At 34.1% G+C, this 115,343-nt stretch carries 108 protein-coding genes, 2 tRNA genes, 1 pseudogene and 1 other annotated feature (1 of these 112 running past the window's edge); of the genes and pseudogenes, 83 read left to right on the forward strand and 28 right to left on the reverse strand.

What is annotated here, in order from left to right:
* Positions 1-115 precede the first annotated feature (115 nt).
* A complete protein-coding gene (locus G6O70_RS06485) occupies positions 116-604 on the reverse strand; it encodes a YslB family protein (RefSeq protein WP_057868949.1) in 489 nt (162 codons plus the stop codon).
* Between the two features lie 164 nt (positions 605-768).
* Here G6O70_RS06485 and G6O70_RS06490 point away from each other — a divergent pair, with 164 nt between their 5' ends.
* From G6O70_RS06490 to G6O70_RS06505, 4 genes are all read left to right on the forward strand, one after another.
* Positions 769-1,368: an XTP/dITP diphosphatase gene (locus tag G6O70_RS06490; RefSeq protein ID WP_057868950.1), complete on the forward strand. Its 600-nt coding sequence runs from the start codon at positions 769-771 to the stop codon at positions 1,366-1,368.
* Positions 1,368-1,895 carry a metallophosphoesterase gene (locus G6O70_RS06495; RefSeq protein WP_057868951.1) on the forward strand — a complete coding sequence of 176 codons (528 nt, stop codon included), beginning with the start codon at positions 1,368-1,370 and terminating at the stop codon, positions 1,893-1,895. Before G6O70_RS06490 ends, G6O70_RS06495 begins: the two co-directional genes overlap by 1 nt.
* Positions 1,896-2,129: 234 nt before the next feature.
* Positions 2,130-2,202 (forward strand) — tRNA-Glu (locus tag G6O70_RS06500).
* 151 nt (positions 2,203-2,353) lie between these two features.
* Positions 2,354-2,426 (forward strand) — tRNA-Gln (locus G6O70_RS06505).
* Positions 2,427-2,613: 187 nt separating this feature from the next.
* On the opposite strand, the gene G6O70_RS12200 is transcribed toward G6O70_RS06505, so the two are convergent.
* From G6O70_RS12200 to pnuC, 10 genes are all read right to left on the reverse strand, one after another.
* Positions 2,614-2,865 (reverse strand): tyrosine-type recombinase/integrase, encoded by a 252-nt coding sequence (locus G6O70_RS12200; protein ID WP_057868953.1) that lies wholly within the window; start codon positions 2,863-2,865, stop codon positions 2,614-2,616.
* Complete coding sequence (locus G6O70_RS12205; protein WP_057868954.1) at positions 2,858-3,136, reverse strand: site-specific integrase; 279 nt, start codon at positions 3,134-3,136, stop codon at positions 2,858-2,860. Before G6O70_RS12205 ends, G6O70_RS12200 begins: the two co-directional genes overlap by 8 nt.
* A gap of 233 nt (positions 3,137-3,369) precedes the next feature.
* On the reverse strand, positions 3,370-4,089 hold the full coding sequence (locus G6O70_RS06515) for an ion transporter (protein ID WP_057868955.1): 720 nt from the start codon (positions 4,087-4,089) through the stop codon (positions 3,370-3,372).
* An 85-nt stretch (positions 4,090-4,174) separates the two neighbouring features.
* Positions 4,175-4,501 (reverse strand): DUF898 family protein, encoded by a 327-nt coding sequence (locus tag G6O70_RS06520; RefSeq protein ID WP_057868956.1) that lies wholly within the window; start codon positions 4,499-4,501, stop codon positions 4,175-4,177.
* A gap of 107 nt (positions 4,502-4,608) precedes the next feature.
* A protein-coding gene (locus G6O70_RS06525) for an IS3 family transposase (RefSeq protein ID WP_219934271.1) occupies positions 4,609-5,678 on the reverse strand; the annotation gives its coding sequence in 2 pieces (ribosomal slippage) (positions 4,609-5,450 and positions 5,450-5,678; 1,071 coding nt in all).
* Between the two features lie 81 nt (positions 5,679-5,759).
* Positions 5,760-5,954: a sunset domain-containing protein gene (locus G6O70_RS12210; RefSeq protein WP_233419141.1), complete on the reverse strand. Its 195-nt coding sequence runs from the start codon at positions 5,952-5,954 to the stop codon at positions 5,760-5,762.
* A 284-nt stretch (positions 5,955-6,238) separates the two neighbouring features.
* Positions 6,239-6,628, reverse strand: a complete 390-nt coding sequence (locus G6O70_RS12215; RefSeq protein ID WP_057869330.1) for a hypothetical protein — start codon at positions 6,626-6,628, stop codon at positions 6,239-6,241.
* 1,002 nt (positions 6,629-7,630) lie between these two features.
* Positions 7,631-8,038 (reverse strand): hypothetical protein, encoded by a 408-nt coding sequence (locus G6O70_RS06535; protein ID WP_057869331.1) that lies wholly within the window; start codon positions 8,036-8,038, stop codon positions 7,631-7,633.
* A 435-nt stretch (positions 8,039-8,473) separates the two neighbouring features.
* On the reverse strand, positions 8,474-8,947 hold the full coding sequence (locus G6O70_RS06540; RefSeq protein ID WP_057869332.1) for a GNAT family N-acetyltransferase: 474 nt from the start codon (positions 8,945-8,947) through the stop codon (positions 8,474-8,476).
* A gap of 446 nt (positions 8,948-9,393) precedes the next feature.
* The gene (gene pnuC / locus G6O70_RS06545) at positions 9,394-10,200 is read right to left on the reverse strand and encodes a nicotinamide riboside transporter PnuC (protein WP_057869333.1); all 807 of its coding nucleotides are present in this window, start codon (positions 10,198-10,200) and stop codon (positions 9,394-9,396) included.
* A gap of 201 nt (positions 10,201-10,401) precedes the next feature.
* Between pnuC and G6O70_RS06550 the strand changes: the two genes are divergently transcribed.
* The gene (locus tag G6O70_RS06550; RefSeq protein WP_057869334.1) at positions 10,402-10,668 is read left to right on the forward strand and encodes a SemiSWEET family transporter; all 267 of its coding nucleotides are present in this window, start codon (positions 10,402-10,404) and stop codon (positions 10,666-10,668) included.
* A 279-nt stretch (positions 10,669-10,947) separates the two neighbouring features.
* On the opposite strand, the gene G6O70_RS06555 is transcribed toward G6O70_RS06550, so the two are convergent.
* The 4 genes from G6O70_RS06555 to G6O70_RS06570 form a co-directional block, all read right to left on the reverse strand.
* Positions 10,948-11,397, reverse strand: a complete 450-nt coding sequence (locus tag G6O70_RS06555; RefSeq protein WP_057869335.1) for a hypothetical protein — start codon at positions 11,395-11,397, stop codon at positions 10,948-10,950.
* Positions 11,398-11,562: 165 nt separating this feature from the next.
* Positions 11,563-12,150, reverse strand: a complete 588-nt coding sequence (locus G6O70_RS06560; RefSeq protein ID WP_057869336.1) for a YiiX/YebB-like N1pC/P60 family cysteine hydrolase — start codon at positions 12,148-12,150, stop codon at positions 11,563-11,565.
* Between the two features lie 22 nt (positions 12,151-12,172).
* The gene (locus G6O70_RS06565; RefSeq protein WP_057869337.1) at positions 12,173-12,850 is read right to left on the reverse strand and encodes a GIY-YIG nuclease family protein; all 678 of its coding nucleotides are present in this window, start codon (positions 12,848-12,850) and stop codon (positions 12,173-12,175) included.
* Between the two features lie 61 nt (positions 12,851-12,911).
* Positions 12,912-13,358: an 8-oxo-dGTP diphosphatase gene (locus G6O70_RS06570; protein WP_057869338.1), complete on the reverse strand. Its 447-nt coding sequence runs from the start codon at positions 13,356-13,358 to the stop codon at positions 12,912-12,914.
* A gap of 117 nt (positions 13,359-13,475) precedes the next feature.
* Between G6O70_RS06570 and G6O70_RS06575 the strand changes: the two genes are divergently transcribed.
* Entirely contained in the window at positions 13,476-14,357 is an 882-nt protein-coding gene (locus G6O70_RS06575; RefSeq protein ID WP_057869339.1) for a GNAT family N-acetyltransferase, read from the forward strand.
* 163 nt (positions 14,358-14,520) lie between these two features.
* Here the strand turns inward: G6O70_RS06575 and G6O70_RS06580 are convergent, their stop codons facing one another.
* From G6O70_RS06580 to G6O70_RS06590, 3 genes are read right to left on the reverse strand one after another with little or no spacing between them, the layout of a single operon-like run.
* Positions 14,521-15,669, reverse strand: coding sequence for a trans-sulfuration enzyme family protein (locus tag G6O70_RS06580; RefSeq protein ID WP_057869340.1), 1,149 nt, complete (start codon positions 15,667-15,669; stop codon positions 14,521-14,523).
* A 12-nt stretch (positions 15,670-15,681) separates the two neighbouring features.
* Positions 15,682-16,809 carry a trans-sulfuration enzyme family protein gene (locus G6O70_RS06585; protein WP_057869341.1) on the reverse strand — a complete coding sequence of 376 codons (1,128 nt, stop codon included), beginning with the start codon at positions 16,807-16,809 and terminating at the stop codon, positions 15,682-15,684.
* Positions 16,809-17,618, reverse strand: a complete 810-nt coding sequence (locus G6O70_RS06590) for a homoserine O-acetyltransferase/O-succinyltransferase family protein (RefSeq protein WP_057869342.1) — start codon at positions 17,616-17,618, stop codon at positions 16,809-16,811. The genes G6O70_RS06585 and G6O70_RS06590 overlap by 1 nt, the downstream gene beginning before the upstream one ends.
* An 89-nt stretch (positions 17,619-17,707) precedes the next feature.
* Positions 17,708-17,947 (reverse strand) — a binding site (T-box leader).
* 239 nt (positions 17,948-18,186) lie between these two features.
* Between G6O70_RS06590 and lspA the strand changes: the two genes are divergently transcribed.
* The 11 genes from lspA to pyrE all read left to right on the forward strand — a co-directional run bounded on the left by lspA (position 18,187) and on the right by pyrE (position 30,461).
* Positions 18,187-18,633 (forward strand): signal peptidase II, encoded by a 447-nt coding sequence (gene lspA, locus G6O70_RS06595; RefSeq protein WP_057869343.1) that lies wholly within the window; start codon positions 18,187-18,189, stop codon positions 18,631-18,633.
* Complete coding sequence (locus tag G6O70_RS06600; protein ID WP_057869344.1) at positions 18,626-19,531, forward strand: RluA family pseudouridine synthase; 906 nt, start codon at positions 18,626-18,628, stop codon at positions 19,529-19,531. Before lspA ends, G6O70_RS06600 begins: the two co-directional genes overlap by 8 nt.
* A gap of 155 nt (positions 19,532-19,686) precedes the next feature.
* Positions 19,687-20,223, forward strand: coding sequence for a bifunctional pyr operon transcriptional regulator/uracil phosphoribosyltransferase PyrR (gene pyrR, locus G6O70_RS06605; RefSeq protein ID WP_057869368.1), 537 nt, complete (start codon positions 19,687-19,689; stop codon positions 20,221-20,223).
* Positions 20,224-20,361: 138 nt separating this feature from the next.
* Complete coding sequence (locus G6O70_RS06610; RefSeq protein WP_057869345.1) at positions 20,362-21,648, forward strand: solute carrier family 23 protein; 1,287 nt, start codon at positions 20,362-20,364, stop codon at positions 21,646-21,648.
* 10 nt (positions 21,649-21,658) lie between these two features.
* Positions 21,659-22,606: an aspartate carbamoyltransferase catalytic subunit gene (locus G6O70_RS06615; protein WP_057869346.1), complete on the forward strand. Its 948-nt coding sequence runs from the start codon at positions 21,659-21,661 to the stop codon at positions 22,604-22,606.
* 1 nt (position 22,607) lies between these two features.
* Entirely contained in the window at positions 22,608-23,891 is a 1,284-nt protein-coding gene (locus tag G6O70_RS06620; protein WP_057869347.1) for a dihydroorotase, read from the forward strand.
* Between the two features lie 2 nt (positions 23,892-23,893).
* On the forward strand, positions 23,894-24,979 hold the full coding sequence (locus G6O70_RS06625; RefSeq protein WP_057869348.1) for a carbamoyl phosphate synthase small subunit: 1,086 nt from the start codon (positions 23,894-23,896) through the stop codon (positions 24,977-24,979).
* Entirely contained in the window at positions 24,972-28,160 is a 3,189-nt protein-coding gene (carB, locus tag G6O70_RS06630; protein WP_057869349.1) for a carbamoyl-phosphate synthase large subunit, read from the forward strand. Before G6O70_RS06625 ends, carB begins: the two co-directional genes overlap by 8 nt.
* Positions 28,161-28,192: 32 nt before the next feature.
* The gene (locus tag G6O70_RS06635) at positions 28,193-29,125 is read left to right on the forward strand and encodes a dihydroorotate dehydrogenase (RefSeq protein WP_057869350.1); all 933 of its coding nucleotides are present in this window, start codon (positions 28,193-28,195) and stop codon (positions 29,123-29,125) included.
* Positions 29,125-29,841: an orotidine-5'-phosphate decarboxylase gene (pyrF, locus tag G6O70_RS06640; protein ID WP_057869351.1), complete on the forward strand. Its 717-nt coding sequence runs from the start codon at positions 29,125-29,127 to the stop codon at positions 29,839-29,841. The genes G6O70_RS06635 and pyrF overlap by 1 nt, the downstream gene beginning before the upstream one ends.
* The gene (pyrE, locus tag G6O70_RS06645) at positions 29,841-30,461 is read left to right on the forward strand and encodes an orotate phosphoribosyltransferase (RefSeq protein ID WP_057869352.1); all 621 of its coding nucleotides are present in this window, start codon (positions 29,841-29,843) and stop codon (positions 30,459-30,461) included. The genes pyrF and pyrE overlap by 1 nt, the downstream gene beginning before the upstream one ends.
* A gap of 97 nt (positions 30,462-30,558) precedes the next feature.
* On the opposite strand, the gene G6O70_RS06650 is transcribed toward pyrE, so the two are convergent.
* Both G6O70_RS06650 and G6O70_RS06655 read right to left on the reverse strand, forming a co-directional pair.
* Positions 30,559-31,323 carry a glycosyltransferase gene (locus G6O70_RS06650; RefSeq protein ID WP_057869353.1) on the reverse strand — a complete coding sequence of 255 codons (765 nt, stop codon included), beginning with the start codon at positions 31,321-31,323 and terminating at the stop codon, positions 30,559-30,561.
* Between the two features lie 252 nt (positions 31,324-31,575).
* Complete coding sequence (locus tag G6O70_RS06655; protein WP_057869354.1) at positions 31,576-34,668, reverse strand: GH25 family lysozyme; 3,093 nt, start codon at positions 34,666-34,668, stop codon at positions 31,576-31,578.
* Between the two features lie 279 nt (positions 34,669-34,947).
* Between G6O70_RS06655 and G6O70_RS06660 the strand changes: the two genes are divergently transcribed.
* From G6O70_RS06660 to G6O70_RS06705, 10 genes are all read left to right on the forward strand, one after another.
* Entirely contained in the window at positions 34,948-36,369 is a 1,422-nt protein-coding gene (locus G6O70_RS06660; RefSeq protein ID WP_057869355.1) for an oligosaccharide flippase family protein, read from the forward strand.
* 33 nt (positions 36,370-36,402) lie between these two features.
* Positions 36,403-37,398, forward strand: coding sequence for a sugar transferase (locus G6O70_RS06665; protein WP_057869356.1), 996 nt, complete (start codon positions 36,403-36,405; stop codon positions 37,396-37,398).
* A gap of 9 nt (positions 37,399-37,407) precedes the next feature.
* A complete protein-coding gene (locus tag G6O70_RS06670) occupies positions 37,408-38,388 on the forward strand; it encodes a glycosyltransferase (RefSeq protein WP_057869357.1) in 981 nt (326 codons plus the stop codon).
* A gap of 110 nt (positions 38,389-38,498) precedes the next feature.
* On the forward strand, positions 38,499-39,368 hold the full coding sequence (gene rfbA / locus G6O70_RS06675) for a glucose-1-phosphate thymidylyltransferase RfbA (RefSeq protein WP_057869358.1): 870 nt from the start codon (positions 38,499-38,501) through the stop codon (positions 39,366-39,368).
* A gap of 2 nt (positions 39,369-39,370) precedes the next feature.
* Positions 39,371-39,952 (forward strand): dTDP-4-dehydrorhamnose 3,5-epimerase, encoded by a 582-nt coding sequence (rfbC, locus tag G6O70_RS06680; protein ID WP_057869359.1) that lies wholly within the window; start codon positions 39,371-39,373, stop codon positions 39,950-39,952.
* A gap of 11 nt (positions 39,953-39,963) precedes the next feature.
* The gene (gene rfbB / locus G6O70_RS06685; RefSeq protein ID WP_057869360.1) at positions 39,964-40,992 is read left to right on the forward strand and encodes a dTDP-glucose 4,6-dehydratase; all 1,029 of its coding nucleotides are present in this window, start codon (positions 39,964-39,966) and stop codon (positions 40,990-40,992) included.
* 24 nt (positions 40,993-41,016) lie between these two features.
* Positions 41,017-41,856 carry a dTDP-4-dehydrorhamnose reductase gene (rfbD, locus tag G6O70_RS06690; RefSeq protein ID WP_057869361.1) on the forward strand — a complete coding sequence of 280 codons (840 nt, stop codon included), beginning with the start codon at positions 41,017-41,019 and terminating at the stop codon, positions 41,854-41,856.
* 296 nt (positions 41,857-42,152) lie between these two features.
* Complete coding sequence (locus tag G6O70_RS06695) at positions 42,153-43,340, forward strand: MFS transporter (protein ID WP_057869362.1); 1,188 nt, start codon at positions 42,153-42,155, stop codon at positions 43,338-43,340.
* Between the two features lie 93 nt (positions 43,341-43,433).
* A complete protein-coding gene (locus G6O70_RS06700) occupies positions 43,434-44,375 on the forward strand; it encodes a glycosyltransferase family 2 protein (RefSeq protein WP_057869363.1) in 942 nt (313 codons plus the stop codon).
* A gap of 34 nt (positions 44,376-44,409) precedes the next feature.
* The gene (locus G6O70_RS06705; protein WP_057869364.1) at positions 44,410-46,368 is read left to right on the forward strand and encodes a DUF2142 domain-containing protein; all 1,959 of its coding nucleotides are present in this window, start codon (positions 44,410-44,412) and stop codon (positions 46,366-46,368) included.
* Between the two features lie 643 nt (positions 46,369-47,011).
* Here the strand turns inward: G6O70_RS06705 and G6O70_RS06710 are convergent.
* A complete protein-coding gene (locus tag G6O70_RS06710; RefSeq protein WP_233419142.1) occupies positions 47,012-48,706 on the reverse strand; it encodes a hypothetical protein in 1,695 nt (564 codons plus the stop codon).
* Between the two features lie 467 nt (positions 48,707-49,173).
* Here G6O70_RS06710 and pflB point away from each other — a divergent pair, with 467 nt between their 5' ends.
* Both pflB and pflA read left to right on the forward strand, forming a co-directional pair.
* On the forward strand, positions 49,174-51,432 hold the full coding sequence (pflB, locus tag G6O70_RS06715) for a formate C-acetyltransferase (RefSeq protein ID WP_057869365.1): 2,259 nt from the start codon (positions 49,174-49,176) through the stop codon (positions 51,430-51,432).
* A gap of 125 nt (positions 51,433-51,557) precedes the next feature.
* Positions 51,558-52,355: a pyruvate formate-lyase-activating protein gene (pflA, locus tag G6O70_RS06720; RefSeq protein WP_057869366.1), complete on the forward strand. Its 798-nt coding sequence runs from the start codon at positions 51,558-51,560 to the stop codon at positions 52,353-52,355.
* 128 nt (positions 52,356-52,483) lie between these two features.
* Here pflA and G6O70_RS06725 read toward each other — a convergent pair whose 3' ends face one another.
* The gene (locus G6O70_RS06725; RefSeq protein ID WP_057869367.1) at positions 52,484-52,774 is read right to left on the reverse strand and encodes a type 1 glutamine amidotransferase family protein; all 291 of its coding nucleotides are present in this window, start codon (positions 52,772-52,774) and stop codon (positions 52,484-52,486) included.
* 475 nt (positions 52,775-53,249) lie between these two features.
* The gene (locus tag G6O70_RS06730; protein WP_057870478.1) at positions 53,250-54,554 is read right to left on the reverse strand and encodes an IS1380 family transposase; all 1,305 of its coding nucleotides are present in this window, start codon (positions 54,552-54,554) and stop codon (positions 53,250-53,252) included.
* Between the two features lie 236 nt (positions 54,555-54,790).
* Between G6O70_RS06730 and agaB the strand changes: the two genes are divergently transcribed.
* From agaB to G6O70_RS06830, 20 genes and pseudogenes are all read left to right on the forward strand, one after another.
* A complete protein-coding gene (gene agaB / locus G6O70_RS06735; RefSeq protein ID WP_057869161.1) occupies positions 54,791-55,273 on the forward strand; it encodes a PTS galactosamine transporter subunit IIB in 483 nt (160 codons plus the stop codon).
* Positions 55,274-56,083: a PTS galactosamine transporter subunit IIC gene (agaC, locus tag G6O70_RS06740; RefSeq protein ID WP_057869160.1), complete on the forward strand. Its 810-nt coding sequence runs from the start codon at positions 55,274-55,276 to the stop codon at positions 56,081-56,083.
* Positions 56,073-56,882, forward strand: coding sequence for a PTS galactosamine transporter subunit IID (agaD, locus tag G6O70_RS06745; RefSeq protein ID WP_057869159.1), 810 nt, complete (start codon positions 56,073-56,075; stop codon positions 56,880-56,882). The genes agaC and agaD overlap by 11 nt, the downstream gene beginning before the upstream one ends.
* 2 nt (positions 56,883-56,884) lie before the next feature.
* Positions 56,885-57,310 carry a PTS sugar transporter subunit IIA gene (locus G6O70_RS06750; RefSeq protein ID WP_057869158.1) on the forward strand — a complete coding sequence of 142 codons (426 nt, stop codon included), beginning with the start codon at positions 56,885-56,887 and terminating at the stop codon, positions 57,308-57,310.
* 407 nt (positions 57,311-57,717) lie between these two features.
* The gene (locus G6O70_RS06755) at positions 57,718-58,293 is read left to right on the forward strand and encodes a beta/alpha barrel domain-containing protein (RefSeq protein ID WP_057869167.1); all 576 of its coding nucleotides are present in this window, start codon (positions 57,718-57,720) and stop codon (positions 58,291-58,293) included.
* Positions 58,294-58,479: 186 nt separating this feature from the next.
* Positions 58,480-59,448 (forward strand): LysR family transcriptional regulator, encoded by a 969-nt coding sequence (locus tag G6O70_RS06760; RefSeq protein ID WP_057869157.1) that lies wholly within the window; start codon positions 58,480-58,482, stop codon positions 59,446-59,448.
* A gap of 43 nt (positions 59,449-59,491) precedes the next feature.
* The gene (locus G6O70_RS06765; RefSeq protein WP_057869156.1) at positions 59,492-60,412 is read left to right on the forward strand and encodes a manganese-dependent inorganic pyrophosphatase; all 921 of its coding nucleotides are present in this window, start codon (positions 59,492-59,494) and stop codon (positions 60,410-60,412) included.
* A gap of 279 nt (positions 60,413-60,691) precedes the next feature.
* The gene (locus G6O70_RS06770) at positions 60,692-61,561 is read left to right on the forward strand and encodes an AraC family transcriptional regulator (protein ID WP_057869155.1); all 870 of its coding nucleotides are present in this window, start codon (positions 60,692-60,694) and stop codon (positions 61,559-61,561) included.
* Positions 61,562-61,645: 84 nt separating this feature from the next.
* Positions 61,646-62,536: an alpha/beta hydrolase gene (locus G6O70_RS06775; RefSeq protein WP_057869154.1), complete on the forward strand. Its 891-nt coding sequence runs from the start codon at positions 61,646-61,648 to the stop codon at positions 62,534-62,536.
* A gap of 26 nt (positions 62,537-62,562) precedes the next feature.
* Positions 62,563-63,756, forward strand: coding sequence for an MFS transporter (locus G6O70_RS06780; protein WP_057869153.1), 1,194 nt, complete (start codon positions 62,563-62,565; stop codon positions 63,754-63,756).
* Positions 63,757-63,848: 92 nt separating this feature from the next.
* Positions 63,849-64,763 carry an ROK family protein gene (locus G6O70_RS06785; protein ID WP_057869152.1) on the forward strand — a complete coding sequence of 305 codons (915 nt, stop codon included), beginning with the start codon at positions 63,849-63,851 and terminating at the stop codon, positions 64,761-64,763.
* Between the two features lie 135 nt (positions 64,764-64,898).
* Positions 64,899-66,353, forward strand: coding sequence for a glycoside hydrolase family 1 protein (locus G6O70_RS06790; RefSeq protein WP_057869151.1), 1,455 nt, complete (start codon positions 64,899-64,901; stop codon positions 66,351-66,353).
* 344 nt (positions 66,354-66,697) lie between these two features.
* Entirely contained in the window at positions 66,698-67,459 is a 762-nt protein-coding gene (locus G6O70_RS06795; RefSeq protein WP_057869150.1) for a DeoR/GlpR family DNA-binding transcription regulator, read from the forward strand.
* Between the two features lie 189 nt (positions 67,460-67,648).
* Positions 67,649-67,978 (forward strand): ASCH domain-containing protein, encoded by a 330-nt coding sequence (locus G6O70_RS06800; RefSeq protein WP_057869149.1) that lies wholly within the window; start codon positions 67,649-67,651, stop codon positions 67,976-67,978.
* A 269-nt stretch (positions 67,979-68,247) separates the two neighbouring features.
* Positions 68,248-68,883: a hypothetical protein gene (locus tag G6O70_RS06805; protein WP_057869148.1), complete on the forward strand. Its 636-nt coding sequence runs from the start codon at positions 68,248-68,250 to the stop codon at positions 68,881-68,883.
* A 2-nt stretch (positions 68,884-68,885) separates the two neighbouring features.
* The gene (locus tag G6O70_RS06810; protein ID WP_057869147.1) at positions 68,886-69,113 is read left to right on the forward strand and encodes a hypothetical protein; all 228 of its coding nucleotides are present in this window, start codon (positions 68,886-68,888) and stop codon (positions 69,111-69,113) included.
* Positions 69,114-69,261: 148 nt separating this feature from the next.
* Positions 69,262-70,572 (forward strand): annotated as a pseudogene (locus tag G6O70_RS06815) (glycosyltransferase family 2 protein).
* 8 nt (positions 70,573-70,580) lie between these two features.
* Positions 70,581-71,090 carry a glycosyl hydrolase family 8 gene (locus G6O70_RS06820; RefSeq protein ID WP_157047946.1) on the forward strand — a complete coding sequence of 170 codons (510 nt, stop codon included), beginning with the start codon at positions 70,581-70,583 and terminating at the stop codon, positions 71,088-71,090.
* The gene (locus G6O70_RS06825) at positions 71,075-71,704 is read left to right on the forward strand and encodes a glycosyl hydrolase family 8 (protein WP_157047945.1); all 630 of its coding nucleotides are present in this window, start codon (positions 71,075-71,077) and stop codon (positions 71,702-71,704) included. Before G6O70_RS06820 ends, G6O70_RS06825 begins: the two co-directional genes overlap by 16 nt.
* A 303-nt stretch (positions 71,705-72,007) precedes the next feature.
* Complete coding sequence (locus tag G6O70_RS06830; RefSeq protein ID WP_057869146.1) at positions 72,008-74,203, forward strand: dynamin family protein; 2,196 nt, start codon at positions 72,008-72,010, stop codon at positions 74,201-74,203.
* Between the two features lie 315 nt (positions 74,204-74,518).
* Here G6O70_RS06830 and G6O70_RS06835 read toward each other — a convergent pair whose 3' ends face one another.
* Genes G6O70_RS06835 through G6O70_RS06845 form a run of 3 tightly spaced genes read right to left on the reverse strand, consistent with a single transcriptional unit; the run spans position 74,519 to position 77,106 of the window.
* The gene (locus G6O70_RS06835; protein WP_057869145.1) at positions 74,519-75,814 is read right to left on the reverse strand and encodes an FAD-binding oxidoreductase; all 1,296 of its coding nucleotides are present in this window, start codon (positions 75,812-75,814) and stop codon (positions 74,519-74,521) included.
* Positions 75,792-76,592, reverse strand: a complete 801-nt coding sequence (locus G6O70_RS06840; RefSeq protein WP_233419129.1) for an FAD:protein FMN transferase — start codon at positions 76,590-76,592, stop codon at positions 75,792-75,794. The genes G6O70_RS06835 and G6O70_RS06840 overlap by 23 nt, the downstream gene beginning before the upstream one ends.
* A gap of 28 nt (positions 76,593-76,620) precedes the next feature.
* Positions 76,621-77,106 carry an FMN-binding protein gene (locus G6O70_RS06845; RefSeq protein WP_057869144.1) on the reverse strand — a complete coding sequence of 162 codons (486 nt, stop codon included), beginning with the start codon at positions 77,104-77,106 and terminating at the stop codon, positions 76,621-76,623.
* A 269-nt stretch (positions 77,107-77,375) separates the two neighbouring features.
* On the opposite strand from G6O70_RS06845, the gene G6O70_RS06850 reads away from it, so the two are divergent.
* The 11 genes from G6O70_RS06850 (at position 77,376) to murI (ending at position 88,574) form a co-directional block, all read left to right on the forward strand.
* Positions 77,376-78,065: a response regulator transcription factor gene (locus tag G6O70_RS06850; protein ID WP_057869143.1), complete on the forward strand. Its 690-nt coding sequence runs from the start codon at positions 77,376-77,378 to the stop codon at positions 78,063-78,065.
* Between the two features lie 30 nt (positions 78,066-78,095).
* A complete protein-coding gene (locus G6O70_RS06855; protein ID WP_233419128.1) occupies positions 78,096-79,478 on the forward strand; it encodes a HAMP domain-containing sensor histidine kinase in 1,383 nt (460 codons plus the stop codon).
* Positions 79,479-79,780: 302 nt separating this feature from the next.
* The gene (locus G6O70_RS06860) at positions 79,781-80,266 is read left to right on the forward strand and encodes a hypothetical protein (RefSeq protein ID WP_057869164.1); all 486 of its coding nucleotides are present in this window, start codon (positions 79,781-79,783) and stop codon (positions 80,264-80,266) included.
* Between the two features lie 118 nt (positions 80,267-80,384).
* Positions 80,385-81,386: a hypothetical protein gene (locus G6O70_RS06870; protein WP_233419127.1), complete on the forward strand. Its 1,002-nt coding sequence runs from the start codon at positions 80,385-80,387 to the stop codon at positions 81,384-81,386.
* A 106-nt stretch (positions 81,387-81,492) separates the two neighbouring features.
* The gene (locus tag G6O70_RS06875) at positions 81,493-83,304 is read left to right on the forward strand and encodes a heavy metal translocating P-type ATPase (protein ID WP_057869142.1); all 1,812 of its coding nucleotides are present in this window, start codon (positions 81,493-81,495) and stop codon (positions 83,302-83,304) included.
* A 23-nt stretch (positions 83,305-83,327) separates the two neighbouring features.
* A complete protein-coding gene (gene arsC, locus G6O70_RS06880; RefSeq protein ID WP_057869141.1) occupies positions 83,328-83,732 on the forward strand; it encodes an arsenate reductase (thioredoxin) in 405 nt (134 codons plus the stop codon).
* 163 nt (positions 83,733-83,895) lie between these two features.
* Positions 83,896-84,435, forward strand: a complete 540-nt coding sequence (locus G6O70_RS06885; protein ID WP_057869140.1) for a biotin transporter BioY — start codon at positions 83,896-83,898, stop codon at positions 84,433-84,435.
* Between the two features lie 93 nt (positions 84,436-84,528).
* Positions 84,529-85,695 carry a pyridoxal phosphate-dependent aminotransferase gene (locus tag G6O70_RS06890; protein WP_057869139.1) on the forward strand — a complete coding sequence of 389 codons (1,167 nt, stop codon included), beginning with the start codon at positions 84,529-84,531 and terminating at the stop codon, positions 85,693-85,695.
* A 175-nt stretch (positions 85,696-85,870) separates the two neighbouring features.
* A complete protein-coding gene (locus G6O70_RS06895) occupies positions 85,871-86,275 on the forward strand; it encodes a MarR family winged helix-turn-helix transcriptional regulator (protein ID WP_057869138.1) in 405 nt (134 codons plus the stop codon).
* Positions 86,276-86,295: 20 nt separating this feature from the next.
* Positions 86,296-87,648 (forward strand): DHA2 family efflux MFS transporter permease subunit, encoded by a 1,353-nt coding sequence (locus G6O70_RS06900; protein WP_057869137.1) that lies wholly within the window; start codon positions 86,296-86,298, stop codon positions 87,646-87,648.
* A 143-nt stretch (positions 87,649-87,791) separates the two neighbouring features.
* Positions 87,792-88,574 (forward strand): glutamate racemase, encoded by a 783-nt coding sequence (gene murI / locus G6O70_RS06905; protein WP_057869136.1) that lies wholly within the window; start codon positions 87,792-87,794, stop codon positions 88,572-88,574.
* A 268-nt stretch (positions 88,575-88,842) separates the two neighbouring features.
* On the opposite strand, the gene G6O70_RS06910 is transcribed toward murI, so the two are convergent.
* Positions 88,843-89,397, reverse strand: coding sequence for a sigma-70 family RNA polymerase sigma factor (locus tag G6O70_RS06910; protein ID WP_057869135.1), 555 nt, complete (start codon positions 89,395-89,397; stop codon positions 88,843-88,845).
* A 205-nt stretch (positions 89,398-89,602) separates the two neighbouring features.
* Here G6O70_RS06910 and G6O70_RS06915 point away from each other — a divergent pair, with 205 nt between their 5' ends.
* The 14 genes from G6O70_RS06915 to G6O70_RS06980 all read left to right on the forward strand — a co-directional run bounded on the left by G6O70_RS06915 (position 89,603) and on the right by G6O70_RS06980 (position 104,690).
* Entirely contained in the window at positions 89,603-90,355 is a 753-nt protein-coding gene (locus tag G6O70_RS06915) for a hypothetical protein (RefSeq protein WP_057869134.1), read from the forward strand.
* A 239-nt stretch (positions 90,356-90,594) separates the two neighbouring features.
* Positions 90,595-91,275 (forward strand): sugar transferase, encoded by a 681-nt coding sequence (locus G6O70_RS06920; protein ID WP_057869133.1) that lies wholly within the window; start codon positions 90,595-90,597, stop codon positions 91,273-91,275.
* 14 nt (positions 91,276-91,289) lie between these two features.
* A complete protein-coding gene (locus G6O70_RS06925; protein ID WP_057869132.1) occupies positions 91,290-92,504 on the forward strand; it encodes a nucleotide sugar dehydrogenase in 1,215 nt (404 codons plus the stop codon).
* Positions 92,505-92,524: 20 nt separating this feature from the next.
* Positions 92,525-93,790, forward strand: coding sequence for a glycosyltransferase family 4 protein (locus G6O70_RS06930; protein ID WP_057869131.1), 1,266 nt, complete (start codon positions 92,525-92,527; stop codon positions 93,788-93,790).
* A gap of 8 nt (positions 93,791-93,798) precedes the next feature.
* Positions 93,799-94,905, forward strand: coding sequence for a glycosyltransferase (locus tag G6O70_RS06935; RefSeq protein WP_057869130.1), 1,107 nt, complete (start codon positions 93,799-93,801; stop codon positions 94,903-94,905).
* Position 94,906: 1 nt separating this feature from the next.
* Positions 94,907-96,067, forward strand: a complete 1,161-nt coding sequence (locus G6O70_RS06940; protein ID WP_057869129.1) for a glycosyltransferase family 4 protein — start codon at positions 94,907-94,909, stop codon at positions 96,065-96,067.
* 599 nt (positions 96,068-96,666) lie between these two features.
* The gene (locus tag G6O70_RS06945; protein ID WP_157047943.1) at positions 96,667-97,602 is read left to right on the forward strand and encodes a hypothetical protein; all 936 of its coding nucleotides are present in this window, start codon (positions 96,667-96,669) and stop codon (positions 97,600-97,602) included.
* Positions 97,592-98,341: a glycosyltransferase family 2 protein gene (locus G6O70_RS06950; protein ID WP_057869127.1), complete on the forward strand. Its 750-nt coding sequence runs from the start codon at positions 97,592-97,594 to the stop codon at positions 98,339-98,341. The genes G6O70_RS06945 and G6O70_RS06950 overlap by 11 nt, the downstream gene beginning before the upstream one ends.
* A gap of 49 nt (positions 98,342-98,390) precedes the next feature.
* Positions 98,391-99,590 carry a hypothetical protein gene (locus G6O70_RS06955; RefSeq protein WP_057869126.1) on the forward strand — a complete coding sequence of 400 codons (1,200 nt, stop codon included), beginning with the start codon at positions 98,391-98,393 and terminating at the stop codon, positions 99,588-99,590.
* Positions 99,591-99,614: 24 nt separating this feature from the next.
* Entirely contained in the window at positions 99,615-100,754 is a 1,140-nt protein-coding gene (locus tag G6O70_RS06960) for a glycosyltransferase (protein WP_057869125.1), read from the forward strand.
* Positions 100,751-101,677, forward strand: a complete 927-nt coding sequence (locus tag G6O70_RS06965) for an NAD-dependent epimerase/dehydratase family protein (protein WP_057869124.1) — start codon at positions 100,751-100,753, stop codon at positions 101,675-101,677. The genes G6O70_RS06960 and G6O70_RS06965 overlap by 4 nt, the downstream gene beginning before the upstream one ends.
* Positions 101,677-102,282 carry an acyltransferase gene (locus G6O70_RS06970; RefSeq protein ID WP_057869123.1) on the forward strand — a complete coding sequence of 202 codons (606 nt, stop codon included), beginning with the start codon at positions 101,677-101,679 and terminating at the stop codon, positions 102,280-102,282. The genes G6O70_RS06965 and G6O70_RS06970 overlap by 1 nt, the downstream gene beginning before the upstream one ends.
* Before the next feature lie 7 nt (positions 102,283-102,289).
* The gene (locus G6O70_RS06975) at positions 102,290-103,600 is read left to right on the forward strand and encodes a lipopolysaccharide biosynthesis protein (RefSeq protein WP_057869122.1); all 1,311 of its coding nucleotides are present in this window, start codon (positions 102,290-102,292) and stop codon (positions 103,598-103,600) included.
* 70 nt (positions 103,601-103,670) lie between these two features.
* Positions 103,671-104,690 (forward strand): hypothetical protein, encoded by a 1,020-nt coding sequence (locus tag G6O70_RS06980; protein WP_157047942.1) that lies wholly within the window; start codon positions 103,671-103,673, stop codon positions 104,688-104,690.
* Here the strand turns inward: G6O70_RS06980 and G6O70_RS06985 are convergent.
* Complete coding sequence (locus tag G6O70_RS06985) at positions 104,680-105,552, reverse strand: helix-turn-helix domain-containing protein (protein ID WP_057869120.1); 873 nt, start codon at positions 105,550-105,552, stop codon at positions 104,680-104,682. The two genes, G6O70_RS06980 and G6O70_RS06985, sit on opposite strands and share 11 nt — an antisense overlap.
* Positions 105,553-105,690: 138 nt before the next feature.
* On the opposite strand from G6O70_RS06985, the gene gmd reads away from it, so the two are divergent.
* From gmd to G6O70_RS07030, 9 genes are all read left to right on the forward strand, one after another.
* Complete coding sequence (gene gmd / locus G6O70_RS06990) at positions 105,691-106,752, forward strand: GDP-mannose 4,6-dehydratase (protein ID WP_057869119.1); 1,062 nt, start codon at positions 105,691-105,693, stop codon at positions 106,750-106,752.
* A gap of 20 nt (positions 106,753-106,772) precedes the next feature.
* The gene (locus G6O70_RS06995; RefSeq protein WP_057869118.1) at positions 106,773-107,717 is read left to right on the forward strand and encodes a GDP-L-fucose synthase family protein; all 945 of its coding nucleotides are present in this window, start codon (positions 106,773-106,775) and stop codon (positions 107,715-107,717) included.
* Between the two features lie 30 nt (positions 107,718-107,747).
* Positions 107,748-109,085 (forward strand): sugar phosphate nucleotidyltransferase, encoded by a 1,338-nt coding sequence (locus G6O70_RS07000; protein WP_057869117.1) that lies wholly within the window; start codon positions 107,748-107,750, stop codon positions 109,083-109,085.
* Positions 109,078-110,766 (forward strand): phospho-sugar mutase, encoded by a 1,689-nt coding sequence (locus G6O70_RS07005; RefSeq protein ID WP_057869116.1) that lies wholly within the window; start codon positions 109,078-109,080, stop codon positions 110,764-110,766. Before G6O70_RS07000 ends, G6O70_RS07005 begins: the two co-directional genes overlap by 8 nt.
* Before the next feature lie 175 nt (positions 110,767-110,941).
* Positions 110,942-111,907, forward strand: a complete 966-nt coding sequence (locus G6O70_RS07010; RefSeq protein WP_057869115.1) for an LCP family glycopolymer transferase — start codon at positions 110,942-110,944, stop codon at positions 111,905-111,907.
* Positions 111,908-111,922: 15 nt separating this feature from the next.
* Positions 111,923-112,696 (forward strand): YveK family protein, encoded by a 774-nt coding sequence (locus G6O70_RS07015; RefSeq protein WP_057869114.1) that lies wholly within the window; start codon positions 111,923-111,925, stop codon positions 112,694-112,696.
* A 16-nt stretch (positions 112,697-112,712) separates the two neighbouring features.
* Positions 112,713-113,480 carry a CpsD/CapB family tyrosine-protein kinase gene (locus G6O70_RS07020; protein ID WP_057869113.1) on the forward strand — a complete coding sequence of 256 codons (768 nt, stop codon included), beginning with the start codon at positions 112,713-112,715 and terminating at the stop codon, positions 113,478-113,480.
* The gene (locus tag G6O70_RS07025) at positions 113,422-114,240 is read left to right on the forward strand and encodes a tyrosine-protein phosphatase (RefSeq protein WP_083481886.1); all 819 of its coding nucleotides are present in this window, start codon (positions 113,422-113,424) and stop codon (positions 114,238-114,240) included. Before G6O70_RS07020 ends, G6O70_RS07025 begins: the two co-directional genes overlap by 59 nt.
* A gap of 495 nt (positions 114,241-114,735) precedes the next feature.
* Positions 114,736-115,343, forward strand: the start of a protein-coding gene (locus G6O70_RS07030) for a Firmicu-CTERM sorting domain-containing protein (RefSeq protein ID WP_057869112.1). The gene runs 658 nt beyond the window's last position; only the first 608 of its 1,266 coding nucleotides appear in the window; it begins with the start codon at positions 114,736-114,738; the stop codon falls past the right edge of the window.

A 115,343-nucleotide genomic window follows, 5' to 3' on the forward strand; every position in this document is an offset into this window, starting at 1 on the left:
AACAGATGATGAATTAAAGGAGGCATTTGCAAAACACATTTTGCAAGTACCTCCTTTAGTAAGTATTACTTAGGATAATTAGTTTTCCTTTATTTCCAAAAGGATAAGTATCAAATTATTCAGTGAATTGAAGTGGTTCTTTATCAGGAATCAATGCGCTGTCAATTGAATCTTCAGGATCTAATTGGACTAAAAATGAGATAATACCACTTTTTTTCTTAATTTCTTTAATAATAGCTTCACATACAAAACCACTTTGTAATTGAATTGTTTCTGCAAGAAAACCGGCTTCCAACAAGAAATCGGCTTGCTTCACGACCTGGTTACGAAGTTGAACAACGTCACCTGATAATTCGAAAAGTTGTTGTTTTTTATTGCCTTTAATTCGTTTTAAATCTCCCCAACCGGCTTCAGAAAAGAAAACCGGCAGATCATCATCTTTAGCGAGGTAGACCTCACGTGCTAAACGTTTTCCCGCCCAATAGAGAATATTATGATTGTCCCCGATTAATTCAGGGACCAAGATGTCACGTATAACTTCATATCCAAGAGTATTTACCAACTCTTTTTTTTGTGACAGTTCTAGATATTTTTTTACATCCATGATGACGCTCCTTTGATTCAGTCTACCATTGATTATACATTGAAATGAATAAAAAAGTTGTAATTAATTTGAAATTTAAATAATAGTGAAGATTTTTGCTACCACTAAGTTTTATATGTATAATCGTAAGAGAAAACAACACTATTTAATAGCGAGGCATATTTATGAAAAAAATATTGATAGCTACAAAAAATGAGGGAAAAGCTCGTGAATTTAGAACTTTCTTTGAGCCAAAAGGTTTTAAAGTTATTACACTAAATGAATTAGACAATATTCCAGAAATTATTGAGAATGGCTCAACTTTTGAAGAAAATGCTTTGATTAAGGCACAATCTCTGACTAATTTGTTACAAACAGTTGTTGTAGCGGATGATTCTGGGTTAATGGTAGATGCACTTGGAGGTGAACCTGGAATTTTTTCTGCACGTTATGCAGGAGATCATGATGATGATGCAAATAATCAGAAATTACTTAGCAATTTAGAAGGTATCCCTGAAGAGAAAAGAACGGCTGTATTTCATACTTCATTAGTTGTTACCCGTACTGGAAAGAAACCTCTTGTAGTTGATGGAGAAGTTAAAGGAAGGGTACTGAGAAGCTTACGAGGAGAAGATGGTTTTGGCTATGATCCCTTATTTTATCTGCCTGAACTCGATAAGACTTTCGCAGAATTAACACCTGCTGAAAAAAATGAGGTTAGCCATCGCGGACGAGCAATCAAGAAATTGAGTGAAAAATTTGATGATTGGTGGGTCAAAGAATAATGGATGAAAAAATATTGGTAGTAAGTGATAGTCATGGCGATCGTGACATCTTGGTCAAGCTATTGAAAAAGTATAAAGGACAGGTCACGGCAATGTTTCATTGTGGAGATTCAGAACTTGAACCCGATGACGAATTATTCAATGATTTCCATGTCGTAAAGGGAAATTGTGATTACGATTCTAGATTTGCAAAAAAAGTAGTTGTCAAAGTTGGTTCTGAAAATGTCTTATTAACTCATGGACACTTATATGGTGTAAATAGCGGTTTAAATAGCTTGAATCTTCTGGCACAGGAAAATAAAGCTACAATTGCATTATTCGGTCATACGCATCTTTTGGGTGCAGAAATGGTAAAAGAATGCTTATTCCTTAACCCAGGCAGTATTAGTTTTCCAAGAGGAGAATATAGTAATATAGGGGGAACTTATGCGTTAATTGATAGCACTGTGCAGAATCTCCATGTACAATTTTATAATCGTGACTTTGAAGCTATTCCTAATTTAGCAATGGATTATAAAAGGAGATAAGAGAAGTGAATCCAGATTTGAGGAAATTGTATATTAAATTATTGAAATGGAGTGTGACCACTGCTTTTTTAATGATTTCACGACAATTTGTTAATAATCAGGTATTTGATATTGTTATAATTCTTTGTGTCTGCTATTGTGTAGGTATCTTTGTTATGTGTTTTTATTTTCAACTTTTTGGGAAAAAATAGTATTGACATTACTCAAAATGAATGTATAATAATAAGAGTATTTTGCCCGTTGGTCAAATTGGTTAAGACGTCGCCCTCTCAAGGCGGAGTTACGGGTTCGATCCCCGTACGGGTGATATGTTGAGGCAAAACACGTGTCCATCATTTAATTAGGATGGACTTTTATTTTGCGGAAGCAGCACAATTTTGCTTGTCATTCGTGAGTAATTGCGTGTATTGACAAGCAAATGAATAAGTATTACCATAAAATAGTTATTTTTAATTCATTGGGCATTCGCCAAATTGGTAAGGCAGCGGACTCTGAATCCGCAATGTACTGGTTCGAGTCCAGTATGCCCAATTGTAGGTTAGTAAATGGTGGTAAATCTTCGTAAAACGTTGATTTACCGCCATTTTTATTTTTTATATTCGTAACGTTTCGTATACTTTTACACCTTTATGTTGCATAGATGTTGCATGGAATTATCTCAGAGATGCTTTCATAGTAGTGGCCAGAGACTCATGCAACAAATCTAGGTTGCATAGAATCAAAAATTAACAAAAGCAGTAAATTTCTCGGGTGTATTTTCTCGCTGCTGATCAGTTACAGAAGTATATATATCCAGTGTGGTTTTAATATCACTGTGGCCAAGTTGTGCTTGTAACTCTTTAGGTGGCATTCCACCTTGAATAGCTAGAGTTGCATAGGTATGTCTAAAACCGTGTACAGGGATGTGTTTTAAATCATAGTTTTGAGTCACTCTGACTGCCCAGACACGAGGTTTGTTAGGATTATGCATGGTAATTCTTTGAGGAGAAAACAAGCTGTTTTTTATTCAAAGAGTTAAAGCCATACTGTAACAACTCTTTGCGCTGTAACCTTTGCCAGCTCTTTAAAATACCGAGTGATTTTGAATCAATGAAAATGGTCCGATCACTGGCCGATGTTTTAGTTGATTGAACTACTAAGTGGTTATTGTAATCATTGGACTGTGTTTTATTGATTCTTATCTGTCTTGTTTTAAAATCGACGTCAGACCATGTTAGGGCGAGAGCTTCGTCTTTACGCATATCAGTAGTTTGTTCCTCATATGATACCTAGAATCTCCAGAACCGTCCCTTACTCGTTTTATATTTTGTATATGAAGCCATATTGATCTCTCCTTACAAGCATAAGTTTGCTGACGACAAGTGACTTATTTTAGAGAAATCACTGTTGAACATCAACTTCTTTACAATTACAAACAGAGGGTACAGCTGTATAAACAGTGAGACACATCTTTTGCTTTGTGGGGGATGCTTTTTTATTTAATCAATTTGTTAATTTTTTCTTTTAACTCAATATTTTCTTTTTCTAATTGATCTAGCTTTTTCAATATTTTATCCTCTTTGTTATTCTCTTGGACAGTAAAATATTCTGTGATTGAACTTGTTAACATTCCTATGAAGCCAATTCCAACAAACATTAGCAAAACTGCTGCAAACTTTCCGACTGCTGTATGAGGTGAAATATCACCATAACCAACAGTAGTAGCAGTTGCTATAGCCCACCAGAAGGATTCTGAAAGTGAAACATTCTCAGCTAAAGAATACATAACTGATGAAATACATAATATTGCTAAGCAGACTATCATCAAATAAATAAGACCGTTTGTTTTTAGAAACTTCTTTACATTTTTTTGAAGTTTTCCCGTTAAACCTATCAATCGCGTAAATCTAAAGAATTTGGCTAACCGAGAAATTCTAACAATTCTGGTTAATCTTGCTATTCTAAAAAAAGAAAATATAGAATTTACCGGAATGATTGCTAAAAGATCGAATATGTTGTTTTTAAAGAACAATGTCTTATCTTTTGAAAGATATAATCTTACAAAATAGTCTACAGCGAATATGATTAAAATTGTATTATCAATATAATTATATGGATATTTATCAATTGAAATAGTATTAGCATAATCCATTATGACCATTGTCACAGATATAGCAGCCAAAAGGGATATCAAAACATCGTATAATCGTTTCATATTAGTTTCTCTGTTTTTTTAAATGATACACAGTATACACTAAAAGAATCAAAAGGTTTCAATTCTACTCGACTCCTTTATATAGTTAGTTTGCAATTTTAAAATTTGTATTTTTTGCTTTCCAATCTTCCAATTTAATACCAACCCAAAATAAATAAACTCCAAGTGTAATAATGCTCAATAAAAGCCATTTAATCCAATTTCCAAATAATCCTACCGCGGAACCTTTAAATTTCATTCTGTGTCCATCAATCACGGTATGATTTATTTTCCAACCATAAACCATACACAAAGCCCACGGATAACAGATTCCAAATGTAAAAAAGGTTAGAATGAATCCTATAATATTCCAGCCAATATAAGATAGTAGACCACCATCAAAAAAAGAATTTCGACCATATTTTATTTCCACAATGTATTCCCCCAAATGTTTTAAGACTTTAAAGTCGTTAGATAAGGTTTTAATAATTTCTTAACAAGTAGATAATGCTCCTAAGTCAATATTTGGCACATGCTTTTCTAGACACTTGTTCTGATTCTTTCAGTGTTGAACCAATTAATATAATTTGAGATTCTGAGAATTAAGTCCTCAAAGCTTGAGAAGTGCGTTTGAAAAACGAATTCTCGTTTTAATAATGAATGAAAAGCTTCTATTTGGCTATTATCGTAAGGATATCCTTGCTTAGAATACGAATGGAGGATTTGATGTCGTCTAAGCAAGTTTTCAACATCACTGCTCGTATATTGTGAACCCATATCTGAATGAAAATATGCTGGTCTTTTATGATGTTCAAGTGCTTGGTTAACTGTATCTACTACTAGTTTGGCATTCATCTGTCGTCCTATCTTATATGCGAGTATCTTATGAACCTTTGGCTCATACACTGAACTAAGATATACCCAAGTTCCAGGTCGTAGCTCAAGATAAGTAATATCAGCTCGCCAAGTTCTAGCTTTTGGCTTGTTTTTGATTAGATTGGGACGTTGTAAATAATCAACATGAGTACTAGGCTTTTTAAAACGCCGATGCATGAGAGAGTGAATCTTCATTTCTTGCATTAGCCGAAAAATCCGTTTGACACCAACTATAATTCCCAGTCTATTTAATGCTAGTTTGATTCTTGGATAACCATAAGCGCGATAGTTTTCTTCCCAAATTTTTCGAATACTTGCTTTTAAGTGACGGTCAACACAATCGTGTTGACTAGTTTGATAGTTCAACCAATGGTAATAGGTGCTACGAGCTAATCTTAAAGTTGAGAGTATTAAGGATAGGCGGTGATAGGGTAATTGAATCTTAATGAAAGCAAGAGTTTTAACTCGCCCTAACGCTTTCCCAGTAACACCGCCGCAGCTTTTAAAATCTCCAATTCCTCCTTGAGACGTTGGTTCTCTTTTTGTAATTTTTTAAATTCTTTAGAAGTAACTTCAGTTCCATCATCAAGTTCAACTGATTTTGCATCTTTAATCCAGTTATGAATTGATGCAGGAGACACTGCATATTCTTCTGAGAGAGAACGAGCTGATCTCTTTTCCTCGGTGTGCATTTTAATAATGCTTGCTTTAAAATCATCAGTATATCGTTTCATATAAAAACTCCTATCCTAGTTATTTTATTATGGCACAACTGTCTAAATATTTGTGTACCAAATACTAGGATAAGAGCACTATTATCGTAATGATTTTCTGTATCCAGCTGCTTGAGCATCTGCTTCACTATTAAAATATACAGCGTTAGATGAATTCGTGTGATACCCAGCCTGGCCTGGAACATGATAAATATGTGATTGGGAATTTCCAATAATTTTACCAGAAGTTCCGGTGTAAAGGTCATCTCCACCATTGTTATTAGTTGTTTGAGTCACCGTAGCTTTTGAAGTTGCAGCTGCACGGCTTCTGGAAGCAGCAATTGATTGTGAAGTTGCAATTGAAGAAGCTACTGACTGAGAAGAAGCTACTGATTGAGAAGAAGCTACAGAGGCAGCAATAGAAGAAGATTGTGCAATACTAGAACTAGAAGCTATAGATTCACTTTCAGATTCTGACGAAGCTATACTTGCTGATTCTGAAGAGGCAATGGAAGCTTCTTTTGCCTTTTTAGAAGCTTCTTTTTTTGCTGAAGCTTTGGCTTTTCTGGAAGAGGCAAGTGCTAGACTTTCTTTTTTAGATTCTTTGGCAGCTTTAGCTTTCTTGGATTCTTCAGTAGTTTTTTATGACTGACTTTGTGAGACACAGCAGTTGTTTCAGAAGAAGTGTTATTAGATGATGCATCTGACTTTATAACACCATCAGAAAAAGAAGCAAAAAATATTACAAGGACAGCAATTAAAGCAGTTTTATACTTATGATGTGAATCACTCTGTTTGCCTGTACGTTTGAGAATATAAATAAGCAGTAATACCGCGAAAGCAATGATTGAAATTATTGCAATATTGATTAAAAAATCACGTGGAAATAGTAGCAGAATGATAAATGCCACTATAAACAAACTAATAAAATAATGCTTATGAATGAAACCTAATACTTTATCTTTAAACAAAAAAACTCCCCCAAGTAATTTCAGCTTTTACAGTCATCAGTGTTTGGACTATCTTTCATTTGCGAGTCTAACTTTTTGATTCATCGTGGTATATGCTATTTCAGTCACTGAATCATTATTAATTGGTTCTTTTGAAATAGCTTTTACAGAATATTTATGATATTCGAAGACGTAACAATGTTAAAAATTGAAGGCTGTCTCATTTTTAGTTGTAGAATTCGAATTATTTGAGTGACAAATAAAGAATAGTAAACAAGTTGTCCGTGTTTCAAAATAATACTTACTGTTCTTATATGCAGAACTATTGTTTCTAAATGTAGTAAACAGAAGAGAAAAAGTTGCTATTAGACCATTAAATATACTTTTTTAATTTTTGTTTCACTTTCCAAAATAATTTTATGTCAAGCGAGTAATATCTGATACTTGAGTTTATTCCAAAATAAAGCCTACAGAGAGACAATAACTTAAAACATTGATTTAACTATTATGAAATGTGTATTTTTAGGAACTTAAATAGTTATTTTATTGCTAAAATATTAATTAAAGCGTATTCTAGTTTTAATATTTGAATCTATTTTTCGATAATATAATATCACAAATAATTAATAAATTATAAAGTTTTTTTAAAGCTAACAAAAAATAAAAATTATTTGAAATATTAAAAAAGAACACTTTTAAAAATATGGATAGATTAAAGGAAGAATTGTAAAGTTTAGACTTGAAATTGAAATGGCTATATAAGGCATTATTGAGAGAATAGGTACTATAAGTAGAAATAAAGTGTAGCATTTGAAAGTAAAATAAGGAGATAGGTTTGAGGATAGTAAAAGTGTGTTGAACTTATGGAACGCGGCTATGCAAAATAAATAGAGGAGTCAAGTCAAAGTTAGATTTTGACCTGGCTCCTTAGGAGAAAAGTTTATGACAATTTAGTAGATAGAGATGTGTTGAGTGGCTAATCACTCGGGAGAGTAATTATGTTTCATCGTCGAAATAGAAAAGTCAATTTGGAGATTCATCATGTGACATTTTAATGAAGAAGGCATTATTTAATCTATTGATTGTATAAAGAACCTTACCAATCAAAGCAGAATCTTCGAGATCCGCTTTTTTTAATATAAATGATTTCTTATTTAAAAAATTGGATAGAGGGTGGAATTTAAATTCTAATTTATTAAGATCTTCAACACGATAGAGATGAAAGAGAAATCCGTGATCGTTAGAGGTAAAGGCAACAATATCCTTTTCTCGAATATAGTCTAATTTATTCCTTTTTAGCTTAGCTATGCAAATGATATCATCATTTTTTAAATATGGATTATCACTTGCTGTTATTAGCGCGCTGTATTCCAGTTCGATATTGGTATATTTTTCATCATTGATACTGATAACTATATCTGAATTATTCATTTTGAAATTCCTTCTTTAATTATGATTTTTTACTGCTGACACTGTAAATTATTTTTTATTTTGGATGTATCAAAGTAAAATACGCATAAAAGTTTATTAATTCTTTTTTTTAATATAACCGATCTAATTACAATGTTCTTAATTTTTTTCATATTTGTGCAGATATTTCCACACCAAAAACTAGTTTAAATAGAAAAGTTGAGTGCCCCATAAAATAAAGGAACTCAACTTTCTTCGTCATTTGATTTCATTAACATTAATAAAACTCAGATCTACCACGGACGCTTAATAAAGGTGAGCAACAAGACAAGAACATCAACAAACCAATCCAATACTTTGAGGATAGCAATAAAAATTTTTTTGAGCAAATTAATCAAGTCCTTTTATCAAGAAATTATTCTAACTTCTATTATTTATATAGTAAATCAAAGAATACTAATTAATTATTTTGAAATATTTGTAATTATTAACGTATCTATTATTTATAAAAAATCTATTCTTCTCGGTAACAAAACGTGTGAATCCTAAATTTTCATAGAATTTTATGGCCACAGGATTGGTCGAGAGTACGTCAAGATTTATTCGTTTAATGTTGTGTGTGGAGGCATCATTAATCATTTGCGTAATTAATTTTTGACCAATTCCTAATCTTTGATATTTTTTTGAGATAAAGACTTCAAATTCAATTACATCTTTTGAGTTGTATGATGGGTAATAAATTAATGCTCCAACAACCAGATTTTTCAAATTTGCGACTATAGCTGTACCATGGCTGACTTTTTCGACAAATTTATCATAGTCTGTGCTGGAATAAGGGTAAGGATCTTCAGTTAATGTCATTACTTCACGGCTGATTTGCCAAACAGCTCGAATATTTTGGGTGGTTAATTTCTGAAAACGTAATTTCATTTTAAATACCTCCTGCATAACATAACCTTTTTTTATAGTATACCTTATAAAAACTTAAACCCTTGTTGATACTATGAAGAAAAAATGAGGGTGATAATATGGAACTTTTTAAGGCTATCAGAAATGCACTTTTACCATCTGCATTATTTTGGGTGGTTATATATTGGACAATAAGATTAATAGCCGAATTAATAAAGTAGTTGGCTTGTACAGAAATCAGATATATTTACAATTTTGCTGTAAAAATTCCTTATTGAGTATAATAAATGAAAATAAGATTATCTTGCGAAAACGAAATAAAGTAACCCACAAAAACAGGCTGTCAATTGCTGATTTTGTGGGTTATTTGTATAACATAATGACTTTTTCAGTTAGGAATGAGTAATTATATGATAATACTGCTTTATTTATTCACGGTTGCTTTTTTTATATAGCAATTAAAATAATTAATGATTTTTTTGTTGTCCATAATACCAAAGATAAAGTCCATATAATGAATTTATCAACATAATAATCTGAAGAACGAACATTGATGTTGATGCGGGACTAACTATTTGCAGTTGATTGTACCAGATAATTATGTTGACAATGTCTAAAGTTATCCAAGCAATCCATTGTGAGCGATAGCCATAAGTCATTAGCACTTGACCAACAATACCAAGAGGTAAGAGCGAGGCATCTAAGTAAATCTGAGTGCCGTTTAGTTTCTTACTAAAGAAGAGAACTATAAAATAAATAATGAAAGTTATAACTAACCAGAATAGTCCATTTAACCAAGTAAAACTACGAGAGGTTAATTCTTCCTTGTTGCTTTGTTTATTGATTTGATGGTGCCAAACGTATAATCCAACAAATTGCATTATTAGATAAAATGATTGGGATGCAATATCGCCGATTAAGCGATTATTAATTGCAATTATCAGCCAGACTACACAGCCAAGAATTCCCCAACTATAATTAGTTAGACGTCCTTGATCAACAAGAATCAAATTCAAAACGACTGCAATTCCAGTTATTAGACCAACCCAACCGGAGAAAGTATAGTCAGCGCCAAAGATGAAAGATCCAATTGTTGCAATGAGCATGATACTCATTATAATTTTTGTAGCCTTATGTAAAGTTTTTAGTTCTAAAATGTTTCTTTGAAGATTAAAAACTTGTAAAAAAGCCTCAGAAAAACTACTGGTAAATTGTGAAAAAGTTGTTAATGATTTCTTATCTGAAACTTTATAAAACTTTGAAGTATTTTTCATATTAAAAAGTCTCCTTATTTGTTTTTAGACAGCCGTGTTCGGATGCAACGCTGTTAATCATATAAACTCATTAGCACATTCTACCCCTGTCTTGACACATAGTCAATAACTTTTGAATTTGAACGATTTAAGCTAATAGTTTACAATGGACTTTGAACTTATTGTACAAATGGCAGCAGAGAATACTCGAGGAGGGTTTTTTTGAAGGAAGAAACAAGATTTATTCAAATTTTAGGACGTATTGCGACTGTTCTTTCAGTATTAATGTATGTTTCTTATGTTCCACAGATTATCAGTAATTTGAATGGTCAATATGGTAATCCGATTCAACCACTGGTTGCTGCAATTAACTGCTTGTTTTGGTGTGTTTATGCGTATTTTAAAATGAACCGTGATTGGCCAGTATTTTTTGCGAATTTACCAGGTATTTTCTTGGGAATTATTACTTTTGTTACTGCATTACATTAGAGAAAAATATGGCGAATGAGGGAAAAAACTTGTGAATTTTTTCGTTTTACACAACTTTTTTTATTTAACAGATAAGATAAAATGAAGATATAAAGCAAATTGGTAAATTGTCGTCACAGATTAATTTGTTCACAGCCAATTTGTTTTAAGATAGGCCTATAACATTCCCTATAGGTCTATTTTTGTTGAAAAAAAATAGAACCCCCCAAAGCGTGAGTTCTAGTTTCTAACTTATTTTTAAATAAAATTATGCTCACGCATCAAAAAATTCCCCATTTTTTATTTTGAACTCTTGAGTTCATAGCTCACAATTAAAGCATCGTTTTGCTTTTTAGGATACTTAGCTTTATTTGGTTTATTTACCTTTCGCTTTGTCTTGTGAAATCCTAAGGGAGAAACGGAATTATGATTAGTTGCATCTCCCAGTATATTAATCTTATCAGACTTATTACCAAAATTTCGTGGCTGTGGCTGTTGTATATTCTTTTTCTTCTTAACTTTGACAGTTTGCAAAGTTTCCAACTGTCGAAGTTCTTTTTTTGTGTGGTGCTGTGTATTAGTGGAAGACATATTGGCGGTTAGTGGAACACTTGCAATAATAAAGGGGAGTGCAAGGACACAGATAACCATAGGTCCCCATGAAGTCTTTTTTAAGTACGCAGTAACTAAGAAAATGATAATACAAATAGCAACTGTAATGGCAAGTGTAAGCAGTAATAAAGATAACATATTATCCTCCTATTAAATTTAAAATAATGCTTTAATCCAATGATGAAAAAGTATCGTGTAAATATGACTAATTCATGAATATGATAAGTTGTCTTAGTAAAAGCCATAACTCTATATTCTTAATTTTACGACAAAATCTAATTAAATTACAGGGGTAAATCCTAATTATTCTTTATGCAAGGTTGTAATAAAAGCAGTTAGGCCTTGACTAAGTAATGAATTTGGACTTGAACCTGGAAGTTTGTTCGGAATTGGTAAATCTAATTTTTTATAGTAGTCATGCCACTCTGGTAATATCGAGCCATTTGGTCCAAAAGACATGGGTGTTTGAGCAAAGACATTTTTATACAAGGCACAGATAAATTCAGAGCAATAGTAACCAGGCTGTTCGGCTATAAAGCTGCTATTATAGGGTTCACCCAGAAGCTTTTTACCACGTTGTATGGCGGTTTTATGACTGATAGTGCTTTTTTTAAGTCGATATACATCGATAGTTTGTTGATTATTTAAAAAAACAGTTAAAGTTTCCCTGATGCATCCTTTAATTGGTGTTGCATGTAACACAAAAAAATCGTTATATTTAGAATTATATTCTAATACACCAACATGAGTATAATTTTGGCATGTTTTTAACGATAAATCAGTTTCATTCATTGTACTTTTAGCAATTATTTGTGACAAATCTTCGTGTGTATCAGGTACAAAAAGTAAATCACCAGTTTTAAGTGATTCTGACATCTTTTGTAAGTCCATTATGCGTTATTCCTTTATGCAATTATTCTAATTCTTGATTCACCATTGGTTTGATATCAGAGACAAGAATATCATTGTATTTGAACCAATCAAATCCATTTCGATCCTTACCTCTTTGTTCGGGAGGTAAAGCATGGTAGGAGTCATAGCAACATATTGCTGCTCTTGAAAGAGTATGCTTTTTTCCACAGCAACATAAAACATGATTCTTTTCATCTATTACAGTAACGACTAATTTAGTATTTTCTTTAAAAGTTAGTTTTGCTCCAGTAGGGATACTCAGATATCTAAAATTTCGATTTGGACGTGTGCCAATTTTTCTTTTTACGATTTCAAATGTTTTTCCAGTTATTTTTGAATTATATTCTTCTGGTCTAATTAAAAGGGCATTAGCATCATTGAAGGTCAGTAATTCAAAGACGCTTTTTACTTGATTATAGGTAGCCTTGAAAAATTCTTTGGATGAACTCTCACGTTTGTCAGAAAGTGCCTTATGTAAAATACGCTCAGCTTTTTTGTAGTTTTCAAGGTAAACAGCAAAAAGTAATAAGGTAGGTTTGCCATCTGGGATACCAGTATCATTAAATTGAGCTAATCTGTGTTCAAGATTTTTTGTTTGCCCGACCTTGATATATCCAGGGAAGGCCTTATTTTCTAATGCATATACAAATCCAAAGTTTTCATTTTTAATAGTGTTCATTTTATCACAGTTCCTTCGACTCAAAAATATTAATTTTTAAGGTAATTAGCAACTCGTAAATTCACTTGATTTGTGTTTGCCAATTTCCGTTATCTTCAAAATAGTACAATTCGCTACTTGGGGTTGTAAAGATTTCATACATTTCTTTAAAACCTGAAGCTAATTTAGTTGAGAAAAGATCTTCTTGGTCAATCCAAAAAACCTCACTCTCAGAAGAAGATTTTATGTGTCCCGTAAATTTGGAGGTTTTATAAAGAAAAACAATATAACGACCATCATCTTCAGTTGTAAATTGCTTTACGCCACAAAGAACAGGATCATAAATTGTTAAACCTGTTTGCTCATAAACTTCACGAGCAACTGAATCAACAAAGGATTCTTTAGGTTCAACATGGCCTCCGGGAAAAGTAATTACTGCCCAATTCTTATTTGTCCGTTGTTCAACCAGAAGTTTATTTTTGCTGGTGATCGTACAAATATTTGTTAAAGTTGTTTTTTCTGTTCGCAAATTATTTCACCTCATCCTCGTAGTATAACATAATAGATTAGAATAAGATTAGACATATATAAGCAATATGCTAAGATATTATTATGAATTTTATTTGTTGAGAGGCAGAAAAATAAGATGGAATATGAAAAAGTTAGTGCTCTTACTGATATACAGAAAAAAGAAATAGAACAATTAATTGAAAGAGTTCATGAGTTTGATGGTTCCAAAAAGGATCCATACCTGAATAATCAATTTAATTATTATCCACAAATGCCGAGCTTCTTTTTGGCCAGAAGTGCAGGAGAACTAGTTGGTTTTGTTATGTTGTATGCGGATGGTAATTATACAGAATCTGTCGATGTATTTATGGTAGTTGCGCCACAGAACAGGCACCAAAAAATCGGGACAAAATTATGGCAAAATGCGCATCGTGTTTTACGCGAATTTGGATATCAAAAGTGGGAATTTATTGCAGAAAAGGGCTTCCTAGACAGTAATCCAAATTTTTTGAACAATAAGAATTTAATTGCCGACCCTGAACCAGAATATCAGATGAGGTTAGACAGAGGTAAGCAAGAATTTGAGGATACACGCACAGATTTGGCAATCCGATTACTTGAATCAGAAGATGTTTCTAAGGTTGTTCCAATTTATACGGAGTCATTTCCTGAATCTTCAGCAAAGGAAGCTGTCACGTATTTAACAAAAGGATTAGCAGATATTGCTAATGAAAATTTTGTCCTAATATATGATAAAGAAATTGTGGGCTGTTGTTCTGTAGATATTAGTAAAGAAAATGAATATTATTTATATGGAATTTTTATTGCAAAAAAATATCGAAATCAAGGCTTTGCGTATAATTTCATTATTAAGGTAATCAACTGGCTTAATAATGAAAATTCATACCGGAGAATTTGTTTACTTGCGGTTGATGGCTCAAACTCAATTGCAATGCGCTTATATAAAAGTATTGGATTTGAAGTAGAAACTGAAGTTTATTATTTATATGAAACATAAGAAGCTAAAGATTTGAGTATAGATTGGAAATATCTGTAAAATTTAGACTTATGAAATAAGATTGTCCGAAATAAATAGAGGTGGAATCAAATTTTGACTTTTGATTCCACCTCATTGTGTAAAGAAATAATTTTAATTACCACTTATTAAAGTGACAATTTGCTTAGGAGTTGCTTGCTAGTTTTAATGCTTGGTCTAAATCTGCAATTAAATCATCTGCATCTTCAATGCCAACAGCCAAGCGAACAAGGTTGGGAGAGATTCCACAGGCCAAAAGTTCGGTATCTGATAATTCTGCATGTGACATTTTGGCTGGTAATTCAGCAAGGCTTTCAACAGCACCTAGACTAACTGCTAGTTGAAACAACTTTAAATTGTTTACAAATTTTACCACATCAATATTTTGTACTTCAAAAGATAAAACAGCACCAAAATTTTTACATTCATCTTTGGCAATAGCGTGCTCAGAAGTTCCTGGAATTCCTGGATAATTAATTTTTTTAATGTCAGTTCTTTTTTGGAGAAAAGCAACAATTTTTTGCGTATTTAATAATTGTCTATCCAAACGTACACTAAGAGTCTGGATACCTCTACGAATTAAATTCGAATCTTCAGGAGAGAGAACACTTCCGATTGCATTTTGGGAGAAATATAATTTATCTGATAGTTCCTTGCTTTTAGTAACCACAACACCAGCAATTACATCCGAATGTCCACCAAGGTATTTAGTAGCGGAGTGGATAACAATATCTGCTCCAAGATTTAGTGGTTGCTGAAGATAAGGCGTTAAGAAGGTGTTGTCCACGATAACCAATAAGTCATTTTGCTGTGCTATCTCCACAATTTTACGCACACTTGTGACATGAAGGAGTGGATTAGTGAAAGGTTCAAAATAAATAGCCTTTGTATTAGGTTTAATTGCTGCTTTTACAGCTGCTGAGTTTCTTGTATCGACTGCGGTGAATTCAATATTCCAACGCTTGAAGTACTGATTGAATAAGCGGAATGTTCCGCCATAGATTTGATCTCCAATAATTAAGTGGTCGCCAGGTGAAAAAATGGAAAGTGCTGCATGAATAGCTGCCATTCCTGAAGAGAATGCAAATCCTCTGTCTCCATTTTCGAGTTGTGCAACCAATTTTTCCAAAAATTCACGCGTTGGATTACCTGAACGAGCGTAATCCCAGCGAATTACAGATTCTGTGTCAGGATAAGCGAATGTAGTTGAATTATAAATAGGTGGATTCACTGCCCCTGTTTTATTTTCATTACCAGGTATTCCATGGACAAGGTTGGTGTTAAATTTACTCATAAAAAAACTCCTTTATTTCAGTGCATTTTTTAATTCATCAATCAAATCTTTACTATTTTCAAGACCTGTTGAAAGGCGTAGCAAGTTATCCGTAATACCTAGTTTTTCCCTTTGTTCAATAGGCATGTCATGATGGGTCTGTTTTGCAGGCAAGGTAACTAACGATTCAATTCCACCAAGACTCTCTGCGAATGAAATTATTTTCAAGTTGTCAAAGAATAAGGCCAGTTTAGACTTATCTTTCAGGTAAAAGCTAATCATTCCACCTTCGCCAGGATAAAGAACCTTTGATACCGCGGACGAATTTTGTAAGAATTTAACGATGGCTTGTGCGTTTTCTGTATGTTGCCGCATTCTGAGTGGCAATGTTTTGAGACTTCGCAAAAGAAGCCATGAATCAAAAGGATCGAGAACAGCACCTGTAGTATTAAAATTAAACGTTAAACTTTCAGCAATCTTTGTCCCTTTGCAAATAACTGCACCGCCAAGTAGGTCATTGTGACCAGAAAGATATTTAGTTGCACTGTGGACTACAATGTCAGCTCCCAAGGCAAGTGGTTTCTGATATATAGGTGTATAAAAAGTATTATCAACAATAACTTTTATATCAGGATTAATCCCATGAACTAGTGCTGAGATTTCTGCAATATCAGTTTTTTTCATTGTAGGGTTTGAAGGAGTTTCAATCCACAAAGCTACAGTTTTAGCAGTAATTTTTTTAACGAGTTCATTATTGTTTTTTCCATCCCACTGTGTGAAGTTAAGATTATAATGTTCACTGAGATGATCAAAATAGCGAAATGTTCCACCATATAGATCGTTAGTTGAGATGACTTCATCGCCACTTTTGAAAAGGGAAAATACTAGCTCAATTGCAGCCATCCCAGAACTTAAAGCAAATCCTTTGGTGCCTTCCTCCAGTAAAGCCAGCGTTTGCTCTAGAACTTTTCTTGTTGGATTAGCCATTCTTGAATAAGCATATTGTTTTTCATAGTCAAAATGATCTACATCAGAGAGCTTTCCGTGGCGAAAGGTTGATGACAGATATATTGGTGTCGCAACCGTTCCATATGGATCTTCTGGACTATGGTTACCAGCTTGTGCTAAAAGTGTTTCAATTTCGTATTTTTCCAAAGTGATTATTCCCTTCCAAGAGCGATTGATTTTTTTGTTTTAATAACATTAGCCATCCATTGATGGTAGAATTTATTAGCGGTTAATGACCAAGTATTTACAGGAATATTATTTTTATCAAAATAATTTCCGGGTTTATGTGGCGACAACCCAGCCACTATATCACGTTGATACTCTTGAGCTAAAGTATTGGTCTGATATTCCAAGTGCCCTGTCAAGTATGTTGAGTGCAATTGATCATTTTGAATTAATACTGCTCCAATTTCAGTGTTTCCAGCTAAGATTGTTCCATTGATTGAATTTTTTAGTGGGATTGTGAAGTAGCGTGAATGAGGGATGGTTAGTCCATTAGTTGTATAGACTCCTGAAATTTTTCTGGTAAGTTGTTGTCCTTTGAAAACCCCATCAATTTCTCCAACAGCGTATGCACTCCAACAAATAAAAAGACTTTGTGTCACATGAGTTTTACGCCATTCTGTTATTTCCAAAAGCTCATCCCAATAATCAACGGCAGTAAAACTTATACGATCTAACGGTGCACCGGTAACAATCAAGGCATCATAGTAGTTTGACTTGACTTCATCGAAAGTTACATATTTTTTTAAAGATTCATGAGGATTATTTTTTAAAGTGTGAGTTTTTGGCAAGCAAAAGGTTAATGTGATATCCTTTGTTGAATTTTTCAATAAAGAGACAAATTGATGTTCAGTTTCTGCACGATTGGGCATTAGATTTAGCAACAGTACATTTAATGTTTCTGGATGATCAATATTTGTATTTTTAGTAAATCCACTAGTAATATAAATTGCAGCCATTTGAATGTGCCTCCTTAGTTTTAATAATCAGATTTGATTTTTGATACAACTTATTTTTTGATAAAAAAATCCCGCAGTCTAAAAAAAGACTGCGGGACGATTCATCGTGGTACCACCCGGTTTTAGCTAAAAAGCCCTCAAACGTACAAAATGGATTCTATACGTGAACACTGTAACGGGTGTACCCGTGCAAGATTTACTTAAAATATAAAAGCTCACCTTACCTAAACTCCAAGACCATTTTCGTATTTTTGCAATAACCGAATCTCAGCATAATCGGCTTTCTGTGATATTACTCAAAAAACTACTTATCTTTTCAACGTTAATTATTATCAATTAGGATAAAGCTAAATAAAAAAAAGGTCAAGCATTTTCTCAGATTAAGAACTGAAAATAATTATTTTCTAGGCAACAAATTTTTTAGCATAATCATTGTATCTGAAAAAATAAGGTTCAATGACGAAGTAAGGGTTTAAGGTTTTCTTTAATTGCGGTATAATATACGTTTGAATTATATATGTTGTTTCTGCAAAAAACAGAAACATATTGAAAGCGAGGATACGTCATAATGGAGCTATATATCTTTTTGATTTTTGCGGTTATTTTGCTGGATCAGATAGTAAAATTATTAGTAGTAAATAGCATCCCACTGGATAGTAGTGTGCAACTCATTCCGTCTGTTTTGTCGGTGGCCCATATTCGCAACTATGGAGCTGCGTGGAATATCTTCACTGGACAAAAATGGTTTTTGTTTTTAATAACAGTTGTCGCTTTAAGTGTATTAGTGTATCTCTTTTTAAAATTGTGGAAAAATTGGATTTATGCACTTGGAATTAGTTTAATGATAGGTGGAACGCTGGGCAACTTTATTGATCGAATCAGAGTAGGATATGTAGTTGACATGTTACAACTTGATTTTATCAATTTCCCTATTTTCAATGTTGCTGATTCAGCACTCTCAGTGGGTGTATTGATTATCATAATCGCTATGTTACGGGATGAAAAAAATGACTGAAAAAAAGATAATTAGTAATGAAAGAGGGAGAATAGATAAAGCACTGACTGCGCTTTTCCCTGAATATTCTAGGTCACAATTAAAACAATGGTTAGTTGAAAAAGCAATTTTAGTAAATTCACAGCCGGTTAAGCCTAACTATAAAGTAAAAGAAAATGATCAAATTGAATTAACAGTGCCACCTATTAAAGAAATCAGTCTCCAACCTGAAAATATTCCGTTGAAAATTGTCTATGAAGATGAAGATGTCTTGGTAATTAACAAACCGCAAGGAATGGTAGTTCATCCTGCACCTGGTCATCCAGATAAGACGCTTGTTAATGCGCTATTGGCACACAGCCCACTCTCAACAATCAATGGCGAATTTCGTCCAGGAATTGTTCATCGAATTGACAAAGATACTTCAGGATTATTGATGGTTGCCAAAAATGACCAAGCACATCGAAGTCTTGCAGCACAACTGAAAGCAAAGACAAATATCAGAGAATATACTGCCCTAGTTCATGGGGTTATTAAAGAAGATAGTGGAAAAATTGATGCACCATTAGGAAGATCACAAATAGATCGTAAAAAACAGGCGGTCATTTCAGGCGGTCGAAATGCTGTTACACATTTTACTGTTATCAAACGTTATCAAAATTACACGTTAATTAAGTGTATTTTAGAAACAGGTCGCACTCACCAAATTAGAGTACACTTAAAATATATTGGACATCCATTGGTTGGTGATCCATTATATGGTCCAATGAAGACAATTAAAGGTAATGGACAATTTTTGCATGCAGGTAAGCTTGGATTTAAACATCCAAGAACAGGAGAAGAATTGATTTTTGTGGCCCCATTACCAGAAATTTTTAGAAAAACGTTGGATTATCTTGACAAACAAGATAATCTTTAGTAAATTAATAGCTAATCAAGGTCCTTTAAATATAGTCCCGTGAGGCTAAGAAGGCAGTGTCTTAATTGAACTCGGAATAAAGACAGAAGTCTACCACTTAGTCATTTGGCTAAGTGGCTTTTTTATTGGACAAAATGACAAAAGGAGAGGGAAAAATGGCTAAAGAAGTTGTTGATTCAATGGCAATGAAACGTGCTTTAACTCGTATGACTTATGAAATTATTGAAAAAAATAAGGGCATCGAGGATTTAGTAATTGTTGGTATTAAAACTAGAGGTATTTATCTTGCAAAAAGAATTGCACAACGTTTGCAGCAGCTTGAAGGAGCTAATGTTCCCGTTGGAGAGCTGGATATCTCATTATATCGTGATGATCGTCATGACGCTGCAAGTAAAAATGAACCAATTGTTAATTCAGCGAAACTTGATTTCGATATTACTGAGAAACAAGTTATTTTAATTGATGATGTATTATTCACCGGACGAACAATTCGTGCAGCACTTGATGCATTGATGGATCAAGGACGTCCTAAAAAGATTAATTTAGCAGTATTGGTTGATCGTGGACATCGAGAACTACCAATTCGTGCAGATTTTGTAGGTAAGAATATTCCCACATCATTAGATGAACAGATTTCTGTTGAAGTTGAAGAGATTGATGAGAAAGATTCAATTAAGATCGAAAAAATTTAATAAGCATGACCGTTTAATTGACTCCAGAGAGAGCAAAAAGGTTGAAGAGCTGATCCTTTGAATTAGGAATTTGCTCTAGCCTTATGCCGACCTGGATCAATTAAGATTCAGGTTTTTTTGTATAGAAGGAGAATGAAGATGAGCTCAGATGAACAAAAAAAATTCAGAAATGATGAAGCTTTACTTGATATTAAGGATCGACCAAGTTTTGGATATTGGTTAATTTTGTCGATACAGCATCTATTTACAATGTTCGGGGCAACTGTTCTTGTGCCACTTTTGGTAGGAATTAATCCAAGCATCGCTTTATTTAGTTCAGGGGTAGGAACGTTAGTTTATATAATATGTACTAAAGCAAAGATTCCTGCGTATCTAGGTTCTAGCTTTGCTTTTATTGCGACAATGCAATCATTAATGCAATCTTATGGTTATCCGGCGGTTGCTCAAGGTGCCATTTCAGCCGGTCTGGTTTATCTAATCGTTTCTTTGATTGTTAGTCGTTTTGGAAGTAGCTGGGTCAATAAAATTTTGCCTCCAGTTGTGGTTGGACCAATCGTAATTGTTATTGGACTTTCGATTGCAACAACTGCTGCAACGAATGCAATGATGAATGGAACACACTATGATTTAAAATATTTTCTAGTTGCAATTTTTACACTATTAATAACGATTGTTTTTAATATGTATCTCAAAGGCTTTCCTAGCATGATACCAGTATTACTTGGAATTGTTTGTGGCTATATCTTGGCGTTAGTACTCGGAATTGTGGATCTCAAATCTGTTGCAGATGCAAAATGGTTCTCTTTGCCAGCTTTTGACACAATGTTTATCAATTATGATTTTAAATGGTATCCAGCAGCAATTATTGGAATGGCTCCAATTGCTTTTGTAACAATGACTGAGCACATGGGCCATGTAATGGTTTTGAACAAGTTGACAAAGCGTAACTTTTTTGAAGATCCAGGATTGCATCGAACTCTTTTTGGAGATGGATTGTCATCAATTATTGCAGGCTTCGTTGGTGGACCTCCTACAACCTCATACGGCGAAAATATCGGAGTACTTGCAATGACGAAAGTTCATAGCGTATGGGTACTTGGCGGAGCAGCAGTTTTTGCGGTTTTATTCAGTTTTGTAGGTAAAATCAGTGCTTTAATACACTCTATTCCGAACCCAGTAATTGGTGGTATCAGTTTTTTGTTATTTGGAATGATTGCATCTAATGGTTTGAGGATCTTAGTAGACAATAAAGTAAATTATGAATTAAAGAGAAATTTGATTATTACATCGGTTATCTTGGTTATTGGAATAGGTGGCACGTACTTACAATTGAATGATTTTAAATTAACAAGTATCGCGTTAGCAACAGTCTTTGGCATCGTTTTGAATTTAGTTCTTCCTGAAAAAGCAGTGAGCGAAAGGTAGGAGATAAAGAATGTTAGAGGTAGGAAGTCACGTTAAGTTACAACATTTTGTAACAGTCAAGGATCTACATGATGATCAAGTTATGGCATTGATTGAGCGTGCAATTTATTTTAAAAATGGTGGATCTGTACCACAATTTGAACGACCAGTTTATGCCGTCAACATGTTTTTTGAGAACAGTACGCGAACACATTGTAGTTTTGAGATGGCTGAACGTAAGCTTGGATTACAGACAATTCCTTTTGATCCTGCTGCTAGTTCAGTAAGAAAAGGCGAGACTCTCTATGATACATTACTTTCTTTAAACGCGATTGGAATTAATCTGGCGATTATGCGCCATCAGGAAAATGAATATTATAAAGAATTAATTGAACTTGAAACAACACAGAAACTTGATATAGGTGTAGTGAATGCTGGTGATGGTAGTGGACAGCATCCATCACAGTCATTGTTAGATATGATGACAATTTATGAACAATTTGGAAAATTCAAGAATCTAAAAGTCGCAATAATTGGGGACTTGAGCAATTCTAGAGTGGCACGCAGCAATATGCAATTATTAAACAAACTTGGGGCAACAGTCTTCTTTGCAGGACCAAGTTACTGGTATTCAAAAGAGTTCGAAGAATATGGAGAATATTTAGAAATCGATGAATTGGTTTCCCAAGTAGATGTAGTGATGCTGTTACGCGTTCAACATGAACGACATGCAGATGAATCAGGTTTTTCTGCTGAACGATATCACAGACAATATGGTTTGACGGTGGAACGTTACAAGCAATTGAAGAAAAACACTATAATAATGCATCCAGGGCCAATAAATCGCGGAGTTGAAATTGATTCAGAACTAGTTGAAGCACCAAAATCAAGATTTGTTAAACAAATGCAAAATGGTGTGTATATGCGTATGGCAATGCTTGAAGCAGTTATTGCAGGTAGACATTTGGGAGGCCTTTAGAATGAATTTTTTACTTGAAAATGGACTTGTATATCAAGCTGGCAAACTACAGAAAATGGACTTATTTGTTCAAAATGGTGTAATTGCAGCTTTTGGAGAAAATCTTGGACGGTTGCTGGGAGATATTAATAAGATTGATGTGTCAAATAAATTAGTTTCTCCTGGACTCGTAGACGTGCATGTTCATTACAGGGAACCTGGTTTTACCTATAAGGAAACTATTAAAACGGGTAGCCTTGCAGCGGCACATGGCGGTTTTACAACTGTCTGCGCAATGCCAAATTTAAATCCGGTTCCTGATACGGCAGAACGGTTGCTAAATGTAATTGCCAAAAACAAAGCTGATGGTGTGGTCCATATTAAACAGTATGCGGCAATTACAGAAGGATTAAAGAGTGACCAAATTAATGATCTTACATCCTTAAAGAAAGCCGGAGCATTCGCGTATAGTAATGATGGAAGCGGGATTCAGACTGCTGGAACAATGTATCAAGCAATGAAACAAGCTGCTAGTTTGGATATGCCACTTGTTGAACACATCGAAGATAATTCATTGCTCTACGGTGGGGTAATGAACGAAGGTGAACGTTCACAGGAATTAGGTCTACCGGGAATGCTGGGTTTGAGTGAATCGTCACAGTTGGCACGCGATTTAATTCTTGCACAAAAAACAGGAGTACACTACCATGCATGTCACTTGTCAACAAAAGAAAGTGTTGAATTAATGCGGCTAGCTAAGGCAAAAGGAATCAATGTAACTTGTGAAGTTGCACCGCATCATCTTTTATTGAGTGATGAAGATATCCCAAGTGATGATGCATATTTCAAGATGAATCCACCATTACGTGATAAAAATGATAAGGCAGCTTTGTTGGAAGGATTACTAGATGGTACGATCGACATGATTGCTACAGATCATGCACCCCATAGTCATGAAGAAAAGAGTGGCGGAATGTGGCAAGCATCTTTTGGAATTACTGGAAGTGAGACAGCGTTTACGTTGTTATATACGTATTTTGTAAAAAGTGGCAAATTAACATTAGAGACGCTTTTGAACAAAATGAGCAGTGAACCAGCTAAGGCATTTGGTATCAAAAATGCAGGAGAATTATTAATTGGTAAACCAGCAGATATAGTTATATTTGATCTAGATAAAGAATATGAGATAAAAGAAAAAGAGTACCTCTCAAAGGGAAAGAATACGCCTTTTACAGGTGAAAAAGTATATGGCGCGACAATTATGACATTTGTTGATGGAAAACTTGTTTATCAAAAGGAGGACTGAACTTGAAACGTTATTTGATTTTAGAAGATGGCAGCATTTTCAAAGGAGAAGGTTTTGGTGCAACTATCACAACGACTGGGGAGGTCGTCTTTACGACGGGAATGACAGGTTACCAAGAAGCTGTCACGGATCAGTCTTTTGCAAACCAAATATTAGTGTTTACCAATCCGCTAATTGGCAATTATGGAGTGAATCTTGATGATTATGAGTCAATCGAACCAGGCTGTAAGGGTGTTATCTGTCATGAATTAGCTCGAACTTCAAGTAATTGGAGACAACAAAGTAGTTTTGCAGATTTCTTAACACAAATGAAAATCCCAGGAATTACGGGAATTGATACGCGAGCATTGACGAAAAAATTACGTTCTGTTGGAACAATGAAAGGTAGAATAATTGATTCAACTGATGATTTTGAACATGCGTTCTCGCAGTTAAATGCGACGGTGGTCAATGAAAATCTTGTTGCACAAGTGTCAACAAGTAAGCCATATCCTAATCCTGGAAGTAAGCGTAATGTTGTGGTAATCGATTTTGGGTTGAAGCATAGTATTTTAAGAGAACTGGCTAAACGTGACTGTAATACTATTGTGTTACCATACAGTGCGACCGCAGAAGATATTTTCAAATTAAAACCAGATGGTGTTTTATTATCTAATGGCCCTGGTGATCCTAAAGCACTTCCAGCAGCGATTGAAATGATTCAAAAAGTCGAACAAAAAATACCGCTTTTTGGAATCTGTTTTGGTCATCAGTTACTCGCACTGGCTAATGGTGCTGACACGTTTAAAATGAAATTTGGTCATCGTGGTTTTAATCATCCTGTTAAAGAAATTGCAAGTGGAAGAATCTGTTTCACTTCACAGAATCATGGTTACGCAGTGGATCCAGATTCTGTTAACAATGAAGTGATGAATATTACTTACCGAGAAATTAATGATAATACTGTAGAAGGTTTACGTCACAAAAACTATCCAGCTTTCAGTGTACAGTTTCATCCAGACGCAGCTCCTGGACCACATGATGCAGTAGATATTTTTGATGATTTTATGCATATGATTGATACGAGAAAGGATGAACGTAATGCCTAAGAGAACTGATATTCACAAAATTATGGTAATTGGCTCTGGTCCTATTATTATTGGTCAGGCAGCCGAATTTGACTATTCTGGAACACAAGCTTGCATGGCACTGCGTGAAGAAGGGTACGAAGTTGTTCTAGTTAATTCTAATCCAGCGACAATAATGACTGACACAGAGATTGCTGATCGTGTATATATTGAACCACTGACAACTGATTCTGTCTCTCGTATTATTCGCCAAGAGTATCCAGATGCTATTTTACCAACGCTTGGTGGACAAGTTGGACTAAATATGGCAATGTCACTATCTGAAACCGGCATATTGGATGAACTCGAAATTGAGTTACTTGGTACTAAGCTAACTGCCATTAACCAAGCGGAGGATCGCGAATTGTTCAAGGAATTGATGAATGATTTGAATGAACCAATTCCACCTTCAAAGACTGTTAATACAACACAAGAAGCTCTTGATTTTGCTGATGAAATCGGATATCCAGTAATTGTACGTCCTGCTTTTACAATGGGGGGAACTGGTGGAGGACTTTGTGATAATAAGGAACAATTGGCACAGATTTCCGCTAATGGACTGGATTTATCTCCAGTTACACAATGCCTGATTGAAAAGAGTATCACTGGTTATAAAGAAGTTGAGTTTGAAGTGATGCGAGATCATGCAGATAATACAATGGTCGTATGTAGTATGGAGAACTTTGATCCAGTTGGAATTCATACAGGTGATTCGATAGTTTTCGCACCAACACAAACACTTGCTGACCGTGAATATCAAATGTTGCGTGATGTTTCATTGCGTTTAATTAGTGCATTGAAGATTGAGGGGGGCTGCAATGTTCAGCTAGCCCTTGATCCAAATAGTTTTAATTATAATGTGATTGAAGTTAATCCCCGTGTGAGCCGTTCTTCGGCCCTTGCATCTAAGGCGACTGGCTATCCAATTGCAAAAATGGCAGCTAAAATTGCAGTTGGGCTAACATTAGATGAGATTAAGAACCCTGTTACTGGAACAACATATGCTGAATTTGAGCCGGCACTTGATTATGTTGTGGCTAAAATTCCAAGATGGCCATTTGACAAATTTGCTCGAGCAAACCGCAAGTTAGGCACACAAATGAAGGCTACAGGTGAAGTTATGGCTATCGGACGAACTGCAGAAGAAGCATTGCAAAAAGCAGTTCGTTCGCTTGAAATTGACGAAAAGGATTTATTTTCTGATGAGGCACAAGTTGCTGTTGACCAAAAACTTGAAGAGAAAATTATGCATCCACAAGATGATCGAATCTTTTATTTGGTTGAAGCTTTTAGAAGAGGATACACGATTGAAGAGCTTCATGAATTAACAAAAATCAATGTCTATTTTCTAGATTTATTGAAGCATATTACGGAATTAGAAGTTGAAATTTGTAAGCATCCAAATGATTTAGAAGTACTTGAGACGGCTAAAAAATATGGATTTAGTGATTTGACAATTGCTAAGCTTTGGAATTCAAAAGAAAAACAGGTACGTGATTTACGTAAAGAAAACAAATTAATTCCTGTCTATAAAATGGTGGATACCTGCGCAGCCGAATTTGAGTCACAAACACCGTATTTTTATAGCACTTACGATATGGAAAATGAGAGTATCCCTTCTGAGCAAAAATCAATTCTTGTAATTGGTTCGGGCCCAATTAGAATTGGACAAGGTGTGGAATTTGATTATGCAACGGTGCATAGTGTTAAGGCAATTCAAAAACTAGGATATGAAGCAATTGTGATGAATAGTAATCCTGAAACAGTTTCAACTGATTTTTCTGTCTCAGATAAGTTATATTTTGAACCGTTAACACTTGAGGATGTTTTGAATGTTATTGAACTAGAACGACCATTAGGAGTAATTGTGCAGTTTGGTGGACAAACAGCAATTAATCTGGCTGCTGGTTTAGTTAAAAATGGTGTTAAGATTCTTGGCACAACAGTTGAAGATCTTGATCGTGCGGAAGATCGTGAATTGTTTGACCAAGTAATCAATAAATTGGAACTTAAACAACCAATTGGTAAAACGGCAACAACTCAAGAAGGAGTATTAAAGATGGCTGCTGAGATTGGCTATCCTGTCTTAGTAAGACCTAGTTATGTCTTGGGTGGCCGTGCAATGGAGATTGTTAATGATGTAACCGAATTGAACGATTATCTTGAACATAACACAAAGGCGGCCATTGATCATCCAATTCTTGTAGATGCATATCTTGAAGGAATGGAATGTGAAGTTGATGCAATTTGTGATGGAACAGATGTCTTGTTACCCGGAATTATGGAACATATTGAACACGCAGGAGTTCATTCAGGTGATTCTATGGCTGTGTACCCACCACAATCATTTAGTGAAGATATTAAACAGCAAATTGTTGAGGCAACCAAAAAATTAGCAGTTGCATTGAAGTGTGTTGGAATTATGAATATCCAATTTATTATTCATGATAATGAAGCATATGTACTGGAAGTTAATCCACGAGCAAGTCGAACAGTGCCATTTTTAAGTAAAATTACAGGGATTGAAATGGCCCAAGTTGCAACTAAGGTAATTCTAGGCAAATCACTTAAGGAACTTGGTTTTAAGTCTGGGCTTTATCCAGAGAGTAAGACAATTCATGTTAAGGCACCTGTATTCTCATTTAGTAAATTAGAGGATGTTGATAGTTACTTGGGGCCTGAGATGAAATCAACTGGTGAAGTAATGGGAAGTGATCATACTTTTGAGAAGGCATTACTAAAGGCTTTTGCTGGAGCAAAGATGGAACTACCACTCAATGGAAACGTCTTATTAACAATTGATAGTAACGATAAAGAAGCTGTTTTGCCAGTTGCACAAAGATTTAGTCGTGTAGGATATCGCTTGTTTGCAACAAATGGAACAGCATCCTTTTTGAAAGAACACGGTTTGCACGTAATGACAGTAAATAAGATTGGTGAAAAAGACAGATCTGAGTTAGATATCTTGAAGATTATCAAAGATGGTAAGATTCAGTTGGTCATTAACACAATGAGTCATGACCAAGAAGTGACTTCCGATGGGTTTACAATTAGGCAAACAGCAATTGAACATAATGTTCCATTGCTGACATCATTGAATACAGCAGATGCGCTAGGCCGTGCAATGGAAAATCGGACTTTTGCAACTGATGTTATAAAGTAGCTTAGACAATTACTATATAAAGGTGGGTTATTATGGAAGATTCTCGTTTGGCGGTTTCATTAGCAGGATTGAAACTCAAAAATCCAGTAATGCCAGCTAGTGGCTGCTTTGGATTTGGAGATAATAAGTTTGCGCAGATGTATGATTTGAATAAATTAGGTTCAATTATTTTAAAATCAGCAACTTTGACTGAAAGAATGGGTAATCCAGAACCAAGAGTAACCGTAGTAGAAGATGGCGCGTTAAATGCTGTAGGCTTAAAGAATCCAGGTTTATCAGTGATTCTGTCGAAAAAAATACCTGAGTTACGGTCAAAAGTACCGAATTTACCACTAATTGCAAGTGTTGCTGGTTCAACAAAAGCTGAATATGTAGAGGTGGCTAAAGCTCTAAATGATTCAGGATTAGTCAATGCCTTAGAACTGAATATTTCGTGTCCGAATGTTCATGAAGGCGGAATGTTATTTGGCACCAATCCCAAAGTTGCAGCTGAATTAACAAGTGCAGTTAAGAAGGTTACTAATATCCCAGTTTTTGTTAAACTAACGCCTAACGTTACGGATATTGTTGAAATAGCAAAAGCAGTAGCTGATGCGGGAGCAGACGGACTTAGCATGATTAATACGGCATTAGGTATGAAGATTGATATAAAAACAAGAAAACCTGTTTTGGGTAATGGAACAGGCGGATTATCAGGTAAAGCTATTAAGCCACTGGCCGTAAGAATGATTTATCAAGTAAGTCATGCTGTTGATTTACCAATTATTGCTTCTGGCGGAATTGAAAATGCTGAAGATGTGATTGAGATGTATCTTGCAGGTGCTCACGCTGTTTCAATCGGAACTGCACATTTTAAAAATCCAACTGCTTGTCTTAATTTGATTGAAGAATTACCAGCTAAGATGGATGAGCTTGGGATAACAAGTTTGCAAGCTCTGATTGAAGAAGTTAGGAGTAAGCGATAATGCAAATTAAAAGACCGATTATTGCGCTGGATTTTCCCAGTCGTAATGAAACAATGCAATTTTTGTCTGAGTTTCCAAAAGATGAGTCTTTATTTGTCAAAATAGGGATGGAACTCTACTATAGCGAAGGTCCAGATATAGTCAGAGAAATTAAGTCACTGGGACATGATGTTTTTCTTGACCTGAAGTGTCACGATATCCCACACACGGTTGAGAATGCAATGAGAGTCCTAGGAAAGTTGGGGATTGACTTAACAACACTGCATGCAAGTGGCGGTAGTGAGATGATGACGGCTGCAAAATCTGGAATATTAGATGGAAGTAATGGAAATTCAGTTACAAAACTTTTAGCAATTACGCAGTTGACCTCAACAAACCAGCGAATGGTTACAGAGGAACAATTTGTTTCAACTTCTTTAAAAGAAAGTGTGTTGAACTATGCGAGACTGGCAAAAAAGGTAGGAATGGACGGAATAGTTTGTTCAGCGCAAGAAGCTAAAAGTATTGTTGCAGAAACTGGTGAAAGTTTCTTGCGTGTAACTCCTGGAATTCGGTTAGCAGGAGGGGCTGTTGGTGACCAGAAACGTGTAATGACACCAGATGAGGCTGCTAGAAATCAAAGTAGTGCAATTGTTGTAGGCAGAACAATTACGCAAGCTAAAGATCGAGTTAGTGCATATCAAACGGTTAAGAAGTTATGGGAGGATGCAAAGTAATGAAACAAGTAGCAAAGGACTTACTAGAAATCAATGCAGTGACCTTATCACCTAACAAGCCATTTACGTGGGCAAGTGGTATTAAGAGCCCAATTTATTGCGATAATCGCCTAACAATTAGTTACCCAAAAATTCGAAAAGAGATTGCGCAGGGGATTGCTAATTTGATTCGAGATCTTTTCCCAGAAGCACAGGTAATTGCAGGAACTGCGACTGCAGGTATCCCCCATGCTGCATGGATTGCTGCTGAATTGAATCTACCAATGATTTATGTTCGGTCAAAGCCTAAAGACCATGGTCAAGGACGACAAATCGAAGGAGTTGTTGAAAAAGGTCAAAAAACGATTTTGATTGATGATCTAATATCAACGGGTGGCAGTGTATTAAAGGCGGTTGAGGCTGCACAAAAAGAAGGTGCCGATGTAATCGGTGTTTGCGGAATTTTTAGTTATCAGTTAGAGGCTGCAAAAAGAAATTTTGCTGCGGTTAATATTCCATTTGTAACATTGACTAATTATAGTGAATTGATTGAAGTTGCTGCACAAAACAACCAAATTACTGAGGAAGATCGTAACTTATTACATAAGTGGCGTGAAAGTCCAAAAGATTGGTTGGATTAGAAAAGAAATTACAGTAATGAAACACGTTTATCCGGAATAAATAAAGAGGGTGGCTCAAATGTTAACTTTTGAGCCACCCTCTTTATGCAAGTGTATTTTATTTTACCTTAATATGAAGAAATTGCTTAGTCCATCTATTTAGTAACCAATAAAGAATGTAGAGATTTGCAGACATTCCACGAGTTGGGAACTTTTTAACAGTTGTATTAAGAGTCGCAGGTAAGTTATCACGATACTTGTGAATTAATTGACGTAAATAGATATAGTAATGGTAGTCTTCAGATTTACCATCAGATGTATGCCAAATTCTGGCAGGAACCACATAATTTTTTTGGTTATTTAAATTTGCAACAATGCATTGTTCGACTGCATATAAATGCCAACCATCTTGAGTGGAAAATGGGTGTAATTCCCAGAATTTTTTTGTCATTATAAAAAAGCATTCATCCAGAGTTTGAACTTCTGTGGCATGAGAAAAATTAGAGTCACCAGCCTGTATCTTAGCATTACCATGGATAATAGTAGATAAGAGAACACGGTTATTGTTTTTTAATTCACTCGGACTGCCAGCAATACCCATGACTCCAAATTCTTTCTGATCTTGAGTGAATTTGCAAATGTCAAAAAGAGAGCGCTCATCCAAGAATCTAATATCAGGATGACAAAAAATTAAAAATTCTCCTTTTGCTAGGTTTGCGGCATGGTTATAAGCTGAGCGAGCAGAAGTAAATTCATTATTACAGTTATTAATTTTAATTAATTCGTAATCAACATCACGTTGCTGGGATAAACTAACACTAAACTCATCAAAAATAGATTTATTATTAATTATAGTTATAATGGAATATTTTGGACTTTTCAATGTAACGCCTCTCATTTCTAGATGAATATAGACTTAACCCTCATAATTTTACTACAATTATCAATTTAAAGGAAGTTGAGGAAGCTTTGGAGTGAGATATGTACCCCAAAAATATGGTGGAGAATTATCATTATATTGATTTTGTAGAATTAAAAAAGAGATCAGTGAAAGCTAAGAACGGTTTTCACTAATTCCTTCTTTAAAATTGAAATGACTCGAAATCTTTTTTTTTTAATAGCCGAATTTTTATTATTAAAGGATTTTTTTATCGGACCAATAATCAATTCTTGTACCTTCTCCAGTAGTAGCATTAGAAGAATATCGCATTACGATTTGAATAGTATGGCCTTTTAGTTGTCTTAAAGTAGCTGAACTCAAAGGTATATCCTTAACAAATCCACTTTGGGCAGCATTATATACGTTAGCATATCCATTCTTAACAACATCTGGGCGACTATTTGGGAAATAGCTAGTCCTTGTAACTTCTTTACCCGTCGTATCATCAAAAACTATAAGATACGTGTATTTCAAAACCGTTGATGCATCGGCAGCGTGCCACCCAGCAACATGCAATACACCATTTGGAGTTGAGGAAAAGCTATCTAGATGACCGGAATTATTGTTAGCAGTATAGTGTTTATCGGACCAGTAATCGATATGATTTCCTTCTCCATTGGCTGCATCAGAGTAACGCATCACAATCTGGAGCTGATGACCATTGACGAAGGTACTTCCCAAATCAATATCTTGAGAAAAACCACTCTGAGCAGCATTGAAGACATTGGCATACCCATTTTTAGCAACATCTGGACGGCTAATAGGATTGTATGCAACACGTTTTATTTCTTTGCCAGTTGTCGCATCAAAAACGATTAGGAAGGCATTTTTGAGTGCAGTACTTGCGTCAGCAGCGTGCCACCCAGCAACATGCAGAGTATTATTGGCACCTAACGAGAAACTATCAACATAAGCAGCATTGGCATTTGGAATAGCATAAGTTTTAGACAGGTAATCAATATGGTTCCCTCCACCATTTACTGCATCAGAATAACGCATCACAATCTGAAGCTGATGACCATTGACAAGAGTATTTCCCAAATCAATATTTTGAGAAAAACCACTTTGAGCAGCATTGTAGATATTGGCATACCCATTTTTAGCAACATCTGGACGGCTAATAGGATTGTATGCAACACGTTTTATTTCTTTGCCAGTTGTTGCATCAAAAACGATTAAAAAGGCATTTTTGAGTGCAGTACTTGCGTCAGCAGCATGCCACCCAGCAACATGTAATATATTATTGGAACTTAGAGAAAAGCTATCAAGATTAGCAGCATTGGCATTTGCAATAGTGTAAAGATTAGACCAGTAATCGACATGATTTCCTTCACCATTTGCCGCAGCAGAGTAACGCATTACAATTTGAATTTGATGACCATTAACTAAGTATTTGCTAAGGTTAATGTTTTGAGAAAAACCACTTTGACTTGCATTCAAAATATATCCGTAATTACTATTAGCAACGTCGGAACGAGTAGCAGGTGTATATGCGACTCTGGTAAGTTCTTTACCAGTGGTATTATCAAAGACAATCAAGAAAGCATTTTTGAGTGCAGTGCTTGCATCGGCGGCATGCCATCCAGTAACAGATAGTACATTATTAGTATTTAAATAAAGCTTATCAACGTTTCCAATATTGTCGGTATAATTATATTTTTGTGACCAGATATCTGTAGTATTGCCATTTCCATTGGGATCATCTGAGTAACGTAATACGAATTGAATATTTTTACCACCAAATTTATATCCTGATGGAAGAGTAAAGGTTACAGCAAACCCACTTTTAGCAGAATTTGGGATGTACCAATAGGTGTCAGCAACATCGGTTCGTTGAAGGGGTGTATATTTTACACGCTCAATTTCCTTGCCAGTAGTTGAATCAAACATAATAATATAAGCATTCTGTTCTATAGTAGATTTTGGAGATATATGCCAACCAGATATAGATACTTTATTGCCACTTACAGAAATATTATCAATATTAGCTAAATTGTCATTTAAATTAGATGTGTTAGTTAATAAACCATTATAGTCATGAGAAATGTCCAAAGTATGCCCATCGATATATGCTGTAGATGAAAATTGCCATCCACCATATCCTTCGTTTTTCCATTCGTTTTCGTAATATCCGCCATTGCTTGGTGTATAAGGATATTGAGCAATCCAAGTTCGTGCTTTGCCAACTGTTGCAACTACTTGATCGCGATATGCATATGAGATATAAGTGTAAACACCATGATTATTGAATCCTGCAGCTGTAAGAGAGTTCCAAAAAGCATACAAAGCAGGTTGTATGGAGTCACTGAGAGTAGTTTTATCTTCCATATCTGCAAAAATAAGCACATTCTTATCTAGTCCCAGATTTTGCATTGTTTGAGCAACATGTTGTCCTTGAGCAGAACCGCTAGATGAATCTGAAAAAGTAGCATAATGATATACAGCCACATTCAATCCAGCTTGTTCTGCTAGTGAAATTTGACTTGCAGCATAATGATTCTTATAAGTTGTTCCTTCAGTAATCTTGACAATTACACTCTTAATACCCAATGATTTTAGTTGAAGAAAATCGGTTAAAGTTATCCACTTCTGATATGAGGAGATATCTATTGCATCTGCATGAGTATAATTACTATCACCAATTGAGATGTTATCTGGAACTCTTACAGATAAGAGAGATGTTACCGCTGCAGAGAACGCGACTGGGGTTGTAGTAGTTGTGTCTAGAGTTGTACTTGCTTCAGTAGTTGTACTAATTGAAGCATCTGTTGAAGAAGATGAACTATTCATAGTTGTATTATCTGAAGTTGTGCTTACATTGTTAGTGCTACTAGTACTTGCAATATCTGAACTGTCTGTACTTGTTGAAACTGAAGATGAACTACTTATGACGGTATCTTGCTCGGCCTTTGAATCAGCATTGGAAGTAATGCTAGAATCTGTACTTTGTGTTTCGGCTACAGCATTTGCAGAACTGCTAGAAGGAGAATCACTATTAATAGAAGAAGTTTTTTCAGTTGAATTAACAGAAGTGGTTTCACTATTAGCTAGGATGCTACTATTTGAACTAGAACTTTGAGATGTAGCTGATGCAGTACTTGATGAACTACTAGAACTTTGTGAGATGGATACAGCACTGGTAGTTTCGTCTGCTTGTGCAATGTATGTTGAGAGGCTGATACCAGTTCCTAAGGATAACATTGTCAATCCAGAGACTAATGTCAGCTGCCGTTTTAGATTACTTTTCTTATATTGTTTTATTAACTTTTTCTTTCTATTCCCCTGCAATTTAACATACTCCTTATAAGTTTAAATAATTTATTAATTACCTTAATTATTATTCTATATTATCAGTCAAAGACAATAGGAATAACAAATGACCACTTGATATACAGCCTCGATAATAAAAAAATAATAGTACTTAGGTTTGTTTTTAGAACTTTAATTGAGATTTATACCTATATCGGCTATAATGGGCTGAGTTTAAGTCTGATACAAATATGATGTGAGTAATAGTATTTCCTATATCACATAAAGTATATGAAAATGAAATAAAGGGAGTAAATCATGAATGTTATTCGAAATTATTTATATAATGCGGGATACCAACTATTATTAGTAATACTACCGTTGGTCTCGATTACATATGTTAGTCGCGTTTTGACTAATACAGGTGTGGGATTAAATGCGTATACAAATTCGATTATTACTTATTTTGTATTATTTGGAAGTTTGGGAATTAATTTGTATGGTAATCGTCAAATAGCTTATTTGCGAGAGAATCAGCTTGAGATGTCAAAAGCTTTTTGGGAACTAGTAATTTTAAGAATTTTGGCAGTTCTAATAGCGTTTGTTGCATTTTTTGTGTATTTGCCATTCAGTAAAAATCCAATGTTAATGTTTTTTCAGTCGCTTAATTTACTTGCTGTTATATTCGATATTTCTTGGTTTTACATGGGAATAGAGGATTTTAAAAAAACAGTAACGCGAAATACATTGGTAAAAATATTATCGTTGGCAGCAATTTTCATTTTCGTTAAAAATAAAAATGATTTAGGTTTATATGTTATAATTCTTGGCATGGGAACTTTTCTTGGTAATTTGACATTTTGGCCGTTTATTAAGGATTTAATTGTTAAGATACCATATAAACAGCTTCATCCTTTTCGTCATTTAAGACCGTCGATTGCTTTGTTTATCCCGCAAGTGGCAATCAGTGTATATGCTGTTTTAAACAAAACAATGTTAGGCAAAATGACTGGAACTGTTAATTCAGGATATTATAATAATGCAGATACACTGATTAAGACGGTTTTGGCTGTGGCTACGGCAACTGGGACAGTTATGTTGCCCCATGTTGCCAATGCATTTGCAAATGGAGAAAAGAAAAGAATAAATCAGATGTTATATGACTCCTTTGATTTCATTTCATTTTTAACAGTTGCTATGATGTTTGGGATTGCTGGTCTCTCACTTAACTTAGGAACACTTGTTTTTGGATCTGGTTTTGAGCCAGTTGGAATGGCTGTTTTGTTGGAGTCACCTGTAATTATATTAATTGGTTGGAGTAATGCGATTGGAACTCAATTTCTTTTACCTACAAATAGGACAAGAGAATATACAGCCTCTGTAATTATAGGTGCCATCGTCAATATTGTATTGAATTTTCCATTAATTTATTTTTGGGGACTTGTAGGTGCGATGTTAGCAACTGTCATTTCTGAGGTTTGTGTAACAGGTTATCAGTTGTGGACAATCAGGAAAACGGTGAGCTACCGAAAATTATTTCAAAATTTTTGGAAATATTTAGTAGCGGGACTGGTAATGTTTATTCCAATCTTTAAGATTAATAACACGGTTAACTCAACTATTGTTTCAATTCTCTTAGAAGTTGTTCTTGGGATAGTAGTCTATTTCGTAATGATTTTATTATTAAGGCCGACAATTGTGAATAAAGCTAGGAATATTTTGAACAAACGAAAAAAATAGATATAGATTGTTTTTTTACAAAGGAGATTTTTAATGACTAATTACATTGTTACATCAAATGATCCCGGAAAGATGGGAGGTAGTAAGGCTAAAGAGGATATTGTTAAATTTCTAAAGGAGGAAGGATATGCTTCTTTTTGGGTAAATCCCTACCAACCAAATAAATTGGCCAAGTTTTGGTATACCTATTCTCATTTGATGAATTTTTTAAAAAAATCTGAAATCGATAACCTTATTATGCAATACCCAATCCCTTCACGATACATGGTTGATAAGTTCGTTAATAAATTGAAAGAAACAAAGAAAACAAATTTCATTATCTGGATTCACGATATTCAAGGCTTGCAAAGCAGTGATAATGACTCTGCAACTTGGGAAATCGAACTATTTAATAATGCAGATATACTGGTTGTTCATAATGAAAAAATGAAACAATGGCTTTTACAAAATGGCGTCAATACGAGGATGATTGTTCTAGAAATCTTCGATTACGATAATCTGCAAACCGTACAAAAAAAACACGAATATGAAAAGACTGTGTGTTTTGCAGGAAATTTATTCAAATCAGTTTTTTTGACTGAACTTAATACCAAAAATAAAGTCTATGTATTTGGACCAAATATGCCTGAAAAACACTCGGCAAATACAATTTACTCAGGGCAGTATTCTCCAGAAGAATTGTCACAACACCTAACTCAAAATTTTGGTCTTATCTGGGATGGCCCCTCATTAACTACGTGCGAAGGCACATTTGGACATTATTTATTATTCAACAACCCACATAAAACATCATTATATATTAGTTCAGGAGTACCAATTATTATATGGGAGAAGGCAGCTTTGGCCGATTTTGTACTCCAAAATAATATTGGAATTGTAATTGATGATTTAAGTCGGTTGGATCAGGTCTTAGATAGTGTTTCAGCCGAATCATATAATCTTATGAAGAAGAATATTGATAAAATGGCAGAGAAGTTAAGAACAGGATATTATACAAAAGAAGTAATAAAAAAAATAGATATGCAGTAGGTGATAATAATGGTAGTTTCGGTTGTTGTGGCAACCTATAATGGGAAACAATTTATAAAAAAACAGCTTGATTCAATTCGTAATCAAAGTAGACAACCTGACGAAGTTATTATAAAGGATGATGGGTCAACAGATGGAACGTTTGAATTAGTTGAAGAATACATCAGAAAAAATCTACTTAATAATTGGATTGTTGAGAAAAATAGGCAAAATCTAGGTTATAAGAAGAATTTTTTTGAGTTATTGAAAGCAGCACATGGGGATATTATTTTTTTGTCTGACCAAGATGATGAATGGGCTCCAAAAAAAATTGAAAAAATGGCTGAAGTGATGGAGAAAAATACAGAGGTTAAAACTCTAAACTGTGGCATAAGTTTAATTGATGGACAATCAAAAAAAGTAAAACTTGACCTGCGAAAAAATTTCTATAATGCAAATTTTTTATATTCGAAGAATCCACTAAAAGATCTCAATTATTTTGAATTTTACTCAATTGTTGAGAGAAATATCTCACCTGGATGTGCAATGGCGATTACTTCAGAAGTTAAGGACGAATTTATTAAGATATATGACTTTGGATTACCTCATGATTGGTTCTTGAACTTGATAGCTTCTTTGACAAACGGATGTGTCTTTTTGAATGAAGAATTATTAAATTATAGGCTACATGGTGAAAATACACTTGGTATTTCAGATGATTGGAGTGCTACAAGTAAAATAGATTCGTTTGAGAAAGATAGAAAAGATAAAATTGTCGAATACCAACAACTTATCCAAGCATTCACGATTTTTGAAGGTCGTTTTCCAAAAAATAAAAAAATTACTCTGAAAATTAAAAACTATTTAGAACTTCACTTAGCATTTTACAAAAAAGCGCAAATAAGAACACTCCTTAAATTATATACTTGTTCACAATATCTTGAAACGTCTACATTTAGAGGCAAGGTTTGGGATTGGTTGGTTGCGTTAAAATTAAATAAATTTTTATGATTTATTTTCTTATGAGACTATTTATTGTAATTGCAATAAAGATTAATTTTAATTTATGTTACAATCTATAATGGAAATTAAAAAATGAATTTATTTTTTGGAGGACAAACATGAAGGGAATAATTTTAGCTGGTGGTTCAGGTACACGCTTGTATCCATTGACACGCGCGACATCAAAACAATTGATGCCGATCTATGATAAGCCAATGATTTATTATCCAATGTCAACGTTGATGCTGGCGGGAATCAAGGATATCTTGATTATCTCAACCCCACAAGATGAGTCGAGATTCGAAGAATTATTTGGAGATGGGTATGAACTTGGGTTACATATTGAATACAAAGTCCAACCTAAACCTGAAGGGTTAGCGCAAGCTTTCATTTTGGGGGCAGATTTTATTGGTGATGACAGTGTTTGTCTTGTCTTAGGAGATAATATCTATTATGGTGGAGGACTTTCTAAGATGTTACAACATGCCGCAGAAAAAGAGCATGGAGCGACTGTCTTTGGGTATCATGTGAATGACCCTGAAAGATTTGGCGTAGTTGATTTTGATAAAGACATGAATGCTTTGTCAATTGAGGAAAAACCGGAACATCCTAAGTCACATTATGCGGTTACCGGATTGTATTTCTATGACAATGATGTGGTTGAGATTGCGAAGAATATAAAACCTTCTCCTCGTGGCGAATTAGAGATTACCGATATCAATAAGGAATATCTTTCACGTGGGACATTATCAGTTGAATTGATGGGTCGTGGTTTCGCATGGTTGGATACTGGGACACATGAGTCATTACTTGAAGCGTCCTCGTTCATCGCAACAATTGAACGGCGCCAAAATCAAAAGGTTGCGTGTTTAGAAGAGATTGCATATCGGATGGGTTATATTAATAAAGAACAACTAGCGATATTAGCGCAACCATTGAAGAAGAATCAATACGGTCAATATTTATTAAGATTAGCGAGTGAGGGTTAAAAATGGGAAAGCTTAAGATTACAGAAACGAAGCTGCAAGATGTCAAAATAATTGAACCAGCAGTGTTTGGAGATAACCGAGGATTCTTTACCGAAAGTTATTCAGATAAAGACTTTAAAGACGCAGGAATCGATTTTGACTTTATTCAAGATAATCATTCATTGTCGAGTCAAGCAGGTGTTTTACGTGGATTACATTTTCAACGAGGAAAATCAGCACAAACGAAGTTGATCAGAGTAGTTACAGGTGCGGTGCTTGATGTGATTGTGGATGTACGTAAAGGCAGCCCAACCTATGGTGAATGGGAAGGTTATATTCTTTCAGAAAGTAATCACCGTCAGTTACTTGTACCACGTGGTTTTGCGCATGGCTTTGTAACATTAACAGATAATGTTAATTTCTTATACAAATGTGATAACTATTATGATGCGAAAGCAGATGGCGGAATCGCTTTTGATGATTCTACCTTGGCAATTAATTGGCCAATTGATCTTGAAAACGCAATTCTTTCAGAAAAAGATAAGCAGCATCCAACCTTCAAGGAATTTGAAGCAGATAATCCGTTTGTCTATGGCGAAATATAGGAGGATTGGTCATGAAAAATATTATTGTGACAGGTGGGGCAGGTTTTATCGGCTCTAACTTTGTACATTATGTAGTTAACAACCATCCAGAGATACATGTGACAGTTTTAGATAAGCTAACCTATGCAGGTAACAAAGAGAATTTGGCGGGTTTACCAGCAGAACGTGTTGAATTGGTTGTAGGTGATATTGTAGATGCGCCATTAGTCGATGAATTGGTCCAAAAAGCGGATGCGGTAGTGCATTATGCAGCTGAATCACATAATGATAATTCGTTGAAGGATCCAACTCCGTTTATTCAAACTAATTTGATTGGTACGTATACATTAATTGAAGCTTGTCGTAAGTATAATGTGCGTTATCATCATGTTTCAACAGATGAAGTTTACGGAGATCTTCCCTTACGTGAAGACTTGCCAGGACATGGTGAAGGAGTAGGCGAGAAGTTTACGCCAGAGATGCCATATCGTCCTTCTAGCCCATATTCGTCAACCAAGGCAGGGTCAGATTTGTTAGTTAGAGCTTGGGTCAGATCCTTTGGTTTACAAGCAACAATCTCAAATTGTTCGAATAACTATGGCCCATACCAGTACATTGAGAAATTTATTCCACGGCAGATTACAAATATTTTGAGTGGAATAGAACCTAAATTATATGGAACGGGTAAGAATGTGCGTGACTGGATTCATACGAATGATCATTCATCAGCAGTCTGGACAATTTTGACAAAGGGAAAAATTGGCGAAACATATCTGATTGGCGCGGATGGAGAACAAGATAATAAAACAGTTATGGAAATGATTCTTGAATTGATGGGTCATTCAAAGGATGAATATGAGCATGTGGCGGATCGGCCAGGGCATGATTTAAGATACGCAATTGATTCCACGAAGTTGCGCACAGAATTAGGATGGAAGCCGGAATTCACAGATTTCCGGGAAGGCTTAGCAGAAACAATCAAATGGTATAGTGAAAATGAAGCTTGGTGGAAATCAGAGAAGGCAAAGGTTGAAGCAAACTACGCCAAAAATGGTCAATAACAAGTTGATAGAGAAGGTGACAAAGTGATACTAGTTACAGGTGGAAGTGGACAACTTGGTTCAGAACTACGGAATATACTTGATGAGAAAAAAATTGAGTATATTGCTCCGAGTTCAAAAGAGTTGAATATTACTGACGAGAAAAGTGTCCTACAATATGTTCAAAAACTCAAGCCCTCAGTAATTTATCATTGTGCAGCCTATACAGCTGTAGATGCTGCAGAAGACGAAGGTAAAAAATTAAATTACCTAGTTAATGATGAAGGAACTACAAATATGGCAAAGGCGGCTGCAAGGATTGATGCAGTTATTGTCTACATTAGTACAGATTATGTTTTTGATGGTAATCTAACTGATGGTGAGTATGCAGTTGATGCAGAAACTAACCCATTGAACGAGTACGGTAAAGCTAAGCTTGCTGGGGAGAAAGCGATTCAGACTTTTGCAAGCAAGTATTATATTATCAGAACTTCATGGGTGTTTGGCAAATATGGCAAAAATTTTGTTTTTACGATGCAACGTCTAGCAGAGCAATATCCTAAGATAACGGTTGTTGCTGATCAGTTTGGGAGACCTACTTGGACAAGAACACTTGCGGAGTTTATGACGTATGTTGTTGAAAATCACGCTGATTATGGTGTTTATCATCTTTCAAATGATAGTACTTGTACATGGTATGAATTTGCAAGTGAAATCTTAAAAAATGAGAATACTGAAGTGGAACCAATAACGAGCGAACAATTTCCTCAAAAAGCAACAAGACCAACACATTCGATTATGGATTTGAGTAAGGCGAAGTCGATAGGATTTGAAATTCCAACATGGCAAAAAGCGCTAAGTGAAATGCTGAAAAGTTTTAACTAGATAAATGCGTTAAGCTAGTGAGTGTACTCATAAGGAATAAATGAAAGACTGAGTCAAATTGATTTTTGATGCAGTCTTTTTTCTTGAGTGACTATAAATATGCGATTCAAGAGAGTTGATAAGCTATTTATAGTAAATATTGCAAAAACAAGGTTAAATAAATATTATTTTTAAGTAGGTGAATATTTTGCATGATTGGTTAGCGAAAAAGAAGTACATCACATATGTATTAGCACTCTAATGAATGTAAAAAAAAGAAGATTTTAGAAGTCTTCTAAATCATTGGAGTGTAAAAAATGAAAATTAAATATCATAAAAATATCAAATATAGTTATTATTACAGTTTTTTCTCTTTTTTTGGAGTAACAGGGCTTTGGGTAATTTATCTGCAACAAGCAGGCTTAACATTATTTGAAGTGGGACTATGTGAAAGTATTTTTCACATCGGAAGTTTTTTGTTCGAAGTACCAAGTGGGCTATTAGCTGATCGTTTTTCTTACAAAACGGTCCTAATTGCAGGTAGGCTTATGTCAATTCTATCAGCTGTGATAATGTTGCTTGCACAGTCGTTTTGGCTTTTTGCATTTAGTTTTATATTGAGTGCATTTTCATATAACCTGCAATCAGGAACAATTGATGCAATGATGTATGATTCGCTAATTGAGAGCAAGCAAACATCGAACTTCCCAAAGATTATCAGTAAAACAGAGATTATTTTTGAAGTTGCAGATACAATAGGGGTTGTTATTGCAGGGTTCTTTGTACATTGGCATTTTGAACTAACATATGTAATTGCTATTTTGGTTGGTTTTTTTGCGCTTATTTCGGTTTTATTTTTGAAAGAACCATTAAAAAATACACAGGTTCAAACCGATACAGTTAAAGAAGCAGAATTGACAATTAGTGAATTGATAAAGTCTTCTTGGTGTATTTTGAGAAAAGAGAAATTCTTGCGTAACTTGATGATATATCAGGCAATGATTGATTTGATTTGCACAAGTTATTATTATTACTACCAATCTGTTATGAAGAATAACGACTTTTCTGGAGTAATGATTTCTGGAATTATGGTCATTTCTTCGGTTATAGCTGTGCTTGCCATTAGTGTAACGCCAAGGATTACAAACCATTTTAGTCAACTTAGTATTCTACGTTTTCTAATAGTACCAATTCTTGGATTGATTCCATTAATCTTTTTTAGAAATGGAATAATTATGTTTTTATTATTCATGGTCCTCAAAGCCTTAAGTGCTGTCGTTGGTCCATTGTTTAGTAACTACTATAATGAATTAATTGAGTCAAAGCAACGAGCAACGTTATTAAGTGTTGCAAGTGTAATTTTTTCGGCATTTATGATTGTGCTATTTCCGGTAATTGGTTGGGCGATTGATTGGTTTGGATTTTCAATTACTTTTGGGATTATTGGAATTGGACTGTGTGTTATAGGTATAATAAACAGCATTTTCAAAAGTAACATTAATTGATTTATGTTGAAATTTTTTATTGAGTGTGTAAAAGTTTGAAAAAGATATGATATAATTTCGAAGGGGTTAGGGAAAACCATAGGGGGAAAAGCAGTGGACGATTTAGCTATTTTAATTCCTTGCTACAATGAAGGAATAACAATTGGGAAAGTTGTAAAAGACTGTCTCAGGGATACGAGAGATATTGAGGGGAGAGTTAATATCTATGTGTATGATAATAACTCTAAGGATAATACAGTAAGTGAAGCACAAACAGCAGGCGCGATTGTTAGACATGAATACCAACAGGGAAAAGGAAATGTAATCAGAAGAATGTTTAGGGATATTGATGCGAAATGCTATATCTTAATTGATGGCGATGATACGTATCCTACAGATGTTATTCCAAAAATGTATCGATTAACGATAGAAAGAAATTTGGATATGGTTGTTGGAGACCGACTTTCTTCAAGTTATTTTGAAGAAAATAAGCGACCATTTCATAATATCGGAAATAGAATAGTTCGTGGAAGCATAAATTGGTTATTTAAAAGTAATATTAGAGATATCATGACTGGATATAGAGCTTTTAGCTATCAGTTTGTAAAATCATATCCAGTTGTTTCAAAGGGATTTGAAATAGAAACTGATATGACGATTTTTGCAATTGAGAATAACATGGCTGTTCATAACGAAATTATTGAATATAAAGATAGACCTGATGGAAGTGAATCAAAACTTAACACGTACAGTGATGGATTTAAAGTGCTTAAGCGAATTTTAATCTCATATAGGGACTATCATCCATTGGGTTTCTTTTCTATAGTAGCGATGATTTTGGTAGCGATAGCGTTATTTTTGTTTATTCCAGAAGTTTGGGTACCCTATTTGCAAACTGGACTTGTAGAGAAAATCCCAACTTTAATTGTTTCAGCTTTTCTTATTATTGGGGCAATTGTGTCTTGGTACAGTGGGTTAATTCTTGATTCTGTATTACAGAAAGAAAAAAGAGAATTTGAATTCAGATTGAACTTAATAAGTAAAAATCAGAAATGATTAATAAAATTTATATTATAATGGGGTAACAGTTTTGTTTAAACAAACTAATAGGAAAAAATTAGATATGATTGTATCTATTTTTCATGAGTATAAGCTGTTGATAGGTGCTGTAGTGCTAATTTTCTTTTTTTCCCTTTTTCTGGCACAGAAAGATTATTTAGCATTAGGTAAAAATAGCAATCCAAGCGATCAAACAGTGGAGATAACAAAGAATGTGAAGAGTAAAATTTCATTTACTTCTTCGAAAGTATATTCTTTATTATTGAAAATAAATGCAAATCCAAATGCAAATAGTAATGAGTTTACTAATATTAAATTAGTTTCAGGTAAAAAAGTGCTCTACAGTAAAAAAATATATAATAATGTATCTTTAAATCAAGATGGGCCTAATGGGATTGGAACTAATTTTGTTTTAAATGAAAAAATGGGACTTAATGTAAAAAAAGGTAAGTACTATAAGGTAGTTATGACGACAAATGCTATTAAGGGACATTATATGACCGCATATACAGGTAATAATGGTTCTATATGGAATAATGTCGTATATAATTGGATACCAAAAGAAAAATTAGCAAAGTTACTGATTGTGTTTCAAACAATTATAGCAATTATTATTTTTGGTATATTTAAACTTACAAATATGAAAAACAAAAAATTGAAAATAGAAAATGTTTTTCTACTTGTTTCTGTAGTGCTCATTACATTATATACATTTCTTGTACCGGCTTTTAGAGTTCCTGATGAATTTCAACATTTTATAAGAACGTATGGAATATTGCACGGAAATTTTTTGGTTCCTTTGAGTGGTAATTTAAGTGTTCCGCATAACTTAATTCCAGTTTTAGATCCAGTGAATAACACACTGTATGAAACCCTTAAACATTTCAATGTACAATTGTCAGACCATGACGTTAATATGAGTGTGATTAATATGGCTCTTTATTCACCTCAGTCTTATATTTTTCAACTTTTTGGTATGGGGACAACAAGTCTGTTTACGAAAAATCCATTCATTTTGTTATATAGTAGCAGATTGATTACCGGCCTTTGTTGTACGTTGATTCTTTATCTATGTGTAAAATTTATTCCATTTGGAAAGAAAACACTGGTTGTTTGTTCGTTGTTGCCAATGAACATAGCAGAAAGAGCTAGTCTTTCTGCTGATGGATTTACTTATGTTATAGTTATTGCGGTCTTCACTTTTTCTTTATATGTAGCTTTTAGAAAAGAGAATATGGGCAAAGAATTAATTACACTCATGTATGTTCTTTTGTTCTTTCTAGCATCTTGCAAAGTTATATACTTTATAATAGGTGGCATAATACTGCTTATTCCAAATAAGAAATTTGGTAGTTTTTCAAAAGGACTAATACACAAGGTCGCAGGTGTTTCATTTGTGGGGCTTATAGCAGTGGGTTGGTTGAAGATAGCATCGAAATACTTGATTAACACACAAGGTGGCAGTAGTTCATCAGAAAAAGTAAGTTATATCATACATCATCCTTTTTGGTATGTTGAATTGATGAATAAAACATTCTGGATGAATTTGAAGAATTATACAGAACAATTATTGACGGGCCCACTTGGAGCATTAAATATTGAAATAAATTACGGCCTTACAATATTGATTGCTTTCGTATTGTTACGGACTATATATCTTGAAAAAGAGTCAATTAAAAATGCTAGCAAAGATTTTATCGTAAAAAATTATATAATCTTAATATGTTTAATTAATACAGTTCTTATTTTTACGAGTCTTTTCGTTCAGTGGACACAAGTTACAGGGAATATTGGGGATACGGTTAGTATAATTGGTATTCAAGGAAGATATTTTCTACCAATATTACCATTGTTTTTAATCGCGCAATTAGTTCCAAAGAGTATAAATGATTTTGAGATACAAACGAAAAAAAATAGAAATATGATATTTTTTGCTGCATTAATAAATATTCTGGTTTTGGCAAACGTATTTACAAGTTTGTCAGTGTAACTGTTTTATATAGTTTGGATAAAAATGTATTTTCACAGAAATTAGGTAATTTAAATTGAAGTAAATGATAATTTTTGTTCGAACTAATACCGATAAGCCTAATTATAGGTTGATCTAAAGTTGGAAAGATTTGAGTTAGTTTCAACAAAAAATTATGAATGTTATGGATAGATATAAGGGGACAGCATCAGAAGATAATTTTTGATGCTGTCCTTTGTGATATGTAATTAAATTATGATTTTTGAACCAATGATGTGGTGTTATTTCGATATGCTAGCTTTTTGTCTTTAAATTTAAGTATATAGAATCAACTCCAAAATATTTTTAAAAGTTTTTGTGAAGGGATACTACAGTACTAAGAGAAGTTAATTCACAGTTAGATAACCTTTGAGGCGAAATATTTGGGCTATTCTGCTTATTGTGCAAGAGCATATTTTATTTTAATTTGAAATACCAAATTTAGAATTTTTATAAGTTTGAAATCAATGGCGAATAATATTTATGAAGTTTATTGAAATAGCTGCTTTTTTATAAGAAGAACCGTGTCATAAGTTCTTGAAAATAGAAGAGATTAGAAAAAATCGTTTTTGATTTTCACTAACCTCTTCTATTTTGTTTATAAGATAATTATTAACACTAACAATTATTCTAAATCTTTAACTTTTTTCCCTCGAAAAAAATTAATTATAAATGTAAAGGTGAAAAAGCAACCGATAATTTCTAAAGTTTGCATAATTGGTATAGCACATGAAATATAATCATAAAACTTTTTAATTGATAAAAATCTACTAAACCATTCAACTCCAATAAATAGTGCAAAAGCACTTGGGAGCATACTGAAAATAACTATTAGTAAGGGAAGTAGATGGTAATTTTTATTTAATAACTGTAGAAGTATTTGTAGCAGTAGTAATAAAATACCAATAGATCCAATAATAAATACTATTTTACTAATGCTTTGATAGAATTTTGTAATATGTGTTTGTATAAACGAAACAAATATTGCTGATTTCTTGCTAAAAAAAGTGTTTATTGTTCCAGGCCAAATTATAGTTGAATGAGTTAACTCGCTCATATTTAAAAGTTGATTAAATGATCCTGTCGCTTCATTTACGCTAAGTTTATTGTATTTATACGAAATCATGGTATTGAAGTAATTTGCTGTGTGATTTTTAAACCATAATATATCAGAAAACCGTAATCCTTGAGAAACTTGAGAAAGATAAAAGCGATTAGATTTTTTTAGTTTGCCCGTATTAAAAGCATGCAACAATTCATTATGTACTTTTTTATAAAAATTGTTAGCATATATCCCATTTTTGTGAAGGTACAAAGTACTAAAAGTATCTCTAAACTTCCAAAAAATCATATCTCCAGGATATTCTATCCTCTGACCAGTTGAATAATTTGTAAACGAATTATTCAACTGGTCAGAAAACTTCCTTAGAGTGGGACTATAATTTTCTGCTTTATCAACTGCAGATTTGGAAATCCAAATATTAGATTGATATTTTTCGCTTTCTTGAATTACTAGGAGATCATGAAGGAAATCTTTGTAATAAGTGCCAGATCTATCTGTTATAGTATACTCATCATAATATTTGTAGTTCATATTCTTGTAAAAAAGGCTAACCATAGTTAGTGAAAAGATTGGAAGAACAATTAGAAGAAGATGAAGAGAAAGATCTTTAAAATTTTGTGATTTTGAAATTATAACAGTTATTATCGAAGATATACTGAGAATCACAACAAAGGGCATCAACCAGATAGAGTCTTCCTTTAGGTAGTAAAAAAAGGGCAAACTTATACTAGAAAGAATTGACCAAAAGATAATTTTTATTTTTCTTTCCCTAATACTAGCATATAGTCCTATAAATGCCCCAATAACAAGAATAGTTGAACTTATTAGAACACCACCTCTGTATATTTTTTGAATGTTTTCCTGATGGAGCATTATTGGCGAATATAATAAAAAAATAAACAATATATATGAAAGTACTTTTTTTTGGGATACTTTATATATAGAATAAGATAAGACTGTTACAGAAAATAAATAATACAGTATTAAGGCAAGTCTATATGGAATTCCAAGTGCATAGTTAATAACTAAGAAGAGGCTGAATGATATAGACTTTACCAGTGTTAAAGAATTAAAGGAGCCTAGCCAATGGCCGGCAAGTAAACTTTTTGCATAAACTATATATAGATAGTCATCTGCACCAGCATTTCCTTGAGCAAATAAAGGAATTCTAAGTGCAATAATAATGCGAATAATGATAAAAAATAGAAATAGAAAGAGCAACCACTTTTTACGTAGAAATTGATAAAATACATTCATATAATTACCTTCAAATTTTAATTTTTCTTGATTCGGAACTTAACTACTATAACATATGATTGAGAATAAATGAATGTTATAGTAGTTAAACATCTAAAAAGATATGATACAATTCTGAAAGAATTAAGGGAAAATACGGGTATTTTCATTTGTTTTTTAGCTTACTATCTATTTTTAATACATTTAGCATAGCGGCGAGAACTAATTATTTTATTAAGTTTCATATAGCAAAATAACTTAACTAATTTAAGAAGATAATAATAAGGATTTGAAATTAATTGTGCTTTATAATACAAGTGTTAAAATTATATTTTGCACTATCTAATAATGATTAAAGCTAGCAATATTAAAATGTTTTTTGTAATTTGTGAAAACTATTGCTTAAAAAGAGAAAAAGTGCTATCATTCATTTGTAGAAAGCGCTTGCATAGAAACTATGTTTAACTTCAATAAGGAGGCATTTGACAATGAAACAACTTGAGAAGAGAGTGGAACCAAAGGCATGGGAAGGATTTAGTGGCGGAAATTGGCAGTCAGAGGTTGATATCCGTGATTTTATTCAACAAAACTTTAAACAATATAATGGTAATGAATCATTTCTTGAAGATGCAACACCTGAGACAAAGGAACTTAACGACCGTTTGGTTGCTTTAAAACTTAAAGAGCGTGCTGCAGGTGGTGTACTTGATGCAGATACGAAGGTTGTTTCGACAATTACTTCACATGGCCCTGGATATCTTGACAAGAATCTTGAAAAAATTGTAGGACTTCAAACAGATAAACCTTTAAAGAAAGCCTTAATGCCATATGGTGGAATTCGTATGGCAAAGGATGCCCTTGAATCATACGGATTAAAACTTGATCCAGAAATAGAACACTTTTTCAATGACTTATCAAAAACTCATAATCAAGGTGTTTTTGATGCTTATACTCCAGACGTTAAAAGAGCACGTCACTATAAGATTGTAACAGGTCTTCCTGATGCATACGGACGTGGTCGAATTGTTGGTGACTTTCCAAGAATTGCGCTTTACGGGATTGATTACTTAGTTGCATCTAAATTAAATGATTTAGACAATTATGGTGATGGAGAGATGACAGATAGTGTTATCCAAATGAGAGAAGAAATCTCAGAGCAAATTCGAGCGCTTAACCAGATTAAGGATATGGCGGCATCATACGGCTACGATATTTCTCAACCAGCTACAACAGCGCAAGAAGCAATTCAATGGCTCTATTTTGGATACCTAGCAGCTATCAAACAACAAAATGGGGCTGCAATGTCGATTGGACGAGTTGATACTTTTATTGATATCTTTGTTGAGCGTGATATTGAACGTGGTATTTTGAATGAAAAAGAAGCTCAAGAGTTAATTGATCAGTTTACAATGAAGTTAAGGATGGTTTCCTTCATTCGTACACCTGAATATAATTCCTTATTCTCAGGTAATCCAATTTGGGCAACATTATCTTTAGCAGGAATGGGAATTGATGGGGAACATCATGTTACAAAGACAGCATTCAGATTTCTGAATACGCTGAAGAATATGGGTGCAGCTCCAGAGCCTAATATTACATTGTTGTGGTCACAAAAACTACCAGATACTTTTAAGCACTATGCAGCTGCAGTTTCAGTTGAGAGTTCAACAATTCAATATGAAAATGATGACTTAATGCGTAAACAATGGGGTACTGACTATTATGCAATTGCATGTTGTGTATCAGCACAACCAGTTGCAGATGGAATTCAATACTTCGGAGCACGTGCAAACCTTGCTAAAACTGTACTTTACACAATTAATGGTGGTAAAGATGAGATTGGTAAAGCACAAGTAGGACCTGCTTATGAACCAATTTCGTCAGAGTACGTTGATTATGATGAATTTATGAAGAAATTTGATCCAATGTTAGATTGGTTAGCTGATGTTTATGTCAATGCTTTAAATACCATTCATTATATGCATGATAAATATTATTATGAATCAGCACAGTTGGCTCTTAAAGATACAAGATTAGATCGAACATTTGCGACTGGTATTTCAGGACTATCTGTTGCAGCAGATTCGATTTCGGCGATCAAGTACGGGCATGTTAAAGTTATTCGTGACGAAGACGGGATTGCAGTTGATTTTAAGGCAGATAATGATTTCCCACGTTATGGAAACAATGATGATCGTGCTGATGAAATTGCAGTATGGCTCGTTAAGTCACTTTACACGAAGATGAACAAGCATCATTTATATCGCGGTTCTAAGCTATCAACCTCTGTTTTGACAATCACATCAAATGTTGTTTATGGTAAGAATACTGGAACAACACCTAACGGACGTCAAAAAGGTGAACCTTTTGCTCCTGGAGCTAATCCTGCTTACGGTGCAGAGGAAAGCGGAGCATTAGCATCATTATTGTCAGTTGCTAAACTACCATATAAGTACGCAACAGATGGAATTTCCAATACTTTCGCCGTAACACCAACGACACTAGGTCATGATGAAGAGTTGCAAAAAGATGCTTTAGTAAACATGATTAATGGGTATATGAAGAATAATGGTCATCACTTGAACATTAATGTTTTCAAACGTGAAACGCTCCTTGATGCTCAGGAACACCCTGAAAATTACCCAACATTAACAATCCGGGTTTCAGGTTACTGTGTATACTTTGCAGATTTAACTAAAGAACAACAAGATGATGTTATTTCGAGAACATTCCATCAAAGTATGTAGGAATTAAAAATAAACAGTTTTAAACAAATAATTCAGCACTTGAATGTGATGAGATAAAAAGGATTGCGGCTAGTGTGGGATGCCACGATCCTTTTTATTTCTAGGCAGTAAGGGAGGTAAGATTGATGATACAAAGGCAAATGCACGAACGTAAAGTTCCAACGCGAGATGGTGAAATAATTGGATATGTGCACTCAACTGAAAGTTTTGGAGCAGTCGATGGGCCTGGTATTCGCTTCGTTGTCTTTATGCAAGGCTGCAACATGCGCTGCCAGTTTTGTCATAATCCTGATACGTGGCGTAAAAATGTCGGCACTGAGATGACGACTGATGAAATTCTTCAGCTGGCACTACCATATCGCCAATTCTGGGGAGAAAAGGGAGGTATTACACTTAGTGGTGGCGAAATAATGTTGCAGACAGAATTCGCTTTAGAATTATTCACAAAATGTAAGAAATTGGGGATCAATACTTGTCTAGATACATGTGGTCAGCCATTTACTAGGCGCCAGCCTTGGTTTGACAACTTCAATGAACTACTGAAAGTTACCGATATTTTATTAGTTGATATCAAGCATATCAATTCTGATGAACATCGTAAGTTGACAGGATTTAGAAATGAAAATATTTTAGATATGTGTCAATATCTATCGGACATTGATAAACCAGTTTGGATTCGTCATGTATTGATTCCAGAGAGAACTGATTTTGACAATTATTTGACACAGCTGGGTAATTATATTAAAACATTGCACAATGTCCAAAAAGTTGAAGTGCTTCCATATCATACAATGGGTGTACACAAGTACCAAGAGATGGGAATTAAGTATAAACTCGATGGTATTGAGCCGCCAACTCCGGAACGTGTAAAAAATGCAGAAAAGTTATTGCATGTTGAAGATTACCAAGGCTATTTAAAATGATAAATTAAAATTGTATAAAAAAATAATGTGACATAAGTGAAGCACCTTACAAAATTTGGACAAACAAGTCAAGTTTTGTAAGGTGCTTTTTTTATTTTGGAAAAATATATTTTATAAGCTGCAAATGGTTACGCAAAGGGGTCGTTATCTTTATCTTTTACACGGTTATATTCAATATGATTAGCAACACTATCTGCAACATCCTCAGCAACAATATTTGCTAGAAATGCAAGCGACATATCAATTCCGGCAGATACACCTGAGGAAGAATAGAGATGGTCATCAACAACCCAACGTGCTTTTTTGATCCAATGAACTTGAGTATTAATACTTGTTACCCAGTCAAATGCTAATTTATTTGAGGTTGCTTTTTTCCATCCATAAAGTGTGTGGCAGCAAGTAACGCAGACCCAGTACAAACGGTTAAACAGTAGCTAGCTTTCAGTGCAAGTTTATGAAGAGATCTTAAAAATAGCTAATTTATTATTAGAATATTATTTTTAGCTATAATAGAAAGATTTGTAAAAAAAGATTATCTGCTAATTATTAAGAATAAAGTAAGGTTTAGCAAGGTATAAGTTATTTATACAATTAATTGGTCTATTCCACTTTACTTAAAATTGAGTAATGTTACAATTTCTTACATCCGATATAGAAATAAATTATCTATGCACTTAAATGAATATTTACTATTTCTACCTGAATTATTCATAGTTCATTAAAAGCCCGTCAGTTTTCGTATTTTTTCGAAAACTGACGGGTATGTCTTTATCTTTTGCTGAAATACTATGTTTATAAGTTCTAGCTAGTGAGATTTTTCAACTAACTCAGAATTGCTTTGAATTTTTGGATACACTTGTCCCTTGGTTGTACAGATTTTTTTAATTTTGCCGGTTATTCAATAGCCTGGATACGCTGTAGAACCTGGTAGAACAGTCGATGGTAAACATGATACGAGCTCAGTCGCAACTGAATGCGTCGGCCAGTATGCACGACACGTGCCGCAAATTTGAATAAACGGATCCGCAATGTGCTAACGCACAAACCTGAATCATGTTTTGTCAGTGCTAGCTGCTTTAAAAAGTTGACAATATTGTAAGCCAGTACACTAACCATCATCCGGGCAGCGTTGGCATTAAACGTTGAACTATCAGTCTTATCGAAAAAGAAACCTGCTTTAGCTTCTTTGATGTAATTTTCCATTTGGCCGCGTTTGTGATACAGTTCAAAGGCTGTTTCAGCCGTTAAATTAGTCAGATTAGTAACGATAAATTCATGTGAAAAGATCAGTTCACCGGCTGCTCGAGTTGATTTAACATAGATCTGCCGCGGCTTAGGCCACGATGCTGATTGATAGATTTCAGAGTAGTAGTGAGTCTCTTTCTCTTGCCACTGGGTTTGATCACTGATCTTGACGAACTTTTCAGCTAGATTCTGCAGTTTCCGATTGCGTTTGAGTCGAATAATGTAAAACACATCGTCGGCTTCACAGACATCGTAAACTTCTGGCGTGGCGAAGCCACTATCACCACGAACCAGAATGTCAGTCGTGGGCAGCTGAGTTTGATAATGCTTTAATAGTGGTGTTAAAAAAGCTTTTACATCTTTGCTGGTGTAGGCATTTCCAGGACGCAAGACAGCTTTCAATAAGTTACCATCTTGATCAGTTGCCAGTAATGGATGATATCCTTCAGTACCATAATGTGCGTTGTAGTTAGTGGCTTCCTGTTTGCCATAAGTGTCTGAGTGAGTCGAATCGATATCAATAATCGTGGCTGTCTGGTTGGTTAATAGTCGAACACGGTCGATCAAAGCCTCATTTAAAGTCTGTAATGTGCTAACACTATCTTTATCAAAGCGTTGCCAAAAACGTGATATTGTTGCTTGTGAAGCCAAAGACGGTTTATCCAATAATAATTTAAAAAGCGGTTCTTTTTCTAAAAAAGTTGCCGCAGAATCTGTGCTATAACCGGCAATAATCTGAAGAGTTAACTGTCTTAAGATACTAGAATTACTGTGTTGACAATATCGTCGCTGGTCATTGAACCTCAATAGTTTATCGGCCAAGTTGGTGAACTGAAACTTTGCCATCAGTTCTACACACAATGTTAGCCCGCCATCGGAAGATAATTGACCACCCGTATGCGATACTAAAATATTCTTGTTGAAATTGAATGCCATTTCCTGTAAAGTTTTCAATGTAGAGTCCTCTTCTCTCATGTGGTTTTGTTTAGCAATTTAACTATACCAGAGCTGAGGCTCTTTTTGTGCACTTAAAAGGTGAAAATGCAAAATGCCCATCAAACGCGTGAAGCATGTGTTTGATGGGTATCTTGTGTATTTTTGTGAATAAATCAGGTTTCTACAAAACGAGATACCATTAAATAGGTTTGCATAGATATTATGCTAATTAGTTGAGAAGGAGGAATTTTATAATGGGTATACCAAATATCGTTTTAACTAGAATTGATAATCGCTTAGTGCATGGACAAGTCGGGGTTGTTTGGACTTCTTCGATTGGTGCCAATCTTTTACTGGTAGCAAATGATGATGCAGCAAAAAGTGAGCTACAACAAGAATTAATGTCAGCAACAGCTGAAACTTCAGAGGTGGGAATTCGTTTTTGGTCATTGGAGAAAACAATTACTACAATTGAAAAAGCAAGTCCAAGACAAAAAATATTTTTAATTGTTAAAACACCGCAAGATGTACTTCGTTTAGTACAAGGAGGAGTTCCGATTGCTGAATTAAATGTTGGCAATATGCACCATAGTGAAGGAAAAGTACAACTTACGAAGAAGGTTTATGTTGATCAAGATGACAAAGATACATTTAGTAAGTTGGTTGAGTTAGGTGTAGATGTCTATATTCAAGATGTTCCAGAGGAGAGAAAAATAGCAATTAAGGATGTGATTTAAATGGCAATTACATTTACTCAAGGGATACTGATAGCAATTTTTGCTATTATTGCTGGGATAGATTTTTGGTTAGAAGGTTTTTACATATTTAGGCCAATGATTGTGTGTACAGTAACAGGATTCTTACTAGGGGATTTAAAATTAGGGATAGTTGCTGGTGGATTGACTGAACTTGCATTTGCAGGATTAACACCAGTTGGTGGAACACAGCCACCTAATCCCATTATGGCAGGAATAATGACTGTCGTAATTGCACATACCACTGGGCACAGCCCTGCAACTGCAATTGGGCTTTCGCTGCCTTTTAGTATTTTAATGCAATATATAATTTTGTTTTGTTATTCGATTTTTTCAGTATTCACGAAGAAGGCTGATGAATATGTTGCAAAAGGGGAATTTCGTAAGTTTGGGATAATCGTACTTTTACCAACTGTTTTGGTAGCTTTAGCTTATAGTGTCTTTTCATTTTTAAGTGTATATGGAGCACAAGGGTTAATGAAAACATTAGTTAACTCAATGCCAACGTGGTTAAGTCATGGATTCACAATTGCTGGTGGCATCTTACCTGCTGTTGGATTTGGTTTATTGCTCAAGAGTATGTTAAAGACAAAGTATGTACCTTATTTATTGTTAGGTTTTACTGCTGCTTGCTTCATTAAGTTCGGTAACTTAATGCCAGTCGCAATTATTGGAGCATCTCTTGCCTGGATCGAATATGGTAGGGAGAAAAAAGCACGAGAAATAAGCAAAAAATTTAAAAACATAGAACAATCACTTGAAAATGCTGGGGGTGAAGAAGATGGTATCTGAGAAAAAGGAAAGAAATAAATTAAGTAAGAAAGATATTACGAAGTTAGGTCTATTATCATTATTTAATCAATCTGGAATGAACTATCAGAGAATGCAAGCTGATGGTTGGACTTTTGCCATGATACCTTCTTTGAAAAAAGTATATGGCGACGATAAAAAAGGACTTATTGAAGCTGTTAAAGCAAACCTGCAGTTCATAAATACTAACAATTATGCTGCGCCATTGTTGATGGGACTTGAAGCTTCCTTGGAAGAAAACGGTGAAGAAAGATCAACAATTGATGGTTTGCGAGTAGCTTTATTTGGTCCAATTGCCGGAATAGGTGATGCAATTACTTGGTACACAATTTTGCCAATTGTTGCTGGTGTAACAGCTTCTTTTGCAAAACAAGGAAGTATTCTTGGACCGCTAGTGTTCTTTATAGTGTATGTTGCTATGTTTCTGGCAAGAATCCCAATAGCTCATCTAGGCTATTCAGCTGGGACTAGGGCTATCTCAAAGATACACGAGAATTCTGCAATTGTTGCACATGCAGCCAGTGTTCTCGGATGTACGGTGATCGGAGGACTAATTGCAACTTATGTTCAAATTAATGTAGTTACTAAAATACAAGTAACATCTTCTCACACGATTTCAATCCAGAAGGAATTCCTCGATAATATTTTTCCGAATATTCTTCCACTTGGTTATACTTTTCTATTATATTGGTTATTGAAAAAGAAAAATGTTAGTCCAGTAACGCTGATAATTCTAACATTCTTATTGGCAATTCTATTTTCATGGATGGGAGTTCTCTAAAGATGCAAATTATTGTAACAGGACATGGTAATTTTGGAACTGGTATCGAATCAACAGTTAAATTGCTGGCAGGTTCAATTCCAAATGTTAGATATATTGATTTTTCAGCTAATATGAATGAACAGGAACTTGCTAATAAATTTGAAGAACTTTTGCAAGTTGATCCTAAGGCTGTTTTTTTCTGTGATTTAACCGGTGGAACTCCATATAAACAAGCAGTGTATAAAAAAGAAAAATATGAAGTTGCAGTTATTGCGGGTTGTAATGTAGGTTCACTATTAGAAGTTGGATTGCAAAATAACTTAAAAGATGCCACGGATGTACATGGGATTGCTCAAAGCTTGGTTGAGGCTGCCAAAAATGGCATTCAGGAGTTTGGCGTTAGAAAAACACAAATTATAGATGAATCTGAGGAAGATGGAATCTAGAAATAGCACTTTGATATAAGATACACATTTATTCGTAACAAACAAAAAGGCGAGGTCAGAATTTTAACTTTTGACCCCGCTTTTTCGTGTTCATAACATATAGTTTGAAATAAAAATTACTCAAATTAGTCAAAATATACTACATTCTTAATTAGATTAAATCTGATTTTTTCAAGATCTCAAAGAAGTATTACATTTTCCGATTTTTCTCACGAAATTTTTAGTTGATAAAAGCCATTAATATGTTATTTTAATTATTGCTGACATTTTATAAGTAAATGTTGTGCGCCACTATCTATTGAGGGGTGAGTTCAATCAATTCATTCAAATACAATGTCTCAACTAACTTGAGAAAGCAAACAATTACCGTTCCTTCTAGTATTGGAGAAGCAAGCGGAATCTCATTTATGGGGAGAAATGTTAAATCTATAATTTTCACAACAGACATAGCGATTATTAGAAACACAAATGCTGATGCAATCTGGGCTGTATATCCATTCACACCAGATCCTGCTATTATGCAAGCTATCCAAGTTGCTTCTGATAAACCGGTTTTTTCAGGAGTAGGTGGTGGATTAACAAACGGTAAACGATCAGCAGACATGAGTCTTTTTGCTGAAAGTTGGGGAAGCCTGGGAGTAATAGTAAATGCACCTACGTCGGTAGATACAATTAAATTGATAAATGATGTTGTTGATATTCCTATAATTATGACTGTAATCTCAGCAAATGTTGATTTTGACGAGAAATTCGCAGCAGGAATTGATGTTATCAATGTGAGCGGTGGACAGGATACTACTAAAATAGTTAAGGAAATCAGAAAAAAATATCCGGAAGTCCCGTTGATTGCAACAGGCGGTCATTCAGATGAATCTATTCGTTCTGTAATCGAGGCCGGAGCAAACGCAATCATTTATACACCGCCAACAACGGGCAGTTTATTTTCCCGGAAAATGAAAGAATATCGTGAGTTTGGATTTTGAGTATTCAAGTATAAATAAATACGATGAAAATAATTCTCCATAAAAATATTTAATTTAAAATTGGTTTTTTTATTGTAAGTGTCCCCGATATTGTTTATTATTAATCTATAAATTAAATATGAAGCGTATAATTATCAAGCAACAGCGAATAATATTTAACAATTAATAATGAAGGGGAATTGAAGTATGAAGACAAAACAAGAGAACATTTTTTCTTCAAAAACGCTTAGTTATTTCTTGCAATTAGCTGAAACAATGAGCTATACACAAGCAGCGCAAATTCTAGGAATTACGCAACCAGCATTGACACAACAAATAAAAAAGCTAGAAAGAACGGTTGGAGCACCATTATTCTATTCCGTTGGGAAAAAACTGCACTTATCGGACGCGGGGTATACAATGTTAGATGCAACTCATCAAATCTATGAGACATTGAACCGTGCGGCTGATGAGATTCAGCAATCAACGAGCGCTGTTCAAGGAGATATCAGCGTTGGAATCTTGGCTTCAGTTGAAGATCATGTCTTTACTCAATTCGCGATCGAATACTATAGGCAACATAGTGATGTAAAAATTATTTATCATATGTTGACTCGCAAGGAAATTTGGGAACTTCTTGAGAGTAACAATATTGATTTAGCAGTAATGTATCTTCCAGATGATAGTATTAAGAATTGGAAACCTTATGAATCCAAAAAAATAATTGAAGAAAACTTGATTTTTTTACATAGTGAGACTGAGTTTTCAAAAAAGAGACGTATCAAACTGCGTGATACACTGAATCGTGATTGGGTTACGTATCCGCCTAAGTATTATCTAAACAGTACATTGCTTGAGACATACAAAAATGCATTGGTTGATAAACCACATAGTGTTGCTCACTTTGCGACCCCAGAACAGATCTTTGATTTTGCACAGGCAACAGGGGTTAACACTGCTTTGCCAACATCCTTTGTGATTTCTCATCAAAATGAAAATGAAAAGAAACTCAGTGAGGCACATTTTGATCCAGAAATCGCTTTTGACTTGGCTTTTGTTTTTCGCAAGGATAAAGATCAAATTCCGCGAATTGCAAGTTTTTTAGCAAGCTTTGATGTTTTTTTAGGAGAAAAAGATTATATTTCCCGCTTGACAGAAATAAGCAATCAAGGTTAAATCAAATTAGAGAATTAAATAAGTAAGAATGGAGATCTTTTTGATGAAAGAACTTGTTTTTGGTCACAAAAATCCTGATACAGATGCAATTGTTGCAGCTAAAGCTTTTGCATATCTAGAAAATCAGCTTGGTGCGGATGCAGAAGCTGTTGCTTTAGGAACACCTAATGAAGAAACTAAATTCGTTTTGGAACATTTTTCCGAGGAAACACCACGTGTGGTAACTGAAGTCAGCAAAGAAGTTGAAGCTGTCATGCTTGTCGACCACAACGAAGCGCAACAAAGCGTTGATGATATTAAGGATGTAACGGTTACACATGTTGTTGATCATCATCGAATTGCTAACTTTGAAACTTCAGCTCCTCTTTATTACTATGCTGAACCAGTTGGCTGTACAAGTACAATCATTTTCAAGCTGTTCAAACAAAATAGTATAAAAATTCCTGCAAAATTAGCTGGACTAATGTTATCTGCAATTATTTCAGATACTTTATTATTCAAATCTCCTACAACTACACCGGCTGATGAAGTTGCAGTTAAAGAATTGGCTAAGATTGCTGCTGTTGATTATGAGACATATGGTTTAGAAATGCTTAAAGCAGGAACTAATCTAGGAAGCAAATCTGAGAAAGAATTAATTGATGCTGATGCAAAGTCGTTTGAAATGGGTGGCAAGACAGTTAGAATTGATCAAGTAAATACTGTTGATCTTGATGAGGTCTTTGCACGCGAAGTAGCATTGCGTAATGCAATTGAAGAGGAAAGTGCTACTGAAGGGTACGACTTATTCTTGTTAATGGTTACAAATATTCTTGATAGCAATACACGATTGCTCGTTGTCGGTGAACCAAAGAATGTTGTTGAAACAGCATTTTCTGTTAAGTTAATAGACGATAAAGCAGAATTACCTGGAGTTGTTTCACGTAAGAAACAAGTTGTACCTCAACTTGAAAAGGCATTTTAATTTAATAAAGCATAATTAGCTAGGATAGTGTGACATTAGTCGGGAAGATTTAAGGACTAACTCAAAATTACGAGTATAGTGAGAACTTTGCTAGGAATAATTCGAAGTTAGTCGGAGAATTTTGATGTATGGAACATATTTATGCAGAATAAAAAAAGTGGCTGAGTCAAATTTAACTTTTGGCTCAGCTTCTTTTTGCTTTGTATCCAATTTGAATTTTAGCGACTATTGCTTTTATGTTACGATGGATAAAAAATAATTGTGAAGGAGTTGTGTTTGATGGCAGATGCATCGTTTATACATGAGATTGTTAAACCAACTGATCCCTTATCTGTATGGTTATATTTGCATAATGAAAGAAATGTGATATTTGTTGCGCCACATTGGCATCAAGGCATAGAGATATCATACACAGTTTTTGGAAGTATTGATGATTTTGTTATAAATCAGAAACATTTTACAACAAGTGGTGGTAGGGTACTAGTTATTAATTCGCAAGAATTGCATAGTGTTTATGCAAGAAGAAATGACAAAAGCGAGGCACTATCAATTATTTTTCCATATGCGTTTGTTAATCGGTTATGTCCACAAATTGAGAACCAAGTTATCAATATAAATGATACGGATACGTTTAATTCGATTGAAAAAGAAGCTTATATTAAACTACAAACAAGTCTATTTGAAATGTATCTGGTAATGAAAAGTGACGATAAATATAAAAACTTGAAGCTGGAAGCTAGTAGTATCAAGGTTTTACAGTTGCTTATTCAATACTTTGCTAAATCAAAAAATGAATACAATAGAAAAGATGGTACAAAAGAATTCGTAGTGAACAGGATTCAAATGATTACAAAGTTTGTACATGAGAATTATTATAAAAGAATAAGCTTAGATGAGATTGCTTCTGAGGTTAATATATCAAAAGTATATTTAACAAAGTTTTTTAAGAAGTATATGAACTTAACAGTGGGACAATATATTACAAATGTTAGAGTACAAAAAGCCTACTATGATCTTATTGGAAAAGCCGGAAATTTAACGCAGATTGCAAGTAAAAATGGGTTTTCCACAACTCGTGCTATGAATAAAGCCTTTATAGGAATATATGGAAAAAATGCATTTACGATTTATAAAGAGAACAATAATTGACAGTTATTAAGATTAGATAGTGCTAGTTCGAGTAGATAATATACTTTAAAATGAAAGCGTAAACAAAAAAGGAGGGACCTTTTTATGACTGAACAAAACGTTTTAGAGATGATCAACCAAATCAGGGTAGATTGGAAGAAGGGGGATGATGAACGAGATGCTGGTTTACCTAGAGAAATTGAAGGAGTAACCAGAATAGATGATATCCCTTATGGTCCGGATCCAACGTGGAACTTATTAGATATTTATATCCCACAAAATGTGATTGGGAAAATACCGGTGATTATCAATATTCACGGTGGTGGCTGGTGTTATGGGACCAAAGAAACTTATCAATTCTATGGACTGGGTTTAGCTCAAAGAGGGTTTGCTTTTATTAATCCTAACTATCGTTTAGCTCCCGAGGCTGTTTTCCCAGAAGAATTAGATGATGTGAATCGTTATGTTCATTGGGTTGCTGAACATGCAGATGAATATGGACTTGATAAAAATAATGTTTTTTTGGTGGGAGATAGTGCTGGTGGACAAATGGCTGAACAATACACCGCAATTCTAAAAAATGCAGAGTACCGAAAAAAATTTGGATATGAGTTGACTGATTTAAAATTCAGAGCACTTGCCTTGAATAGCGCAGCTGCTTTTGTATTAGATCCAGGAGTCATAGGTGGAGCAACTGTTGGATATTTTACACCCGAGATAGTAAAAGAAAAATCAGACATGTTGAATACAGAGAAATATATTACCACGTCTTTTTTACCAACATATATTTCAACGGCAAACGAGGATTTTATTAGAGAATTATCAATCAAACTAGATAGTTTTTTAACAGAAATTGGAGTAGAACACGTATTTAAAGAGTACGGAGATCAGGATAATCCGCGACCACATGTTTTCTTAATCAATCAGAAAGATAAAATTGCAAATCAGGCTAATGATGATGAGATTGATTTTTTTAAGAAATTTATTGTTAAATGAGGGTTTGCTAGCTAGGAGGTAATAACATGAATAATGTCAAAGACAATATGAGATTTAAAGTATCACTGCTGTCTATTTCCTTGTTTTTAATGATGGCGCCACAAATTTCTTCTGCTCTTCCTTTGATGTACAATGCCTTTCCCGGAGTTAGCTCAGCTGGGGTAGATACTTTAGCGACTATTCCTAATTTTGGAATAGTAATTGGCTTGTTGATTAGTCCGTTCATGGTTCGTTTTATAAATGCTAAACCAACAATTATAACTGGATTGATAATCACACTGGTTGCTGGAACATTTCCAATGTATTCAACAGGATATATAGCAATATTAGTTTCGAGATTATTGTTAGGTTTTGGAATTGGTCTTTTTAATTCGTTGGCGGTTAGCTTGATTCCAGAGTTTTATAAAAATAATGAGGAAGAATTGGCTGCAATGATTGGTTATCAAAATGTAATGGGGAGTGTCGGCGCAGCACTTGCATCATTTTTACTTAGTTATTTAGTTACAATCAGCTGGCATGCTGCATTTGCAATTTATTTTCTAGTAGTACCATCATTAATACTGTTTACGTTTTTTGTTCCTCTTTCAAAAAAGCAAAATAGTGCAACTAAGATAAAGAAAAGTAATGTGGAAAAACAAAGTGTCAATAAGAAAGTAATTCTGATTTCATTATTAATGTTCTTGATTTTCATGTTTTATATGCCAGTTTCATTTGCTTTGCCTAGTTTAATCGTTAGCGAAAAAATTGGAACATCAAGTACTGCAGCCCTAGTTGCAGGAATATCAACATTGGTGGGAATTCCGATTGGTGCAAGCTTTGGATTTTTCTTTAAGAAGCTACATGATAAGGTTTTTCCATTAGGTTTTGCACTTGTTACACTTGGATTCATATTAATAGCAATGTCTCAAAATATTGTATTACTATTTATAGCCGTAATTATCCTTGGATTTGGTTTTGGCATCGGAGTTCCGTACATGTATGCTTGGCTAGATTGGGCAGCACCACAAAATTCAATTAATCTAGGGACAACAATTGTTCTAATTTTGGTTAATATTGGCTGCTTTATCTCACCAACAGTTGTCAGTATGATTGGGCAGATATTTGGAATGAATTCTGCGCGTAATATTATGATTCTGAGTGCAGTTGCATTTTCCTTAATATTTAGCTTTGCATTGGTACATTATCTTAGGGTTCATAAACAGCAAATAAAGATTAACTAATACTTTTTTGATCTTCAAGTCTATTTAATTTTGTTTTATGGTAATTCAAAAAGAAAGTTAAAATAGCAAAAGTATTTGAGAGGAGAGAAGTTATGCGTAATTATCTTAGTATTGATATTGGTGGGACTGCAATTAAGTACGGGTTAATTGATCACTCTGGAAATCTCATTAAAAAAGATGCAGTGGATACTCCGCAAAATTTGGCGGAATTCAGGCAATCCATAATTAAAATTATTTCGAGACACAAAAATGAAATATATGGAGTTGCATTTAGTGTTCCAGGTAAAGTTGATTCGAAACGAGGTATTGTATATTTTGGAGGATCATTACCATTTTTGGATGGATTTAATTTTGAGAAATTTATCCATGAAGAGGTTGCTGTGATACCTGTTGGTGTGGAAAATGATGGGAAGGCCGCTGCTCTTGCGGAGATATGGTTGGGAAATCTTAAGGATATTAATGATGCTGCAGCAATAATATTAGGAACAGGTGTTGGCGGCGGAATAGTTATCAATGGAAATCTCTTGCCAGGAAGTCATTTTCAAGCTGGAGAACTTAGCTTTATGATGAGTAATTTTGAAAATGTAGGTTATGAGGAATTAGTTGGAATGACCTTGTCAGCTGTAAAAATGATAGAAAAAATTGCAGTAAAAAAGAATCTGCCAGATAAAAAAGATGGGCGCGCAGTTTTCACACTAATAAATGAAGGGGATACTGAAGCAGTTCAGATTCTTAGAGAATATTGTAAAAAAATTGCGTTGTTAATTATAAATATTCAAACAGTCATTGATGTAACTGACTTTGTAATTGGTGGTGGGATAAGTAGTCAACCAATACTCATCGATACTATCAACGAAGAGTACAAGAAAATCTTAAACAAGCTACCTCTATTAGAAGAAACTTTAACAATGCCGCGTATACAAAAAGCCAAGTTTGAAAACAGTGCTAATCTTTATGGGGCATTATACGGCTTATTACAAAAAGTTGATAATGGTTTAGAATCCTGAATGAAGAATATGGTAAACTATAGATAAAGGTAGTGTGTTGTAAATGTTGTAGTAACAACAAATGAAAGCAGTACCATTTATTGCTGTTTCATATAGAAGATTGGAAATAGTTTGGAATTCTGAAGGAGGAAAAAGATGTTTGATATTAAAGAGAAGTTCCCAGATGGTTTTCTTTGGGGAGGTGCGACAGCCGCTAACCAACTTGAAGGAGCATGGGATAAAGATGGTAAGGGTCCATCAATTGCAGATGCATTGCCAGGTGGTAAAGAACGTTTTGCAATTGCAGGCAGTCAGGAATTTGACTGGCAACTTGAAGATGAAAAATACACATATCCAAACCATAAAGGAATAGATCATTATTATCGATTTAAAGAAGACATTAAGTTGTTCGGAGAAATGGGTTTTAAATGCTATCGCTTTTCAATTGCTTGGTCGCGAATATTCCCGCAAGGTGATGAAGAAACTCCTAATGAAGCAGGTCTGAAATTCTATGACCACTTGATTGATGAATGTCTAAAGTATGGGATTGAACCGGTAATTACTATCTCTCATTATGAACTACCATTGAACCTCGCACAGACTTACGGTGGATGGAAAAATCGAGAATTAATCAAGTTTTATGAACGTTTTGCGCGTGTGGTCTTAGAACGCTATCATTCTAAGGTTACTTATTGGATGATATTTAATGAAATTAATTCAGCATTTCATTTTCCAGTAATGAGTCAAGGGCTTGTTCCAAGCAATGGGGCGAATGATTTCACTAATGTTGTCCAAGCTTGGCATAATCAATTTGTTGCAAGTGCATTAGCAGTTAAAATCGGACATGAACTTGATGAACAGCTCCAAATTGGCTGTATGATTTTGTATGCAACGAGCTATGCATACGATGCTAATCCAGTTAATCAATATGCTAACTTGAAGCAGATGCAAGACTTCAATTTCTTTTGTGCAGATGTTCAGGTGAGAGGCAAGTATTCGCAGTCTACAGCACGTATGTTAAAAGAACATAATGTTGATCCAGCTAACTTAAAGATTACTGCTGAGGACTTGGAATTATTAGCACAAAACACTGTTGACTATATTGGATTCAGTTATTATATGTCGATGGTAACTGATGTGACACGTGAGGGTAGTGATGAAGGCGTTTCTGGCAACTTAATCGGTGGAGTGGCTAATCCTTTCTTGAAGAGCAGCGATTGGGGTTGGCAGATTGATCCTAAAGGCCTGCAAATTGCGTTGAACGAATTATACGATCGTTATCAAAAACCACTGTTTATTGTTGAAAATGGATTGGGTGCCAAAGATGTTGTGGCAGAAGATGGAGCAATTCATGATGATTATCGGATTGATTACCTAAAGCAACACATTGAGGCGATGCAAGGAGCGATTCGCGATGGTGTTGAGATAATGGGATATACACCGTGGGGATGTATTGATTTAGTGAGTGCTTCCACTGGTGAGATGAGTAAGCGTTATGGTTTCATTTACGTTGACTTGGATGATGAAGGAAACGGGACACTTGATAGATCACGTAAGGATTCTTTCTATTGGTACAAAAAGGTTATCGAAAGTAATGGGAAGAGCTTATAAGCAAAGTGGCTGAAAAATAATGATGCTAGTAAAGAATTTCCGATAGTCGATAAATTTTAATTATATTGAATTAAAAAAGGGACTGTGCCGTAATGAAATGCTCTATAATGGTTAGGCAAAAATTTAATTATTATAGGGCGCTTTTTATGACCAAATATACATTCTGCTCCTATCCTAGTATTTGGTACACAAATATTTAGACATTTGTAATGATTACTGATTCATAAATTTATAAGCTTTTCTCACAACAAGTGTTTTTTTTAAGTATTTGTCTTGATATCCTTAATAGAGTATAATTAGTTTTAGATTTTTAAAAAGTTAATAATAGATTTGAGGAGTATCTTATGAGTCAAGAAAAAAGAATTGAATTAATCAAAAGACTGCTAGATGAAAAGCAGGAATTAACTACAAAAGATATAATGTCTGAATTTGGAGTATCACAAGATACTGCGAGACGTGATATTGTGCTTTTAGCAGAAAGAGGTGAAGTGAAGCGAACACATGGAGGCATTTTACCGCTTGACTTTGGAAATAAGGTACCTAACTTTCAAAGCCGTCTTTCGCGCTTTACTGAGCAGAAGACAAAAATTGCATTGGAAGCATTAAATTATTTTCATGCGCATCGAGTTTACTTTGTTGATGCCTCAACAATTTTATTGAAGACATGCCAGAGTTTAAATTTGCCGATGACAATTATTACCCATTCACTGGATAATTGTATGGCACTTGCGGAAGAAAGTAAGGTAAATGTTAAAGTTTTAAGCGGTACATTAGATCACCAAAACCGTTTTTTTCATTCAAGTGCAGCGATTACCGAATTGGAGAACGTAGCATTGGACACTGCTTTTATTGCTGCTTCTGGAATTGATGAACATGGGGTCTACTTGCTTAATCAAGAAGATGCAGAAATAGTTGGTAAGGCTGTTGAACGGGCGCGTAAAGTTATCTTGGTAGCTGAACATCAGAAATTTGTCAATAACTCTTATTTTCGTATTTGTTCTCCTGATAAGATCTCGATGTTTATTACTGATCGCGAATTAACTGTTGCAGAGCGGGCAATTTTTCCTGAATCAACTAAAATTCAACTTGCTGGTGAGCTTGATTAATGCTGTTTTAAAGACCTCTTACATGATTGCTTAGTTACAAAACTTGCAAAATTTATAAAAATATAATAGTATTTTAATTATATAGTTAGCATTTTTTTATTTCTGTTAACTAAGTAACACCTTGTTTTGCAGAATAATAGTTTTTGTAATTTGTTTCAAGTAGCTAGTGTTTGCAGGAGGTTGATTATAGTGGATATCAGTTTAGGTGATGAATTATTCAACAAGATTTCAAAAGGAACCAAGACAGTTGAAGTCTTTCTCAACGACGAACAAATGAAGCATTTTGGTGTAGGTGACACACTTTCCATCCACCGAGAAAGTAATAACGAAGATGTGATATTGACGAGTGCGTGGAGTATTAAGAAGTGCCGAACAATGACAGAACTCTACCAGCGTTACACTCCAGAAGCAATCGGAATGGAACCCAAGGAATTATCAGGGATATATGATTCCGCTACTGTGAAAAAACAAGGACTACTGGCAGTCAAAATGAAAGTTTTAAAGCCAAATTATGAATAGTAAGTACGAATTAGAATAAGCATAAATGTAATAAAAAGCGTTTCACACTGAGTGAGATGCTTTTTTTGTATGTTTTTTTAAACATATATGGAAAATGTGTGATTTTTTCAAGTAGAATCGGTTACTAAAATACTCTTTTTTGTTTAAAAATGTAATTTTCTATTGAAATGTACTTTTAAAGTAGTATAACTCAATAGATATGTTTTGTACGTCCAATTATTAGAATCATATCTTATAGAGTAACTATTTCAAGAATTAGGAGAATTACAATGAAAATTTTGTCCAGGTTTATGAGAATAGAAATTGCCATATTTATTTTAGTTCTGGCAGTAATCGTATTATTAAATTTCGTTCAAAATAGTTATAGTAGTAGCTATTTTGCTACCTGTATCTTAATTTTACTAGGCTTATTGACCTCAATTGTTCTACCAAGTTTGTTGGTTACGTGGGCTGCATTATTTGTTCTTTTATTCGGTAGTTTCATTATGATTTTCGGCTTAGTTTATGTGCCGAATGTTGAACGGATAGTTTTAGTATTAACATTTCCCATTTTTTGTGCTCTAGGTATTTGGATTAAGTATTTAGTTGGTATTAGGGGATCAGCACTTTCTGCAAAGGATAATATTTCCACTTATATCAGTCATATAAATTCAGTTACAAAATTAAAAAATCGAAAAAATGCAGAAAACTATTTTATGAAGTATATAAAATTTATCAAGGATGCGATGGAAAAAAACCTTAATATTGAAATGAATGTTACATGCATTGAATGGGCACACAGCAGGCAATTTAAAATTATCAGTGATAATGAGTATAGAGAGATTCTAAAAAGTATATCGGATACATTGAAAGATATTAGAACTCCTGATGAATCAATCTTTTTCATTGATGACGCAACGTTTTAATCTTGTCACCCAAATTAACAGAACAGTTGCAGCAGGACTTGACAGTAATTACTAGACGTGAATTAGATAAAATTAAATTTGTAAATCAGAATTTGGAACACAACCTACAATTTCGTTTTTCATTTGAGGTAGTCGGCAATAAAGAGCTGGAGAAAATTGATTCTTACGAGAAGTTGGAGAAGAAGGTAAGACGTGGTTTGGAGACTGACATTGTTGTTGAGTACCAATAGAAAGGAGCGGTTATGAATATTACATCAATTTTTTTTATTGCAGCGGTGGTAATAACTCTAATTTTTCTTTGTTTGACAATCGTTCTTTTTATCTCATATTTGATAATTCTTGAGAGGGTCAACAAAAATTTCAAGGTGGTAAATAAAAATGATTAGTCAAATATTAATGATTATTACCCTTTTTTCCATTTGGATTTCAATATTTATGTCGATGGTAACTCTTTTTTCGGCGGTTCATTTTTGGATAAAAAACAGTAATAAAAAAGTTACGGTAAAACAATTAGACCGCTATCCTCTGATTACAATTGTTGTACCTGCACAAAATGAAGAAATTGTGATTTCCCAGACAGTCAGATCAATTTTTGATATGAATTATCCAGAGGAAAAAATGGAACTTCTATTGTATGCAGATAATTGTACGGATAATACTTATCAAGAAATGAATAAAGTTAAGAATCTTGAAGAATATACAAGTAGAAATATCAGAATTGTCAATAGAAAAGGAACTGGAGGAAAAGCTGGGGTCTTGAATGATTCGCTACAGATCGCTAACGGTGAATTTATTGGAGTATATGATGCCGACGCTATGCCAGAAGAAAATGCTCTTTATTTTTTAGTTGAAAAAATGCTGGAAGATGAAGAACGTCATGTTGCAACTTTTGGTAGAAATAAGACTAGAAATGCTAATCAAAATTTTTTAACCAAATGTATAAATCAAGAAATTGTCGTTACCCAACGAGTGCAACATGTTGGACTATGGCATCTATTTAAAATTGGAAGAATTCCTGGAACAAATTTTATTATAAATACAGAGTTTGTCAAAAAAATTGGTGGGTGGCGCAACGGAGCATTAACAGAAGACACAGATATTTCTTTCAAAATAATGCAAGGTGGCTCTTTAATTGCGTTAGCCTATAATTCAGAGGCTTTTCAACAGGAACCAGAGACACTACCTTCTTATTATTTACAATGAAAAAGATGGGCGAAAGGCAATTATGAGGTTGTGATAGCTAATTTTAAGCATTTATTTGATAGAAGTAGTTGGCGTGTGAAGTTAGAGATATTTTATTATAGTTGTACGTTTTTTTGGTTTAATGCCGCAATCGTTTTTTCCGATATAATTTTTTTGGCGAATGTGATAACGATTTTCTTAATGGTATTTATTCCTAACTTAGTGCTACCTTTTACCTTTTCAGCTAGTAATATATACATTGCACAGCTTTTATTATTTAATTGGATGATTATGATTCTTCTTTACCTATTACAGATTGGAATTGCAACAGCTTCTCAATTTGGGCAAACAACAACTAAGCAAATCTGGTTAGCATTGGTATCTTATTTTACTTTTACGCAATTGTTTTTAGTTGTTTCAGTTTCTGCAATTTCTTCGGTATTTATGGATAAGATACTTGGAAGAAAGGGAAATAAGTGGGTTAAAACAAAAAGATTTAATGATTAGGAGAAACCATGAAGAAGCGTATTTTGAGCTATACCTTTTTTGCAGTAGTGATATTAGTTGTTAGTGTTACCTTGTTAGTAATTAGGCAAAAAAGTCCAAGAGAGTTACAAGTTTCTATATATAATCAGTGGAATGAATTATTTGTTCATGAGGTGTCGGGAAAAAAGAAGGCATTTATTAGTACGAAAAGAACAAAGAAAGTTAATATTTCATTGTCAGAGGCACAAGGTTACGGAATGCTGATAGCGACTGAACAAACACATACGGATTCAAATAAACCGCAGGAAACGTTTGATAAGTTAGATGCTTATTATTTGAGTAACAGGGATGCTGGAACTAATTTGATGTCATGGAAACAAGTTATATCACACAATGGTAAACGGGTAAAAAAGTATCACAACAATGCAACTGATGGTGATTTATACATTGTATACTCTTTAATTAGAGCTGCTAAAAATGGCCCCAGAAGGCTCCCTATTATAAGAAACAGGCGAAAGCTATTTTGGAAGATATCTTAAAATATAATTATAATAGTTCTACTGGGTCATTAATGGTTGGAAATTGGGCTAAGGGTACAAAATATGCAAATTTGTTGCGGACATCTGATGTATTGCCAGCTCAATTTGAGGAATTCTATCATTTTACAGGGGATAAAGTATGGCTGAGTATAAAAGATAAGATGTTGTCTAATTTGGTAGAGTTGAGTAAGAAACACAAGACTGGATTAATTCCTGATATGGCTTGGATAAAAAAAGATGGTTCAGTTACAAGTGTAGGTAAGAAAAGTCATTTTGGTAAATATAATCGCTATTACTACTACAATGCATGTAGATTACCATATAATTTATCACAGAGTAATGATTCTAAAAGCAGGTTAGTGTTACGTAAAATGATGAAGTTCTTCATGTCAAGAGAAAATATTGCTGGTGGATATACTTTGAGTGGGCAACAATTATCGAATTATCAATCTGCAAGTTTTGGCGCTCCTATCTTCTATGCTGCAAAAGATTCAAAGGAGTACAACAAGTTAACGCAGTTGGAAAAATATATTTTTATGCAAAAGCTAGAGGTGAATAATTATTACCAATCGGCATTAGTTACTCTGGCTAGTGAGAAATTCTTCAAGAATTAACATGCTAAATTTCAGATAAATAAAAAAGCGAGGCTGGGTCAGAATTTAACTTTTGACTCAACCTCGCTAATTATTTCGTATAGACGTGTTCCATAAGTCAAAATTTTCCATCTAACTTCGGCTTACTCATAACAAAGTACCCACTACCTGTCTAATTTCAAGTTAGTACTCAAATTTTCTTGAAATAGGGGCACACTGCGGTCTTTGCTACTTTAATTCCAATCTATCTAAGCCGATTTATCTTATAACAGATATGTAATAATGTAGTTTTTTGATTCGTATTAATACTTGGGGGATTAAGTTATGAATGGAGAATTTGATCTAAACTACTTTAGAGAAGAAATTGTAAAAATGGATAGGCAAGAATTTGCCAATCTTATGGGAATAGAAATGGTAACGCTTAAAGCATGGGAAGAAGATCCTGATAATCTGACAATGAGAATATATAAGGAGATAGCTGCTAAGACTGATTACACATTAGAGCAGTTATTCAGCTTTAAAAATCAAATCTATTTACCTTGGGAACTAGATAATACAATTATTGAAGAAAGAGAAAAATTATTAAAGACAGCTTTTGAAAACGAACAAATTTTTGAGGAATCGCTAGAAAAAGTCAAACGAGAAGAACTAGGGGAAGAGACTGAACTAAATGTTGCAGAGGTAAAGGAATACTTCGAAGAATTAAAAAAAATTGGTCCATTGTGCCGTAATGTACTCAATAAGCCGCTAGTTGCTTTTGTGGGTGGATCTGATGCAGGCAAGAGCTCGTTAATTAACGTCATATTGGGTGAAAATATATTGCCAACTGCATTTCAACCAATGACTGCCGCAATCAATTATGTATATCATATATCAGATAAACCAACGAATATTGGAGAGGATGATAACACAGTTGTCGTTAGGTCGGATCATAAGTTAGTAGTGAATATCTCAAATTTACAAGAGATGATTGAGTCAGATGAATATATCGTCGCGATTGGACAAACGAATCTTATTAGAGAATATGGTTTAAATAAATATAATGAAGAAAGCAGTGAGGAGAAAAGCCAGGAACTCACTTATATATTTACTTTTATAGATGCACCAATTTTAACTGGTCTTGCCTTTATCGATACCCCCGGAATTAGTGCAAATGAAAAAGATAATCAAACTGCACTTAGAGCTTATCAGTATGCGGATGTTACAATTTATTTATCACAAATGGCTAGTTTTTTGCGTGAAGAGGATATGGCTTTCATTAAACAAATTATTGATTCCTCTTCTAGAGAATTTGACCAAGCTGGTCAAGCCCCCTTTAACAACCTATTGTTTGTGGGAAGTCATGCGGATTCTGTAGGAAATAGTGACATCAGTGAGATCTTTAATCGTGCTGTTGCAAGGTTTCTGAATGTTCAGACAAGTACATATTTTGCAAAATTTGGACCGACTTACAGCCCGCAAGCTTTTCGCAGTCGCTTTTATGCATCTGATATTAAGAACATTCAACTTTCACAAGCATTCAAGCAGGTATTCATCAAAATGATGGAAAATATTGTGAGGTTTAAGATAAATCAATGTAAAGTGTTATATAGAAGCACGATTGAAGAAATGATCGTGGCTGGCAAACAAATTGAGTTACGCTTAACAGCACGCATTAATTCCCCGGTGACAAAGGAAAGTCTTAAGAAGTATAAGTTTCAGCAGATAGAAGAAGAACTACTAAGATTATCGAATGCAAAGAAAGAAGTTTCTATTAAGGATTTCCATAGTGTCTATACAAAGATGTTCGCGGTCAATTCGATTGAAGAATTAATCAAGAAAAAAGAATTTAAGAATAAGCAGGAGGATAAGAAACAGTTAGTGGTTTTATTACAAAATATGGTAGATGAAACGCTGCAAAAGATCTTAACAGAAAATTCAGCTGATTTTTCCAGTAAAATGAATGGTTCAATAAAAAAGTTTAATGATTTTTTTTACTCTGAGAATTTTGACTTCACTAATCTCTTCATCAAATCATCTACAGGTGTAGCAACCAGTCTTGGAATTTATGGAGCTTTCTCCGTATTATTTGGTAGTCTGGGGAATCTTGGAGGATATATTCTCGTTACGCAGATGGCAGGCTTTTTGAGTTCAGTTGGGCTGTACGGTGGAACTGTATCTGGAGCAGCAACGGCAATTTCGGCAATCGGAGGACCGTTAACTCTAGCACTCGCGGTGATCGTATTTTCCGGACTTGTGGCTTTCAATATTTTTGGTGATGGCTGGATGAGAAAGTATGCAAGGCAGGTGATTAAACAATTTGAACGCTTGGGTGTGGAACAAAAGTACACTGCGGAGATTGTTAAATATTGGGATGATACTGCTAAGATTACGGCCGAAACAATCAAGAAGGTTGAAGAAGAATATGCACAGCATCAAAGAGAAACAGCACAAACAATTCAAGGAGAGATGCCTTTTTTGAGCAGTCTGCTGCAGCTAATAGAATCATATAGAATCAGTGAAAGTAAAAAGATTTTGTGATATGATTTTTGACCCAATCCGAGTTTTCTATCTTATAATCAAATTCCTAATTATTTTGTGCCTTATATTTGTGAACTTCAAAAAGGATTAATGCTTTCTGCATGCAGCAGGCATTAATCCTTTTTTTAATGTTATTTTGGTTCTCCGCCTAACTTCGAATTATTCATAGTAAAGTACACGCTCTATTTGTAATTTCGAGTTAATACTCAAATCTTTCCGCTTTGTACCGACTTAAAAAAGTTGGATATGCAAATCAAGATTTCACTTATGTCATACTCTCTAACTCGTTTTTTTACAACACAAGATGTTCAAATACTACCAATTGAATTCTTCTTTAAAAATATTGTTACTATCAACTTTAGCTTTTTCTAGCAATTTCTCCCAATGATGGATTAGCGAAACAGGGCCGCTGAGTAAAAATAAAGTATGGTTTTGCCAACCATGTGGTAAACGATTTAAAACAAAATCGTCGGCAAAACGTCCTTGCTGCCAAAAACCAGTAAAGTTGGCATGCTGAGTCCACTGATTTAACTGCTGCTGGTACAACAAATCAGTCTGGCGGTGAGCTGAGTAAAACAAATAAATCTTATGACATAAGTTATTAGGAATTAGTGAAAATAAAGGTGTTGCGCCAATTCCACCAGTTATCATAACTAAGTTTGCAGTATCGTCATGTTCTGCAATAAATGCTTGGTATCGGCCAAATCCGCCAGTAACTTTAGCGGTCGTCCCAGGTTTGAGTGTTTGCAGACTAGTGGTAAAATCACCGTCGCCCCTAATTGTCAGCTTGAATTCTCCACTTTGATCAGGAAGACTGACTAGTGAAAAGGGATGTGGCTCGCGTAATTTTGGTACCCGTGGGAAAGACAAAAAAACAAAGTCTCCTGCCTGTAAATCAAGCTGCTGGCTCTGACGTCCTCCCAAAGTCAGTTCACGTACACGATCAGATAAGCTATGATTTTGAATTAATTTAAGTTCTGCTTGTCCTTTGCGTCCATACCAGCTAACTTTTGTTCGCAAATAACTAAGCGCAGTCAGCAAACTTAAACCGTCAAACCAGATCATAAACGGTGTAATGGATCTGATATAGTCAATTAGTCGAACGTGGATAAAAACTAATATGACAGCTGCCAAAAGTAATTTATGAAGCAGCATGGTAATTTCATGTTTAAAGACCTTTTCAAGAATTTTCTTGAATTTTGATAACAAAGAAAAACGACTGATTAACCAGCTGGCCAAAAACAGCAGTGAATAACCAATCAATCCGGTTAGAATAATCAAGGATAAATCACCGGTTTGTTTAATTAATCCAGCCGAATGAGTACCAATCTTATGCAGCCAGGCCAGTCCTAGAGCAGCAATTGCAAGAATTCCGTGAAGCTGATATATACTGGGCAAGCCAACTAGTCGATCCAACCAGTGCGGTTTCGTACTCAAATAAACTATTGCGAGCATCCATGCATATGCAATGACTCCGCTATAGATAGCAAGCATTTCATTAGCTGACATTCCTTGCAGCCCCGTAGAAATCGTTTGTATAAAGGGCAAAGGTACAACAAAAAAGAAACTTAACCAAAAAAGAACTAATTTATATTGTATTTTTCTCAGCATCTGCAAGCCGCCCTTCTGAAAATGGAATAATATTCTTTGATGTAATCATTAATCCAGTTAACTGACACTTGGTTAAGAGACTAATAAAATTTTGCTGACCAGCAACTAAGGCAGCTGTTGCCCAGATGTCTGCCCAGGTCAGACTGTCGGAAACGATAGTAGCTTGCAGGAGAGAATGATCTGTCAAATTAGCGATGTGCTGTCCACGTTTGCTAAAACCAGAAGTAGCGACAGCACCATTTTTTAATTTGTAAACAGCACTCAAGCTATCAAGTTGGCTGGGGTTTTCGATTCCAATCTCCCAGTAAAAAGAGCTTCCCTGTTGTGTAGCAAATTGTAGATCACCGCCACCATTCAGTGAAATGCCAATCATTAAAGGATGGTTTCTAAGAAATGGGGACAACAGATTATTAAAAATCTCCTCGATTGCCCAGCCTTTAACCAAACCAGTTGGATTAAATTCAGTCGCATAATAAGGATCGAAGAAACCAGCAGTCGTTTTAGCGGCCTTTTTGGCTAGATCAAAGACGGTATGAAAGCTTGTATTTTGCATAACCTGTAGATCACCTGCTTGATATTTTTTTAATAACGAATCCTGTTTAAAGGGAGAGAAAATATGATCAACAACTTGCAATTTTTGTTGTACCTGCGTCATTAGATGATCGATCCAGTAATCTACAACAGGCATCTGTGTTTCACAAACCAAGGTCAAGGTGAATGGAATATTCATCATATTAATTACGCGATCATAGAATTGATAACCTTTTTTTTCTTCCACGTCAATTACCTCCTAACAATTGCAATGCTTAAGCTTGTCGTGCCTTGATTAGGGCACTTTGCAAAGATCCTGTAAAACCCTTCCAGGTTTCGGTTGCTCCGGAAACTTGCTGGATGTTTGCTGATTGACTCTTAACTGCTTCTTGCCGGTAAACTGGTAAGACTTGCCGATTAAGTTCAACTGAATGCGAATGTGTATTCGGATATTTAAGAACGGTAATTTTAGTTAGTCGATTGTTAGCAATTTTAATTTTCAATTGGACATTGCCCCAGGCAGTTGCGGTACTTTTTCCAACATATTCACCATCTTTGTAGCTTCGCTGCTTGTTAGTGCTGCTTGAAACGGCTGAACTGGCTGAACTTGAATTATCAGCAGTACTAGTACTGTTCACTGTATTATTACTTGCTGCATTATCATTGCTAGCTAGGGTCTTATACAAGACAAAATAACTGTCTAATACAATAGCTATTGCAACTGTCAGTGATAAGGAAACAACTACTATTTTACGATACATATTTACACCTCTATCTATATTCTCAACAAGTTGATTAGTTCTTTTTTTAGATAATATGCTAAATAATGAGATAAAGCCACTTATAATTCATGAAAGCAATCTGAGAAATTCTCAGAAAAAAGCAGGCAGCAGCTGATATAATGAAATTGGGTAAAAGAATGTGACATAAGATTTTGAAATTCGAACAGAGAGATTAATTTGCAATTTTTGTATTAAAATAGATTGACACGAATTCTCTAAATATCAGAATTTGCTTTGGAGGGAATATAGTGAGTAAAACAATTTTATTAGTAGAAGATGAACTCGGACTGGTTGCTTCTTTAAAAAAAGAATTACAATTTGAGAATTATCAGGTTCTGACTGCTTCTGATGGCGAAGTAGCTTTGAGCGTTTTTGATAAGAACCAACAAACAATTGATTTAATCATCTTGGACTGGATGCTGCCCAAGTTGGATGGCTTAGGAGTACTCAGACGAATTCGGCGTGATTATGACATTCCAGTTATCATGTTGACTGCTCGTGATTATACTGGAGATAAAGTGGCGGGTTTAACTGGTGGAGCAGATGATTATATTACTAAACCATTCGATATTGAAGAATTACTTGCGAGGATCACGGCTGTTTTGCGGCGTCCAAGGCAAATATTGGATAATCATCAAGTCTATCAACTCGATGATTTAGTACTTGATACTGGGAAACGTCGGATTACACGTGGGGACCATAGCATTCAATTGACGCAACGAGAGTATCAGTTGTTAGTGGAGATGTTTAAGGTTGTTGGTAAGGTATTTACGCGTAATGAACTGCTTGACTTGGTTTGGGGCAGCGACTTTGAGGGCGAACCTAACATTGTGGATGTGTATATTCGTTATTTACGAAATAAAATTGATGAATTCCCTAATTCAAAAAAATTAATTCATACTGTTAGAGGTGTTGGCTATTCACTGACAGACAATTAAGGAAAGTGATGCTAGGTGAAGGCAAAGAAGATGAAAATAAAAACGATGAGGCCAAAGATTAAGAAAGAACAAAATAGTGACTCGATTATGCTGCGAAGTTTCCTATTACTAATCACGGCAATAATTGTCAGTTTTAGTATTATTACAGTGGTTGCAGTCGGACATCAGTTGTTGGAAACTAGCCGCATGACTTCAAACAATATTATTAAGAGTCTGGAACGAACAGTGATTGATGGCGATCGTGATTGGAAACAGTGGCGGTTCAACAGTACTTTGAATACCAGTACGAGTTACGTGCATGTTAGAAATAGTCGACAAGATGCCAAGACAAAAAATTATTATTCTCCTGATGCTAAGAGCCTGTTGAAAATCAAGCCCCAGAAATTTTTTTTAATCCATGGGCTCTATTATCGCCCTAAAATCGGTTTTCTGCTTTATAATACGGGGCATGCCAAAGGAATTCATTATAGTTTATGGATAAAATTAGATTCGCAATTGAAGATTTTGGAAAGAGTCATCATTATTACTGCAATTGTTTTGGTTTTAACACTCCTGACGCTGCCGTTATACATCAGGCTGATTGCTCAACGGTTGACAGGTCCACTAAGTCAGTTAACTAAAAGTGCTGAAGCGATTTCTGTTAAAAAGACTCAGACGACAGACAAATTGCCCATTCCAGCAACACCAACAGAGGTCAAGCAGCTGGCTGCCAGTTTTAATCATCTGCTGACAAATTTATATGATAAAACGGAAAAAGAAAAAATTTTTGTTTCGAATGCTGCCCATGAATTACGGACGCCGATTGCAACTATCCAAAGTCACGTTCAATTAATTCAAAGACATGGGCATGACCATCCGGAAATTGTTCAGGATTCCTTGGATTATATATATCAAGAAGCTGAACAAACGACAAAACTAATTGAAGAATTATTGACCCTTTCGCGAGCAGACAAAATGACGCTGACACTGCAAAAATATGATATCAGTCAGTCCTTACAGAAGCTTGCCGAGGAGATGAATTTACTTTTTCCACAGCAAATAATTACTGATATTCCAACTAAGATAGTTATCACAGGGCATCAAAAAAGCATTGAACAGATCCTGATTATCTTGTTGAATAATGCTAGTAAATATTCACCACAGGATTCAGTAATTGAATTGACTCTTGAAAGAAATTCTAACGGATTAATTATTAAGGTTGCTGATCAAGGAAGAGGAATCACTGAGCAAGACAAAAAGCATATTTTTGAAAGATTTTATCGTGCAGATGACATTCGTGGTTCAATTACTGGCACAGGGTTGGGGTTGGCAATTGCCCAACAGCTTGCTCTTTTAAATCACGTCACTTTAAAAGTTGCGAATAATCAAACACGAGGCACTGTTTTTTCTTTAGAATTTAGAATTAATTTCTGAAATAATTTAATTTTGGCCCTTAGCGCTGCTAGTCATTCGGCTAAAGGCTTTTTTGTTTCTAAAGAAATCTCATAATCCTCTCAGCAAGCGTTACTTTTAGCGATAAATAAAAGTTGCTAAACTTGAAAATGTTCAAGTGAGGGGAGTTAAGAAGGGAGGGATAAGCGCTGTTTTTAATAAAAAAAAATTTCGGTTGGTTAATAACTGGGGTTATCTCTTTAATTTTATATGTCATTTTACTGCTGCTGGTCTATTTAAAAGCAACATATTTCAAGTCCTTAGACACTAGTTTGCAACAATTTATGCTGACTGTGAGATCAAGTGGGCAAAATCAGTTTTATCCCATTGTTTCATTTTTCAGCAACTTTGCAAGCACTTCTGTATTAATAATTATCATTGCATTTGCTATCTGGAAGTATTTTAAACGAATAGTAAATGCCGTCTGGGTAATATTTGTCCATTTTAGCAGCGTGCTACTGGCACTATTAATTAATTGGATTTCACAAGAACTGCAGCTTAGTAGATCCCCTGTGCTGGTATTAATTAACGAACATGTTCTGGCAACGGTCATCATTATTCTGATAGTCCTAACAATTATTCTTCCGACACTTGTCGATCAAGAAGTTCAGTTATTAACAATCTTGCTAGCTTTTTTGTGGTTGGGGATGGTGATTACCGCACAGCTGTACGGAGGGAAAAGCTCTTTTACTGGGATGCTGGCAAGCTTGTTAGTAGCGCTAGTTTGGTGGGAAATCATGCGGATATTTTATTTTATCTGTGATTTTTAAATTTTTACATTAAAAGAAGAGGATTAAATATGGAGAAATTAACAATTGTCGTACCAGCATTTAATGAAGAAGAAGTACTGAATAATACACTGCAAAGGTTATTAAAGATGGTAATGATGTGGAAAAAATGATTAGCTTACCATCTAAGGCTTCTCGACAGTCATATATTGCCAAGGCTTTGCCAGAGCGTTTAAGCCGCTTAGGAATTGGTGGAGTATTACGACAGTGGGTTTCGCGAATTGGAATTTTGTTAAGTGTTAATGACATTCAGAGTGCTTATACTGGGGGCTTTATTCAAGTACCGCGAGTTTATGTCAATTGGCAGTCAAAAGTACACGTTTTAAGTCAGGCAATTATGCGCAGCGGCTTCATCTGGATCTATTTGATTGCTTTAAGCAAATGTTTAGAATTGCTTAAACGGCAGACAGCACTTGATTCTATTCGTGAGTTGACTATCATTACAGCAGTCGGCTACGTGTTTTTCCACATGCTATTGTGGGAGTCAGAAAGTCGTTATGGACAGGCTATCTTGCCATTATTATTAGTTATCAATACTTTGCCCATACAAGAAACAAAGAGCCAAAAGGTCCAAGAAATGCAGAGCAGATTGGTTAGTTCTCTACGCACAAAACTAGGCCCGTTTATCGTTTGCCTGATTGTGATTGTAAGCAATCTTGTTAATTGGCATGGATCTGCAGGGCAGATTATCGCTGCACAAAGAAGCCAGCTTTCTTTGCAGTATCATGCGAAGGAGACTTGGGTAGAGCCTGGAAAGGTTGTTTCTCAACAAATGGTCATCAATCATGAAGCTACGACATTTTCAGTGGCAGTTCCGCAGGGTTCGAAATTATCTGGAGAATTGATTAATTATCGAACTAAGAGGTATTATCTGTTAAAATATGGATTAAAGGCAGGTAGTTCAGCATTAAGATACCATGGTAAAATCGCAGCGGGTTCTTATAAAATATTTTTAGTAAACAAGGATAGTCAGATGCAGCCCGTTGAAATTGTTCAGACTGTCAATTATCAACTCTCACCATATCCAGTCAAGATGAATGCACAGACGGTCAGATTTGCATCGTTAGTCTATAAGGCGACTTACAGCAATAGGAAAGTTTGAATTGGTTTATTTCTTGGACTTGATGAACTAGAATTAGAATGAATTAGTTGACTAATAAACAAACGAAAATAATGATTTTAAATGTTAACAAATAGGGGTAGATTTTATGAAACAGTATAATAAACTGGGAATAATTTTAGGAATCGGGATAGTTACGGTAATTATTCAATTTGTTTTACGACAGCAACTTCTTGCACAAAGTATCATAACTCTAACAGGGATTGTTTTTGCACTGATGATGTTAAAAGAAATGATTAAAGCGCTTCACTCCGGCGATTATGGCGTTGACTTATTAGCAATTACAGCTATTATTGCTACATTAGCAGTCGGTGAATATTGGGCAGCGATGATTATTTTGATAATGCTGATCGGTGGCGATTCATTAGAAGAGTATGCTGCCAAAAAGGCAGGTTCAGAATTAAAATCATTGGTAGATAATTCACCTCAGATTGCGCACCGGATTGTGAAGCAACAACAAGATGATGTCAAAGTTGCTGCTGTTTTAATTGATGACCATTTAGTTGTCAAACCGGGTGAGGTAATCCCAGTTGATGGTCATGTGATTCAAGGACAAGGGAATGTTGATGAGTCCTCTTTAACAGGTGAATCACGACCTGTAAGTAAGCGGGTAGACGATAAATTGCTGTCAGGAGCAATCAATGGTGATACGGTTTTAGTTATGCAGGTTGATAAATTAGCTAAGGATAGCCAATATCAGCAACTGGTAAAGTTAGTCAAGATTGCTGGCAATTCTCCGTCGCATTTTGTGCGCTTAGCCGACCGCTATGCAGTTCCTTTTACTTTGGTAACTTACCTAATTGCTGGAGTTGCTTGGTTTTTGGCTAAGGACCCAGTTAGATTTGCTGAAGTTTTAGTGGTTGCTTCCCCTTGTCCTTTGATCTTGGCTGCTCCAGTTGCGATGGTTTCGGGAATGAGTCGTTCGTCAAGAAATGGGATTGTTGTAAAAACGGGAGATGTAATTGAAAAATTGGCAACAGCCCAAACAGCAATTTTTGATAAAACAGGTACAATTACTAAGGGATACTTAACGGTTGCTCAAATCAAATCTCTAAGTGAACTTACACCAACCGAATTGTTGAGTCTAGCAGTTAGCTTAGAACAAAACTCTAATCATATTTTGGCACGTTCATTAGTTAAGTATGGACAAGAGAACCATGTTGAGTTGCAAAGTTTTACTGATGTTTCCGAGATCGTTGGTCAAGGTCTTGTGGCTAAGCAAAACGAAAAATTGATTAAGGTGGGAAAGTTAAGCTTTGTGACCTCAGCTAATCCAAAATTGGATATCCAACAAACCGCTGTTTATCTTTCGGTTGATCACAAGCTTTGCGGCTATGTGACTTTTACAGATGAAATTCGGCCAGAAGCTGAGCTGACAATGCGACAATTGAAGCAATATGGTGTAAAGCATTTGATGATGCTAACTGGCGATCAGATTACAACAGCTCAAAGTGTAGCTCAAAAAGTGGGTATTAGTGATGTGCAGGCCAACTTGTTGCCCCAAGACAAAATTACAGCTATTAAAAGCCTGACTGAGGCAATGCGACCAGCAATTATGGTTGGTGATGGAGTCAATGATGCACCTTCTCTGGCGATGGCGGATGTGGGAATTGCTATGGGAGCACATGGATCCAGTGCTGCAAGCGAATCAGCAGATGTTGTTATTTTGAAGGATGATTTAAGACGAGTCGCGAAAGCAGTCGAAATTTCCCAAAATACAATGAAAGTGGCTAAACAAGCAGTTTTGATTGGAATATTTATTTGTGTATTATTAATGTTAATCGCAACAACTGGTATTTTACCAGCATTAGTTGGAGCGATGATGCAAGAAATCATTGATACGGTTTCAATTTTATGGGCCTTGCGGGCAAGAGAAGGTCAGCGTCATAGAGCTTTATAATAAAATTATGTGAGGTACTTTCGATGAAAAAAATATATTTTTTATGTACTGGGAATTCATGCCGCAGTCAAATGGCGGAAGGATATGCTAGAGTGCTTTTACCACAAAATGAATTTGAAATTAGAAGTGCTGGAGTTGAAGTTCATGGATTAAATTCTGATGCAGCTAAGGTGATGCTTGAAGATGGGGTTGATATCTCGGGGCAATATTCAAAGAAGATTGATGTTGATTATTTTAAGTCTGCTGATTTAATTATTACACTATGTGGAGATGCAAAAGACAAGTGCCCTGTTATTTCAGCTGAAACGCAGCACCTTCATTATCCTTTGGCAGATCCTGTGAATGCAGTTGGAAGCTATGAAGAGCGGCTCGATGTTTTTCGGAATGTTCGTGATAAAATCAAAAAAATAGTACACGGTTTAGAATAAGTTTGGCCAATCATTTAATAGTCAATTGCATGTTGAAAAATTTTGAATTATGTGTTTTGGTAAGAATATTACCTTTTACATCGTTAACCAATTATAATTAATGGTTGACAGTTAGCCTCCGAATACTTACAATGTTGTTATCAAAGTGAGAAGAGGTTTGTTTATGAAGAATCAAAAGCTCCACCTTGTAGTATTGTCAGGTATTTTGTTAGCAATGATGATCGTTTGTTCACAGATTACAATTCCACTACCCATTGTTCCACTTACAATGCAGACATTTGCAGTAGGTCTAATTGCAAGTCTATTACCAGTTATGAATAGTTTTACTGTACTTTGCATTTATCTAATAATGGGTGCGGCTGGATTGCCGGTTTTTGCAGGATTTTCTAGCGGACTAGCAGTTTTTGTTGGGCCAACAGCAGGGTATCTTTATTCGTTTCCAATATACTGCCTAATAACAGGACTAATCTTAAAGTACTGGGGTAAGACTTTTATATCATTATTTACGGCAAATATAATTGGGATGCTTGCCAGTCTTTTAATAGGCTCTGTATGGATGATTCCAAATCTGCATATCAGCTTGAACACGGCTTTAATGACAGGAACAGTGCCATTCATTATTCCTGGAATTATTAAGGCAGTATTAGCTGTAATAATTGCACAGCGTCTGCAAGGAATAGTACAAAAACAATTAGCAAGATAATATAGATGGTTAAAAGTTATAAATCAAAAGACTTTTATACTGTGCTATAATGTTCCTTAAGTTTGATATTTACTTATGACAAGGAGCATTCAAATGACAAAAAATAAATTTAATGAGAAGATTGAGCAAATTGGTATTTCCGATATTAGACAATTTGACTCTGATACAAGTGATATTCCCGGAATAATTAAGTTGACTCTTGGAGAACCTGATTTCAATACACCAGAGCATATTAAGAAAGCTGCGATTAAAGCAATTGAAGATAATCAATCACATTATTCTCCTAATGCGGGAATCCCAGCTTTACGTGAAGCTGTCGCAACATATTATAATGAGAAGTTTGATTTGAATTACGCAGCAAGTCAAGTTGTAACAACAGTTGGAGCAACAGAAGCAATTGCAGCTAGTTTGCAGACAGTTATAAATCCTGGTGATACCGTAATTGTCCCAACGCCGATTTTCCCAATTTACATACCAATAACAAAGGTTAATGATGGCAGTGTAATATTAGTCGATACGAGCGATGATGGTTTTGTTTTAACTGCAAAGAGGTTAGAACAAGTTATTGATGAACATCCATTAGCTCGCGTTAAGGCAGTTGTGTTGAATTATCCTAGCAATCCAACGGGGGTTACTTATACACGCAAACAAATAGAAGAATTGGCAGAAGTTGTGCGGGAACGGAATCTTTGGGTAATCAGTGACGAGATTTATGCTGAATTAACATATACTAAGAAGCATTTTTCTATTGCACGGGCAATTCCAGAGAGAACAATTTTAATTACGGGTTTGTCGAAGTCACATGCGATGACTGGGTGGCGTATAGGATATATTTTAGGGCCACAAGATTTCGTTGATCAAGTTGTAAAGTCACATCAGAACTTTGTTACAGCTCCAACAACTATTTCTCAATTTGCAGCACTTGAAGCAATGATTAATGGTAAAAATGACAGTAAGACTATGTTGAAGGAATATGGAAAACGCCGTGATTTCATGATTAAGGAATTAGAAGAAGTTGGGTTTAAGATTGCGAGTCCAGATGGGGCTTTCTATATCTTTGCCAAGATTCCAGCTAATTGTCCACAAGATTCATGGAAGTTTGTTCGAGCTTTGGCCAATGAGGCACATGTTGCGATTATTCCAGGTGTATCATTTGGAACTGGTGGGGATGGCTATGTGCGTATCAGTTATGCCGCAAGTTTTGAGAATTTACAAGAAGCAGCAAAGCGCATTAAGGAATATGTGAAAAACAGAAAATAATTGAGATGTTAATGAGTGCATCATAAGTCAGGTGAGTTTTGACTTATGGTGTATTTTTATTTTGTGATAAATAGAAATCTGTACCATAATGTACGATCTTAAAAAAAGTTGAAAAAAATTAGTAATCGTATATAATATTAGTTAGCTAACTAATTAAAAACAAAGGGGATATTTTATGAAACAATCTATTGGGAAATTAATAAAGATAGCTCATAACGCACTTAATGCTGATTTGGATAGACTCGCACGTCCACATGGATTAACCGGTGTCCAGATGACAATTATAGATTTTTTAAGAACTTGTTCAGCAGTTACACAAAAAGATATCGAAAAAGAATTCCATATACAAGGTTCAACTGTTACGGTGATGATTGATCGTTTAGAGGCAAAAGATCTGGTTAAGAGGTACAGGTCTGAAAAAGACAAACGAATTAAGGAAATAAAATTAACAGATTCTGGAACTGAAATTAGTGAAATCATTAAGGGTTATATAGATAATCATGACAAGCTAATAATGTCTAGTTATTCGGCAGAAGAAAAACAAGTGATTTTTAAATTTTTAGAAAGTTTTGAACAATAAAAAAATATATTGGAGAAAAAATGGAAGAATCAATTCAACTTAAAAATAAATTAGCAATTATATCAGCCGCTTTATTAGCAGCTGGTGGCATAATGATTGAGACGGCTATGAATGTTACTTTCCCCGTCCTTAAGGATGTTTTTAATACATCGCTTAATAATATACAATGGGTTACTACAGCTTACCTACTGGCGGTTACGGTTACTATGACTATTAGTTCGTATCTAACTAAAAAATATGGTGTCAGAAAAATATGGTTATCTGCCAACTTGATTTTTATTATAGGGACTTTGGTTGCAGGACTTTCTCCATCGTTGTCAGTATTATTGGCGGGAAGAGTTTTAGAAGGTATATCAGCTGGACTTGCGATGCCATTGATGTTTAATCTGATTTTGACACAGATTCCACAGAGTAAAATAGGTGTTTGGATGGGCATAGGAGCTATGGTAGTTAGCTTGGCTCCTTCATTTGGCCCTACCTATGGGGGAATATTTATTGAAAGCTTAGGTTGGCGTGCTATATTTTTTACTTTGTTAATTATTCCAGTTGCTTCATTAGTTATGGGTTGGAGCAGTATAAGAGAAAAACAACGGAGTAAGAATTTAGAGCCATTTGACTTTTGGGCTTTTATCTTGTTAAGTGTGGCATTGATTTCGGGGATTTTGATGATTAATCAGCTAGAGGGTGGTTCCATTAATATCGCACTCTTAGCCATTACAATCGTTGCTTTTTTAGCATTCATTGTAGTATCAATAAGAAGCAAAAGAACTTTTTTAAATATTCGACTATTTAGTTCTAAATCTTTTACTTTATTATTGATTCCCGTTACTTTGTACATGTTTGCAAACTTAGGACTTGGATTGTTGCTACCTAATTATTTGGAATCAGTCACACATACTACAAGTTTTTTGGCGGGTTTTTCATTGTTGCCAGGAACACTAATAGGGGCAGTGTTGTCTCCGGTATTTGGTTCTTTGTACGATAAAATTGGATCAACTAAATTGCTATTTATTGGAAATGGAATTTTTGCCGCAAGCCTCTTATGTATGGCATTAATTACGCACGAGATGAATTTTATGACGATTACTCTTAGCTACATTGTCTTCACGATTGGGAGAAGCATGGCTTTTAGTACAAGTATGACTGCCTCTGTTGATGGGATTCCTGTGAGTTTGCAAAGTGATGCTAATGCAATTTTACAAGGAACACAGATGTTTATGGGAGCCGTGGGAACAACCGTAGCTGCTTTGTTTGGCTCAGATCAGAGAGGTATAGAAGCTGGCCTTCAAAACTTTTTCTGGGTTTTATTCGTTATTTCAATATTAATATTTATTATGTTTGTTTTTAGAAATGAGAAAAAAAGTGAAGTATAATAAGAAGAACGGTAAGATATTGATTATAGAGTTGATAACAAGAATTCTAAGTAAAAGATCTTAATTCCTGATTTTAGTTTAGTGTATGTTCTCAATTATAATAGTATAATGATAGGTACATCTATATAAAGGAAGTATGGCTAATGTATGAAATAACCAAAGATTGCCCAATTGGTGTTTTCGACTCTGGCGTTGGTGGAATTAGTGTTCTTCGTGATTTACATCGCTTGATGCCACAAGAAGACTATCATTTCTTCGGAGATTCAGATAATGCACCTTATGGGATTAAAACCACTGCTGAAGTTAAAAAGTTGAGTTTTGACATTGTAGATCATTTTATTGAGCAGAAGGTTAAAGCAATTGTAATTGCATGTAATACTGCTACGAGTGCGGCAGTTATAGATATCCGTCAAGCTTATCCAGATCTGACAGTGATTGGATTAGAACCGGCGATTAAACCAGCAGTGTTGCGGAAGCCTAATTCGCAGATTCTGGTGATGGCAACTCCATTAACGTTGAGAGAACAAAAATTCCAAGAATTGCTTGCTCAATATGAGAATCTCGCAGATCTAGTATTGGTTCCGGCACCAGATCTTGTTGAATATGTGGAGAACGGTGATCTGAATTCCCCAGCAGTAATGAACTATTTGGAGGGATTATTAGCACCGTATAAGGAGACGGCTGACTCTGTGGTATTAGGTTGTACGCATTTTCCATTCGTGAAAGCTGCAATCCAGAAAGTAATGGGTAACCACCAATTTATTATTGATGGTGGACCTGGTGCATCACGAGAATTGCAGCGGATTTTGCGAGACAAGGAATTATTGCAGCCATTGAATCATCAAGGAAGTGTTGCCTTTGCCAATAGTGAAGAAGGATCAGGTAAGATTGAATTAAGCGAGCAATTGTTTAAGGCACAAATGTAAATGATTTTGGATTATAGATGGGAATAAAAGTCTATGTGAATTTAAAGAGGAACTCGGTCAAAATTAATTTTGATCTAGTTCCTCTATTTTACTACGAATAAATGTGTTGCATAAGTCAAAAGTTTCTATCTAACTTTAAATATCTTTCAAGGTACAATTCATTCGATTTATTCTAGTACAGGTATTGAAAAACTCCTTTCTAAGAAGATAAAGTTGAGTTATTTGCTGTTTTTTAATGGATATCACTTTAGAAACCACCATAATGAAATTAACGTGCCACGATTTTTTTTGCTTTTCTAATGACCCCATCGCGCCACTTGTAGATGGCCTGTCTTGAGACACCTAACATTTTTGCCATCTTGGTTATACTGACACCAGCTACACGGTTTGCGAGATACGCTTGTTCTTGTAGTGTACACTTGTCCCAGAGCTCTTGGAAGAAAGCACTAGCGAGAATCTCCCCTTCAAAATTACTGGCGAATGGATCAGGATAGCCACTGTCTTCAGTTGTGTCATCGGAATGAATTGTAATTAAAGGCTTACAGTGCTCCTGATGCTTCACTTCCTTACGAATTCGATCTAACAAACGCCATTTGATTAATCTAAAGGCAAAGGGACCGAATACCTCGAGATCTTCAGATGAGTGTGTTGTAAAGAAATGCTCATAAGCTTCCACATATAATAAGCAGCCTTCTTGGTATAGATCCTGATAATCATTTCTGGTAGGTGAGATGCCAAGGCTTTTAAGAACACCATGGATTAATCTTGTATTGTCGTCTTGCAAGAGATGCTTGAAAGCAAAGGTTGATATTTTATCATTCATTTTTGAATCACTCCAATTAGGTTGAATTGATTCAAGGCCTCAAATCATTTTCAGAGTACACAAAAATAATTGTTTGAAAAATCTAGAGGAAAGTGTTAAAAAGATAGATTAAAATTAATATGGTAATTAATTAGAGAAAGCTTTATAATGAAAGCTATTAATGATAACGCTATCAAAAAAGTGTGAAGGGTAGAGGGGGAAGCAAATGCATCACGAAAAAATTTTATTTCATGGATTCAATCTAGATGAGATTATCTTCAATTCAGAATTGGATATGAAGGCAACAATTAATCTGCAGAGTACATTGTTTGTTTTCAATTGTCTCAATTATAAGAAACTTGGCTGCAAGTCAATCTTAGTTGACAAGTACAGGGGAATTATCAGAACTAATAAGGAGACTAAGAAGTTAATAAACCAATTTATTACGGATCAAGCAGTCAGCTTCCTAGGAACGAGGGTAATGTCTCAAAATAAGGGTGGTTTACCATATGTCTATGGCAAGAATGTAATAATTCCATTATCTGGAGCAACGCAGCATTCAACTGATTGGTTATTGTTGAATGATAGCGTTGGAGTTTCATTTACAGAAAATAAACGGAATATGACAATATTATTTAGAGAGTTCTTGGGTGACCCATTGAGAATGGACTTCATGGTTGATAAGAATGTAGTTAGGAGGCAGTTGAAGATAGCAGGTAATATTATAATGAAGCAGTGCAGCATAGTGGATGAGATTAATATTGAATTTCAGAATATTAAACAAACGTCTGTTTATAATATTTGTGGACAATATACGGATCCGAGTGTAGAGAGTACCTCTTTAAAGAGTGAGCTGGATTGGGGAATCTATTATATTATTGAAAATGTGTTGAAAGGCATAATGGGTAAGGAGGTGTCAAAAGAGTTAGTTGAAGATAGTCTGAAGGAGATTAGGAAGAAGAGTAGGGGAATCATCTAATTATTGAGGTTAAATAAAAAAGAGTAAATAGAAATTTAAGATGCTAACGTAGTTTAAGTAACGTAAGTGTAATATATTATTACTATAATTAATGAAATTGGCATATTCATAAAATAAGTAGATTTTATGAATTTAATGTGCCTTTTTTTATTTTTTTTGTATTTTATTTTATTTAAATATGTGTATAATTAAAACGTAACTCATTTTTTGTTAATAATTTTATCAGGAGGGGGAGTCACATGGTGATTGATGATTTGCAGGATATTAATTTTGATCACAATCAAATAATCAATCTAAAGAAACTTAAGAGACGTCGCTTGTATCGTTTTTGCAAGAGAATCACAGATGTAACATTAAGTGCCTGTGGTTTAGTGGCATTATCACCGGTATTATTGATGGTTGCTGGAGCAATCAAGCATGAAGAAACAGATGGGACAATTATTTACAAGCAACAGCGCGTGGGCAAGAACGGAAAGTTATTCTCGATATATAAATTCCGTTCAATGTGCATGGGTGCTGATAAGAAGCTTGAAGAATTGAAGCAACTCAATGAAGTTGATGGGGCAATGTTCAAGCTGCACAATGATCCCCGCGTTACTAAGATAGGTAAGCTACTTAGAAGAACGAGCCTGGATGAATTACCACAATTATACAATGTGCTAAAAGGCGACATGAGTCTCGTGGGTCCGCGTCCACCGCTACCTGATGAGGTTAAAGAGTACACTGAATATGATAAGCAAAGATTGTTAGTTATACCAGGATGTACTGGTTTGTGGCAAGTTAGTGCTAGAAACGAAGTTGGATTTCACGAGATGGTTGAATTAGATCTGCAATATATAAAAAAAAGCGGATTACTCTATGATTTAGCAATAATATTAAAAACAATAAAAATAATGATAGTTCCGAATGGAGCATATTAGAGAAGGTAAAATTTATGAAGGTAGCAGTTGCAGGAACAGGATACGTTGGTTTGAGTATTGCTTCATTATTATCACAACATCATGAAGTGACAGCAGTGGACATTGTTCCTGAAAAAGTGAAAATGATTAATGAAAGAAAGTCGCCGATTGTTGATAAGGAAATTCAAGATTTTTTTAAAAATAAGGATTTGAATTTAAAAGCAACTTTGGATGCTAAGGAAGCTTATGAAAATGCAGAATTAGTTGTGATAGCAACACCTACTAACTACGATGATGTGAAGAACTATTTTGATACTTCAGCGGTAGAAGCGGTTATTAAGTTGGTAATGAGGTATAATCCTGAGGCATATATGGTAATTAAGTCTACAATTCCAGTAGGATTTACACAGTCTATTAGAGAAAAAATGGGATCTAATAAGATCCTTTTTAGTCCAGAGTTTCTACGTGAGGGGCATGCTTTGTATGATAATTTATACCCTTCAAGAATTGTTGTTGGATTGGATAACAGCGATGAGAAATTAATAGAGGCTGCTCATAAGTTTGCTTCATTGTTGCAGGAGGGTGCAATTAAAGAAAATATTCCTACATTATTCATGGGATCCACTGAAGCAGAGGCTGTCAAGTTATTTGCTAATACTTATCTTGCTTTGCGCGTGAGTTACTTCAATGAACTTGATACCTATGCTGAGCTTAAGGGATTAGATACGAGACAAATAATTGAAGGGGTTGGGTTGGATCCAAGAATTGGCAATCATTACAACAACCCTTCTTTTGGGTATGGCGGATATTGTCTACCGAAAGACACAAAACAATTATTAGCAAATTATCAAGATGTTCCGCAAAATCTGATTGAAGCGATTGTAAACTCCAACGCTACTAGAAAGGACTTTGTTGCTGAGCAAGTTCTACAACATGCTGGATTCTATGATGAATCAAGGAAACAGAAGATAGTTGTTGGAATATACCGGCTGACAATGAAGGCAAATAGTGATAATTTCAGACAAAGTAGCATTCAAGGTGTAATGAAGAGGTTAAAGGCAAAAGGTGTTGAAATTGTCATTTATGAACCAACTTTAGAGAACGGAAGCAGCTTCTTCGGTAGTAAAGTAAATAATGATTTAGATGATTTTAAGGAAAAAGCTAGTGTAATTATTGCTAATCGAATTGAAAATAAATTAGAAAATGTTAAAGAAAAGGTTTATACAAGAGATATTTTTGGAAATGATTAATAATTATTGGGAGAGTTAAGGTGAATAAAAAGAAATTATTAATATATGCTCATTACTATGCTCCTGATACTGCTTCAACGGGTCAGATATTGAAAGAGCTAGCAGAAGGAATGTTAGATACTTTTGATATAACGGTTGTCTGTGTTGTGCCAAGTTATACAGGTGTGATTGAAGATGAATATAAAAAAAGAAAATATTATTTAGAAGAAATGAACGGAGTAAAATTAGTAAGAGTGCGAGTACCGGAATTCAGCAAGAGCAATAAGAAAAGTAGAATTCGGAACATTGTAACGTATTTTATTCGTGCTATGGTGGCAACTCTAAAATTGGGAAAATTTGACTATATTTTTTCAGTCTCGCAACCTCCTATTTTAGGTGGTTTGTTGGGGGTGTTTGGAAAATTTGTCAAGAGAGCGAAATTCATTTACAATATTCAAGATTTTAATCCAGAACAAATAATGGCAGTTGGATTTTCTAAAAACAAATTTATTCTTAAATTGATGATGTCGTTAGATAAGGTTTCATGTAAAGTGGCTGACAAAGTGGTTGTTGTTGGTAGGGACATGGAGGAAACACTTGAAAAAAGATTCAAATATAAGAATGTTCCTAAACATACATATATCAATAACTGGATTGATGAGAAAAAAATTTATCCACTTGATGAAGATAATCTGGGTGTCCAAAATTTTAAAAGAAAATATGAGCTAATTAATAAATTTGTTATCATGTACTCAGGTAATATTGGTTTATATTATGATTTAGAAAATATAATTAAAGTAATTGAGAAGTTTCCAGTAGGAACAAAGACCAAGGATGGGAGAGATGTAGTTTTTGTTTTTATTGGTGCAGGTAGTGTGCTACCAACTTTAAAGAAATATGTTACAGAACATAAAATGAAAAATGTCAGTTTTATTCCCTATCAAAAAAAGGAAGATTTAATTTATAGTTTAAATGCTGCTGATGTTCATTGGTGTGTTAATGCTAAAGGAATTAAGGGGGTTTCTTGCCCATCAAAATACTATGGAATTGCGGCAGTTGCTAAGCCAGTATTGGCCGTGCTCGAAAAGGATTCAGAAATAGAGTTAATTATAAGAAGATGTAAAAATGGATTTCAATCTGAGCCAACTGACTATAAGAAACTTGAGAACAATTTGAAAGCAATTTTTAAGAGTGATAGCGATTCAATTAAAAAAATGGCTTATGGAGGATTTGAATTCTCAAAAAAAGAATTGAATAAAGAAAAATCCATTAATAGATATAGAAAAAATATTATTGAGATTAATTAGGAGATAACATGCTATTTGTAGTTAATGATGTTGCAGCAATTCCAGAAGCTGGAGGAATTTACTCAGTATTAGAAGATTTTTATAATGAAGTTTTAGAGAATGATAAAACAAATAAATGGGTGTTTATTTTATCTGGCAAGTATTTTCAAGAGACTAGAAATATCAAGATAAAGGTAATTAAGAATCAAAAGAAATGGATGAGTAGGTTTTTTTTTGAATTCATTACGGGGGAAAAAATTATTAATCTTTTGAATCCTGATGTGTATATTTCATTACAAAATACTATAACGATGGGAGTAAAAGCAAATGTGAAGATAGTGTATTTGCAACAACCACTACCATTTCAAACCATGAAGAAATTTTCTTTTTTTAGAAAGAAAGAATTTAAAATGGCTGTATATCAAAACATAGTGGGTACTTTAATCAAATACTCTATAAGGAAAAGTTCTCCATACGTAATAGTGCAAACAAAATGGATGGAAGATGCTGTAAAAAAGGAACATCTTGTTAAAGATGAACAATTATTTAAATGTTTTCCCAAACTGAAAATAAGTAATAGAACTAGTACACATAACACTACAAATGATAATAGGTTGTCTTCTTTCTTTTTTCCAGCAGCATTATATGTGTATAAAAACCATTCTGTTATAATTGAGGCATGTAAAATATTGAAAAACAAGTATTTTGTTAATAATTTTGAAGTGCTCTTAACTGTAACAAAGAAAGAATTTGCATCGAAATTTGATGAGATTCCAACACAATTGAAGTTTATAGGGAATATTAAAAGAGAAAAAGTATTGGATTTGTATAGTAGGACTGTTCTTCTCTTCCCATCTTATATTGAAACTTTTGGACTTCCATTGCTTGAAAGTTCCAATGTTAAAGGAAACATTATTGCAGCAAAAACCGAATTTAGTTTGGAAATATTAGATGGATATGAGAAAGCTTTTTTCTTTGAATATAATAATCCTTATGAATTAGCTGATATAATGTTAAAATTTATAAATAATAAGGTAGAATATAAAAAATACGATAGGAAAGGAAAAATAAAAACCGATAATTTATTGCATTTTATTGGAGAAAATATTTTGGAGAAAAATAGTAAGGAGTTATAATATGAAAATTTTGCATATTTGTTTGACTGGGCCATATACAGAAAATTTGAATTATCAGGAAAATATGCTAACGAAGTTTCAAAGTGAAAATACCAATGATAGAGTATACGTAATTGCATCTCAGTTTTTTTGGAATAGAGAAGGAAAAGTTGAAAAAACGTTGAAAAAAACTTACATCAATGGAAACGGAGTGAAGGTTTTTAGATTATCAATAAAAAAATTTAAAAATAAAAATGTATTTTTTAGATATAAATTATTTAATGATTTTGAAAATACAGTTAATTCCATATCTCCAGATATTATTTTTGTACATAATTTGCAATTTTTTGATATATTAAAGCTGATTAAATATAAAAAAAGGAATACTAATTGTAGAATCATAGTTGATAACCATTCAGACTTTTCTAATAGTGCTAGAAATTTTATATCGAAATTATTCTATTTAATAGTATGGAGATATATTGCAAAAAGGATTAATCCCTATGTTGAAAAGTTCTATGGTGTTTTGCCTGCAAGAGTTGATTTTTTGGAAAACATTTATGGCCTTCCTCAAAAAAAATGTGAGCTATTACTAATGGGAGCAGATGATGAAAAAGTACTTGAGGCTCAAGATCCCAAAGAAAGATTGAATATTCGGATGAAGTATGGAATTGATGATAATGATTTTCTTATTATTACTGGTGGAAAAATAGATATGTGGAAGAAGCAGACATTGTTTTTAATGGATGCTGTGGCTAGTATTAATAATCCTAAAATCAAACTAATCGTATTTGGATCTGTTTCACCAGATTTGAAGGAGGATGTAAGAAAACGGTGCATTGAGCATAAGATACAATATATTGGTTGGCTTGATGCTGGAGATTCATATAAGTATTTTGCCTCGGCTGATCTCGTTGTTTTTCCGGGACGTCATTCTGTTTTTTGGGAGCAAGTTGTGGGGCAGGGAATTCCGATGATTTGTAAGTATTGGGAGGGTACTACTCACATTGATTTAGGTGGAAATGTTCTTTTTATAAAAGAAGATAGCATAAATGAAATAGCTTCTTGTATAAAAAAGGTTATTAATGACAATCAACTGTATAAAAGAATGAAAACTGTTGCTGTTGATAAAGGAATGAAGTCATTTTCATACAAGAAAATATCAGACAAGTCATTATCATAAATTATGTATACTAATTTTTAGTTGTTTTTATGGCTGTATATATTACAGTAATGGTTCATATAGAGATTCCTGATCATGTTGATAATCATTGTGATTTTACAAACAGTGCAAAAAGTTGTACGTCACAATGTTGCATTGAAGATTAATTCTTACTGGTGGAAAGATAGATTTTTATAAAAAAGAAACTTTGAACTTGATGCAAACTATCAAGAACTTTAATGAAGATAGAAGAAAATATAAATATTAAGCTTATAGTTTTTGGTTCTGTGGCTGAGAAGTTAAAAAAATTTAATTTTTATATAGATTAGAAGTCAATTTTTTATGCAGGATGGTTGAATGAACAAGAGGCATATAATTATTTTTATGCCAATGATTTAGTAGCATTTTCATGAAGATACTCGAAATACTGGGAACAGATTGCTTTTCTTCGAAAACTATTGGTATGTAGATATTGGAAAGAAACTACATACATTGACATTGGAGAAAATGTTATCTTTACAAAAAATAGTTCTATTGTGATGTTAAAAAAAATATTAATAAAGAAATTTTTTTACACGCCAAAGTTGCTTTGAAATCAATAAATTACGAAGGAAAATATAATGATGAAACTAGTTGACTATTTTTATTCAATTATTATCTATTTTCACAATAAAAATTCATTATTTTTAGAAAAATATATTTTTAAAATATTAAAAGTTCTTTTGAATATTCTTTTTCCAATATATTATATATTTAGAAAACCTAAGTTTGGGAACATTAAGAAAAGAGAAGATGAGTACTTAATTATTTCTTTAACTTCTTATTCAAGAAGAATCAATAATGTTTGGCAAGTAGTCTATACATTATTATGTCAAAGCTTAAAACCAGATAAAATAATTCTCTGGTTATCGGAAGAGGAATTTGGCAATATTTCAAATTTACCAAATAATTTAAAAAAATTGGTTAAGTATGGATTAGAGGTAAGATTTTGTAAAGACATAGGTCCGCATAAGAAGTATTATTATACGATGAAAAATTATCCTGAAGCGATAGTAATAACTGTTGATGATGATGTTTACTATCCCTCTAATACTGTTGAATTACTTTATAAAAAGCATTTAGAGTTTCCTAATTCTGTTTGCTGCAATTGGGCTCATGAGATAACTTTTGATTTTGAACGTCACATTCGTCCCTATTCTCAATGGAAATCCGCTATTGACAATCATAATATGTTTCCGCAAAATAAAATTTTCCCTGTTGGATATCAAGGGGTGTTGTACCCAGCAAAATGCTTGGATAATATCGTTTTTAGCGAAAAATCAATCACAAGATTGGCACCTACTACTGATGATATTTGGTTGAAGTTTGCTGCTTTCTTGAATAAAACAAAAGCAATCAGAACTGATAAAGGAAATTATAAGTTTTTTGAAATTATTTCTTCACAAAAATACTCGCTCTTTAAAATTAATGTTAAGGAATATAATAAAAATGACAAATCTATTAAATTGATAAAAAACTATTTTCAAAAAGAATTGAGGGATGTGCATGCAAAATAATAAGATGTTTACTATAATTACTCCAACATTTAATAGTGAAAAGACTATTGAGAGAACGCTAAAAAGTGTTTTAAGTCAAACATATAAAAATTTTGAATATTTAATAATCGATGGTAAATCAACAGATAACACTTTAAATATTATAAAATCCTATGAAACTAAATTTGAAAATAAATTGAAAGTTTTTTCTGAACCAGATTCTGGTATTTACGATGCAATGAATAAGGGTATAAAAAAAGCAAGTGGTGAATTAATTGGCATAGTGAATAGTGATGATTTTTATGAGCCAGATGCGCTTGAAAATGTTTTTAAAAGCTATGATTTTGATTCGAAATATCAAATTTTGTATGGTTTTGAAAGAATTACTTCTGGTGGAGTAGAGAAGGCTGTTGTAATATATAATCATAGATTTTTAGATGAGAAGATGATTACACACCCTACTTGTTTTGTTTCAAAAAATATTTATGAAGATCTTGGGCTTTATGATACTCAGTTTAAAAGCTCAGCAGACTATGAATTTATGCTGAGGATATTTCATTCAGACAATAAAGTGACGTTTACACCAGTTTATAGAGTAATTTCAAATTTTGAGCTTGGAGGAATGTCAAGCACGGAAATTGGTGTCAGAGAAACAGCATTTTTAAGGAGAAATTATGGAATAATTAATACAAAGAAGTACCTGGTCATAGTTTTAAGAAGTTATATCCATAGTTTATTTACAGTTAAAAACAAATTCTAAAATTGTTCATTGACAAGATCAAAAAAATTTCTTAAAGGAATGAAATATTTTGAAGAAATTCATAACTACATATAATATAAACAGTGGACTACAATATTTATTTATTTTGTTAATTATTATTAATAGCGGGGCTGTAATCGGATGGAGTAGTCCTCTTTTTAGGTATCTGGAGTATTTATGCTTTGCTTTGTTTATTTTTTTAATGATTAAAAATGGTATTCATTTGAATAGAAATAATTTATTAATTTTTATAATAATTCTTTCTTGCGGTTTAATGGATATTTTTTTTAGAAATGTTGATCTTCAATCTTTATTTATATATTTGATTGACTATTTTGTTCTGTTAATTTTTTCGTTTAATATTTCGTCAAATGATTTTTGGCAAAAGTATATAAATATTATTTTTTTTATTTCAATAATAAATTTAGTGTTTTACTTTCTTTCTCAATTTAAAATATTTATGTTTTTAAAAATGTATCAAATAAATAATGATTTCTTTTTTGCAAATATATTTCATGTATATTCTAGGTCGATTGAGCCTTTAATTAATACAAATATTAGAAATTTTGGAATTTTTTGGGAGCCAGGAGCTTTTCAAGCGTTTTTAAACATTGCTATAATTTACATATTATTAAATAGGAAAAAAATGAATTTCGTAAAAACAAAACTGCTTTTTTTAATTATTTCTTTGATTACAACTTTTTCAAGTACAGGTTATTTAATATTATGTTGTACCTGTATTTTGGTCGTTTTTAAAGACTTTGACTTTAAAAAAGTGAATGGTAAGTTTTTTTTATACGTGTTGTTTCTTTTAATATGTTTAATACTTTTATTAAACTCTTCTACAATAATTGATAAATTTTCTAATTCTAATCAGTCCTATATTATAAGAAACAATGATTTTGTAAATGGTTGGAAAATTATTTTAAAACATCCAATGTTGGGTTATGGTTTTAATAGTGATAATTTAAAATTTATGCTTACAAGTTTTGGCATAACTGCGAATTCAGTTGGAATTTTTATTATTATGCAATTTTGGGGAATATTATACGGATTCTTTATTTTCTTATTAACGTGGAGAAACTTTGAAGTATCAGTTAATGCAGCAAATTTATTTCAAAAATGTATTATTTTCTGCATACTTTTGATGATTTTTTGTACAGAATCTTTTTTAACAAAACAAATATTTATGCTTTTCTCTTATAGTTTTTGTCAAAGATTAAATAGAAATACTGATATTGTAAGTTAAGAAGTTTAATAGGAGGAATGTTTTTTGAAACAAAGTATTGTGATAAATGCCAGTGGTAATTCTAATTGGATAGGTGGATTATATTATCTAAAAAACATAGTTTTCGAATTAAGTCAAAATCATACTGTAACTAGCCATTACAGACTGATACTTTTTACAGTTAGAAAGAACTTTAATATTTTTAAAAGCTTGCGAAAAGAAAATGTTAAGATTATTGTTGTGCATGGAGGTGTTTTGTCAAAAGTAGAAAAAGTTTTCTTGTCCTTCCTATATAATGCAAGGTTTTCTTATTATGGTACAAATTCAAGATTAGATAACAAATTAAATATAGTAACTATCAATTGGATTCCTGATTTTCAACATAAGCATTTGAGTAATTTATTTAATGAATATGAACTTAAACAGAGAGATAAAGAATTTACTAGAATTGCTAATTCATCCGAACCCCTAATTTTAAGCAGTAACGATTGTTTGAATGACTTTAGAAAATTTTATAGTGAAACTAAAAAGAATGTCTATGTGATACCATTTGTTTCTTATATTGATGATGAAATAAAAGGTATCAATGAATCATTTGAAAACAGTGTTTTAAAAAAATATAATTTGGAGAAAAATCAATATGTTTACATTCCCAATCAGTTTTGGAAACATAAGAACCATATAATGGTTTTGAAAGCAGTAAAGGAATTTTTTAAACATAATGATTCAAAAGTGAAATTTATTTTTACAGGTAAGATGTTTGATCAAAGAAATCAAGATTATATTGAGTCTTTAAAAGAAATGTTTAATTATAGTTGTTTTCAAGGAAAAGTTTATAATTTGGGATTCATTGATAGAAAAGAACAACTGGTAATAATGAAAGATGCTAAATATCTGATTCAGCCTTCCCTTTTTGAAGGATGGGGGACGGTCTTAGAAGATGCTAAGGTATTAGATAAAACTTTATTACTTTCTGATATTCCTGTTCATCGAGAACAAAAAAGTAATAAATGTATTCTGTTTGATCCCCAAAACCATCTTGAACTTGAAAAGTTGATTGAATTAGAAAACAAGAAAAATCATTTTTCTGATATTGATGATGGAGTTAAGGATATGTATATAAGAGCAAAGATATATTCAAGAGGTTTTGAAAAACTTTTAAATGATTGTGGAGGGTTAAAATGACTAGTGTACTAATAACAGGTGCTAAAGGATTTATCGGTTCGTCGTTAATAAAACTTTTTACTTCCAAAAAATACAAAGTAATCGGTTGGGATGTTGATATAAAAGAAACAAAGTTCAAGGATAATGACAATTTAAAAGAAGTGGATTTAGGAAATCAAAATTTGATATCTCGTGAATTAATTAAAGATAAACCAGATATTATTATTCATTGTGCTGGTTCGGCTGATGTTAGCAAGTCTGTTAGGAATCCAGATATTGATTTTCAAGGGAATGTTGCATTAACGCATAATTTACTTTTTGGTATTTATAAATCTGGCATAACTTTACCTAAAATTATTTTTTTATCTAGTGCAGCTGTTTATGGAAATCCAAAAAAGTTACCTATAACTGAAAAAGCGCCTGTAAATCCTTTATCTCCATATGCATTACACAAAGTAATGTGTGAGCAAATGTGTCAATACTTTATATCTAATTATCAAATGAATATTAAGATATTGAGAATTTTCTCAGCATACGGGACAGGATTAAAAAAACAAATTTTTTGGGATATGTATAATAAGGCAAAATTGACTGGTAGATTAGATATGTTTGGTTCTGGAAATGAAAGTAGGGATTTTATTAATATTACTGATGTTATAGAGTCTATTTATCTTGTGGCCACAAAGGACACGGCAGACTATGATATTTATAACGTTGCTAATGGTTCAGAGGTATCAATTAGGGATGCTGCAACTCTGTTTGCAAACATTATGAGAGTTCCTAGTGAAAAAGTTTACTTTAATAATGTTGTGCGAGAAGGAGATCCTTTAAATTGGCAAGCAGATATTTCGAGATTAAAGAATCTAGGATACAAACCGTCTGTTTCAATGGAAAATGGATTAGTAGATTATTTTAAGTGGATTGAGGGGAATAGTATATACTAATGGATGTTATTTTTAGAAAAATAAGAAGCTTTTTTGATAAACAAGAATTGAAGGAAAAAAGAAAACTTTGGGAAGGTAATCAAAAGATAAGTTTTGATGATACTTTTACTTTTTTTAAGGAAACGTCACTTAACATTAGTTCGAAATTAAACGGAAAAATTTCAATAAATTCTAATACCTGTGTTCGTGGAAGTTTGGAAATTCAAAGAGACAATGGGAATATAATTGTTGGGAAAAATTGTTATATTGGAGATCATACTAGAATTTGGTCTGCCGAATCTATTAAAATTGGTAATAATGTTCTTATTGCACATAACTGTAATATTTTTGATAACGATACACATCCAACTGAGTTACATGAAAGAAGAGAGGATGCTAATAATATTATTTTTAAGAATGTCAGAGCCGATTTTCCTTCCTTACGGGTAAGTCCTATCATAATTGAAGATGACGTGTGGATTGGTTGCAATTCGTTGATTTTAAAGGGTGTTAAAATTGGTAAAGGGGCAATAATAGGGGCTGGCAGTGTAGTAACAAAAGATGTACCTCCCTTTGCAACAGTTGTTGGAAATCCAGCACATATAGTCAAAAACAAGCAAGGGTGAATGATTAATGAAATTTGATTTTCTTAAAGTAGGTGAAAAAAAATTAGCCTTAAGTATGATATTAAGTACGTTATGCAAACCAATAAGTATGCTTCTTTCGTTTGTCTACGTTCCTATACTGCTTAGCTATTTAGGTGTTACAAATTATGGTATTTGGATGACAATTATGACTATCATAAATTGGATTAATTATTTTGATATCGGAATTGGTAATGGACTTAGAAATCTTTTAACTAGCTTTATTGTTCAAAATAAATTTAAAGAAGCAAAAATTGCTGTTTCTACAGCTTACGTTGCACTTAGCTTAATTTCATTTTTATTTTTAATAATTGGTTCTGTTGCAATTATTTTAATAGATACCAAGAATGTCTTTAATTCAGTTGAACCATTGAAATTGGTTTTGTTTATCAGTTTTTTCTTTATCTGTATAAATTTTATTTTTTCTTTGTCTAAAACAGAATTATATTCGCTTCATCAGGCTGAAAAAACTAGTTACATATTGATTTTAACTCAATGTATTAATTTGGTAGGAATTTTTTCTTTATCTCTCTTTGGTAATGGGAGTATTTTGGCGATTTCAATTTTAACAGGCTTTTCTACTGCTATAAGTTATATTATTTTTTCAATGGAAATTTGGAGAAAAAAAAAGTATCTCGCACCGAATTTTCATTTATACCAGGCCAAAATGTTGAAGGCTATTTGTAATTTGGGAGTAGAATTTTTTATAATCCAAATTGCTGTTTTGGTTTTGTATTCAAGTGATAATTTTATAATAATTAAATTGTTTGGACCGGACGCTGTCACGCCTTATACGACAACATATAATGCTTTTGGGATTGTAAATGGTCTATTTGGTGCGATGATAGCACCTTTGTGGTCAAGATTTACAGTCGCTTTTGTGAGAAAAGATTTCATTTGGATGAAGAAAACACTTAATAAGTTGAACCTTTCTTTGATACCGATTATTTTAGTTCTTTTGTGTGGGGTATTGTTTTTTAAACCGTTATCTGTTATTTGGTTGCATAAAACCCTTTTTTTTGATAAAGGGTTAATTCCAATGATGGGTATCTATTATTTTTTAATGATTTGGGGTTCAATTTATTCAACGTTTCTTAATGGAATAGGAAAAATAAAACTACAACTTTATTTGGCCGTTTTTGGGGCGTTAATTAATATCCCACTAAGTATTTTTTTTGGAAAATATTGTGAGATGCGAACGACTGGTGTTTTGTTGGCCACAATTATTTGTATGGTAATCTCTAATGTACCTTTAACTATTCAAGCAATTAACTATTTGCGTAAGAACTCATCTAATTAAAATTTAAAATATAGGCTGGTGAGATATTTTGTATTTGTTCTGCATTTCTAACCATGGTTTTGGGCATTTAATGCGTAACTTAATAGTGATTAAAGAGTTTTTAGAACTTAACAAAAAAATTATTATTATATCCGGAAAAAAGCAATTAAAGTTTTTGCGGATATATTTATCATCAACGCAACTGAATGTTAATAATTGTGTTTTTATTGAAATGAATAATGATTTTGGGCTTAGAGTGAGAAAAGATTTTTTAAAGCTTGATTATGATAAAATCTCAAATGGAGTTGAAAGTCATCTAAAGCAATTTCCTGATTTGATTGAACTGGGTAAAAAGATTATTGAAAAATATCATGTAACACATATTATTTCTGACGTTACTCCGTGGGTTCTTACCTCTACCAAAGAAATGAATATTAAGTCAACTTTGCTGGCAAGTTTTACGTGGTTGGATATATATGAGGAATTTCTTCCCGAGAAATTATTAGAACTATTTATTAAGAGTTATAATGATGCACAACAAGTTATTTTTTATGAACTTGCTAATCCCCAGACACTAAAAAGATTTTCTAGTGGAGTTAACGTTGGCTTGGCTTCGCGAAACATGTCAGTTGATAGAATTAATGAAATTAAGAGTGAATTTGATAACACAAAAAAGACAATTTTTGTATCTGTTGGGATGAGTAACAACGGGGTTTATAGTTCTTACGATGTTGAAGAATTGCCATATAATTTTATTACGACTCATGGTGTTGGAGTAAAAGGCAAGAATGTTAAGCAATTGCCAATAGATGTTTTAGATACTCAAAATTATGTTGCTGCCAGTGATTTTTGTATATCCAAGGCAGGTTGGACTTCAATATCTGAGATGTTGCTTTCTAAGAGACCAATGGCACTGATTAGACGAGACGATAATGCAGAAGATCGTTACTTGATTAACAAACTTTGTAGAAGAAAGCAAGCCATTGCAATAGATTTATTTGAACTTTCTGATATTGGGAAAATCATTACGAAGATGCAAAAAGTTGAGTGGGGAAGTTATGATTATCAAAATGACTCTGATAAGATAGCAAATCTTATCATTAATTATTAGTATTCCAGCTAAGTCTGAATTCTTTAGGTGAGATTTCTTCCTTTTTTTTGAAAACACGGCTGAAGTAATTTGCATCGTCTAGGCCTACAGCTTGCGCAACTTCCTCAATTGTTTTATTAGAAAAGCGCAGCATTTTCTTGGCTTCGCTGATTCTAACATTAGTGAGATAGTTATTAACTGTGATATCATATTCTCTTTTGAAGACTTTGCTGAGATAATATTTATCAATGTAAAAGATATTTGAAAGGGAATCGAGTGTTATTCTTTTATAGTAATTTTGGTCGATGAAGTATTTAACTTCTTCGCCTTTTTTTTGTTTCTTACCATTTTTTTCAGTATTAATACCATACCAAGTTTCTTCCATTAAGTTATTTAGGAATAAAGCAAGTTGACTATATATCTGCATGTCTTGAGTAAATGAATTAGAATTGGCAATTGCTTGAATATTTGCTAGTATCCTAATGTATTTCTGCAGATTTTCAGATTTAAAATGATATTTTCCACCACGTTGGCAATATTTAGCGAATATTTGTTTAGCATTTGTTCCATAGAAGTGAATCCATTTAAGAGTCCAGAGTTCTTTCGAAGTCTGATGTAAATATTCATTCTCGCAGTCAATAAAAACACAATCACCTTCTTCTAAGTTGTAAACAGTATCTTCATATTTGAGTATTCCGTTACCCTTTAAAACAACAAAAAAAAGTAACGAATTTAAATTTTTTCGCCCACTTGTATGTTTTTGTTTGGCAGTTAATTCACCCACTTCTTGTAAGAAAAGTAAATTGTTCCTTGCGAAAGTAGATGGTGTATAGATAGTGCGGTTTGATCTTACTATGTCTCCATGAAATAAAGAATTATTCAAAATGTTCTCCTCCGTATAATAATTATAATCAATAAGCCAAGATAATGCTACAACAACTCAAGATATTGACTAATAATATATTTTAAAATAATTATAATTAAGATAGTATTTTAAAACTGTTTGAAAGTAGGAATAGTTATGATTAAAAAGGCATTAATTACAGGTATTACAGGGCAAGATGGCTCATACTTAGCCGAATTTTTAATTGAAAAAGGATATGAGGTCCATGGTATTACTAGGAGATCCTCACTTTCTAATACGGGGAGAATAGATCACTTAATTGCTAATAATGAAATCAAATTACATGATGGTGATTTATCTGATTCATCAGGTCTTATTAGAATCATTGGTGAGATTGAACCGGATGAAATATATAACCTAGCTGCACAATCACATGTCCAAGTTTCATTTGATGTACCCGAATATTCAGGGGATGTGGATGCTCTTGGAGTATTACGAATTCTTGAAGCTGTTCGTGTACTTGGATTAACAAAAAAGACAAAGGTTTATCAAGCGTCCACATCTGAATTATATGGAAAGGTTGAAGAAGTTCCCCAAAAAGAGACTACACCTTTTCATCCATATAGTCCTTATGCAGTTGCTAAGCAATATGGCTTTTGGATTACAAAAGAATACCGCGAAGCATATAATATGTTTGCTGTTAATGGAATTTTATTCAACCATGAATCTGAACGTCGTGGCGAAAACTTTGTAACCCGCAAGATAACACTTGCTGCAGGTAGAATTGCTGAAGGATTGCAAGATCATCTTGAACTTGGAAATATGGATTCGCTTCGCGACTGGGGGTATGCAAAAGACTATGTTGAATGTATGTGGTTGATTTTGCAACATGACTCTCCAGAAGATTTCGTGATTGCAACAGGCGAACAACATACGGTACGTGACTTTACTGAAAAGACGTTTAAGGCAAATGGCTTCAATATTCGTTGGGAAGGACAAGCTCTTGAGGAAAAAGGTTACGATGAAGCAACTGGGAAACTCTTGGTTTCTGTTAATCCAGAATGGTTCCGACCAACTGATGTTGATAATTTATGGGGAGATCCTACAAAGGCTAAGACTGTCCTTGGATGGAACCCACAAAAAACGAGCTATGAAGAATTAATTAAAATTATGGCCGAACATGATAGAAAATTAGCGAAAAGAGAATTAGCTATTAAGAATGCAAATGCAACTAAATAGTTGAAGGGAAGCTTTTACTTATGATGGAAAAAGATGCAAAAATATATGTTGCTGGACATCGTGGAATGGTTGGTTCGGCAATTGTTAGAGGTTTAGAAAAACAAGGGTATCATAACATTATTACAAGAACACACAAGGAGCTGGATTTAATCCGTCAAAGTGATGTTGAAGATTTCTTTGAACAGGAGAAACCGGATTATGTATTTTTAGCAGCAGCAAAGGTTGGCGGTATTATAGCTAATCAAGAGGCATTGGCCGATTTTATGTATGATAACGTGATGCTTGAGATGAATGTCATTAATTCTGCATTTAAGAATCATGTTAAAAAGCTTGAATTTTTAGGTTCGTCATGTATTTATCCCAGATTAGCACCACAACCAATTTCAGAAAAAAGTTTGCTTACATCTTCTTTAGAGCAGACAAATGAGGCATACGCACTTGCCAAAATTTCAGGATTGAAGTATTGCGAATATTTGAATCGTCAGTATGGAACTAACTATATTTCTGCAATGCCAACTAATTTATATGGTGCAAATGATAATTATCATCCAACACATAGTCATGTTGTTCCGGCTCTCATTCGTCGTTTTCATGAAGCCAAAATTAACAATTTAAAAACAGTATCATGTTGGGGGAGTGGAACGCCATTGAGAGAATTCCTCTATGTTGATGATTTGGCAGATGCAAGTATCTTTTTGATGAATAATTATGAAGGTAATGAAACAGTAAATGTTGGAACGGGCAAAGAACTTACGATTAAGGAATTAACAGAATTGGTAGCCAAAGTTATCGGTTATCAGGGTGAAATTACATGGGATAGTACAAAGCCAGATGGTACTCCACGTAAATTGTTAGATGTTTCTAAATTGAAGGGTCTTGGCTGGACCTATTCCGTAGAGCTTGAGGACGGATTAAAATTGGCATATGAAGATTTTCTGAATAATCCTGTAAGAGCGGAAAGATAAGCTTTTTATAATTCATAAGAAGGTGAAAATGTGAATATTGTGTTGCTTTCAGGTGGTTCAGGTAAACGACTCTGGCCATTATCCAATGATATTCGTTCCAAACAATTTATTAATATTTTTAAAAGTAAGAATAAAACTTATGAGTCAATGGTTCAACGTGTGTTTGGTCAAATTAAGAGAGTTGATAATGATGCGGAAATTACGATTGCTACCTCTAAGAGTCAGGTTTCAACACTGCATCATCAACTCGGTGATGATATTTCAATTTGTGTGGAACCAACTCGACGAGATACTTTTCCTGCTATTGCTCTTGTTGCAGCCTATCTGCATGATGTAAAGCATGTTAGTAAAAATAATGCTATCGTTGTCTGCCCAGTGGATCCATACGTTGAGGATGAATATTTTGGTGCCTTAAAGGTACTTGAGACCTTAGCAGAAAATGGTTCATCGAATCTTGTACTTATGGGGATTGAGCCAACATACCCAAGTGAGAAATACGGCTATATTATACCTGAGGACGATAGTACGATTAGTAAAGTAGATTCATTCAAAGAAAAGCCAAATGAAGAAACTGCCAAAAAGTATATTGAACAAGGTGCATTATGGAATAGTGGTGTGTTTGCTTTTAAACTAGAATACTTGCTTAATAAGGCACATGAATTGATCGATTTTGCAGATTATGAAGATCTTTATAATAAGTATGATCAACTAGAAAAAATTAGCTTTGATTATGCTGTTGTTGAAAAGGAATCTGATATCAGTGTAATGCATTTTGGTGGCGAATGGAAAGATTTAGGAACTTGGAATACTTTAACTGAGTCAATGGAAGAAAATGTCATTGGCAGAGGAATTCTTGATGAAACGAACTCTGATGTGAATATTATTAATGAATTAAACATTCCGATTCTTGCTATGGGCTTAAAAGATGTTGTTATTTCTGCAAGTCCTGATGGAATTTTGGTCTCGAATAAGGAACGTTCTAGCCAGATGAAGCCATATGTTGAGAAGATAAAACAACGTGTGATGTATGCTGAAAAGTCATGGGGTAAATTTCAAGTGATTGACGTTGAAGACAAGAGCTTAACGATACTTGTGTCTCTTAATGCAAATCATAGTATGAATTATCATAGCCATGAACATCGACAAGAAACTTGGACGATTGTTTCAGGAGAAGGGTCTGTTTTGCTTGATGGTGTTGAGCGTAAAGTAACGGAGGGAGATGTAATCTCCATTGAAACAGGAGTTAAACATACTTTAAAGGCAATCACGGATCTTAAAGCTATTGAAGTTCAAATGGGTAAAAATATTTCAGTTAAAGATAAAAAAAAGTATCAATTGATTAAGCAGAAGGGGCAAGAAGATGAGTAATGCAGAATTGAACTTTAAACAATGGTCCAGTTATCATTTGGAAGATGAAGATCTTACTAGTGAGTTAAAACAAATATCCTCAGATGAAGAGCAAATAAATGATGCATTTTATCGTGATTTAGAATTTGGAACAGGAGGATTGCGTGGTGTAATCGGTGTAGGCACGAATCGTATGAATGTCTATACTGTTGCTAAGGCTTCTCAGGGCCTGGCTAATTATGTTGTCCAGAATTTTAAGAAGGAGCAACAAAAAATAGCGATTAGTTATGATTCGCGAATCAAATCTGATAAGTTTGCACAGGTTGCTGCTGAAGTATTTGTTGCCAATGGAATTCAAGTATATATGTATTCTAAAATTATGCCTACTCCTACGTTGTCATTTGCTGTTCGTGAATTAGGATGTGCAGCTGGAATAATGATTACCGCTTCACATAATCCCTCTAAGTACAATGGGTACAAGGTCTATGGCCCAGATGGTTGTCAAATTACAACTGAGGCAGCGGCTGTAATACTTGCTGAGATTGAAAAACTTGATATTTTTTCAGATGTTAAAAGAGTGGATTTCGCAACTGCAATTGAAGAATCAAAAATTACCTATATTGGTAATGATATTTTTGACAAATTCATCAAAGAGGTTCAGAGTCAATCATTATTAGGCAATGAAGAAGTTGATAAGGATGTCGCAATTATTTACTCACCGCTTAATGGAACAGGTTTGATTCCTGTTACAACAGTGTTAAAGAAAAGCGGTTTTAATAATATTACAGTTGTTGAGGAACAAGAAAATCCTGATGGGAATTTTCCAACTTGTCCCTATCCTAACCCCGAGATTCGTGAGGCAATGGCACTAGGAATTCAGTATGCACAGAGAAAGAACGCAGACCTATTATTAGCAACTGATCCTGACTGTGATCGTGTAGGAATCGCAGTTAAGAATAGTAAAGGTGAACACGTACTTCTTTCAGGTAATGAGACAGGTATGCTTCTACTAGATTATATTTGTTCACGTAGAATTGCGCTTGGAACGATGCCTAAGAATCCTGAATTGGTAAAGACAATTGTTACTATTGATATGGCTGATAGAATAGCTGCTCATTATGGAGTCAAAACAGTTAATTTATTGACTGGATTCAAGTTTATTGGAGAAGAGATTGGAAGATTAGAAAAAGAAGGACACAAAGATTCTTACATTTTTGGTTTTGAGGAAAGTTATGGGTACTTGAGTGGTACATATGTAAGAGATAAAGATGCTGTTAATGGAGCATTTTTAATTTGTGAGATGTTTGCGTATTACAAGAGCCAAGGTATTAGTCTATTAGATAAATTAAACGAGCTATATTCAATCTATGGTTATACACTAAATACGTTACATTCCTATGCATTTGAAGGTGAGACAGGGTTTGAAAAAATGCAGAGTGTAATGAATGCATTTAGAGGTAATATACAAAATATTGGGTCGGAGAATGTGGAGAAAGTCGATGATTTTAGTAAAGGTATTGGTGATTTACCAAAATCTAATGTGTTAAAGTTTACTTTAAATAACAATTGCTCTGTAGTTATCAGGCCTTCTGGCACAGAGCCTAAATTGAAAGCTTATATTTCTGTTAGTGCGGATAGTAGTAATGAGGCAAAAAATAAAGAAAAACACATAGTTGAATTTTTAGAATCGATAATTAAATAACTGGTGTAAAATGAAAAAAGTGGCATCGTGGGCAGATGATACCACTTTTTACGTGTAATTAAATATATTTTAAAATAAATAATTTAAAAGTATTTATTTTGTTTATTATTTTGGTATACTTAAAGACGGTATTTTATTTAAGAAATTGCAGATATAAGGGAGGAAAAAGTGATTTATGTCTGGAAATAAAGAAAGATTATCAGGGGATAGACATCATCGTAAGAATAAAAGGAAGAATGGTGCTTGGAAAATTATTATCACTCTTTTAATATTTTTCTCGGTCATTATTGGTGTAGTTGTTGCCAAGGTATATAATGATACGAAAAGTGCAGTTGATACTACATACCACAAAGTTAAGCACGATAGTGAACGTAGTGCAACAAGAACAATCAGTAATGGAAAACCATTTTCTATCTTACTTTTGGGAACTGATACAGGCGATTACGGACGTACATATACAGGTCGAACTGATACAATGATGGTTGCAGTTGTCAATCCTAATACGAAGAAGACAACTTTGGTAAGTATTCCACGTGATACGAAAGTTGCTATTCCAGGGCATGGTTTTGAGAACAAGATTAATTCAGCTTATACATATGGAGGTACCAGTATGGCAATGAATATTGTACAAAGTTATCTCAATGTTCCTATTGATCATTACATTGAAATGAACATGGGGGGCTTGGTCCAATTATCTGCAGCCCTTGGGTCGATTACAGTAAATAATGACTTGGACTTTACTAATTTAGGGTATCACTTCAAAAAAGGCAAAGTTACAATTGATAAAAGCAATATTCTTGCCTATACTCGCATGAGATATCAGGACTCTCGGGGTGACTATGGGCGACAATTGCGGCAACGACTCGTCTTAGAAGGCCTTGTTAAGAAGATTGCAACTGTTCAAGGAATTACTAAGTACCAGAGTATCTTATCTGCACTATCCAGTAACATGAAGACTGACATCACGTTCAATGAGATTAAAACAATTGCTACTAAGTATCGTTCTGCCGATGAAGTTAAGCAGATTCAACTTCAAGGATATGGTAAGATGATTGATGGAATCTCATTCCAAGTTGTCCCGCAAAAAAATGTTGATGCAGTGACTAAGGAACTAAAGACTGCGTTGGAATTAAATAATTAGTATAGGAGTAGATTAATGAGTGAAGAAGTAAATAACGAGACCGTGATTGATCTCCGCCGACTTTTTGTCTTGCTTAAGAAGAATTATCTTGGAATTATTTTATGGGGAGTATTAGGGGCAATAATAGCCTTTCTTGTCTCCTTCATCTTGATGACCCCTAAATATAGTGCGTCGATTGATTTATTGGTCAATCAGAAGGCAAGTAATGAGAGTTTACAATATAATGTGCAGCAGGCTGATTTGCAGGCAATTAATACCTACAAAGATGTTATTCAAAAACCGGTTATTTTAGACCCTGTTGTGAAAGAATTACGTCAGAAGGATAATTATGCTGGTAATGCAGAATCTTTGGCAAATTTAGTAACTATTTCTAACGAGACTAATTCACAAGTATTAACAGTAACTGTTACTGATACGAATGCATATACTGCAGCTGATCTGGCTAATAGCATCGGCAGAGTTTTCAGTCAGAAAATTAAGAAGATGATGAAGGTTGATAATGTAACGGTTGTTACCAAGGCAACGGCGAATACAACTCCGGTGTCTCCAAATAAGAAACTTAACCTATTAATTGGGATAGTTGTAGGTTTATTAATTGGAATTGCAATCGTTGTTATCAAGGACTTACTCGATACAACGGTTCGTGATGAGAAGTTCTTGACGGAAGAACTTGGACTTACGAGTTTAGGTGCAATCAGTCATATTCAAGGCAAGAAGTATCGTCGTGTTGTCAATGTAACAGTTGGTGGCAATGTCGATAGTGAGAAGCTTTCACGTCGAAGAGTATAGGAAGGAGGTCAATATAATGTTTGGATTTAAAAACAAAATGAAGAAAAAGAATGAATTGTCCATGGATTCAATGCAGAATGGTGTCGAGATGATTTCTGCCGCTGATCCAAGTTCAGTAATTGCTGAACAGTTCAAAACTGTTCGGACGAATATTCAGTTCTCTAACGCTGATCATAGTTATCGCAATATCCTTTTGACCTCTTCGATGGCCTCGGAAGGAAAATCAACGATTGCTGCAAACTTAGCGGTAACCTTTGCTAACCAAGGATTAAGAACTTTGTTGGTTGACGCTGATATGCGCAGACCGACTATCAATGCAACCTTTAGTATTGCAAATCCCAAGGGACTGACTAATTATTTGACTGACCGTGATTTTGACGTCAATCAAGCAATCTATGAGACCTCTGTTGAGAATCTCTTCGTTATGCCAAGTGGTCCAGTACCGCCTAATCCGGCTGAATTATTGAACTCAAAGCGGATGGATCTTTTGATCAAGGCACTCTCTGAACAACTTGACTTGGTTATTTATGATGCTCCACCATTGTTATCTGTTACTGATGCTCAGGTTCTCTCAACCAAGGTAGAGGGTACAATTCTTGTGACACGTCAGAATACTACTGAGAAAGACGCTGTGAAGCATGCTGTTGACTTATTGAAGCACGTAAATGCTAACATTATTGGTTCGATTTATAACGATGTTCGTTCAGAAGGCGGGAGTGGATACTATGGCTATTATGGATACGGATATTACGGAAAATCTGACAAAGAGCAAAAAAATAGTTGATCTGCATTGTCATCTGATTCCAGGGATTGATGATGGATCACCTGATTTAGAGCACTCATTAGAGCTTGCACGGCAAGCTGTTGCTGAGGGGATAACGCATATCTTGGCTACACCACATCATTTGGATGGTGATTACGTTAATCATCGTGCTGATGTGATTAAGCACGTTACGGACTTTCAGCATGAATTAGATAATCATGGAATACCGCTTGTTATTTTTCCTGGACAGGAAGTTCATATTAATGGAGACTTGAATGAAAAGTACGATGACTTACTTGGAATTGATGAAGATAAGAAGTATATGCTGATTGAATTTCCTCATGGCTCAGTTCCTGCATACGCTAAGCGTTTATTCTTTGAATTACGCAAGTTGGGAACGACTCCTGTGATTGTTCATCCAGAACGTAATCATGAGATACAGGAGAACTTGAATCTTTTGTATGATTTTATTGCTGATGGTGCTTTAGCTCAGTTAACTGCTACTAGCTACATTGGGGGTTTTGGCGAGAAAGTTCAGAATATCTCTGAACAACTGATTGAACACAATCTTGTACAGATTTTTGCATCCGATGCGCATGCACTGAAGGGGCGGAGCTTTGCTTTGCGAGAAGCCTTCTTGAAGCTACGTACTGAATTAGGGCAAGTTAAAGTTGATGAATTTGAAACCAATGCGGAGAATCTGCTCAATGGTTTACCTGTTTTTGCGAAAGACTACTCGCAATTTAAAAATAAACAAAAAAAATTTTGGTTTTTTAAATAAGTTATAATGACGGGACAAGTTAACAGCTTGTTCTTTTTTTGATTCTTCCTGTTGGAAATTCTAACCTAGTATTTTTACATGACTATCTTTTATGATCTAGCAACAATAACTATAAGGGCCTTTCCTCTACTCATTAAAATCTTCATGTTGGTTGATTTTAATGAATGAACGAAGATGTCCTTTTTTTGTTTAATAATAATAATATAGTCCTTGTAATTTAAAGTATTAACAGTTAAAACTAGCATTAATTATTATCAAATTAATATTATAAAAAAATATAAATAATGAACAAGATGATTAATTTTAGAGATTTAAAAAAATAATCACTCTAAGTGTGATAATATATTACTTGATTTACAAATGAAATATTTTAAAAAGTATCCGTTTGCTTAGTAGTTTTAGGTATTGAAATATGATATGATAAAATTCAATGAAATATGAATTTTTTATGAAATTAACTTGTTTTTTACCTATAATCTCAAATGGGGGACTACGATGAAGAAGGTTTTATTAATCCTTAGTTTTGTTTTTGCACTATTTTTCTTTAGCAACCTTAGTGTGTACGCAGATAGCACTTCAACAACTAATATTAAAATTGATGGTAGTTTTGATGATTGGAATAATGTAGCTAAGACAAAAGTTGGTTCAGGTTCTTACTATAACGAAGCAGCGGTTGTTGAGGGGGATACTCTTTATGTTTATGTAGATACTAAGGATTACACATGGGGATATATTCCTACCTGGGGTGGGTACACTATTAATGTTGGTGGAAATTCATATTATGCTAATTTTAGTGGAGGTAGTTCAAACTTTACAACTACAGGTTCTTCTAATAGTGCTAATTTTGGTACTGTTGGAACTGGTGTTGAAGTTCAGGAAAATCAAGGACAAACAAAAATGTTTGAATTCTCATATTCTCTTTCTAAGATGGGAATTTCTGATTTAAGTAATCAGGTTGTTACAGTAAGTAATTCATCGATGGGTACACAAGCAGTAAAAGCTGAGAATATTGGAAGTTCTACTTCTTCCGATAGTTCAAGTTCTTCAAGTAGTTCAAGTTCCTCAAGCGGTGCGAATTCATCCACTTCATCTTCAAGCTCATC

The organism is Liquorilactobacillus hordei DSM 19519, assembly GCF_019443985.1.
Taxonomy (GTDB): domain Bacteria; phylum Bacillota; class Bacilli; order Lactobacillales; family Lactobacillaceae; genus Liquorilactobacillus; species Liquorilactobacillus hordei.

Coding starts and splice junctions, on each gene's coding strand:
- G6O70_RS06485 (WP_057868949.1), bottom strand. CDS start 604: ATGGATGTAAAAAAATATCTAGAACTGTCACAAAAAAAAGAGTTGGTA.
- G6O70_RS06490 (WP_057868950.1), top strand. CDS start 769: ATGAAAAAAATATTGATAGCTACAAAAAATGAGGGAAAAGCTCGTGAA.
- G6O70_RS06495 (WP_057868951.1), top strand. CDS start 1,368: ATGGATGAAAAAATATTGGTAGTAAGTGATAGTCATGGCGATCGTGAC.
- G6O70_RS12200 (WP_057868953.1), bottom strand. CDS start 2,865: ATGCATAATCCTAACAAACCTCGTGTCTGGGCAGTCAGAGTGACTCAA.
- G6O70_RS12205 (WP_057868954.1), bottom strand. CDS start 3,136: ATGCGTAAAGACGAAGCTCTCGCCCTAACATGGTCTGACGTCGATTTT.
- G6O70_RS06515 (WP_057868955.1), bottom strand. CDS start 4,089: ATGAAACGATTATACGATGTTTTGATATCCCTTTTGGCTGCTATATCT.
- G6O70_RS06535 (WP_057869331.1), bottom strand. CDS start 8,038: ATGAATAATTCAGATATAGTTATCAGTATCAATGATGAAAAATATACC.
- G6O70_RS06540 (WP_057869332.1), bottom strand. CDS start 8,947: ATGAAATTACGTTTTCAGAAATTAACCACCCAAAATATTCGAGCTGTT.
- pnuC (WP_057869333.1), bottom strand. CDS start 10,200: ATGAAAAATACTTCAAAGTTTTATAAAGTTTCAGATAAGAAATCATTA.
- G6O70_RS06555 (WP_057869335.1), bottom strand. CDS start 11,397: ATGTTATCTTTATTACTGCTTACACTTGCCATTACAGTTGCTATTTGT.
- G6O70_RS06560 (WP_057869336.1), bottom strand. CDS start 12,150: ATGGACTTACAAAAGATGTCAGAATCACTTAAAACTGGTGATTTACTT.
- G6O70_RS06565 (WP_057869337.1), bottom strand. CDS start 12,850: ATGAACACTATTAAAAATGAAAACTTTGGATTTGTATATGCATTAGAA.
- G6O70_RS06575 (WP_057869339.1), top strand. CDS start 13,476: ATGGAATATGAAAAAGTTAGTGCTCTTACTGATATACAGAAAAAAGAA.
- G6O70_RS06580 (WP_057869340.1), bottom strand. CDS start 15,669: ATGAGTAAATTTAACACCAACCTTGTCCATGGAATACCTGGTAATGAA.
- G6O70_RS06590 (WP_057869342.1), bottom strand. CDS start 17,618: ATGGCTGCAATTTATATTACTAGTGGATTTACTAAAAATACAAATATT.
- lspA (WP_057869343.1), top strand. CDS start 18,187: ATGGAGCTATATATCTTTTTGATTTTTGCGGTTATTTTGCTGGATCAG.
- G6O70_RS06600 (WP_057869344.1), top strand. CDS start 18,626: ATGACTGAAAAAAAGATAATTAGTAATGAAAGAGGGAGAATAGATAAA.
- pyrR (WP_057869368.1), top strand. CDS start 19,687: ATGGCTAAAGAAGTTGTTGATTCAATGGCAATGAAACGTGCTTTAACT.
- G6O70_RS06610 (WP_057869345.1), top strand. CDS start 20,362: ATGAGCTCAGATGAACAAAAAAAATTCAGAAATGATGAAGCTTTACTT.
- G6O70_RS06615 (WP_057869346.1), top strand. CDS start 21,659: ATGTTAGAGGTAGGAAGTCACGTTAAGTTACAACATTTTGTAACAGTC.
- G6O70_RS06620 (WP_057869347.1), top strand. CDS start 22,608: ATGAATTTTTTACTTGAAAATGGACTTGTATATCAAGCTGGCAAACTA.
- carB (WP_057869349.1), top strand. CDS start 24,972: ATGCCTAAGAGAACTGATATTCACAAAATTATGGTAATTGGCTCTGGT.
- G6O70_RS06635 (WP_057869350.1), top strand. CDS start 28,193: ATGGAAGATTCTCGTTTGGCGGTTTCATTAGCAGGATTGAAACTCAAA.
- pyrF (WP_057869351.1), top strand. CDS start 29,125: ATGCAAATTAAAAGACCGATTATTGCGCTGGATTTTCCCAGTCGTAAT.
- pyrE (WP_057869352.1), top strand. CDS start 29,841: ATGAAACAAGTAGCAAAGGACTTACTAGAAATCAATGCAGTGACCTTA.
- G6O70_RS06660 (WP_057869355.1), top strand. CDS start 34,948: ATGAATGTTATTCGAAATTATTTATATAATGCGGGATACCAACTATTA.
- G6O70_RS06665 (WP_057869356.1), top strand. CDS start 36,403: ATGACTAATTACATTGTTACATCAAATGATCCCGGAAAGATGGGAGGT.
- G6O70_RS06670 (WP_057869357.1), top strand. CDS start 37,408: ATGGTAGTTTCGGTTGTTGTGGCAACCTATAATGGGAAACAATTTATA.
- rfbA (WP_057869358.1), top strand. CDS start 38,499: ATGAAGGGAATAATTTTAGCTGGTGGTTCAGGTACACGCTTGTATCCA.
- rfbC (WP_057869359.1), top strand. CDS start 39,371: ATGGGAAAGCTTAAGATTACAGAAACGAAGCTGCAAGATGTCAAAATA.
- rfbB (WP_057869360.1), top strand. CDS start 39,964: ATGAAAAATATTATTGTGACAGGTGGGGCAGGTTTTATCGGCTCTAAC.
- G6O70_RS06695 (WP_057869362.1), top strand. CDS start 42,153: ATGAAAATTAAATATCATAAAAATATCAAATATAGTTATTATTACAGT.
- G6O70_RS06710 (WP_233419142.1), bottom strand. CDS start 48,706: ATGAATGTATTTTATCAATTTCTACGTAAAAAGTGGTTGCTCTTTCTA.
- pflB (WP_057869365.1), top strand. CDS start 49,174: ATGAAACAACTTGAGAAGAGAGTGGAACCAAAGGCATGGGAAGGATTT.
- pflA (WP_057869366.1), top strand. CDS start 51,558: ATGATACAAAGGCAAATGCACGAACGTAAAGTTCCAACGCGAGATGGT.
- agaB (WP_057869161.1), top strand. CDS start 54,791: ATGGGTATACCAAATATCGTTTTAACTAGAATTGATAATCGCTTAGTG.
- agaC (WP_057869160.1), top strand. CDS start 55,274: ATGGCAATTACATTTACTCAAGGGATACTGATAGCAATTTTTGCTATT.
- agaD (WP_057869159.1), top strand. CDS start 56,073: ATGGTATCTGAGAAAAAGGAAAGAAATAAATTAAGTAAGAAAGATATT.
- G6O70_RS06750 (WP_057869158.1), top strand. CDS start 56,885: ATGCAAATTATTGTAACAGGACATGGTAATTTTGGAACTGGTATCGAA.
- G6O70_RS06755 (WP_057869167.1), top strand. CDS start 57,718: ATGGGGAGAAATGTTAAATCTATAATTTTCACAACAGACATAGCGATT.
- G6O70_RS06760 (WP_057869157.1), top strand. CDS start 58,480: ATGAAGACAAAACAAGAGAACATTTTTTCTTCAAAAACGCTTAGTTAT.
- G6O70_RS06765 (WP_057869156.1), top strand. CDS start 59,492: ATGAAAGAACTTGTTTTTGGTCACAAAAATCCTGATACAGATGCAATT.
- G6O70_RS06770 (WP_057869155.1), top strand. CDS start 60,692: ATGGCAGATGCATCGTTTATACATGAGATTGTTAAACCAACTGATCCC.
- G6O70_RS06775 (WP_057869154.1), top strand. CDS start 61,646: ATGACTGAACAAAACGTTTTAGAGATGATCAACCAAATCAGGGTAGAT.
- G6O70_RS06780 (WP_057869153.1), top strand. CDS start 62,563: ATGAATAATGTCAAAGACAATATGAGATTTAAAGTATCACTGCTGTCT.
- G6O70_RS06785 (WP_057869152.1), top strand. CDS start 63,849: ATGCGTAATTATCTTAGTATTGATATTGGTGGGACTGCAATTAAGTAC.
- G6O70_RS06790 (WP_057869151.1), top strand. CDS start 64,899: ATGTTTGATATTAAAGAGAAGTTCCCAGATGGTTTTCTTTGGGGAGGT.
- G6O70_RS06795 (WP_057869150.1), top strand. CDS start 66,698: ATGAGTCAAGAAAAAAGAATTGAATTAATCAAAAGACTGCTAGATGAA.
- G6O70_RS06805 (WP_057869148.1), top strand. CDS start 68,248: ATGAAAATTTTGTCCAGGTTTATGAGAATAGAAATTGCCATATTTATT.
- G6O70_RS06820 (WP_157047946.1), top strand. CDS start 70,581: ATGAAGAAGCGTATTTTGAGCTATACCTTTTTTGCAGTAGTGATATTA.
- G6O70_RS06830 (WP_057869146.1), top strand. CDS start 72,008: ATGAATGGAGAATTTGATCTAAACTACTTTAGAGAAGAAATTGTAAAA.
- G6O70_RS06835 (WP_057869145.1), bottom strand. CDS start 75,814: ATGCTGAGAAAAATACAATATAAATTAGTTCTTTTTTGGTTAAGTTTC.
- G6O70_RS06845 (WP_057869144.1), bottom strand. CDS start 77,106: ATGTATCGTAAAATAGTAGTTGTTTCCTTATCACTGACAGTTGCAATA.
- G6O70_RS06855 (WP_233419128.1), top strand. CDS start 78,096: ATGAAAATAAAAACGATGAGGCCAAAGATTAAGAAAGAACAAAATAGT.
- G6O70_RS06860 (WP_057869164.1), top strand. CDS start 79,781: ATGCTGACTGTGAGATCAAGTGGGCAAAATCAGTTTTATCCCATTGTT.
- G6O70_RS06875 (WP_057869142.1), top strand. CDS start 81,493: ATGAAACAGTATAATAAACTGGGAATAATTTTAGGAATCGGGATAGTT.
- arsC (WP_057869141.1), top strand. CDS start 83,328: ATGAAAAAAATATATTTTTTATGTACTGGGAATTCATGCCGCAGTCAA.
- G6O70_RS06885 (WP_057869140.1), top strand. CDS start 83,896: ATGAAGAATCAAAAGCTCCACCTTGTAGTATTGTCAGGTATTTTGTTA.
- G6O70_RS06890 (WP_057869139.1), top strand. CDS start 84,529: ATGACAAAAAATAAATTTAATGAGAAGATTGAGCAAATTGGTATTTCC.
- G6O70_RS06895 (WP_057869138.1), top strand. CDS start 85,871: ATGAAACAATCTATTGGGAAATTAATAAAGATAGCTCATAACGCACTT.
- G6O70_RS06900 (WP_057869137.1), top strand. CDS start 86,296: ATGGAAGAATCAATTCAACTTAAAAATAAATTAGCAATTATATCAGCC.
- murI (WP_057869136.1), top strand. CDS start 87,792: ATGTATGAAATAACCAAAGATTGCCCAATTGGTGTTTTCGACTCTGGC.
- G6O70_RS06910 (WP_057869135.1), bottom strand. CDS start 89,397: ATGAATGATAAAATATCAACCTTTGCTTTCAAGCATCTCTTGCAAGAC.
- G6O70_RS06915 (WP_057869134.1), top strand. CDS start 89,603: ATGCATCACGAAAAAATTTTATTTCATGGATTCAATCTAGATGAGATT.
- G6O70_RS06920 (WP_057869133.1), top strand. CDS start 90,595: ATGGTGATTGATGATTTGCAGGATATTAATTTTGATCACAATCAAATA.
- G6O70_RS06925 (WP_057869132.1), top strand. CDS start 91,290: ATGAAGGTAGCAGTTGCAGGAACAGGATACGTTGGTTTGAGTATTGCT.
- G6O70_RS06935 (WP_057869130.1), top strand. CDS start 93,799: ATGCTATTTGTAGTTAATGATGTTGCAGCAATTCCAGAAGCTGGAGGA.
- G6O70_RS06940 (WP_057869129.1), top strand. CDS start 94,907: ATGAAAATTTTGCATATTTGTTTGACTGGGCCATATACAGAAAATTTG.
- G6O70_RS06945 (WP_157047943.1), top strand. CDS start 96,667: ATGATGAAACTAGTTGACTATTTTTATTCAATTATTATCTATTTTCAC.
- G6O70_RS06950 (WP_057869127.1), top strand. CDS start 97,592: ATGCAAAATAATAAGATGTTTACTATAATTACTCCAACATTTAATAGT.
- G6O70_RS06965 (WP_057869124.1), top strand. CDS start 100,751: ATGACTAGTGTACTAATAACAGGTGCTAAAGGATTTATCGGTTCGTCG.
- G6O70_RS06970 (WP_057869123.1), top strand. CDS start 101,677: ATGGATGTTATTTTTAGAAAAATAAGAAGCTTTTTTGATAAACAAGAA.
- G6O70_RS06975 (WP_057869122.1), top strand. CDS start 102,290: ATGAAATTTGATTTTCTTAAAGTAGGTGAAAAAAAATTAGCCTTAAGT.
- G6O70_RS06980 (WP_157047942.1), top strand. CDS start 103,671: ATGCGTAACTTAATAGTGATTAAAGAGTTTTTAGAACTTAACAAAAAA.
- gmd (WP_057869119.1), top strand. CDS start 105,691: ATGATTAAAAAGGCATTAATTACAGGTATTACAGGGCAAGATGGCTCA.
- G6O70_RS06995 (WP_057869118.1), top strand. CDS start 106,773: ATGATGGAAAAAGATGCAAAAATATATGTTGCTGGACATCGTGGAATG.
- G6O70_RS07005 (WP_057869116.1), top strand. CDS start 109,078: ATGAGTAATGCAGAATTGAACTTTAAACAATGGTCCAGTTATCATTTG.
- G6O70_RS07010 (WP_057869115.1), top strand. CDS start 110,942: ATGTCTGGAAATAAAGAAAGATTATCAGGGGATAGACATCATCGTAAG.
- G6O70_RS07015 (WP_057869114.1), top strand. CDS start 111,923: ATGAGTGAAGAAGTAAATAACGAGACCGTGATTGATCTCCGCCGACTT.
- G6O70_RS07020 (WP_057869113.1), top strand. CDS start 112,713: ATGTTTGGATTTAAAAACAAAATGAAGAAAAAGAATGAATTGTCCATG.
- G6O70_RS07025 (WP_083481886.1), top strand. CDS start 113,422: ATGGCTATTATGGATACGGATATTACGGAAAATCTGACAAAGAGCAAA.